Raw genomic sequence first — 114107 nt, 5'->3', positions numbered from 1 at the left:
CCGGTGCCGACTGCCGTGCCACCCTGAGGCACCGGCATCGCGCGCAGCATGGCCTGTTGCAGGCGCGACTGGGCATCGGCCACCTGTGTCATGTAGCCGGAGAATTCCTGGCCCAGGGTCAGCGGCACGGCGTCCTGCAGATGAGTGCGGCCGACCTTGACGATATCGTCGAATGCCTCGACCTTCTTCGCGAAAGTCTGCTGGAGTTTCTCCAGCGAAGGCAGCAGCGTCTGCTGGATCGCGCGTGTGGCCGCGATGTGCATCGCCGTCGGAAAGCTGTCGTTGGAAGACTGGCTGCAGTTGACGTGGTCATTCGGATGCACCGGCTTCTTGCTGCCGACCTCGCCGCCCAGGAGCTGGATGGCCCGGTTGGCGATGACCTCGTTCAGGTTCATGTTGGTCTGCGTGCCGGAGCCCGTCTGCCAGACGGAGAGCGGAAACTCGCCTGGCCATTTGCCGGCGATGGCGGCCTCAATTCCGAAGTGCAACACCGAGAATTGAGGCCAAGATGACCAAGAAAAATTACCAGCAGTTGAGTGAGACCGAACGCCATGCGATAGCCCTGGGGCTGCAGCAAAAGCAAAGCCTCAGCGCCATAGCCAGGGCCCTGGGGCGTGACAAGAGCACTATCAGCCGCGAGTGCAATCGCAATGCAGGCGGCAAGGGCTACGCCTCCAAGTTCGCCCAGCAGCGCAGTGACAATCGCAAACGCCAAGCCCGTCCCAGCCCCAAGCTGCACCGCCAAGGGCCCTTGTTCCCGCTGGTTTGCGACTACCTGCGCCACAAGTGGTCGCCCCAGCAAATCGCCAACGAACTCCAGCGTCTTCACCCACAGGATCGCCGCTTGCAAGCCTCACACGAAAGCATCTACACCTGCATCTACGCCCAGCCCCGGGGAGAGCTCAAGAAGGAGCTGGTGTCCTGCCTGCGCATGGCCCACGCCAAACGTTGGCCCCGCTCCAGGGGAAAGGATCGCCGCAAGGAGACGCAAGACTTGCTGAGCATCCATGTGCGAGCACCCGAGATCGAGGATCGCCAGTTGCCCGGCCACTGGGAGGGTGATCTGATCAAAGGCAAGGCTAACGCCAGTGCGATTGGCACGCTGGTCGAGCGCACCACCCGTCTGGTGGTGCTGGTCAAGCTGCCACACCCCAACCCCGCCACAGCGGCGCATGTACTGCAAGCCTTCAGCGACAAGCTCAAGACAATAGCCCAGCCGATGCGCCAGACCCTGACCTACGACCGGGGCAGCGAGATGGCCGAGCACCGCCAGCTCAGCGAGAACACAGGCATGAAGGTGTACTTCTGCGACCCCTACAGTCCCTGGCAAAGGGGGAGCAACGAGAACACCAATGGGCTCTTGCGCCAGTACTTCCCCAAGGGGACTGATCTGAGTGGCTACAGCCAGGAGCAGTTGGACGCTGTGGCCGATGAGCTCAATGGACGGCCCAGGATGACTCTGGGGTGGCGCAAGCCCATCGAGGTCTATGCCGAGCATTTGGCGCGGCTGGCCCAGCAGCCGGATTTAGTGCATTGAGTTTTTGTTGCACTTGGACTTGAAACCGCCGATCACTTCCTCGGCTGCGCGTTCGATGGCATCGGCCAGATCGGGCTTGAGCACGCCGAGTTCCCGGTTGGCGCGGGCCGCGCACAGTTTCAGTATCGCGAACGCCTCGATCAACGCAGGCGGCATCTTTTCGCTGCCGATTCGGAAATTCTGACGCGATCGCTCGGTCTGGGCACCCCAGAGATGATCCGCCGGGACGGCGACGTCTCCAAGGCTGTCTTTCTCGATACGGGTGGCGGACGACTTCTCGGACATGGACGGACTCCTTCAGGAAAGGGATCGCAGCGAGTGCTGAGTACGATCTGCAAGGATAGCCGCCTGATGTGATATCCGCCGTGTACGGGAGCAAAGTCCCTGCCGCCGGTGCGTGCATAGATGCACGCCGGCGGCGGTTGCCTGGTCAGGTTGGGACGGGGGGCTTCAGGCAGTCATCTTCAGGCACATCTCCATGCAGGCGGCGCAGGCCTTGGCGCATTCCTGGCAATGCCAATGGTCATAGCGCTCGCATTCCTCCTTGCACCACTTGCACACTTCGGCACAGTCTTCGCAGACCAGCGGCGCGAACTCGCTGTTGCGCAGCATGTAGGACGCGGCCAGGTTGGCGATGCCTGCGCAATCCATGTCGAGCGCAATGCAGCGCGTCATCTTCCGCGTGTCGGGCTCCTCCAGGCAAGCGGCCGCGCACTTGAGGCATGCGGCGGCGGCGGCATTGCAGGCTGCGATACAGTCGGCGTAACGGGAGAAATTCTCCTGCACGGTGGGTCGAATCATCGGTGTCCTCCTTGGGGGGTAGGTGGTAGGCAACCGTTATCCACAATAGCAGGCGTATCGTGGTCGTGCCGGACACGCGTACTGGTCTACAATGGCACGCCCGTGCCATGCGCCGGCGGAGTCTGGATGAATCCTTTGAGTGGGGTTTGGCCGACGAAGCGCGCAGAAGGCCGTGGTAGACGAAAACAGGCAGTCAGAAAGGACAGCATCATGGGTGAGGCAAAACGGCGGGGAACGCCCGAGGAACGGGCACAACAGGCGCGTGCGCGCGTCGATGCACTGCGGCCGGCACAACTGGTCTGCGGGGCCTGCAAGACGGCGTTCACCAATTTCGATGCCATCCCGGCGCCGGGATTGCACGGCATCGACGCGGTATTCGGCGGTCAATGCCCGAACTGCGGCAACGACGTGGTCGTGTTCAAGGGCGAGTCCAAGGCCGTGGCCGAGGCCATGCTGGCCTACGAGAGGATGATGGGCGAGAGCGCGAAGCTCGGTTACCAGTCGGCGGACGGCCGCCATGTGCCGTTTGACGCGGATGCGCCCCAGGCGTCGGACGCTTCCGACGAGTCCACGAAGCACTGAGCAGCAGCTCCAGCTCCAGCTCTGGCGCCACCGGCCAGCCGATTCTGACACTGTCAGGCGGCTTTCAGCGCCGAAAGTGGGTCAGGCCCCAGCGTCTGCCAGCAGTTCCGCGGGGCCGATTTCGTAGCGACCCCGGCCCAGTGCCTTGGCGCGATACAGCAGTACATCGGCCTGCCGCATCAGCGTTTCCTCGCTGATCGGCGTGCCCTTGTAGAGAGTCACGCCGATGCTCACGTCGACGTCGGCCAGTATTCCATCGAAATAGAAGTGCCGACCGACCGATTCCAGGATCGCGCCGGCAATTCGCTGCGCCGTGGCTGGCGTGCCGATGTCCTCGAGAATTACCGCGAATTCGTCCCCGCCGATGCGCGCGACATGATCGCTCTCGCGCACACAGCGCCGCAGACGCAGCGCGAATGCCTGCAGCAGCAGATCGCCGGTGGCATGGCCGTGTATGTCGTTGACGGCCTTGAAGCGATCCATGTCCAGATAAAGCAGGGCCATCAGTTGCTGCTCGGCGCGGCTCAGCATCATCGCGTCCCGCAACTGGCTTTCGAAGGCGTTGCGGTTCTGGAGTTGGGTCAGGTGGTCCGTTCGCGAGATGTGCGACAGCCGCAGATTCTCCACCTTGCGCCGCGTGATGTCCTCCACGTGGATGTGTACGCCCACCACCTGCCGGCCATCCTCGCCCCATTCCGGGCGATAGTTCATTTCCATCCAGTGATGATGCGGGAAGTGATACTCGGCCTCGAAGCTGACCTCCTCGCCCCGCAGCGCGCGTTGCAGGAAGGGCTGGGCGCGTGCGTATCGTTCCTCGCCCAGCACTTCGCGCACGGTCTTGCCCTGGATTTCATCCAGCGACATACCGAACACACGCTCGTAGGCGATGTTGTTGAAGACGTAGCGTTCGTCGCTGTCGATGAAGGCCAGCAGTGCCGGGAGCGTGTCGGTGACCGCGCGCAGCCGCCGTTCGCTGCGTGCCAGTTGCAGTCCGCGCTGGCGCATGTCACGCATCAGGCGGATGAAGGCGCCGGTGACATCGCCGATCTCGTCGCGGTGCGGACGCTTTGGCAAGCGCTGAAATGCATCCAGGTCGTTCGCGCTCGCCTGCACCACCTGATGCAGGCGAGAAAGCGGCGTCAGCAACTGGCGTACCGCCAGCCAGATCAGCAGCGCCACCACCGACAGGGCGATGGCCGACATCATCAGGAATCGACGCTGCATCTGGCGCAGTGGCGCATAGGCTTCCTGTGCCGGCATCACGGCCACGAGTTCCCAGCCCGTGCTTGCCATCAGCCGGCGGGCGATCACGGGCCGGGTCGGGGTGAGAAATTCCAGCGGCGCGCTGTGATCGTCCACGCCGCAGGTCTCGCCAACGGCGTGGGCGGGCTTGCGCGCCATGGTGGGGTCCGGATGCTGGACATAGACGGGTTCGCTGCCGGCCGACACCAGGCAGTAGAAGCCCGTGGTGCCCAGCCGGTTATTGGCGATTTCCACCAGGAAGTTCGAGTTGGCAAGGTTGAGCCAGCCCCCCGCGACGCCCAGGAACTCGCCGGACAACGAGAGCACCGGTACCGCCACCAGGACGCCCACATAGCCGCCGACGCGGGAGCGGATCGGCGCGGCAACCACGACATTGCGCGTGCGAATGGCCTCGAGGAAGTAGGCGCGGTCACCCACCTCGACGGGCTTGCCGTCCATGGTCAGGACTGTGCCAGCCGCGTCGACGACCATCACGGCATTGAACGCCTCGGGCATTGGTATCGTGCGGTCGATTGCCTGCTGTAGCGCCGCCCGTACGGCATCGTGTGGCTGCTCATGCGCGGAAGCGAGCGTGTCGCGCAGTTGCGGTGCCAGGTGGGAGAGCAGCTCGATACGGTCATCCATCGCCGTGTCGAGCTGGTCCACCGATAGCTTGACGATGGAGTCCTGCTGATTCTGCAGCGCGTCTTCGAGATCGAGATGGGCGAAGTAGAGCGAGCCGATGACGATGCCTCCGCCGAGAATGCCGGCAAGCACCGTGGTGATCAGCGCAATGCGTACCTTGAGCGACGGCAGTAACCGGGGCATGTGAGTGTCACGGAGTCGATGTGGCATCGAAAGCCTGTGAATTCGCTGGAGCCAGCGCTTTGCGCAGATCTGGTTGCTGGCGAACGTAAGTTATCACGTTCGCCTGATGATGAAAGTCCGGAGAAACCGGGTTTGACAGCCTGCGTTCCATGCGTCTCTTGTCATCGAAAACGAATCGACCGCTACTGTGCGGGCGCAAGCACACAAGGTATAGTGCGCCAGACACGGTGTTCTTCGGGTGTCCATCGCCAGAGAAAGGGCCCACAACGCCTCCACTGCTGTTTCATTCTTTCGTTCATGCAACCGCTCTTGTCACCGCTCGTCTGGCTTCCGCTGCTACTCGCGACGGCTGCGGTCATGCTGGCGGGATGGCTCGCAGGCCGTCTTCGGCGTGAGCGCCAGGAAGCGCGCAAGCAAGCGACGCTTGCGGATGCCTATATCAGCCACATGGCAAAGCACGATGCGCTGACGGGGCTGCCAAACCGGTCGGAACTGCATGAGCGATGCGAAGTACTGCTCGCGGAAGCGCGCCGTCGTGGCAGTGGTGTGGCGCTGCTGTTGCTCGATCTCGACCATTTCAAACACATCAATGAAACGCTCGGCCATCCCGTGGGGGACGACCTGCTGCGGACCATCGCCGACCGCATTCGCGGGGCGGTGCGGCCCCGCGATGTGGTGGCGCGCATGGGCGGCGACGAATTTGCCGTGGCGCTTGGAGACTTGCGCTTCGATGGCGAGGCCGAGCTGGTGGCTGCCAAGATTCTTGCGCGCGTGTCCGAGGACCTGCCGCTGGCGGGCGAACATGTTCGCGTCACGCCCTCGCTCGGCATGGCGATCTTTCCCCAGGATGGCAATTCGCTGACGGACCTGATGAAATCGGCCGACGCGGCGATGTATGCCGCCAAGCATGGCGGGCGCGCCCAACTGCGGCGTTTTGCCAGCGAGATGGCGGAGGCATCGCGGACGCGCTTCACGATCGAGGGGTTGCTCCGTCGCGCGCTGGCCAAGGGGGAGTTCCGGTTGCGCTACCAGCCGATCGTCGACGTTTCCAGGCTGGCGTTGCTCGGGGTCGAGGCCCTGATCGCCTGGGAGACCCCCGAGCGCGGCGTGATGCAGCCGTCTGAGTTCATCCCGATCGCCGAGCAGTGCGGTCTCGTCAGCGAGCTTGGCGAGTGGGTGCTGGGCAAGGCTTGCCAGGATATCCAGTCGGTGCGTCAGGAGCTGGGGTGCGATATCGATGTCGCGGTCAATATTTCGCCGCTGCAATTGCGTCAGGCAAGTTTCCCGGCGGCCGTTGCGCAGGCGTTGCGCGCTTCCGGGCTGCCGGCCGCCAGTCTGACCATCGAGGTGACCGAGGGCATTCTCGTCGACGGCAGCGAGACCACCGTCGAGACGCTCCGGCAGGTGCGCCAGCTGGGCGTGGGGATTTCGATCGACGACTTCGGTACGGGCTACTCGGGGCTTGGGTATCTGACCCGCCTGCCAATCAGCAAGCTCAAGATCGACAAGTCGTTCGTCGATGATCTCGCCGTGCCGGGACACGACCGGGCGGTGGCCGCGGCCATCGTCGCGCTCGGGCGCCAGTTGCATCTGCAGGTGGTGGCCGAGGGCGTGGAGACAAAAGCGCAGTTCGATTTCCTGCGCGCCGAAGGATGCGATGCCGTGCAGGGTTACCTGTTCAGCCAGCCGGTTGGACTGGATACGCTGCGTCAGATCCTGCGTGGCGATAGCAGTCTGGCCAATGCGGACGTGCTTGCGGCCTGACATGGCGGCATGACGTCTGGCACGCCGTGGGCGCCCGCAGAAACGGGTACGCAACGTCACGCACGCATCGGGTGGATACGCGGTGGCTGAGACGTTTGATCCCACCCAAACAAACAAACCGGCAGGCCGCTGGCGCGGCGTGCCGGTTTCGTCATTCAAGCGTGGCTTGGGAATCAGGAATCAGGTGTGGGAAACGGTCGCCGGTGCCATGGCGACGGTCTCGGCGACGGGATTGTGGAGTCGGCGATACAACTCGTCGATCCGTGTGCGGCTGGTGGCCAACTCTTCACGCCCCAGTTCGGTGAGCAGGTAGACCCGCCCGATACCGTCGCGCAGGACGCTTTCGAGATAACCCTCCATCTGCAGCGCACGCAGCAGAGGTCGTACGGAGCCGATGTCTACCTGGAATCCGTAATCCATGAGCATTTCCGCAAGCATCGCAACGGTGGCGGGCACCTCCATGGCGAATTGCATGACGTAGACGCGGGCGAGCAAGCCGAGGAACTGTCGTTTCATGTCGCTGGCAACGCTGTAAGGGGGAGGATGGTTGACGCGGGAACACAACGTGCACCATACGCCAGTTGCTGTATGTGGCCCTGCTGTGACATACGATACAACTTTTCGTCACGACAAAAAAAGAAGCCGCCAGGATTGCCTGGCGGCTTGTCGGGAATGCGTCGGAGGGGTCAATTAACTCTGGCGCAGTACAGATTTTAAAGGAATCGAATACGCGATGTCACGCCCTGTGGTAGTGCCCCCTACATTTGAGGGGTGATTACGAAAGGCAATCGAAAGCAATATGCGGCGGAAGCGCAACAATCGCTGTACTTCTACGCTTTAAGATGCGATTTCGATGATTTTGCGGCGCAGCAAAGGCGTCTTCTGGTCGAGCAGGGGAATGTCCGAATCCAGCGTGCTGCTTGCCGGTTTCAGCGCTTTAATACCTTCCCGTGGCGCTGTTGCTGCGCGTGGCATCGACCAATGTGCCGATTCTGTCGCATATCGACAACGGTCTGATGTTTTTCGGTTTGATCATTGCATTTCATAACCCAATGAGACCCGCTGACCTGTTCCGTCTTCTACTGCTGTCGGCCATCTGGGGCGCCAGCTTCTTATTCATCCGTATCGGTGCCCCGGTGCTCGGGCCGCTGCCGACGGCATTCTTCCGGGTGCTGATCGGTGCCGTGACGCTTGGCGCCTGTCTTCCGATGCTCGGGCTCAAATGGGACATGCAGGGCAAGTGGCGTGCCGTGATCATCCTCGGCATCATCAACTCGGGCATTCCTTTCGTGATGTATGCGATCGCCGCGCTCTGGCTGCCAGCTGGGTACTCGGCGATCTTTAACGCGATGACACCGCTGATGGGAGTGCTGATCGGCTCGCTGTTCTTTGCCGAAAAGCTGACGCGTGCCAAGGCTGCCGGTGTCCTGATGGGGCTGGCGGGTGTCGGCGTGCTGACGCGGACGGGGCCGGTGGTGTTCTCGCACGAGGTGTTGCTCGGCGCGCTGGCTTGCCTGGTGGCAACGTCGTGCTACGGACTGGCGGGCTTCCTGACGCGCCGGTGGATCACCGCTCGTGGCGGTCTGGACAGTCGCCTGGTCGCTGCCGGCAGCCTGGTAGGCGCAACGTTGTTCCTGCTGCCTTTCAGCGCGGTCGCGCTGTGGCGAGAGAACACGCTGCCGGCTGCGGGGCCCGGCGTCTGGGCGGCGATGCTCGCGGTCGGGATGTTCTGTACCGCGATCGCCTACGTGCTGTACTTCCGGCTGATTGCCGACCTGGGTCCGGTCAGATCGCTGACCGTGACCTTCCTGATCCCGCCGTTCGGCATCGTTTGGGGCTGGATGTTCCTTGGGGAATCGCTGTCGTGGGCCCACGCCGCAGGGATGGCGCTGATTGGCGTGGCGGTCTGGCTGGTATTGCGACCAGCCGCGCCGGCAGTGGCGCCGGCGCCGGCCCGGTCGTGATCGTCACGCTGGATCAGCGGCGGTAGTAGTCGTCGTGATGGTGCCACGCGTGGTACTCGCGGCGGTCATACCAGCGGCGGCCGTCCCAATAACGATCCCCGTGCCAGCCGACGACAACTGCCGGCGCCACATAGACCGGCGGGCCCGGGCGGTAGACCACCGGAGGCGGCGGCGCTATGTAGGCGGGTGGTGGGGGCGCCACCACCACGGGCGCGGGAGCCACAACGACGGGTGCGGGAGCGACTACCACCGGCGCAGGCACGCCGAGACTGACGCCGATATCGACGCGAGCCATTGCGGAGGCGGAGGCAGCGAGCGCGGCTGCGCCAGCGAGGAAAATCGAAAAGTAGAGAGGGCGCTTGTTGTTCATGGTCTTCAGCCTTCACCAGAAGGGGTGAGTTGCTACGCCTCCACTCTACCCATGTGGCGTATTACCATTCGCGCGTGTTTGTAACGGAAGCTGGCTATTCTGTAAGCAACATCCGGGGTGTCAGCGCGCCGCGTCGACGTCTGCTTCCACCGCCCCAATGCGTGACCGCTGGCAATCGGGGCAGAGCCCATACAGCACCAGCATGTGCTCGCGCAGCACGAAATCATTGCGCGCCGCCACCTGCTTCTGGCGCTGCTCGATCGCCTCGTCACGAAACTCCTCGACGCGCCCGCATTCCAGACAGATCAGATGGTCGTGATGACCGCCCTCGTTGAGTTCGAAAACAGAATGATCGGATTCAAAGCTGTGGCGTAACAGGATGTCCGCCTGCACGAGCTGGTTGAGCACCCGATAGACCGTCGACAGCCCGGCATCGATGCCCAGTTCAAGCATGGTCCGATAGACGTCTTCCGCGCTCAGGTGGCGGCGTTCGCTTGCGCGAAATACCTCAAGCACGTGCATGCGCGGAGACGTGGCCCTCAGGCCAGCGCGCTTGAGTGGGACTACATCGGCATTCACGTTGGAGGTCATCATGCGGATCTCACCCGCGGGCGGGCGGTGCAATGGAACCAGGCGAGGGCCTGGAATGGAACGGGAAAGAAGAAGTCAGGCGGAAGACGCCCGGTCCGGCGCGTGTTGCATCGTCCCGGGCGGCGCGCCGTGCCTGGACGGCGCGCGGAATAAAAAGGTGGCCTGGCTTGTTGCTGGATGACGCGATCGGGAAAACGGGGTCTGGTTGTTTTCCCGATCTTCCTGCAACTGGCTACTACCAAACGCTCCGTGTTTCGGAGCGGTCCCCACAAAAGTCGGTATAAGGCGTCGCGAGCCCGGTTTCGGCCGGAGACGACGCTCTGAAAACTTGTACCGTCCGGTTCCGGCGACTTGCCGCGCGTCAGACAGTGATCGAATAGTAAATAGGAATCGATCTCATTACAAGAGATTTTTTCGATCGTGGCTTGTGGTCTGATATGTAGGGCAGGTATCGAGCAGCGGGTTCGTCGATACTCGCGCCACTGCGGCATTTCCGCTAGCCATGCCGCTCCTGACTGCCCGAAGAAGTTCGGACCGAACATGCTCCAGTCTTCTGGCTGCTAGCGCACAGATCTTGCCCTTCTAGCGAGCGTAGTAATGGCAATACTTGCCGGGCCTCTGGGCAAGTGCCAGCTCTGCATGCTTGCCATGCCGCCATCGAATCCGCGTTGACGGTGGGGCGGCAAAGTGCAGTGCGCCGTCGTCCCGACATTCGTAGGATGCGCTGTGGGTGACAATCTCAAATCGGCTTTCGCCGCTCTCATATCCGCCAGTGTCATTATCTTTGCCTATGCAAAGGTCTCGAACACCGAGGTAACTTCCGTGCTCGCGCAGTTGTTCCACGTGGTCGTCGAGCCGTTGCGCTGGCTCCTCTAGAGCCGCCGACGTCCCTTGGCGGACGCACAGCACTGCACGGAACGTATCCCTGGGCTGGATCCCGGGCCAAGTGCATCGACGCGACCGCAGTCGGAAGCCAAAGCCAGCCCTGGAACGTTCATTCCCGCCTGACACGCTGGTATTCCCCGGCTGCCGGCGCCAACCCCCGAAACCTATACTTCAACGTTGTTGCAGCGCGACTTCTTGCCAGTCGCCCACGCCTGACGGCGGGGTACGGTTGGGTGTTGGCTCGAATGCCGCGCACCGTTCAGGGTATTGGTAATTCGCTGTTCATTCGAGAGCGCTCTACCGCGCCAACCAGGAGACAAGGATGAAAGACGGGGCATCAGGAGCCGCAGCATTCGTCGCCGCACGGGACTTTCTGCTGCGACATCGCGCGGACTACGATCGCGCATATGGGGAATTTGCCTGGCCACAGCTCGGCGAGTTCAACTGGGCGCTCGATTACTTCGACGTCATGGCGCAGGGAAACGACAATCCCGCACTCTGGATTGTGGACAGCCCCAATGATGCAGGCGCGCCATTGTCTTTCAGGGAGATGTCGGAGCGCTCTTCTCGCATGGCCAACTACTTACGCGGCTTGGGTGTCTCGCGCGGCGACCGGCTCCTCCTGATGCTGCCCAATCGGGTCGAGTTGTGGGATGTCATGCTGGCGGCGATGAAGCTCGGTGCCGTTGTGCTGCCTGCCACGACCCAGTTATCTCCCGACGATGTTCGCGATCGCGTGCAACTCGGCGAGGCGCGGTTCGTCGTGGTCGACGGTGCGGAGCTGGGAAAATTCGAAGATGTTGACGCGAGCGTCACCCGTATCGCGGTGGGCGAGCGCGTCGCAGGGTGGCATCACATTGGTGACGCGTATCAGGCGTCGCCAACCTTCGTCCCGGACGGGGTAACCCGCGCGACGGATCTGCTGCTCCTGTATTTCACGTCGGGCACGACATCGAAACCAAAGCTGGTCGAACACACGCATCAGAGCTATCCCGTTGGCCACTTGTCGACGATGTACTGGATTGGGCTCCAGCCCGGGGACATTCACTGGAACATCAGTTCCCCGGGATGGGCCAAGCACGCATGGAGTTGCTTCTACGCGCCGTGGAATGCCCAGGCGTGCGTCTTCATCTACAACTTCGCCCGCTTCGCTCCGAGGGATGCGCTGGACGTGCTCGTGCAACGCAACGTCACTACGCTCTGCGCCCCGCCAACGGTATGGCGAATGCTCGTGCAGGAGCCGTTGGCTTCGTATGCGGTAAAGCTGCGCGAGATCGTCGGGGCAGGAGAACCGCTCAACCCGGAAATCATCGAGCGGGTGCAGAGCGCGTGGGGCATCACCATTCGCGACGGATTCGGGCAGACCGAGACAACCTGCCAAATCGGCAATCCGCCGGGTCAGCCCGTCGTGCCAGGCTCGATGGGCAGGCCGCTTCCCGGGTACCGTGTCGATCTGGTGGATCTGGATGATCATCCCGCAAACGAGGGCGAGATTGTCCTCTCGCTGGCCAGCCGCCCGCTTGGATTGATGGCGGGCTACTCGAACAACGAGAAGGCGACTGCGGAAGCCATGCGCAATGGCTTCTATCACACGTCCGATATCGCGATGCGCCGGGACGACGGGTACCTTGTCTACGTGGGTCGCGCGGACGATGTCTTCAAGGCATCGGACTACCGGCTGAGTCCATTCGAGCTGGAGAGCGTCCTGATCGAACACGAGGCCATTGGCGAGGCCGCCGTTGTGCCGAGCCCGGACCCGGTAAAGCTGTATGTGCCGAAGGCCTATGTCACGGTTCGCCAGGGCTACGAGGCTGGCCCCGAACTGGCCAGGGCGGTATTCCGCTTTTCGAGAGAGAAGCTCGCTCCGTACAAGCGGATTCGCAGGCTGCAGTTCAGCGAGCTACCCAAGACGATCTCCGGAAAGATCCGGCGCGTTGACCTCCGCCGCCGCGAGATGGAGCGCGAGGATCAGTCGTCGAGGATGCCCGGTGAATACTGGGAGGAAGATTTCCCCGACTTGCGTTGACTGATGTTGACTGATGGCGTGGCAAGACCCGCGGAGGGCGGATCACGTGCTGCAAGTGCTCGAAGGCATTGGGAAGCTGTCGCTCGATAATGGGTGGGATCGGTGACTCGCGTGGCTGACACCCATGTGCCAGACGCGGATTTCAACTCTGCCGCTGCGGTGTTCGGTGAAAAGGAACTTGCCGACCTGACGATAGCAATCAGCCTGATGAACGCCTACAACCGGCTGGCCATCGCCTTCCGACCCGCTCCGGATTCCACGCTGGCGGCAGGCTTCCTGGCCGACCTATCAGTCCGTCACGAAGGCGGTGGGATTGAAGATGGAGTGATGTTTGGTGAGTCCCGGGGCATGCCTTCTCCTTGCGATTGACGAAAATGACATCTCTTTGAAATCGGCCAGAAACTTCCGATCTGATATGTTCAAGACGCGGTTTCGCCAGTTCCCCAATTGGCGCCGCAACTCCCCTTCCCCGCCCAGTGTTCGCTGGGCGGTCTTTTCATGCCGTCAATGCGCGCATCTTTGCGCCAGCTCCTCTCTTTGATGGCATGTCACGATTCCCTACGAGGAAGTTTCCGCATCTTGATTCAGAAACGCCCGGTGTGAGGTACGGGGGCGGCTGTGTAAGGTGATGCGATGCCGTGCGTCGTAATCGCGAAAAGACCAACCGGCATCGCGTCCACACACAGGAATCCAGATGCCGCTCACATTGTCGAAGGCCTGCCCCCGATCGCTCCAGCTCGCCCTGATGATTGTCGCCGGCGTCGCACTGTCTGGCATTGCCTTTCCGGTAGCCGCTGGCGCGAGCGTTGCGACCTACACCGGCAACTACATCGTGCGTTGGCGCGATGGTAGTACCACGATCGATGCCGCGGGAGACACCGCACGCATACGCCGCGTCGAATCGAGTACCGGGCTCGGCATCGCCCTCAAGCGCCCGATGAGCGGAACGATGCAGTTGCTGGCAATCCAGGACGGCCGTGGCGAAGGCCCTGAGGCCGTTGCGAAGCGCTTGCGAAATGACCCGCGCGTGGCCGACGCCGTACCGGACCGGTGGCTGCGCCTACACGACACCGTTCCCAACGATCCGGATTTCAGCTATCAGTTGCCCTATATGGGCGCACCGGCGAACTCCGCTGGTGGCGTCAACCTGCCGCGCGCATGGGATCGCTCGCGTGGCGCGAGCAGCGTCGTAGTGGCAGTCGTTGACACTGGCTACTTGCCGCATCCAGACCTCGCCGGGCGACTGGTTGCGGGATACGACTTCATCACGCCCACTGACGTATCGCAGGACGGCGACGGCCGCGATGCCGACCCGACCGATCCGGGCGACTACGTGCCGAGCGGCACTACCTGCCCGGATGGCAGCGGCGCATCCAATAGCACCTGGCACGGCACGCGCGTGGCAAGCGTCATCGGCGCAATCACCAACAATGGGCAAGGTATAGCTGGGGTCGACTGGAATGCGCGTATTCAACCAGTAAGAGTATCCGGCCGCTGCGGTGCCTTGCTTTCCGACACTATCGATGGCATGCGCTGGGCAGGCGGGCTTAGCGTGCCCAACGTGCCGCCAAATCCCACACCCGCACGCGTGGTCAACATCAGCCTTGGTGGTGGAACGTGCTCAAGCTTCGAGCAACAGGCCATCAACGATTTGAATGCCGCCGGCGTGATCGTGGTGGCGGCGGCGGGCAACTCCTCCGGCGCCGTCGAGTCCCCGGCCGATTGCACTGGCGTGATCGCGGTAACGGCACACGCCAACGACGGGGAGAACGCAAGTTATGCCAATGTCGGGCCGGAGGTGGCAATCAGCGCGCCAGGCGGAGGCTGTGGCAACTCCAGGCTCAGTGTGTCGGGTGGCGTTGCCACATGTGCGTCACCCGCAGGCATGTCGTACATCGCCACACTGAGCAACAGCGGTGCGGCAGGGCCCACAACATATTCGGTCGTCGGCTCTCAAGGCACAAGTTTCGCCGCACCCATCGTGTCAGGGGTGGTGTCGATGATGCTGGCGCAGAATCCGGCGCTGACCCCAGCGCTAGTCACCACGGTGCTGAAGGCAACAGCGCGTCCGCATCCCGCCAACACGTACTGCACAACTGGCGACCATGTTGGCGATTGCGGCGCCGGGTTGCTTGATGCTGACGCGGCGCTGGCGGCTGCGCCCAAAGCTTCGCCGGCGACATCGACTACCCAGCCACCGGCGCCCCCCACAGGCGGTGGCGGCAGCAGCAACGGGGGTGGTGGCACTAGTAGCAGCAATGGCGGAGGTGGCGGTGCCTTCGCGCCGTGGAGTGCCGCCGCGCTACTGATGATTGGATTAGCGGGATTTGCGCGGCGCCGATGTGTGTGGCGCGCCGGTCGGGGCGTCACGCAAGGGCGGTTGCAGTAAGAAGATCGTTGGGTCCGCGCTCATCGGCGAACAGAGGAATGCATTCGGATTCTTCCATGTCATCAATCCGACGTGTCCGATTGATGCGCGCATTGTCAATACGGATACTAGACGTTGCCAGCGGGTTACCCGACCCGCTGGCAGATTCGTTGAATTGACCCCAACGATCTTTTCCCGCTACGCCCATCTCGAAGATGGGCGTCTTTTTTTGCGCTTGCGGCGTGTGTTTTTGCAAAGGATCTACTTCTTGTCGATCCTGTTACTGCACGTGGAGCATTGATTCGTCTGTGCGGGGGCTACAAAGTATCCAAGCTGTTCCGGTGTGAGCGGTTCGGCAACAACTCTTCCCTGTTCGGAGAGAATGTCGATGGCATCCAGAATCATGATGGTTCGCACATTAAGTGCCCTGGCCAGCTGACAAGCAGCGAAGCGTTGGCCCGGACGCCGGTTCAAATACAGGAAAACCATTTCGTACAGACTACGTTGATGGGTTCTCGCGGTCATTCTGTGCTCCTGAGGCAGCTCATATGAGGGAACGCATTCGGTGAATGGGGCCTTGCATTGTAGGAATGCGTACTGACTGTGCATTCAGGAGTATTCACAATGTGCTGACGTACTTGTCCTAATTGCAACCGTGCTGCGCTGAACCCAACACGCTCGGTTCGGGAAGGGCGATCTGGCAAAAATAATTAAATCAGCGTGGTTCGCGTGGACCTCGATCACCATACCTTGAACTTCAGCTGTAGCGACAGAGAGCCGACGTTCTTGTCTCCCAATGGCGGCACGAGAACAAGGTTGAACCCGAACCTGCCATACGCGTAGCTGAGTGTCGGCAGAATCATCGGAATCCAGCCACCGTGGTTGAGTTTGGGGTATCCACGTATCACCCCCAAGGCAGCGCCGAGCTGAGTAGCGCCGAGGGTAATCGGTTGCCAGCTGACGCCGCCATAGGTGGATTGCTTGCGCACGCTGTTCACGTACGTCCCGGCGATAACTCCGGTGTCCTCGTTGAAGCGCCACTCTGCCCCGAATCCAAGATTCAGTGGATTGCGTTCCTCAATCTTAGTGAAATGCAGCGAGATGAATCCGGGATTGATCCATAGTTGCTTCTGAAAACTGCGGGCTTCCTCATCGGCATCCGAGTCTGTGGTCACTGGTTTCGCGCTGACTTCTGATGTCAACTCCGTGTTCTGCTCCATGCTGATCTCTGCTGCCGATACCGATGATGTGGCGCATCCAGTAGCAAGCGTGGCGAATACTGGAAGTATGAAAGCGACACGGGAAATACGGGCGCACGATACCCGCTCGACCTGAGACGACAGGTTAAGCATGATGGCTCTTCCGATAGTGAATTTCGAGAAATCGGGGCATCACGTCAACTCGCCTTGCCTCAATGGCGTGTCGCGTCAGTTGCCCTTCATGTAGTCATGCAGACTGATTGGAAATCTATGGTGGTTCGCGCATGAAATGCCTCCGGCTTGGTAGCGGTCTTCCTGATCCGAACCATGCGGACAAGCATTAATGACTCGGAATATTCCGAATTCTAGATCTGAAATTTCTGAATAGAGATCTAGCTATCACAATTTGTCACAAGCCCGCCAATGGTATTGGGGCGTGACAATCGGGAAAAGGATCATCGCGAGCGTGCGATGGCGAGCAACACGGCTTGCGGCGGATACAACTCCACCGGGAAGTCGGCAAATCAGAGAGGGGAATGACGCGTGAGGTGTCGATTGGTGCAATCGGCTATATGAGGGATGACTCAGCCGTAGATCCGGCATGCGCCTGCTCAGGAGAGCAGGCGCACCAGATAGGTCCGTGAAGGTGAGCAGGGACCGGTCCAATCAGAGGCGAGAGGAAAGCTCGACTCTTACGTCAGGATCGCCGATTTTCCTAGACTCTGACGTACGCAGCTTCAGATTGGCTTCAGTGAAAGTTCTTGGATAGCCCGGCCAGTGTCGGTGCGCTTGCCTCGTCCTTGTCATTGCACGGAAGTATTCCTGTTGACGGCCGCGCGTCGGCGTCTGGCCTGATTCAAAAAAAAGCCGCTCCGGGAGGAAGCGGCCATACGGGGAAGTGTTGATGCTGGGGTCAAAGCAGTATCAACACAAGGGATAATCAGCAGTGAGCATCCCTTGGACAGCATTCTTAATGCAGAGACGGACTTTTGATCGGAGAGATCTCCTACCTTCTACGAGAAATTTCTGGTTGCTTGTGCGCGAGTTCATGCGTGAACTTCAAAGCCAGGACAAGAGCTCCGATAGCGATGGCGTCTTGAAGCTGCTTTCGCCCAGAGGGGGTCATTCTTAGCCCGTTGCTAACACGATTCCATGCCGGCGACGCTGGTCATGCAGCTTTGGCACCAGTCACACTGGACATCTTCCGCTGGGCAACCTGACGGTGTCCTATCCAGGGCTACGCGTCGTAATCCGAGAATGATTTACGCGGTAAAGGACTTTGCGGCAACGGCTCAGCGCCCTTTACCGGCCTATTCGCGATCGACCCGAAGCGTTGTATTCCGTGGATCGAGGCTCGCAGCAGGCGACCTGCCATCTCTACGAAAGCCCTCGTGGCGCACCGAATGCCGCTCATCCCTTGGCTGGGCACGGCCTTGCCTCCTGTGTAGAAGGACGCGTTGACTTGGGACTCGTGAATGACATAGTGCTTCCAGCGGATCCAGTCCAGCCGGTTCGTCGGTTGGGCCAACGTCCAGAACTCGTCGAGCGTTCCTTGCCAGGTCATGCCCGTGTGCCCGTAGAAGGCACGGCCGAGTGTCATGACAGGGACACCGTGGTGCAGAGCTTGTACTCCCATGGTGGAATTAACTGTGACCACCCCACTGCTGCGTCGCAACAGAGACGGTAAATGCGGATCATGGACATACACGATCCTGTCAGCCACTGCGAACCGGTCGCTGATCGTAGCAATGGCTGCGGCATAGTCGCGATGGCCTCTATCCATGGGATGATGCTTAATGACCAGCAACGAGTCCGGGGGAGCGAACTTCGAGAACGAGAAGATGGACCATTCGATAACGTCCTCCATTCGACGCCACGGACTGCGGCTGCGGATCTGGCTATCGTTATAGACCTGCAGAGCCAGCAGATAGAACCGCGGATGCCCAGGCATGAGCAGCCGCGCCACCAAGCGCCTTTCGCGGAGTCGATACCACGGCTTGCGGTAAGCCGCCCGGATCCAGCAAGCCAGTTCTCGCAGTCGGAATGGCTTATGGTGCCGGTAGGCTGGGTAGCGCCCCGCCGCAGCCCATCCCGCCGCGAAGTAGCGCAAGGCATGTCGCGCCATCTTCCAATAGGCACCGGGATACTGCCGCAGCCCTTCTGGCGCTGGAAGCAGCGGTATTGTGTCAAGAGGGATGCGGGCCAGCGGGGAATCGGCATTTACTCCTCCACGTTCCAGAGTGATGAAGTCGGGGCGAAGGTAGCCCTCTTCGAATACCCAGAAGTCGAGCCCGAGTTCCTGAGCGAGCCCGGCAGCAATCCTATGATGACGCCGTGTGCTTCCGAAAACGACGATGGCCTCCACGCGCGCCCGGATCACCAGTTTCCGCAACCAGTCACTCCAGGCTGCCATCGGCTGCGCAAAGTGGAGCACGCGTTCACCGTAGTAGTAGAGGTCATCCCCACCGTTGAGGTTAACCTTCCAGACCTCGGTTCCCTGCTGGGCCAGATCATCTCGCAATTGAGCAAAGAACGGCCCTACAGGCCCCTGCAAAAGCAGGACTCGGGCATAGACGCCAAGCCGACCGACAAGACCGTCAGCCGCGTACGTATGGCCTTTCATTGAAATTAGACGTACCTGGCATGCTGCAGGACGGAGTGGGCCAGATGGCCAGCCTTGCGCCCTTGCCTGACCAGCCAGGACTCGCCTGTCCGCCCGCGCCTTGCGCCCTTGCGTTTCGCAAGCCAGTCGACAACGTCCTCCACCGAGCAGAATCCTTCCACACCCGGCAAGCGGTAGCGCGGATACAAGCACAGCGCGACAAACACCAGCTCGTCCAACGTCAGGCGCCGCTGCCTCCGTGGCAAGGGAAAGTGATCCGTGGTCAGGCCCCAGCCGGCGTAGAACGGCGCGCCATAGCAATGCACGACTTTCCCTCGCAATAGGGCCTCAAAGCCGGACAGTGACGTCATGACGTGTACCTCGTCGGCCAGGACCAAACAGGCGCCCAGACTAGCTTCAGTGATGATCTGATCAGCCAATGTCTCGGAGGCCGGCTTTAGCGAGCCAATGCGGTTTCCAGCCTCGACGTCCGGATGGCTCTTGTAGATCAGCCACGCATCCGGATTTGCACGGCGTGTCACAGCAATAAGGGCATCGTTGCCCTTCACCAAAGTAGAGCCGATCCGAACCGAGGCGTCGTCCTCGACTTGCCCGATCACCAGGATGATTCGTCTTCCTAGAGCTTGTGCGGGCAGGACTGGAGTGGTCGCGTGGTCAAGGTTGTATTTGTCGATACCATTGCGGACGAGCGACTCGCGTATCCGCCGCCCACGCGCGGCATCGTCGTGATTCACCGTGCTCGTCGAGAGCAACTGTTCCAGCTTGCTGGCCGACTTGGGGTCGTAGTGAACGCCATGTGGATCAATAGCAAGCGAAAGCGGGGCATGGAGGTCGGAGCCGAGCCCCGCGGAGCGCACGAACCCGTCCTCCATCTGCAGAACGGTCAGTCCGCGAGCCCGCGCGCGGGCTATCAAGCCAGCATGACGATCGCCCCAGAGGGCGATCGTCGAATCCTGAGGCAATCGGCTCAGTTTGTCCGGACTGAGGTGGCGCAGACTCCTGATCGTGCTCGCTGCGAGGAAGGGCATGACCGTAGCACGCTTCCAAAGCGACATGCCGACGCAGTATGTAGGCGCCCTTCCTTCCTGCTCGATTGCCTTGTTGCAGGCCAGCCATTTGATGACATCGAAGATCGACGCGGACTCCCCCGTGACGGGATGGATGTAGCGCGTATATTGGATGTAGGCTGCGACGAAGAGGTCAACTACGTTTCGTTTGCCCCCGCGCCGCAGTGCAAGGCGGGCCGCTTCCGGATGCACGTCATGAGTGAGGCCCCAGCCCGCGTACCAGGGCAGGCCAAAACAGGTCACCGGCTTACCGACCATCAATGCTTCGAATCCCATATGAGAAGTGGCCACGTAGACGTGATCCATCTGCGTGAGCAGAGAGAGAGGGCAGCATTCCTGTGCCAGAAAGTGGACGCGGCTATCCAACCGGCATTGCTCGTAATGCCCGCGCCGCTTGCCGGAAAGAACATCCGGATGGGTCTTGATCCATATCTCGGCAGCCGGATGATCGGCAAGCGCGACCGCGATCATTCGTGCAAATGTGTCCGCGCTTGCACCACCGCGTAACAGAGACAGATCGCCTTCCGTTTGGTCCACGACCAGCACACGCGGCTTGCCCGGCGTGCTCGAGGGAAGCTGCAGTTCACCCATGTGGTTGTACTTGGAAAGCCTGTGCTGCAGCACCAACTGCATCGCCCGGGCTCCGGCATCCCGCTCGGCCGCCGACGCGTCGCCCTGCGCGATGTACTGTTCCAGGCGGGATGGATGGTGAGCATCGTAGTAAATGCCCAGATCATCTACCACCAGCGAGAGAAGACCCTGTCTGCTCCGTCCCGGATGAATGGAGCGCAGAAAGCCGTCCTCCACAGACAGGAATGGCAAGTGCCGCCGTGCGGCCCACGCGCGGGCCTTGATGCTGGATGGCTTATCGCCCCAGCCGAGCACGGCATCGACATGTTGCCGGGGGCGAAAGGCGACGCCCTCGTGAAAAAACCTGCGAAGCCCGGGCGTGCGCCACAGGCCCGGAGTGACCACCGCGAATACCATGCAAATCCTGTGCGAAACTTGGAATCAAGCGTTCATCGACATACGATCCTCTAGTGCACGCCGGGCGCCTCTTCCGCTCCATGCATTTGGAAGATGCCAATGACCCGGCCATCAATGTCCTGCACCACCAATGCGCCAATCTTCTCCTGGCGCAACAGCGCCTCCGCGTCACCAACGCGCGCATCCGGTGCGATTGCCTTTGGCCTTGTAGTCATCAGGTCTTCCGCGAGGATGGAGCGATAGTCATGCACAGTGTCGAATCCGCGGCGAATATCGCCATCGGTAATGATGCCGAGCAAGCGCTCTCCCTGCATGACCAAGGCCAGTCCCATACGACCCCGATTGACGACATGGACCACATCCTTGAAGGACGTCTGTGCGGTGCATACGGGCAGCGTACCCTTATGCATGACGTCCGCTACTCGCGTAAGCAAGCGCCGTCCGAGGCTGCCGCCCGGGTGAAATCGTGCGAAGTCCTCCGGCTGAAAGCCGCGTTTAGAGGCCAGCACGACAGCCAGCGCGTCTCCCATAACCAGCGCGGCCGTCGTGGAACTGGTTGGCGCCAGGTTGTTGTTGCATGCCTCACGCTCGACGCTGATGTCGAGAATCGTATTTGCCGCCTTCCCCAGCGTCGACGCCGGCTTACCGGTCATGGCGATGACGTAGTTGTTCTGATGCCTGAGGAACGGCAGCAAGCGTACCAACTCCTCCGTCTCGCCGCTGTTGGAGATCATCAGCACGACGTCAGTCGGGCGAATCATGCCGAGGTCGCCGTGAAAGGCCTCGCCAGCGTGTACGGAGAAAGCCGGGGTGCCCGTCGACGCCATGGTGGCCGCAATCTTCCGGCCAATCAGGCCGGACTTCCCCATGCCGACAACGACCAATCTGCCTTTCATGCTGAGGATGCACTTCACGGTGCGCCCAAAATCCTCGCTCACGCGTGCGTTCATCGCCTCCAGCGCGCGGATTTCCGTGGCTACCACTTGCTTTGCAAGAGAAATTGACTCTGGCATGTTCCGTTTGTCCTTTTGTCTGTAGATCTTCAGCTGCCGTCAAACAGCGGGATCAAGAATGGCCCGGACACGCTCCAGGCAAGCGGGAGTATCGACACCAGTTCCGATGGGAGGCACCACCTGCATCCGTATGCGGAAGCCTGCCGCAAGCAGCCTCAATTGCTCCAACCGCTCCGCTTGTTCGGCCATCGGCTGGGGCATGCTCCCGTAGACCTCAAGCACCCTTCTCCGAAAAGCGTAGACACCCGAATGCTTGTAGTAGCGCGCAAAGGCGCCATCGCGCGGGTAGGGGATCAATGAGCGACTGAAGTACAGCGCATCACCTTCGTTCGACATCACCACCTTCACGGCATTTTCGTCGCGGGCTTCCTCCAGCGAGAACTCATGGCAAAGCGTGCCTACGTCGGAGGTCGGATCGGCGATCATCAGGTTCGCCAGCAGTTCGATGTCCGTTGGACGCACCAGCGGCTCGTCACCCTGCAAGTTGATGTAGAGGTCCGCGTGCACCATGCGCATGACTTCGCAAAGGCGGTCAGTTCCCGACTGGTGCCCGGCGGACGTCATCAGACAGCTCCCGCCGAATGCCAGAACCGCCGACTCGATGCGCGAGTCATCCGTGGCAACCACCACGGCATTTACGCCGCGCACCAAACGTGCACGCTCATAGACGTGCTGAATCATCGGTTTGCCGGCAATATCCAGCAACGGCTTGCCAGGCAAGCGCGTCGATCCGTAGCGCGCGGGAATGACGATGACAACGCTCTCGCCATCCTGCCGTGTCATCAGGCGAGCTCCGTTGCCGGCAGCGATTTCACAACATCGTCGAGCATCTTTACCTGGGTGAGGAAGGGCTCAAGTTGGTCCAGTGGCAGTGCACTCGGGCCATCGCATAGCGCTCGATCCGGCTCGGGGTGCGCTTCCAGAAAGAGGCCGGCAATGCCGACGGCAACGCCGGCCCGCGCGAGTTCCACCACCTGAGTCCGACGCCCGCCAGAAGCCGCGTTGCCGGGGTCTCGTTGCTGCAGGCTGTGCGTCACGTCAAAGACAATCGGCAGGTCTCCCGTCGCCCGGCGCATGACGCTAAATCCAAGCATATCGACCACGAGGTTGTCGTAGCCGAAGCATGTACCGCGATCACAGAGCAGAAGGTTCTCGTTGCCAGCCTCGCGGAATTTTTCGACGATGTGCTGAATCTGCGTTGGGCTCATGAACTGCGGCTTCTTGATATTGATCGGCCGGCCCGTGCGAGCTAGCGATACAACGAGATCTGTCTGCCTCGCCAGGAAGGCGGGAAGCTGCAGTACGTCAGCCACTTCCGAGACCGGGGCAGCTTGCCAGGGCTCATGGATATCTGTAAGCACGGGCACATCGAACGCGGCTTTTACGTCCTGGAGAATGCGCAGCCCTTCCTCCAGACCCGGTCCACGATAGGAGTGAATCGATGAGCGGTTCGCCTTATCAAAGCTGGCCTTGAAGACGTACGGAATCCCCAGGCGGGTGGTGATTTCTACGTAGGCGGCGCAGGCTTGCATTGCCAGGTCGCGGGATTCCAGCACATTGATGCCGCCAAAGAGAACAAGAGATGCGTCGTTAGGCACGGAGAGGTTTTTTATCGTAGCCATCAGCAGTTCGTTGCACAGCCACGAGCCGTCAACTGTGGGGGCTGTTGTCGGCTTGTCCAGATGAATGGATTGAATCTACTGGATCGTGATTGGCTGTCTTGGAATATACGGTTGACCGTATTCTAGGAAGTGCAAGTCCTCCAGATTCCCTGAAACTTCCCAATCCCCTGCGCGCCAACTCTGAATCCACCTTGTCCACAGTCGGGCACGGTTCGAGCGCGTAAGGAGTGTCTGTCCCCCCCTGCTGCGATTGGGAGTCTTCCGCATGATCTTCGGATGCTTCTCAATGCGTGCTGCGCGCCGGAACGCTAATGTTCCGATAAATGTCCGGCCGCCTCTCGGCGTTCAACCACAGGGAAACGGTTGGCTTTCACGACCTTGGCGGCGTTGAGTGTGCCCGGCAGCGTTCTTCTCGATCAACAACTTCAGGTACCGCTGTCGTCCTCGGGATTGCCTGCTCCGTGCAGGTGTCGGTCTGGCAGGTGGGCTGTACGAATTTCACCACGCAAGACCATGGCTGTTCTGCTTTTCTTCTCGGATCCTCCAAGACGGACGGTCTTCATTTTCTCGCGAGGTCGGTGATGACGCTGACCATCCCCGCACCGCTGCGTGTCACGCTCACAGTCTGGCGCGCGCTTTTCTTGCGCGAAGCTGTGACGCGTGTATCGCTTGAGCGGGCGGGCTCGCTCTGGATCTTGCTGGAATCCGCCGAGCACATCGCCTTTCTGATGATCCTGCACGGCATCTTGCAGCATCGCCTGATCCCCGGCGCGAACCCACCGCTTTTTATCGGACTCGGCATTCTTCCGTACTACATGTTCCGTCGTATCGCCCTGCGCGGTATCGACGCCGTGACATCGAATCGGGCCCTTTTTCACTACAGGCAGGTAAAGGCATTCGACGTGGTGTTGGTGCGGTCCTTGCTCGAAGCCTTTGTGTATTTCATCGTCAGCGGCGTACTGATCCTGGCATGTTGGCTCTATGGCATGGACGTGGAGCCGACGAACCCGATGCTGGTCATGCTTGGCTTTTTCTTGCTGTGGGCTTTCTCAACCGGAATCTCGCTCATCCTTTCTGCGGCTAGCACGATCGTTCCGGAGATCGGACAGATCGCGAAGATCGTCTCAATGTGGTTGTTCTACATCTCCGGCGTGATGTACCCCATCTTCATCGTGCCCGAGCCATACAGAAGCTGGCTCCTCTACAACCCCATCGTCCATGCGCTTGAGATCATGCGGATTGGATACTTCCCGGCCTATCACGCGTACGAGGGGATCAGCATTTCCTACCTAAGCCTGATATCGGCTGCGTTGGTGACTTTTGGCCTGCTGCTACACGTCCGATTTCGGCGAGCACTGGAGTCGCGATGATCGAGCTACGACAGGTCTGGAAGCGCTACAGCGGCCATCACAGTCGCAACTGGGTGCTCCGGGATATCAACCTCTGTATCCGCCAGGGCGATCGTGTCGGCTTGATTGGTCGCAACGGTGCAGGCAAGTCAACCCTTCTTAACCTGATCGGCGGGATGGATCATCCGAGCCGCGGCCAGGTTCGCCGCGACGGCAAGCTTTCATGGACCCTTGGGCTGAACGGAGGCTTCCAAGGTGCGCTCTCCGGAGAACAGAACGCTCGCTTCGTGTTTCGCATCCACGGCGTGCCGGACCAGGAGATCGCTGAGCGCACGAACTTCGTGCATGTTTTCTCCGAGTTGGGCGATTACTTCTTCGCGCCAATGAAAACATACTCGTCCGGGATGCGCTCGCGGCTTGCCTTCGCTCTATCACTGGCTTTCCGATTCGACACCTACCTCGTCGACGAGCTCATCGCGGTCGGCGATGAGAAATTCAAGAAAAAGTCGAAGAAGGCATTTGAGGATCTCATTGCTTCCGCGGGGCTGATCATGGTCAGCCACGACGAGGGAACGCTCAAAAATTTTTGCGAGAAGGGAATCCTTATGAGCAATGGCGCCGCCTACTGGTTCGACGACATTGCAGATGCCCTCTCCGAGTACAAGAAAAGTATAAACGCATGAAAACGTTGTCCGGCGTTGCCACCGCGGCCCGCCGCTCCCCTCTTCTAGCCGCCTTCGTATTGTTCAGTCTGATCTCTGGGCTGTACTGGGGCGTGATCGCCTCGGACCGCTATGTCTCGGAGGCCCACATTTACCTTCAGAAGACCAACGCCATACAGCAAAGCTCCGCCGATCTGATCTCGATCCTGGCCGGCTCCGGCGGCAACCGCGATCTGCTCCTGCTGCGTGACCACCTGCTTTCCATCGATATGATGAAGCTGTTGGACAAGGACTTGCATCTGCGCGAACACTTCAGCGACCGACGCCGCGATTTGCTCTCGCGGCTATGGTCCAAGGACGCGCCAGACGAGCGATTTCAGCGCTACTACCTTTCCCGCATCGAGGTCACCTACGACGACTATGCACAAGTGCTGTCGATCACCGCACAGGCCTATAGCCCGGAAATGGCGCGTGCGATCGCGCAGATGATGGTGACCGAGGGCGAGAAGTATATGAATGCGCTGGATCACAAGACCGCGCATGACCAGGTCTCTTACATCGAGCAGCAAGTCTCGGCGCTGGGTGTCCGCATGGTCGCGGCGCGCAAGGCCGTTCTGGCCTATCAGGATGCACATGGCCTGGTGTCACCCGGTAACGCGGTGGAAAGTATCTCGGCAATCGCGAGTCGACTGGACGCCGAACTCTCTGACCTGATGACCAAGCGCGCCGCGTTGGCTGGCTACCTGACTCCCGCTGCGCCGGACATTGTGCAACTCGACAGCCAGATTGCCGCGGTGAAATCCCAACTGCAAGCCGAACGCCAGCGCGTGGCCGCCAAGCGTGGTGGTGGGCTTAACGCCGTGGCAGAAGAGCAGGGCCGCCTGGAGGCCGAGGCTGCGTTGGCCGACGATATGTACAAGACGGCATTGGTGGCACTTGAGACAGCGCGCGTGGAGTCGACCCGAAAGATCAAATCTGTTGCAGTCCTGCAGTCGGCCAACCTGCCGGTATATCCCCTCGAGCCGCGGCGCATCTACAACATCCTTCTCTCTCTGCTGGCCGCCGCAATGCTAACAGGGGTCCTGCACCTGCTTGTCGCCATCATTCGCGACCATCGCGATTGACTGACCTGATATGAAACGAATTGCCTGCTGCCTCGTCGCCGCATCTCTGCTCTTCTCATGGGCAGTGCACGCGCAGACGCCCAACGTTCCGCTATCCATGCTACCCAACGCACTGCTCGGACTAACGTCCAGCTCGGATAGCAGTCCCTCGACTGACGTCGCCACTGGCCAAGGCGCGGCAGCACCTGCCTGGCAAAGCGGCCAACCGAGTATCTCTGGCCTGCAATCTCCGATGATTACGGGCGGCACGCCTTTGCCGGGTACCGGGCAGATCCAGCCGCCGTTGCCGAATATCGGTGCGCAGGCATATATCCCTGCGCAGCGGCTGGGCGACTACGACGCCAACCAGAAGAGCGAGGTCTTCGGCACTCAGCTATTCACCGGCGCATTCGCCCGCAGCGCGCCATCCACCTTCAATCCTGACTACGCTGTTGCCATCGGTGACGGCGTGCGCGTCAGGATCTGGGGCGGGTTCGATTTTGACAGCGTGCTTACTGTCGATTCGCAGGGCATGATCTTCCTGCCTCATTGTGGACCAATGCGTGTAGCTGGCATTCACAACCGCGACCTGCAAGCGGCGGTTACCGGTGCGCTGCGCAAGGTCTTCAGTAGTAATGTTTCCATCTACGCGAGTCTTGCCTCGGCGCAGCCCGTTCGCGTGCTGGTCTCCGGCTTCGTCCGCCATCCCGGCATGTACGAAGGAACGGGGAACGACAATGTGCTGCGCTATCTGGACATGGCCGGTGGCGTAGATCCGGACCGGGGTTCCTTCCTGGATATCCAGGTCAAGCGCGGGGCCACAGTACGCTACAACGTCGATCTCTATCGCTTCTTGTTGAATGGCGACCTGCCGAGTACGCCCCTGACAGATGGCGACGTGATCTTCGTTGGTCAGCGGAAGAACACAGTGATGGTCGGCGGCCTGGCAGCGAGCGCCAGGCGTTTTGAATTCAACGGTACCACCACGCTGGCCCAGATCGCAGCCGCTGCGCGGCCGGACGCCACCTCTACCAACGTGCGCGTCACGCGTGGATCGGGAACGGTGCAGCACGTTGAGTACTATCCGCTAAGCAAGACACCAGACGTCACCCTGATGAATGGCGATCTCGTCGAGTTCACAGCCGACAAGCGGCCCGGCACGATTACGGTTCGGGTGGAAGGCGAGCACCTGGGTCCACAGGAGTATGTCGTGCCTTATGGCACCAAGCTGGGCGACCTACTGGGTCGCGTGGAGATGACATCCAACTCGCTGCCGGAGAGCACGCAACTCTTTCGTCAAAGCGTGAAGGATCGGCAGGCAAAGATGCTCGATACCTCGCTCACGCAGTTGCAAAACAGCGTGCTTACAGCACGCTCCGGAACTAACGAGGAATCCCAGCTGCGCCAGCGCGAGGCTGCCCTGGTTCTGCAATGGGTGGACCGCGCGCGCCACATTGATCCCTCCGGTCAAGCAGTCATCGGCCATGGCGAGGAACGCAGCGCCCTGCTGCTGGAGAACGGTGACCGACTGAGGATCCCCACTCGCAACGATCTCGTGTTGATTGGCGGTGAAGTCCTGTTCCCGAACTCGTTCGTGTTCAAACCTGGTGCCAATGTCCAGCGTTACATTCAGCAGGCAGGTGGATACACGCAGAACGCTGACAGCTCACGCGTCATCATCGCCCATCTTGACGGTACGTTTGTCGATGCGCGCCAGGACGATACCGTGATGCCGGGAGACCAGATCATGATCCTGCCCAAGGTGGACTTCAAGACGATGCAGTTTGCCAAGGACGTTTTTTCCATTCTCTACCAGATCGCCATCGCCGCGAAGGTGGCAATAGGTCTCTGACATGCTTCTTGTAAACCACGTAATGTCGAACGATGTCGCGAGCGGAATCTTCTCTGACATCATCTCGTACTACCGTAGCTACGCGCCGCCCGGCATCGAGCACGTGGCATCAGCCAGTGCCGCGCTCGGAGGAATGATCCGGCACTATCACCGGCCAAATCTCGAATCCCGCCTCTCAGGACCGTGTGTGGTCACAGTCCACCACGATCTGCGTGATGACGATCCTTCGCTCACAGTCCAGCACTTTACTGACCGCTACCGAGAGGCTAACCGCGTGATTTGCCTCAATTCGCTACAGCGGGACTACCTGGCGGCTGACGGCATTACCAATACCGTCGTCATTCCCCATGGTTATCACGCAAGGTATATCCGTGCGCGTGGCGATGCCACTGACACACCCTACCTTGAGAATACCGGTAGCGGTAAGAACGGCCGTGTGGTGATAGGCGTGTTCTCGCGCCGCTACCCGAGAAAGGTGAAGGGCGAGGGCTATATCTACGAGCTTGCCCAGCGCCTCGATCCAGCCCGCTTCGAATTCGTATTGATTGGGAAAGGCCGCACCTACGATGCCGCGGTGCTGGAGCGGTTTGGCTTCGACGTGAACGCGTACGAAGCCTTGCCCTACAAAACAGTCGCCTCTGCCTACCGTACCGTGGATGCCCTGCTGATGTCTTCCTGGTTCGAAGGCGGCCCCGCAAATATTCCCGAGGCCGTTGGCGGCGCCGTGCCTGTGCTGTGTAACCCAATTGGCATGGCGAAAGATATGGTCGTCGACAGGGAGAATGGGCTTCATCTTTCCATGGACGCTGGGTCCGATGCCGAGCGGATCTCTGCGTGGCTTCTTGATCCAGCTTCCCGCGCGGACCTGCGTGAAGGTGCCATGCGCAATGCCGGCAATGCCATCACCTGGGCCATCCACGCCTCCCGAGTGGTCGACGTCTATCGGGAAGTACTCAACGAGACTCTGGGAAGTATCCTGACATGGCAAAACGCGTCCTGATCGCAGATCGTCTGCACATCACCGACCGAAACTTCAAGAGCCTGATCGCCTATCTCCGCCGCGCAGGCTACGAGATGCACGCGATCGAGCACCCAGAAGGCCTGCTTACTGCCTTTGGCCACTATGAAGATCGCGAGGAAATTGCGCCCTATCTCGAGCGCATGGCCGACTGGACCGAGGCGCAGCTGCGCGCGCTCAATCTTAATGGCTTCAATGCTTTCTCGATCGCCAGAGCCGAACTGATGAGCAGGCTGGCGCCCTTGCCACACTGGACGGATTCCGAGCACTATGGCGTCGATGCCGACGACCTTCTTGCGCGGCTATATCAGACTGACCGGGCCGCCCTGTTGGAGAGCTTCGCAGCAACCTGGTTCTGGATGGATCGGTGGCTGGAGATCATGCGGAGCCTACCTCCCATGAACATTGCCCTGGTCTTCTCCGGCAGCCTCATCTATGCGCGGACATTCTCGTGCATCATGCAGCGCCGTCAAGGGCAGCTCTACGTTTGCGAGAGCTTTTTCACAGGGCAAGACTACTACCTGGAGGCGCGACACAGCCCGCTGCCCAATGACTCATTGCTCGGCGCCCCGGGGCTGTATGGCTCCATCGAGATACCCACGCAAGGTGGCAAGCGTCGTGGCGACCGGGCAGCGCTAATGGAGCGGCTAGCCAGGCGTTCCAACAAGAATGTCAAGCAGCCTGAGCATGACGGTGGCCCCTTGTTCCAGAACGACGAGAAGCTGGTGGTAATCCTGGGGCAGGTCATCAACGATTTCTCCCTGCTTAACCACGGCGAAACAGGTTTCCACAGCATCGCTTTTTATCGTAGCTGCATTCGGGCGCTGCTCCGCGATACTAGTGCGAATATTGTCTTCAAAGCCCATCCGTGGGAGCAAAAGAAAGCGAATGTCGGCCGCGCACTGACACGCGAGTTGATCGAAGCCGGGTTCCCCGGCCAGGAGGAGCGTCTGCGCATTGTCGAAGACTACTCTCTGGAACACCTGCTGGGCTCTGCGGATTTTGTCATCGGTGTCAATTCGCAGGGGCTGCTGGAAGCGGCCTTGGCCGGCATCAAGCCAATCCAGGTTGGAAAGGCTTTCTTTGGCCGTAAGGGCTTTACCTTCGATGACCTCACGATCTCCCAGATTGTCGAGACGGTCAACAGCCTGCCTGGTAGCTACCTCTCCCTGCCTGAATACGCAGCGCTCGAAGACTTTTTCTTAAAGGCATTGAATACCTGGCTGGTTCCCGAAGTCGAGAAGGAAGGGATTGAGCGCCTGATCCGGATACTTGGCCCGTTGCCGAAAGCTCCAATTACACCGGCCAAGCCGGTCAGTCGGCCCACCTCAGCATCCGCGCCTAAGAAAGCGTCTGAGGCGGAACTGCTTATCCAGGACAACCCAGCCGCTTCGCGGGAATCGGCTACAACCAGAAAGCTCAGGAAGTTTCGCCAGAACCCTTATGCCTTCTTCCGCGACGCAAACTCGCCACTACTGCGTTCGGTGGCCCGGCTGATTGCACATTGAATGAGGGGTAGCCATGCGCGAGTGGCTCCTATCCGCCATTTACAAAGGAAGAATCATGCCGACAGAGAACGAGGCTGAGCGACAGTCCGCCGATATCCGCAAGCGCTGCGCCGAACTCGGCGGCCGCATCGCTCCTACAGCACAAGTCAGCAGTGCGGTGAGCTTCGACGAAGCGATTGATATTGGTGACGGCGCTGTGGCCTACGCGCCGGCATTTATTGGCGGGTTCACCTACGTCAATGTAGGTGCTGTGGTCTTTCCCCACGTCCGCATCGGCAAATTCTGCTCGATCGGGCGTAACGTGCAGATCGGGGCGGCACGTCACCCCGTGGAATTCCTGAGTTCCCACCCATTCCAATTCTCCCCAGCGCTCTTCAATCGCGTGCCGGGCTATCCTGCCTTGCAGACAGAGAAGTGGCGCTTTCACGCGCCAACTACCGTTGGCAACGACGTTTGGCTTGGAACGAACTGCGTAATCGTGGCTGGCGTCAAGATTGGGGATGGGGCGGTTGTGGGCGCTGGCGCTGTGGTGACGAAGGATGTCGCCCCTTACGAAATCGTGGGAGGAGTTCCAGCGCGGCGCATCCGACTTCGCTTCGATGAAGACAAAGTGTCGCGCCTGCTCAAGACACGCTGGTGGGATCTTCCCCTTGATTCATTGAAAGATATTCCGTTCGGCAATATCGATCAGGCCATTGCATCCATTGAAGCCATCCGAAGCAGCAAGGAAAGCGCGTGAAACACTCGCTATCAAGAGTACTCGGTTCCATTCTTGCAGCCACCGTCTTTCCGTGCGGTCTGGCTTTTGCTGACGACTGTACGCTGCCGGCGCTGGACAAGGACGTCACTTTACGCGCGGAGTGCACCTATCACAGCGGAATGTTGATCACCCGGCCTGTCCGCGTAGATTGCAATGGGGCAACTCTGGAAGGTGATAACTCGCGGGCAACTGGCATTCTGATCGACTCCAGGGGGGAAAGCCTGCAAGGCGTTGAGATTCGAAACTGCCGCGTGCATGGATTCACCAAACTCGGCCTTGGCATTGGCTGGTCAGTACCGGATGGAAAAAAGCGACAAATCGTCGGTGGAGACGACCCGCAACGCTACGTTTCTCGCACTCCTTCCGGCACCCACCTTATTGGCATCACGATTGAAGATATTGGCGGAGTGGGGATCTACATTGACGATCATGCCACTGGCACTGTCATCGATAACACTACGGTGCAGCGCGTCAGTGGCGCAGGGATCTACCTCGAACACGATTCCAGCGGCACCTCCATCGTTCGCTCCCGAATCCTGCAAAGCGGATGGGATGGCGCCAGGCCAATGCAGCCTGGCATCGCGATTGATGCTTCAGCTGACAATCGTATCGAAGCCTCGACTATCGCTGGCAACGGCTTGGGCGGTGTATTTCTGTACCGGAACTGCCAGGAACGTGGTCTGATAGATCCTGAGTCAGTGCCTCGTACGCATGGGGCCAATGGCAATCGCATCCAGGGGAACAGAATAGACGGCCGTGTGGGTGTCTGGGTAGGTTCGCGCATGAGCCGGAATTTGCGCAGCATGCAATGCGGCAGGACTCCCTATTACAAGAACGCCGACATGGACGTTGTACTCGACGAGGCCCGAGGCAATTATGTCAGTGGTAATGCGTTCGGTGGTCCTGCAAACTGGGGGATGATCGTGGAGGACGATGACACCATCGTCGAACATAACGCGTTCGTTGGCCCCTTCGCCAATGGCTCCTTGCTTATCGGCACGAAGTACCGCAATCAGGTGCTGAACCTGCCGGTTCGCGGCACAGTGCTCCGGGACAATCGCACTCCCGAGAAGCAAGCACCGCATTGGGAGTTCGGCAGTACTCAATAGGGTGGCGTGGTGCTGGGATCTAGCCTTGGCTCATCTCGAACAATCCGTGCGGGAACGTGGTTCGCTCCCTTGTCCTCGGGCGCAATGGGCGGCTGTTTGCGGCAACGGTCGCAGGTGTCGATGCGAGGGCGAACCTCTACTTGCTTATAGAACGGCATCTTCGAATGACAAAGCCTGAGTGCGGCGTCCCGACGTGGAGGAGTTTCCGGTAAGGAGGGCGCCAGCTCGCACGCCGGGGCCGTGGCAGGCTATCCCAGAGGCCACCGACCTGGAATCACCGAAGCACCCACCGCTGGATGCACGCGCGTAGTTCCGGGAGTTTGAGCGGCTTGAGCAGGAAGTCGTCCATACCGGCGGCACGGCCGCGGTGTCTTTGCTCATCCGAAGCATCCGCGCTCAGCGCGACAATCGGGAGCCGTTGTCCTTGAGCCTCGGATGCCCGAATCGCGCTGGTGAGTTCGTAGCCGTCCATATACGGCATGTGGCAGTCGGTCAGGATCATGCCATATTGCTTGTTGCGAATCGCAGCCAGCGCCTCCTTTCCGTCGGATACGACGTCACATGCCAGACCAAGCTTTTCAATCTGCCTGCGAATTACGATCTGGAATGGTGTGTGATCTTCCGCGACGAGAATCGGTAGAGATGTCAGACCGGCCAGCGAATCGGAGATCGGTGGTGTTGCCGTGACATCTTGACCTTGCGCGGGAAACCGATGCGTATCGCGAAGAACTGCATCGAGACATGCCGCGCGAAACTCGCTCCACCAGATGGGTGGGCCAGACAGATTGCCGTGCTTTTTCCCGTAAGGGATGGTCAGCACGCCCACAGGCACTTTGTCTGAGGCGGCGTCTTCATCAATCACAGCAATATCGGAAGGATTCAGGCAATCAAGGGGGGCAAGCTGCATACCGAGTGCAACAGCGTGCTCACGAAACACTGCTGCGTCATCTGCACGCGACACATCAATCGCGATGTGAGTTTTTGCAAACTCCACCATCCGCGTGCTGCGCTCGACGACGGGCAGCGTCAGTTCCACGCGGAACGTGCTGCCGACACCTGGCGTACTAGTCAAGACGACGGCCCCACCCATGGCTTGAACGAGCCTGGAGCAAATCGACAGCCCCAGACCACTGCCCCCGAATCGGCGCGTTGTGGAGACATCAGCCTGAGAAAATGCCTTGAAGAGAGCGGCTTGCTTCTCCGCGGGGATTCCGATACCAGTGTCGCTGACTTCCAGTTGAATCGTCTGTGTTTCGGGATGGTCCGCTATCAACAATGCTCGAACAACGATGCTGCCCTGAAGCGTGAATTTTGTAGCATTACCCACGAGATTGAGCACGATCTGCCTGAGCCGCACTGCATCGCCAAGCAACGTCGCGGCCAGCCCCGCTTCCACGTAGAAGTCGAGTATCACGCCCTTCTTTTCGATTTGGCGCGCCTGGATGCGCAGAACATCCTCGATGATCAGTCGCAGGTCAATCGGCGCCTGTTCAAGCTTCATCTCCCCTGCTTCGATCCTGGAAAAGTCGAGGATATCGCCGAGAATCTCCAGGAGAAGCTTGGCCGAATGATCGGCCAGATCCAGTTCTTCCCGCTGGTGGGTGGAGAGTTCGCTCTCGCGCAGCAGGTCCAGCGAGGCAATGACCGTGGCCAGTGGCGTGCGAATTTCATGACTCATTGTGGCCAGAAAACGAGACTTGGCTTCCGTGGCAGCTTCGGCCTCACGACTGGCCGTAGCCAGAAGCGTGTTGTAGCGCTGCATTTCGGTTACGTCCATCGCATAGGCATACCAGAGTGTTGCGCCATTGGGGCCAACTCTCGGATTGCCACTGGCGATGTGTACCCACCGGTTATCCGAGGTGAGGCGCACGGTAACATCCATCGGCTGCTGCGTTGCGATGGATTGGTCTACTGCCCCGATGAATAGTGTCTTTTCGGAGGCATCAAGATTCGGAAGGATGCCACCGCCGTCGCGCATCATTCTCTCGGCTGACCAGTTCAGCGTGGTGTTTTGCATCCCCTTCACCCAGGGAAGCCAGATATGGCCGTTTGATTCGCGACAGAGCTGGAAGAACGTCACCGATAGCGCATCAGTGATGTCATCCATGGCTGCGGAAGTCTGATCGACGCGATGCTGCGCTGCCACCTGTTCGCTGATATCCGTCAGCACTATCGCGGTACCCGAGAACACGCCATCTTCCGATCTGCATTGTGTGGCGTTCACCCTGAATGTGCGTACAGATTGCTCCGGAATTCCGAGAGTGATTAGATCGGAGCGTTCATTGCCGTCCATTCTGAGCAGGGTGAGTTCCAGTAGACCACCCAGATCGAGAAAGCGGCTTGTCGTGTGGCTGTGGACCAATGGCTTCCCGATGAGATCTTCGGTACTGACGCCGCACAGCCTTGCGTAAGGTTCGCTGACTTTGAGGATGCGGTGCTCGTGGCTCACCACCAGTACCGCATTGGGCGAGGAGTCCAGCAACGACTGGAAAAGGGTGCGCTCGGCCTTGAGTTCTGCCATCTTGGCGCTTGCCTGTCTGGCGTTGCGCCAGCAACGTGCCACTACGAGCATCATTGCAGCGAGCAGGGCAAACGGAGTCACGAAATAGGCCGCCGAAAGATGGAGCATGGTGCGTCACGAAGTCCCAGGCAGTGTCAATACGACAACCACCGTCCCCGACGATTGGAGGCGGCACTCCATGATGCTAGTTGAAAATCAAGAATTGCAGAAGTGATAGATATGCAACATGCTCGCGAGTTGACGGGCATGCCACGTGCTTCTGTCTTCCGACACGGTCAGAGCGGGCCGCAACTCAGTGATGTGACTGACCAGGCGCAGGCATGCCCCGTAGGAACGCGCCGGACTCCGCTCTCGAATCCGTCAAGCTATGGGCCATCAAGCGCAGTGTCATCGCAATGCTGTCGCGATGCGGAACATGGGGGTGCAATCGCTCGGACTCATACAGGAGTACTGCGGCGAAATTGTTGATCACATTCTGGTCATACTCCGCCTGCACGCGGACATGGGTTTCAAGCATCCAGCTCAGGCCCTGGACAAAACCGATGACGAGCTCCAGATCGTCCGAGTTAGGACCGGTCTTCTGAGTCTGATTCAGGCGATCAATCTCGGATTCAAGGGCGGCAATTCGATGCTCGAGCGCTTCTATTCGCGAAGTCATGGAAATTCCGGTTGAGACACGGTGATGCGGCGAGGTTGAGAAGGAATGCGTCGCGAGCGGGTCATGCGCCAAAGCGATCCAGACTGGAAATCTGATCAGGCGCGATGCCAAGCGCAGTCGCCAGCTTCTCGATCGACGATCTGCGCAACGCTTCGCTGTTCGCGAGTTGGGCGTAGCTCTGCTGGCTTATTCCCAGGCGTTCCGCAACCACCTTCTGTGTGTGGCCAAAATACTCGCGCCACGCGCGAACCGGAGTGATGTCATCCGCGAGCACCCTTCGGGATGCCACGTCGGGCACCAGATTCCGGTCGATTCCCAACTGGACCACATGGCTGGCGTAGGGGATGACGACGAAGACTGGATGATCACAATGGTCATCAATGATCTGGAGGAGATTCCACGTATCCATTGCTATCGACAATGTAGCCCGTGGACGCGGCGAGAACTCCGATTCATCGCAGGCGTCGCGTTCCATGGACCCGCCCATTTTTTACGAAGCACTTATCACCTTGATCAGCTCACGTGGAGTTTCGGCTGGGATAGTTGTCCCAAAGAAGAGCCGATCATTAAGCATCGATTAAGTCTAACGACCATAACGAACGCTGATCTAGGAGAAAGACCGATTCATCATCGGAAATTTCCGATTTCAGCGCGACAAGCACCGAAGGCGTGGATGAGCGATCGCGTGTGCGTGAAGACATCGCGCGATGGATGAAGAAGCCTGTTCATGCTGGGTCAATTGTGATCTCTGAGAATTTTGTTTCTGGATAGAAACCGTACTCAGTTCGCAACACTATTGGCTTTCCGTGGTCTCGCCAGCATAACGAGAATTTCAGAAAAATTCCGGGAAGATTCTTATAAGGCCACAGGAAATCTCGTAGTCCATTCTCTACATGATCATATGTGGCTGTTTTAAAAGAGAAAAATGGAAGTCAATGGAACGGATCATTAAGTGTAGAGCTGGGCTGATGGCTATTTCTTGTCAATCTCGATCCAAAGATAATTCGCATCGTTGCATGTTCACCTTGTGACGTTAATCCACGGAAGAGGAATTCAGTATGAAAATCAAGATGCTCACCGCTGCGGTCGTTGCCTTGGCGTCGACAGGTGCCTTTGCACAATCGAGCGTGACAATGTACGGCGTGGCGGACGTCGGTATCGAATATCTGACCCATGCTGGTGGCGACAACAGCACGGTTCGCATGTCGTCAGGCAATCTCTCAGGATCGCGTTGGGGCCTGCGTGGCACCGAAGATCTGGGTGGCGGCCTGAAAGGCATCTTCACGCTGGAAAGTGGCATCAACATCGACACCGGCAGCGGTGCCGACTCGAGCCGCATGTTCAATCGTCAGGCCTTCGTCGGCTTGCAGAAGGATGGCATCGGCACCCTGACGCTGGGTCGCCAACAGACGCTGCTGTATGACTTCGGTTTGAACTATGATCCGATGGCCATTGCGACGCGTTACTCGATCATCGGACAGGACGGTGCGTTTGCAAGCCGTGCCGACAATGCGATCAAGTATGTCGGTACGTTTGGAGGCGTCACGGCTTCCGCACTGTATAGCTTCCGCTACAACGGCCAAGAAGTCCCTGGCCAGACCAGCCGCGGCGCTGAGTACTCGGCCGGCCTGAACTACGCTACTGGCCCGCTGTCGGTTGGCGCTGTGTATGACCAGGTGCGCCTGGGTTTGACGGCAGGTGTTGCCGACACGGGTGCGAAGATCCAGCGTGCAACGATTGCTGGCACCTATATGTTTGGTCCGGCCAAGGTGTTCGGTGGCTGGCGTTGGGCAAACCAGACGATGGCCGACAACCACGTACGTTCGAACCTGTGGTGGACGGGCCTGGGCTATCAGGTGACACCGGCTCTGTCGTTGACCGGCGCGGTTTACTATCAGGCCTTCCACCAGACTTCGGCTGATCCTTGGACGCTGGTGGCTTCGGCTGACTACGCGTTGTCCAAGCGTACTGATCTCTATCTGAACATGGCCTATGCCATTAACAAGAAGGATAGCGACCGGGGCATCGTGTCGGTAGTTGGCGTGAGCAATGCTGATCAGCCAATCAATGGACAGAACCAGTTCGGCGCCGTTGTCGGCATCCGTCACAAGTTCTGATGACCTGATTGTGTCCTGAAGATCGTGGAGTGCCTGGACGGGTACTCCGCATCTACCAGATCGAAAAGGCCACGGCATATGCCGTGGCCTTTTTGCATGGATACCCGTGAATAGGCTCCATAGCAATAAATTGTGATATTGCGGCGCGCATTCGGACATGTCTGCATTAGGATTCGGAAAAATCCTAATTCGGAAACTTCCCTATGCCAACCGCAGCCCCTGAATCCGAGTTCGGACCGCCGCGAGCGTGGGTCGCGCGGAAGCGGTGGTCGTTGGCAATGGCGATGGCGCTCCCTTTGGGTGCCGTCATGCTCGGCGCCGCCCCACCTGCCCATGCGCAGAAACGGAACCCGTCCGAGGTGCCATCGGCGCCAGTTGTGCAGTTGATCGTCAAGGAGTCCGGCGCGATCAGATCAGCCGCGGCCATTAACGGTAGCGGCGATGAGATGCGACGCGTCCAGCAGTGGTCGGCAGCGGCGCTGCAACCGTTGACATCCAAACGGGTCATGAGCGGAGGGGCACGCATACTTCGGTTGAGCACGCCGCTGACGGCAAGTGACGCCGCCGCAGTGGCGCAGCGGCTCAGGGCCACGGGTGCGTTCGATTATGTCGACGTCGACTACCGCATTCACGTGGCTGGCGTGGCAGCCAACGACACATACCTGTTGCAGTAATGGAACCTGTCGCCAACCACCTCGTCGCGCGACGGGGCGGATGTCTTCGCTGCGTGGCAGCGCATGCCGACCGGTGTCAGTGTGACGGTGGCTGTCGTCGACACCGGTATTACTGCTCACGAGGATCTGGACGCCTCTCGTCTTGCCGCAGGCTACGATTTCCTGACTGCTGAGACATTGACGACGATAGCCGATGCAAAAACCGGAAAATTCCTGCCGACAGGCTTCGTGAAGAACGATGGCATCGCTGACCGGGATACCGACCCCTCCGATCCGGGAGACTGGGTCAGCGCGGACGATGCGACAAACTACCCCGATCTTTGTGGTGCTGCCGTTCCAAGCAATTGGCATGGCACCTATGTGAGCGGCATCATCGCCGCCACGCGTGGTATTGGCTTGGGCATCGCAGGTATTGCCCCGTTTGCCAGAATCTCGAATGCGCGGGCGCTGGGCCGATGCGGTGGCGTGACTTCGGATCTCATTGACGCAATGCGCTGGGCAGCGGGTATCGCGGTCCCCGGCGTGCCACTGAATGCCGAGCCAGCGAAGGTCATCAACCTGAGCCTGGGTGGTTACAGCCCATGCGGTCCGGCGTTGCGGCAGGCAGTCAACGATGTTCGCGCGCGCGGCGTGGTGATCGTGGCGGCAACGGGAAACGATGCGGCCATGGGCGCAGGTGCTCCCGCGAATTGCTCTGGGGTCATTGGGGTGACCGCGCACACGCCCGAGGGCGATAGCGCGGACTATGCCAACGTCGGTACCGGAACAACGCTGAGCGCGCCGGGCGGGGGGAGGGGCGTGCTGATGACGGGCAGTCAGTTGAGTGTATTGTCGACCGTGAATCTGGGCATGACGACACCAACCGGATCGGGATATGGGCTCAAAACTGGCACCAGCATCGCGGCACCTCATGTGACCGGCGTTGCCGCAATGCTGCTGTCGGAGAATGCTTCGTTGACGCCGGACGACATCGCATCATTGCTCACGCAATCGGCACGCCCGTTTCCTGCTGCATCCTGGTGCCAGAGCCGTCCAGGTACGTGCGGAGCAGGCATGGGCGGTTTCAAGTCCAAGTGCAACAAAAACTCAATGCACTAAATCCGGCTGCTGGGCCAGCCGCGCCAAATGCTCGGCATAGACCTCGATGGGCTTGCGCCACCCCAGAGTCATCCTGGGCCGTCCATTGAGCTCATCGGCCACAGCGTCCAACTGCTCCTGGCTGTAGCCACTCAGATCAGTCCCCTTGGGGAAGTACTGGCGCAAGAGCCCATTGGTGTTCTCGTTGCTCCCCCTTTGCCAGGGACTGTAGGGGTCGCAGAAGTACACCTTCATGCCTGTGTTCTCGCTGAGCTGGCGGTGCTCGGCCATCTCGCTGCCCCGGTCGTAGGTCAGGGTCTGGCGCATCGGCTGGGCTATTGTCTTGAGCTTGTCGCTGAAGGCTTGCAGTACATGCGCCGCTGTGGCGGGGTTGGGGTGTGGCAGCTTGACCAGCACCACCAGACGGGTGGTGCGCTCGACCAGCGTGCCAATCGCACTGGCGTTAGCCTTGCCTTTGATCAGATCACCCTCCCAGTGGCCGGGCAACTGGCGATCCTCGATCTCGGGTGCTCGCACATGGATGCTCAGCAAGTCTTGCGTCTCCTTGCGGCGATCCTTTCCCCTGGAGCGGGGCCAACGTTTGGCGTGGGCCATGCGCAGGCAGGACACCAGCTCCTTCTTGAGCTCTCCCCGGGGCTGGGCGTAGATGCAGGTGTAGATGCTTTCGTGTGAGGCTTGCAAGCGGCGATCCTGTGGGTGAAGACGCTGGAGTTCGTTGGCGATTTGCTGGGGCGACCACTTGTGGCGCAGGTAGTCGCAAACCAGCGGGAACAAGGGCCCTTGGCGGTGCAGCTTGGGGCTGGGACGGGCTTGGCGTTTGCGATTGTCACTGCGCTGCTGGGCGAACTTGGAGGCGTAGCCCTTGCCGCCTGCATTGCGATTGCACTCGCGGCTGATAGTGCTCTTGTCACGCCCCAGGGCCCTGGCTATGGCGCTGAGGCTTTGCTTTTGCTGCAGCCCCAGGGCTATCGCATGGCGTTCGGTCTCACTCAACTGCTGGTAATTTTTCTTGGTCATCTTGGCCTCAATTCTCGGTGTTGCACTTCGGAATTGAGGCCGCCCTGCTCGATGTGGACTCCGCGCTGGCGCTGTTGTCTGGGCAGCCCGTCGTGCATGTCGCGGCAAGTGCTGACACTGTGCAACCCGGAGCAACACTTACCCTTTTCGCGAAGGGAGCACCAGGCTTCAAAGTGAGTGGGGCCACTATCCAGTGGTCGCAAACGGCGGGCCCGGCAGTGTCAATCACGCCAGTGACTTCGGATAGCAGCGGCGCGACAGCAGTATTGCCAACTGCCGGTACGTACAGCTTTGTCGCGACGATCCGCAGTGACGCGGGTAGTGTGGCGACCGATACGGTGACTGTTGCCGCGACCGACCCTGCATCAGTGTTGTCGGGCAGTGGTGGAACCAGCAGCGTCTCGCCAGGTGGGAGCGATTCTGGTGGCTCTCCGCCGACGGCGGGTGGGGGCACGGGTGGCACGGCTTCCCAGGCCGGAGGTTCAGGCGGCGGCGGTGCGATCTCCCCGATCTTGGCATTGCTGCTGTTGTTCGCTGGCGGCCTGGGCTATGGACTAAGGAAGAGCCTAAGCGCATAGCGTGGCTCTAGAACCGGTCCGGAGCCTGTCAGGCACGGAACACGCCGGGGGTGCGTTAGGCAGCGGTCGCCTGGAATGCGGCTAGATCCGCCTGAAATGCTTTCATGGCCTCGCTCTGGAGCAAGGCTTGGTCTTGCGGAAAGGGGGTATCGAAATCGAAGGCTGCTGTGCTGTAGGTGACCTGCATGGAAGCCAACGCTTCGGCTAGTGCCCGGGCTTTCGGCGACCGGTGCATCCGTAACTGCCAGATCGCGGTGTCCAATGGACTGTCCAATACATTGGGCGTTGGCGGGCAGATCGCGGCGATGAGCTTACGGGCAAGCCTGAACGCCACTACATAGGCACAAACCGCTGCCTGTCGCCAGCTCGCTTCGGTTGTGGAGTTGGCGAGCATTGACACGGAAGCGGTCAGATCGGCCAGCACTGTTGGTGATCCGGCAAGCGCAGCGTCGGGATGGGCAATTGGGCCCACATCGATCAGCAGCGACGGCGGCACGACCCGCTCGAAGCTGGCGCCTAGTGCGCGGTGTACGACGCGTGTCAATTGTGCGCACCGGAAGATGTCCGCCGCGAGGTGGAAGCAAAGTGCGGCGCGTTCCTTGTCGAAGAAGATCACTCTTGCATAGGCGGTATGGGCATTTGATTGGTCCAGAACCTCGATCGCCACCTTCGCGCGCCCAAGCCATTCGTCGTTATAGTGCAGCGCGGCGGAAAGCTCTTCGAGATCGTAGTTCACGTTGCTCGGGCGGATCATCCGCGCTGTGCCCTGGGTGTCTGTGCCTGTACCTAGGCTGGGCGTCGTTGGGTTGCCTGGAGTGGAATGAAGCTGCTTGATTCCAGTGGCCATGCGTCTTTCCCCCTTCGTTGCCCGTTGATTCAAATGCAAATGCCAGACCACGCACCTGTCGCCGGACAGGTGAGTGCAGGGCAAGTATCGACGCTCGCCATGATCGACTGGGAAGGGAAATTTCGGAAAATAAGAGCGGAATATTCCTAAATGAAACTGCTCGGCGCACGCGGCGGGTGCGCCATTGTCGCGAGTAAGCTGCCGTTTATCAGGCGTGATGTATGTGCTTTATGGGACATATAGCATGGGGTTGCGCCACTGGTTGTGGAGGGCACCTATCTTGCGAAGGGACGAAATCTCGCTGCAGAGAATTCGGGCAGGATTTCAAGAACGATCGGATCGTTCGGCGAGCCATACCGTCTCGACAGAGAATTGGTGTTTATTGAATCATGGCGTCATATCACTGCACGTCGTCATGGTTTTCATCGCTTCCTGTTTCATCGCCGCAATCAGCCTCGTCGTTTTTGTTGCCTGCATCTTTCTATTGGTGTCATACGACTAAGTCCGGTGGTTCGGACTGTTCCACGGGGTGGCTGCTTACGCCCTCTTGTCTGTTCTCTCCAATAGACGCCCCCCTTGCGCTGGCCATCACTCCGCCTTTCGAGGCGCACGAAGATGAGATGCTGCGTTGCAGCAACGCACATGAATCGAAAACTCGGAGTTATCCTAGTGCAAATGCGGAATCTTCTCGATGCGGTCCTAGCGTATGGCAATGACAATAATCCATGGGGAAGCTACGAATTTTCCCGTGGTTCGATCAGTCATTGAACCGCCTTACAGGTATGGAGAAGTCAAAGATGATTACCGTCCTCATTGTCGACGATCACCCAGCAGTCCGACTCGTTATCAAAACGCAGCTATCGCAAGTGCTCGGCGTTTCATCCGTGCTGGAAGCCGACAACGGCCAGGCGGCGATCGACGTTGTGCGGCAGTGCAAGCCCGATCTGGTTATCCTAGATCTCGATATTCCAAAGATCAATGGGCTTGAGGTGATCCCCCGCCTGAAGGCCATCCAGCCCAATATCCGGGTGCTCGTGATTTCGGGGCAGGATCCGATGACCTTTGCTCCTCGCGCCATGCAGGTGGGCGCAAAGGGCTTCGTCAGCAAGATGCAGGACATGACGGACATCATGCGCTGTGTGGAATCTGTCCTGGCAGGCTATACGCTCTTTCCCGCCGAGGTGGTTGAATCCGGTGCCGTGCCCGGCAAGGCCCGCGAAGATAGCGAACTGCTGCAGCAACTGACTGACAAGGAGATTCAGATCATGCAGATGCTGAGCAAGGGAATGTCGAACAAGGCCATTGGAGACTCGCTCTTCATCAGTAACAAGACCGTGAGTAGCCACAAAACGCGCATCATGGAAAAGTTACACGTCACGACGTTGCTGGAACTGATCGATTTTGCGCGGCGCTGCAATATTGCACCTTGAGATGAGGTGTCGCTATGTCACGGGTGATCATCTCAGGTGAGGAATGGAGTGGCGCGGAGCGCGATGAACTCGCTGCAAGTCTGACGTCACTGGGGCTATTCACAGAAGAGGCAAGCGCTGCGGCATCCACCGATGCCGCGGACGTCGTCGTCGTTCGGTGGCCACTATCAGTGGCATCGCAGGCTTGCCTTTCCGTTCATTCACCTCCCTGTTTGCGACTGCTGATGGGTGATGCCGGCAGTCTGCCTTCGGAGTTGCCCCTATCTATCGATGCGATGCTTCCCCTCCACGCAGGCACGGTGGTGATCGCGGAAACGTTCGCTGGTCTTGGCTTTGTGCCATTCTCGGCGGCCGATGGAGAACGCCTGTGGCCAGCACTCGATGCCCTGACCGGGGGCGACGCCGATATTCGTATGGAGCTGGTGCAAAGCCTTGTCCTCACCAATACCGAGGACCTCGTGGCACTTTCGGCCGCTTGCCACGCTCTCGATTGGGATCAGGCGCGGGCAATGGCGCACCGGATCAAGGGAACCGCCCGGATGCTGGATTGCCAAGCGACGGTGGCGGTCTGCCAGGCGATTGAAACCGCCTCGATCCGGCAAGACGGTGATACGGTCACTGCCTTGGTGCCATTGCTGACACAGGCGATTCAACGCCTTCTTGCGGCGTTAGGCGCTGTACCGGACTGAGCCGTACCACGCGGCCAAGCTGACGGGGCAGCGACTCAGTTGGCGCCCGCCGCCGGAATGCCGCCAGCCAGCTCTAGCGGGTCGGCACGCACCTGTTCCAAGACAGGTTGCCAGTCGCGATACGTTACCTGCCGATAGAGTCTGGTGGTTGGATACCACGGGCTGTCCGATCGACCGAGCAGCCATTGCCAGGAAGCGTTCACGTCGAGCATCACCCAGGTCGGTTTGCCGAGGGCGCCCGCAAGGTGTGCGACGGACGTGCACACTGTTATCACGAGATCAAGACTGGAAATCAGTGCGGCGGTGTCGTCGTAGCTTCGCAGTTCCGCAGTGTGATCACGGATATCGAAATCGGGGACGCTTGCCAGTTCCGCCCCCCATCGATCTGCATGCTGTGGAACTCGATGCCGGGAAGGTCGCTGAGCGCCCCGGCCAGCTCAGCGACAGGCACCGCGCGAAGCGGATTGCGCTGGTGGCCACGGCTGCCGCTCCAGACCACGCCGACGTTGAGCTTGCCAGACGCCGACAGGCGTTGCGCCCACGCGCTTGCGGCGGCAGCATCCGCACGCAGATATGGCACATCGGCGGGCAACGTATCCAGTTCGGTGCCAAGTCTTAGAGGCGCGCTACAAAGCGGCAGGTGATAGCCGAAGCGGGGCAGACTGGGAGTGTCATGCGGGATGACCTCCGGGGTCACGTCCGCAAGACCGCGCGAGAACAAGGTATGAAGCTTCGAGAAGCAGCAGTAGTACAACTGTCCACCTTGCTGTCTGACGAACTCCGCAATCCCGGGAACGAAGCGGACAAACTGCATCGCGTCACCGAAGCCCTGTTCGCCCCACAGAAACAGCGTCTTGCCAGCGAGGGATTCGCCACGCCGGATCGGTGCCTTCAGATCCGGGAATGTTCCCGCCAGTTCTGGCGAAGCCCAGCGGTGTTCGAAATTGATCAGGCCATTGCGATAGTCGCCGTGCAGCATTTGTAGCATGGCGAGATTCCAGATGATGCCGCCCGAAACTGGCGCCTGCATCGCTGCCTTCTCCATCAGGGCCAGCGCATCTGCCCATTGGCCAAGGTCCTTGAGCGCATTGGATTGCGCTTGCAAGGCGAGCGGCATCGTTGGGGCCAGGGCGCAGGCGCGCCGGGCCGCCAACGCGGCGTCATCCGGGCGACGCAGTTTCAGCAAGGCATCCGACAGGTTGATCCACGCCAGGGGATTGGAAGGCTTCAGCTCGATGGCCCGACGGATCGGTGTCATGGCTTCTTCGGTCCGGCCTGATTGCAGATATGCGGCGCCGATGTTGTTGCAGAGATTGTCGAGGTCAGGGTCTAGCGCATGTGCTTTGGGATAGGCATCCAGTGCCTGCTCGTGGAAGCCGCTGTGATGCAGGGTGAGCCCGAGTTGAAACCAGGACGTCGCGGCTTTGGGTGCGCGTTCGCAAAGATGCCTGGCAATGTCCGCGCCGTGCGTCAGGTCGCCCGTAGCCGTAAGTGCTTCGCACCAATCGGACAATTCAGCTTCATCAAGTGCTTCCGGGCCGGTTTGCTGAAACCAGTCCACGGCCGATTTCGCATCCCCGGCGCACAGGGCCAGATGAGCCAAGCCTGCCAGCGCCCGCGGGTGATTCGGGACTGTGGCAAGTACCTGTTCAAGAGCGGTTCTTGCGCTTGCCGTGTCGCCGAGTTCCACGTCCAGCGCGGCCTGCGCAACGATCGCATCTACGGATTCCGGCGTTCTCTTCCGCCAGTCTCGTATCAAATGCGCGGCGCTGCAGCAGCGCCCCTTCGCGAAGCCATGTGTGAATCTTCCCTAGGGGGTCGTGCCCGGGACGGGGGACTTCCTGTGCCGGGGATGCCATTGAACAAGAAGTGACTCGTTCGATGTTGGCCAGCAAGCCGGGTCGGATTTTCAATGACCGGGGCGCGCGAATGATCACTGGAATCACGCCGTGAGTGCCGATTTTCCGCAAGGCGCAAGCGCAAGTGCGAGCCCAGGCAACCCAGGGTGCGCGCGGCGGTTGACGTTCGCCGCCAGCGTTGTCTCCAGCGTGGCCATGTCGACAGGCTTGATCATCACGGCATCCATCCCACATTCGATTGCGTGCGCGCGGATCTCTGGTTGTGCGCTGGCCGTATAGCCCAGGATAGGCAGCGTGCGATACGGCAGATCGCTCGAGCGGATCGTTCGCGTCAGCGTGGGGCCATCCATGTTTGGCATGGAGTAGTCGCAGATGATCAGATCGAAGGTAGCGTCCGTCAGCTTTTCAAGCGCCTCGCATCCGTCACTTGCGGTGAACGCGCGGTGGCCGAGTTTTTCAAGCTGCCGCTGCAGCAGGATGCGGTTTGGCGCATGATCATCGACGATGAGGACGCGCAGTGCCTTGCCGGGCTTGGAGGCGGGCTGATTTTGCTGTTCCGATTGCAGGACCGGCGCGATTTCGGCGGCAATCGGCAACTCGATTGTCGCGGTGACCGTCGTGCCTTTGCCTACCTCGCTGGTAATGCCAATCGTGCCGTGCATCTTGGTCACCAGCCGTTGGCAAATGGACAGACCCAATCCCGTACCTCCGGCGGAACGCTTGGTGTCGCCGATCTGCGTGAATGGCTGGAACAGTTTCTTCAATCCATCTTCGGGAATCCCGGTGCCGGTATCGCTGACCGAGAACGTCAGGCTTTGACAATCTGGCGTGAGATTGGTGGCGCCGAGTCGGATCACCACCGAGCCACGGTCGGTGAAGCGCACCGCGTTCGACACGAGGTTATTGAGAACTTGCTTGAAACGAAGCGGGTCAACCATGTGGCAAGGGGCCACGGCATCATCGACGATGGCTTCAAGCTGGACGCCCTTGCGCGACGCTGCCAGCCCGAAGAGACTCGTGACGTCGCCGATGAGCTGGCGCAGTGGCGCTGGCTGAGGCGTCAACACGAACTTGCCGGCTTCCATCTTCGACGCGTCAAGGATGTCATCGATCAGCCCGATCAGCGATTTTGCGGACTCCTGCGCGGTTTCCACCTGAAGGCGGTCATCGTCAGGCAGGCGCTTGTCCTGAAGCGTGAGTTCCAGCATGCCCAGGATGGCGTTCATCGGTGTGCGGATTTCGTGGCTGATGGACGCCAGGAATGCACTCTTTGCACGATTGGCGGCCTCGGCGCGGTCCTTGGCGGAAGCCAGTTCAGTGACCATTTGCTGGCGTTCGGTCATGTCGATCCATCCGCCGATGATGCCCACCACGCCGCCCGTGGCATTGCGCAGCGGTTCCACCCAGTTCAGCACGATGCGTTCCTTGCCCTCAATCATGAGGGTTCGGTCGAGCGTGGCCGCCTCGCCAGTAGCCAGGACCTTGCGATAGGTCTGCATGCTCAATGGGACGTCGCCAAGCTTCAGCGGCATCTGGTCAATCGTGCGCCCACGCATCTGCTTGCGGCCACAGCCGAGGGCACGCTCGAATGCCGCATTGCAGGTCATGAGTCTGAGGTCGATATCGCGCAGATAGATAGGTTGCGGAATGGCGTCGAGGATGGAAGTCTGAAAGGCAAGCTGCTCATGGAGGACGGCCTCCATGCGGCGGCGGCGCTGGATCTGCTGTCGCAGTGACTGCGACCACAGCAGCGATATCGCCAGCAGCACCAGGCCGGCGCTCAGGCTGAACCACGCCCAGGAGGGCAAGGTCTCCGTACTACCTGCAATGCTGCTGGGCTCGGACCAGCGCAGACGCAAGGCGTTGATGTCCTCCCGCGACAGGCTGAGCAACGCCTTGTTCAGAATGGCCAGCAGCATCGGCTCGTCTGCGGGAACGCCAATGCCAACATTGAGTGGCGTGCCACTGATGGGCGCGACAATCCGAAGCGCTTCGGGATAGGACTCGCGTATCAAGTAATTGGCGGTCATCATGTTGCCCAGCGTCGCATCGGCGATGCCCGTGGCAACCATGCGGTAGGCGTCACGATAGGACGCGGCCTTGACAACCTGGAGCGGCACGGTTGCGCGAAGCCGGTCAATGATAGGGTTGGGCAACACGACGGCAACGCGCTTGCCGGCAAGATCCAGGATGTTGTTGATCCCGTGTTGCCGAACGTGCGCCACGATGGCCCAGTACCCCTGGAAGTAGGGCTCTGTGATGGTCAGACCGTCGGTACGCTCGGAGGGACCATCAACTGGCACGATTGGCTGAATCGTGGGTGTGGTTGCGTGGTCGGGGTCGCTATTGCCATCGGCGCTGACGGGCTCGAATCGCAGCCCCGTGCGCTCTTCGATCTTGCCGAGTACCTGCACGCTGAGTCCCACCGATTCGCCATGCTCGTCGGAAAACACGAACGGAACCCGGTCATTGGTAGCACGGTATCGAGCCACGGGATGCGCGGCGATCCAGGCGCTTTCTTCCGTCGTGAGGTTCAGCGCCTTGTCGAAGTGCGGCATCAATGCCGTCGGCACCCAGTGGGTGGAGATCGCCAGACGCGTGGGCTTTGGGATCGCGCGGATCGCCGCGTCGAACCGCGCGCGCAGCGCTGGGTCCCGGACGAGGAACGACAGGTCACCGACGGAGAGTCGTGAGACATTCACCGCGACCAGGTTCGGAATGCCATACTGCGCGGTGATATAGCTGGCAGCCGTGGCGTTTGACAACAGTACGACGTCCGCGCCAAGCGACAGCTGCGTCAGTGCGTCCAGCAGGGTGGCATAGGCTTGCAGTTTGCGCCCAGGGTAGGCTGCCAGGATGGCTTGAGGATCCAGCTGGCCATTCACATATCCAAGCGTCTGATTCCCAACCAGCTTGTGCGCAGTGGTGCGGGTTGCGATCTCGATGATCTGGTTCGGCGTGAATCCAATGGCGCCTTGTGCCGGCTCCGTCTGGCCCGGGTCGGTTGCGACCACGTCAATGGCATCGCGGGAAAGGTCGTGGAGCGCGGCATCTCGGGTGGCGTACGCGCGGACTTCGACCTTTGCGTGCAGCGTGCTGGCGATCATCGCGAGATAGTCGGCGGAGATGCCCTCGTAGTTGCCATCGATGCCAACGAGATCGAACGGTGGTAATCCGTTTGCCATCACGCCGATGCGCAGCAGCATCGGGTCATTTGGTTCCTGGAGTGTCGATGACCCTGGAGCGGGTGAAGACGTGCCGTTGACCCGGATGCTTGTCTTTAATGTCACCGCATGAGAGGGCACGGTCGGATCACGCCGGAATTCTGCCTGCGCGGGATGGGCGGTGCCAAGCGCCAGGAAGACGAGTGCGAGCATCGTGCCGATTGTCCGCCAGATGTTTTGCCAAAGGGAGTGCGCCGTCTTTACAAAGACGGCCTGGCGTACAGCTGGTGAAGGGGAAATCGGGTTTGACATGGCGCTTCTCGATAACAACGCCGGGCATGCTTGAGGCTTCTGGGATTGGCGACTGGGTACGCCTGGCGTCGGTCGGCATGTGGCCCCAATGTATTGGGATGCTGACGACCGAAGTCTAGGAACCCCATTGCTACGCCGGTGACAGACATGTCCGCAAATCAATGTGGAAAGTTCCGAATGCAAAAAAATGACGCACAGCGTCTCCCGCAACGCTGCCGCGTCGTGGCTGTCGGAGACCAGCTTGAGCGAGAGTAGATGTGGCCTTCAGGCTCTGGGAGCAGGCTTGTGGCGCGCCGTGACGAGAGTCAGGCGCGCTGGCAGCGAAGTTCGAATCATCGATTCACGGAGACCAGCGTCGGATTGCGTCGCAATGCGCGCCGGAGCGATGCCTCCATGCCTCGATGCATCTGGAAGATTTGTGTGAGGACTTTGGAGATCCGGTTACTGCGCTTTGGCAACGGCTAGCTTGCTACACGTGAAGGTCAGCTTGCGAGGGTCGTTGGTTGGCGATCCAGACCTGTATCCGTCAACCGAGCCAACCGGCACTACCCGTGGCACCGTGGGCGTAGCGGCCGGCGCGGGCTTCCACTGGTAATTGATCGCGACGATGGTGTACCGCGGCGGCGTCAGGCACGCCGCCGCGTGTCCCGAACCTAACAGAATCCGAATCCAAGAAATGAAAGCCAAATCTACCTGGATCGCTGTCGCGACCGTACTGGTCGCCGCTGCAGCACTGCAGGGGTGCTCGACCACGTCGAGTCGCCTCTCGGATGACGGTCAGTCTGACCAAATCGTATTTCCGGACCCGGCTTCGTCGTGGCCGAAGGACGGTACGTTCCCGAATATCGACAACCTGCGCATGCTGGCACCCGGCATGACGAAGTCTCAGCGCTATCCGCTGCTGGACCGGCCGCATTTCAATGAAGGCTTCCTTGGCGTGCGCGAATGGGACTACCTGTTCAACTTCCGCACGGGCCGCGCCGCGCCGAACGATGTCGTCCAGTGCCAGATGAAGGTCGTTTTCGACAAGAACGAGAAGACACGTGCGTACTACTGGAAGCCGGAATCCTGTGCTGGTTTCCTGAACAAGCCGGCTCCTGAAGTGCAACGAGTGGTTCTGCCGCCGGTTGTCGCCAACGTGCCAACGGTGCTGCGCAACGCAACGCTGTTAGGCGATACGCTCTTCCGGTTCAACGGCTCGGGCCCAGGTGATCTGACCAACGACGGCCGCAGGCGGAGGGTCGCGGCAAGTCTGAATCGGGTACGCAGTGCGGTACCCTGTCGCGCGCGAAGTTGATCGAATGCCTGGCGCCGGACCGTCGCGTGGAGATTCGCATACTGGGTATGAAGTAAGAGGTGCGACTGCCGTCAGTCCTCTTCTGGAGGAGGGGGACGGGCGGTCATGCATCCAACAAGTCCGACAAGAGTCAGACAAACAAAAAGGCCGTTACCCATATCGGGTAACGGCCTTTTGCATGTTCGCTTGGGCGCTCGCGAGCATGCCCTGGTGCGGGATGGTGCCATGCCCGCAGGGCGGGCATGGTTCTCTAGACTCTGGACTCAGGAGCGGCGATATCGAGCCGGTAGCCCATCGAATGCACGCCCCGCAGTGTCACGCCGTGCTCCGGGCGGAGCCGAAGCACGCGTCGAAGCCGGGCTACCATGGCAGCCAGCGCGCGCGATAGCGGTGGCAGGGTGCTGCCCCAGACGACGATCTCGATGTGATCACGTGGCAAGGTCACGGCGGGGGAAGAGAACATCAGCTTGGCCAGCGCAAACTCCTTGGGCGTCAGACGGATGGTCTCTGCGCGGAACCTCACGCAGCAGGCATCGAGGTCAAGCGTGTAGTCGCCTGCACTGAGCTGCCTGCCGCCCGATCCTCCGCGCCGGCGGGCGCGCCGATGGTGGCCGATGATCCGTGGCAACAGGCTGTTCGGGTCGCTGGCGAACATGACATAGTCGTCCGCACCGGCGTCGAAAGCGTCGATCAGATTCACCTGGGACGCGTGGTGAGCGATGATCAGGATCGGCATCTGGAACGTGGTGGCACGCCGGAGTGCCTGGACGACATCGGTGGCCGCGTCGTCGGGCAGGTTGTCCGACACCAGTACCACATCGAATACAGAACGCCGGAGCTCCCGAAACAACCTTTCGGAACTGGTAAAGCGGGACGATACAACACCGCCGGCTTCCAGCACTTTGCTGATGCCGGTCGCGGACGATGGCTCCGCGTCAAGCAGTGCGATCTTGATCGAGTTCACTTTCAACTTCCGAAAGCCAGGCGCCCCGGCTATGGGGGCGCATTCATGCTGAATCGATTGAGAGTAGCAAAGCCATTCAGCAGGGCGATTCGGAAATTTCCGATGAAAGGAGTGATCCATCGGAATGGGTTGAGTACTTGGGAGCAAGTGATGCGCACGCGGATCGCGGGCGTTCGGCAGGCGTCGGACCAGGCTCTCAGCGCTGCAGCGCGAGCGCGAGGAACTCAGCTGCCGGCAGGGCTGGCGCCCCGAGTTGAGCTTGCCCGAAGGCGCAGCCCAGTTCACGCATTGCGTTGAACTGGGCGATGGTCTCGACTAGCGCGCAGCGGGTTGTTGGATGCCAAAGGAAGGTCCGACCGGACCGATGGTCGGAATCCACCGCTGTGACGGCTGCCGTGGTTCAACGGCCCGCACGCGCGCCGCGGCGGGTCTCATCGCGATACTCAAGGTATGCCAGGCAACCGTCGGCGAACGCGCCGGTATATCGGCGGCAGGAAAGGGGCAAGCGGATGTCGTTGAGCTGAGCCCACTGATAGCCCTCCAGCATTTCGGCGCAGTGGTCACCGCAATGCTGACCGACGATGCGCGGCAATGCATCCGAGTAGCCTGGCGCGACCTTCGCGGAAGCGGCCTGTCCGGCTGCAGGGTCAGACAGGATCGAGGAGAGGGTGGCGCTGGCGATGATCACGGCAACCACGGCCACCGCTGCCAGAATCAGGAATCGATTGCGCCCCGGCCTGGCCGCCAGCGGGGCGGGCGCGGAAGGAGACAGGATCTGCATGGCGGAGATCAGCCTCTCAGTCCGCTTCGTTGACGAACAGCAGACGACCGAGCAGGCCGGCCAGGATCGCGCCGCAGATTGGTGCGACCCAGAAAACCCACAACTGCTGAATCGCTACCCCGCCAACGATGATCGCCGGACCCGTCGAGCGTGCGGGATTGACCGACGTGTTTGAGATTGGGATCGAGATCAGGTGAATCAGCGTCAGCGCCAGGCCAATTGCCACCGGTGCTGCTGCGCGCGTGCGCCTGTAGCTGGTGGCGCCGATGATGATGATCAGGAAGAACGCGGTCATCAGTGTCTCGGTCGTTACCACCGCTCGCAGCCCATAACCGCCCGGCGACGCCGCGCCGTAGCCATTGGTTGCCAGGCCATTGGCCATCAGGTCGAAGCCGGGATTGGCGCTTGCCAGGTATAGCAGCGTGCCGGCGGCGCAGATCGCGCCGAGCAACTGGGCCAGGATGTACAGCGGTGCTTCGGCGACCGGGAAGCGTCCGGCCACGGCAAGGCCAACGGTGACGGCCGGGTTGAGGTGGCAGCCGGAGACCGGGCCGATGGCATAGGCCATGGTGACGACCGTCAGACCGAACGCGAGGGATACGCCGAGCAGACCGATACCAACGTTAGGGAAGGCGGCTGCGAAAACCGCGGCGCCGCATCCGCCGAAGACCAGCCAGAAAGTGCCCAGCCATTCGGCCGTGAATCGTTTGCCAATATTCATGTTGTAACGTATGCCGTCGAGTATCGAAAAGGGGGCGTGCGCGGTGCGACCACCGCTCGCCGGTCGCCATTTTCGATATGCCGATATACGACGAGGCTAAGACACTTCCTGCGTCGCCACAGGCGAATTCCCTTTTCGACGCGAACGTTCCGAACGTCCCATTAGAAGCGCATGCCTGTGGCACAACCTCCGGCGGCGTGGCCATTCCCGCCTCCTGCCGCGCAACCAAAGATCCCGCAGCCTCCAAGCAAGGTAACAGCGGTCAGCACAGTTGCCGCACGGAAGGCACGGTTCCTTACGAAGTCAGGAAACGACGGAAAAGGGGGGGGCGGATCATGATTGCCATGGCCGATAGGTGAAATGTACGCCGGTCCCACCGTGGCTCCTGGTGACAATGGCCGGGTCGCGGACGGCAAGGTATGCGTAGAAGACTAGCGCAAGCTTGGCCTGCGAGTAACGGTCACGCGCGGGCAAGAGAGGCTTGATCGTTGCCCAGTCCTTGAACAGCGAACTTGGCAAGATGCCGCCCAGACCACAGAAGCCTGTGCCACGAGACCTAAGCTCCCATAGTTCGCGGTGGAATCCTGTCAGGTGGATCTTGCTGTTCATAGGCGCTTCGGGTGACAGTGTTTGATGTTGGCGACACGGCACCAATGTTCTAGAACCGGCTCGGCAAGTCGTTACGGCAAGCGTAATGGCCGACTGGAATGCGCGGATTCGGAAGCTTCCTGATTGTCTTCAGAACCCTCCGCATTTGCGCGCCACAACATGCAATACCCTTGGCGGGTCAATCCGGTACCTAACCGGAGAGGATGATTCTCATCACCGTCTCATGAATACCCTCGCCATACCCAGGCCGCTTGCAGTTGGCATTCTGGTGCCGGACGGCATCGATGCGACGATCGATCTGCTTCCGGCTGCCAGAGATTTCCACTACTCGATCTTTGCGTCGTTGGTTGACCTTGCAGAGGTTGGCCAGAGCATTCTGTTCGACCTCGTGGTCCTGATGCTGCCGACTGTCAGTGAGCCGGGTCTGGCGTTTGTCGATCAGGTGAGAAAGCTCGGTTTCGATACGCCGCTGGTTGTTATGGTCACGACGCCAGATGCCAATGGCATTGCACATGCATTCCATGACAGGATCGATGGATTTATTTTTGATCCGCGATCTCCGGAGATCGTCGCCGCCGGGCTGATCGCGGCGCATCAGTGCTATTCACTGTCCCGTGAAGGTAGGGGCGCAACTTTTCGGTTAGGCGACTATGTGCTGGATATGCGGCAGCATTGCGTGTTGCTGCGTGGAGTGGCCGTCAAGCTGTCTGGTCGGCAGTTTCGGCTCGCGCTCATGTTGTTCCGGAGCGCAGGCAAGACGCTGACCCGTGCCAGCATCGAGCAGGAAATCTGGGGTGCAAGGCTGCCGGCCTCGTCCAGGGCATTGTCGACACTGATCTCCACCCTGCGCATGCAGTTGGGCATGCGTTCACGCGGCCCGATTTCGATCCATGCCGTGTCGGGCTTCGGCTATCGACTCGAAGTAGGTGCGCCGGCCGGCAAGATATCTCCGTCAGTAGTCGAGGATGATGACGTTTCCCACGCTCGGCAGGCGGCGTGAATCGGAGGCGCTGGGTCATGACGGAGAGGTTCTCCGCGCCACAAGCTGCTTCCGTATTGAATTTCAGAGGCTTCCTAATCTCAGGCAACGGCGCTGACGGCAGAATTTCCGGTCGTTGATTGACTCTCCGTAGCTCGCTCCATGCTGGTCACCCGCCTGACACTTTGCGTACTGGCATTGATTGCCACCGTCGCACAAGCCGCCGACAAGGTAGCCTTCGCCGGCTTCGCCTATGCCGGCGAAGCCCGACAGATCGATTCGCGCTTTCCGCTGACGCGCAAGGTGGAAGCCGAGCTGGCCGCCAATGGCCGGAGTCCTTCGAAGCTCATCACGCAGTCGCTGGCGGCAAATCCGCCGGCGAACTTCGCCATTACTACCGACGGCATGGCCAGTCTCAAGGACAGCGATCAGGCACTGGCCACCGCGCTTGTGGTGACCAGCGAATCGGTGTCCAGCGAACGTTTCGGATCGATCTACAAGGTCATGACGAATCTGCGTGGCCAGGTGCTGGTGTTCGACTTCAAGGCGATGACGGTGGTGCGTGCGTATCCGCTGAACGTCAGCTATCTGGATGTGCTTGACCACATGCCGGGCGATGCCGAGAAGCGCGACCGGGTCAAACGGCTGCTGGCTGGCGGTGAGCGCCCCGGTTTGCTCGATCGCTATGTGCGGGCGTTGTCATTGGCGCAGTTGCCGTCTTCCGGCACGCGTTACCTGCAGATCGAACGCGTAGAACTGAGTCCCGGCGCCAGGGCGCAATTGCCGGAGGCGTTGCGCGGCGATGGTGTGGCCGAGGGCTGGGTGGCCGATATGTTCGGCGAAGCGCTGCTCGACAAGGCGCAAGTGCCGATGCTGCCATTCACCAAGGGCTATGCCATCGGCAATGCGATGTCGATGCGCTTCAGCGATGGCGAGGTCTTCAATCTCCAGCTGCCGAAGCCCGACTACACGATCGACCTGTCCGTGAAGGACTTCAAGCGGGTCGAGTACGGTAGTTCGGCGGCCGGCACGAGCTACATCTACGCATCCTACAGCCACGTCTCGATGGCCGAGCCCATGTCGGGCCGCCGCTATCTGGATGCTGACTTCAAGAACGGCGAGGTCAAGGCGGTACCGGTGACGCAGTCTCGCACCGACGACTTCCCGGCATTCGCGGAATCCCTGCGAGGGCTGTTTACCAAGCTGGCCGATGTGGTCGGCGGCAAGGACAGTGACTGGTTGGCTGCCGCCGCGAGCGGCGACAACGTGAAGAGCCAGATCGAAAGCACACGAGGAGTGATCAAATCATGCAGGTAATTCGTAACCTATGGTGGCTGCTGGTACTGGCCAGCAGTCTTGCATCCGCGCAGGTGGTGACATCCAAGGGGATGGCAACCGTCAAGTACGACGGCTCGCTGTTCTCGAGCAAGGCATCCGCCGAAGACAAGCAGCGCGCATTCCAGACCGCCGAGGTCAATGCCATCGAGCGCTACTACGCCGAGAGCGGCGAATCCCAGGCCGAGAACTTCGACAGCATCCGCGACAAGGTGGCGGCCAACCTGGACAAGTTCGTGCTGGGCGCCACGCTGATCAGTGACGAGGACAAGAAGGACGCGCAGCAGTACTCGGTGGTGGTGCGCGTCGATATCAACGTGGCCAAGCTGCGCAACGCCGTCAAGGGCGGCGCGCCGGTCGCCATGGCCGCTGATGGCCAGAAGTCCCCGCTGACGTTCGTGTTCGTCGCACGCCAGCAGGACAGTGTGAAGTCCTACGACCCACGCGTGTATAAGCGCGCCGACATAAAGGAAAGTGCCACGGAGAAATCGAGCCGTAGCGGCTATGCCGCGAACACGTCGGTGTCGGTGGAGACGGGTGGCAGCCGCACCCGCAAGGCCGACGAGATCAAGTGGAAGCTGGTGCCGTCCGGCAACCTGAACACGATCTTCACTGGCGTGTTCGCGCAGTCTGGCTTCCAGGTGGTGGAGGCGGGGTATGTGGAACCGACGTCGGGTGGTCATCTGCGGATCTCGGCGCTCGAGAGCGATTTCCAGACCGGCAACGACCTGCAGCCGGCCACGATGCGCGAAGCGGTGCTCGGACTGCAGACTGCCCAGGTGCCGTACCTCGCGCTGGGCACCCTCGATATCGGCATGCAGGACACCGATCCGGTAACGGGCCTGACCCGGATCTACGTGACGGTGACGGCGAAGCTGATCGACGTGACGACGCGCTTCCCGCGCACGGTGTCATCGGTGGGCCCGGTGCAGTTCTCGGGCACGGGCCCGGACGCCAGCGTCGCCCAGTCGAACGCCCTGAAGCGGGCGGCGGATTCGGCGGCACGTGAGCTGGCCGCGCAACTGAATAACGCCAAGGTGCGCTGACACCGTTGGCCGGCCAGGCGATAGCGGCTTGCAGCCGCCTGGCTGCTTTCTTTCACATTCTCCAATTGACATCATGATCAAAAAACACCTCGCCATCATCGCGCTCTCGTCGCTTGCCGCTGCGCACGCGCACGCCCTTCCTTCGCTTGGCGCCATTGCCAATGCCGTGACGCCGTCCAGCAGCGCATCGGGCGGTAGTGTCGATACGGGGGCCATGCAGGACCAGCTTTCCGCCGCGTATGGCGCGGCCGGCAAGGAAGTGCTGCTGGCGCAAGTCAATCTGGCGCAGGCTGTCGGCCTCAAGGAAGTTGCCGCACAGGCGCAGGCCACGGCCGATGCGCTGACCTCGGGTGCCACCAAGGACAGCCTGCAGGAAGCGGACAAGGTGCAGAGCGAGGCATCGAAGGCCATCGAGGCCGCGCTCAAGGACGGTAACACTCGCATGGATGCCGCCGGCAAGGCCGCCTATACCGATGGCATGAAGCATCTGGGGCTCGGCATGCTGCGCTACGTCGGCCTGCGATCCAACGTCATGGCGTTCAAGGATGCCGCCCAGGCACAACTGACGAGCGCGTCGATCATGGACAAGATGTCGCTGGGCAGCAAGCTCTCGACCGGCACGTATATCGCCACCGAACTGCCTGGGCATGTGTCGCGTCTGAGCAGCACGCTGCAGGCCGCTACGGCCTATGCCAAGTCGCATGACATTCCCGTACCGAAGGATGCGACGGCCGCGCTGTCGTCGAAGTTCTAAGCGTCTCTGACGGTGACAATCATGATTTCGCAAGCAAGGGCCACTTTGGCCGCAACCTGCGCCGTGGCCCTGCTTGTTGCCTGCGGACAGCAGTCTCCGGGCGACAAGCCCGTTGCCGCATCCCCTCAGAACGGGGCCGCGTCCAATCCGACGGCGCAAGCCGGCAAGCCCGATGTCGGCGTCGTGGAGCGGGTCCACGTCTCCGCTTCGGGTGTGGGCGCGTCAGCGGCGGAGGCCGTGGATCAGGCGCTGCGGCAGGCCATCATGCAGGTCACCGGGACGACGATCGACCTGTCTAGCACCCAGTTCAAGACCGCGCTTGGCGCGGCGGTGGGTCGCGAAGCCATTACGCTATCCTCGGCGGGCTTTGCGGAGTTGGTCAGCCAGACTACCCGCGGCGCGGTGACCAATTTCAAGGTGGTCAGTCTGGATGCGCCGGGGCTGATGGAGCGGGTTTACAAGGCGTCGATCGAAGCCGACGTGGCCAAGTTCAAGGCGCCGGCGGACACGGGCAAGCTACGGATTGCCATCGCGCCGCTGCGGATCGGACACGTGGGCGGCAACAACGCCGAGCGGATCGCCGCCGAGCTGCGTCAGCGCATCACCGATGCCCTGACCCAAAGCGGGCGCTTCACGGTGCTCGAGCGCGGCGATGCGCCCGAGCTGTATGGCGAGATCGAGCGGATTGCCAGCGGCGAGGTTTCGAACGACCAATTCTCGAAGATCGGGCAAGGCCTGGGTGCCGATTTGATCTGGTTCGGCAGCGTCAACGCCTTCGAAACGGGACGGCCCACCGACGCGGATCAAACTGGTCGTGCCGGTCGCTGGTCCGTGTCGCAGAAGTTCGTGAATGTCACCACGCGTGAAGTGCTGTTCAGCAATACCGTGGATGGCGGCGCCGCCGAGCAGTCAGGCGATCGCGTCGATGCGATGGAATCGGCTGTGGTCCGGAAGGTGGTGGCAGACATTCTGGTTCGGCTCTACCCGGTGAGCATTGCTTCGCGCGACGGCTACAACGTGGTCCTGAGCCAGGGTGGGCAATCGGTGCGTCAGGGCGCGACCTATCAGGTGGTGCGTCTCGGCAAGGAGCTGACCGATCCGCAGACCGGTCGTTCGCTGGGCTTCACCGAGCAGGAGTGTTGCACGGTGGTGGTGGACCGGGTGACGGCTTCGATGTCGTACGGTCACCTGGAGTCGGTCAAGATCAACCTTGACGAAGTGAAATCTGGCGAGCTTCAGTTGCGGGCCGAAGCGGTATCGCGCAATGAGCCAGCCGGGGCCAGTTCCGCTGCCGCCAAGGGGGGGCGGAAGGTGGTGAAGAAGAGTGCGCAGCTTGGGCCACCGACTTCGGACGCGAACTGGTAATCAGACTGTGTGGTGGGACGAAACAGGTCCTGCCTGATGGGCGCCGCGAGATCCTTTGGGGGTTTCGCGGCGTTTTGCATGGCGCGCCAGCGATAGCGCGGCCGTGGCTGCCCCGAAATGTCGTCAGGCGGTCCTGGACGCAAGCAGCATTGCCTGGATCTGGCTGATGAGTTGAAGGCGCTCTTTCCGGTACTGCGCAATGGCTGCCGGCGTTGCTTTCAGGAGACCGGACTTGATGAAGCGAAGCACATCCTCAAGGTCGCTGAGCCGATACGACAGGCAGGCAAAGCGCGCGCTCCTGGCCCTGAGTTGCAGGATTTCGTCTTGAAGTTCGGAATGCATGGTTGGAACTCCGGGAGGTGTCATGCAGTGACCGATGCGTGGATCGTCGACCGTTACTCCTCATTGTGATTGCCCAAGGCAATCGCTTTGCTCGGATGTTGCCCATTCGGCGGGACGACGGCTCCGAATTTTCCCATCAGCGTCGCAAACGCCACACCGTGCGGTGATATCGCGACCGGAGTTTCCTGTTGGATTTTGGGAATTTTCGGATAGTTGCGCGTAGCCGCGGTGGCCTATAACGAAGGCAGGGAACGGGTGGCGCATCGCTGCCGGTTCAGGCAAATAGGACTACCTTCGGAGCTTGATCATGTCAGTCAAACCAGCAGAATTCGCGGACGATAGCGTGACGCGCCGCGCGTCAGAACCCCTTCGGACATCACACACACTTGTTGCCCTGGGCATGGTGGCCGTGCTTTGCTCGGCCCTGTTGGCGCCATCCGCAGCGTATGCCGCAGCCGATCCACCGTGCATGGTGTGCGACGCAAGCGCAACCGTCATTACCTGAGTCGCACGTCGATGAGATTTGCGAACTGGAAGGAGGGGCAGGTGACGGTTGAAGTGCCTGTCTTTCCAGGCTGCCAGAGTGGTGGGGTTCTCGATCTGCCCCACAGAGGATCAGTCCGCCATTGCATCAACCTGCCCTTGGTGGCAATGGCCGCTCACGGCCGGTAACAGATTCTCCCGCATGCTTGCCTCTCTCTCGAGGACGTAGCGAAGGAGTGCGAAGGTTACCCTCCAGCCTGTCGCCATGCCAGTCCATGCCGCATGTCCGCGCGGCATGGACGCCCTGATTAAACATCAGCCGCCCTGTGCCGATTTCGGGAAGCTTCCGAACCTGCGCATTGAATCCTCGAATCGATTGCCTCTCGTGTCCGCAGGGGCCGCAATGTACCGTCGCCTGCGCCTGTGACCGCCATGTGTGACTGCCATGTGCGGATGCCAGCCGCACGGTCAGATCGGCATGTTTGGCGCGGATGACGCTTCCGGTGGACTTGCCCGCAAAATGGTCTATCAAGAAACTGTCCACGGATGGGCCGGGCCGACCCGGTATGCCGATGCGCGGACGCCTATGCTCTTTTTTCTTGGGCCGTCGAGTACGCGAGTACCCCTGTTCGACCCCAACTCCAGGATCAGGAGTGCGCTATGGAATCCGGATCTTTCGCCACAATGTGCCGTGCATGCGCCATCGTCCTGCCGATGATCGCCGTCTGCGGCTATGCCCGCGCGCAAACGACGACGGGAACCGCTCCGCCGCCCGTCACTCGCGCGAGCATTCTTCGCGAGTTGCAGGCGCTGAAGTCGGTAGGCTTCGATATCAACGACGAGAACTACCCCAACTCGCTGCAGCAATCGCTGCGCAAGCTTGAGGCGATGGAGGCAACGCACCAGACCGAAGCGGGCGCGGCGGTGCAGGGCAGTGAGAAGCCTGCGATGCCCAGCGTGCCCCAGTAGGTGCCTCAACAGGTGCCTCAACAGGTGCCTCAACAGGTGTTTCAGTAGGTGCCTCTTTGGCATCGCCGGGCTGCAGCTCACGCCCAGGTATTCCGCGAGTGGAGTGACCTCCGCCTCGCGGTGGCAGGTGTTACGCGTTGTCAGCCACGCCTTCGAGCAACGCGCGTACCGTGGCTAACGGTGCCACGAGGGCTGGCTGCAAGCCGTACTCGCTGCTGAGGACACCTGCGGCATCCTGATAATCGATATGCGTGGCGCCACCGTCGTCTTCCCAGACCGCCGCTCGCAACGGCAACTCTATCGCGGCATGGGGGTTGGCCTGCATCGCCGGCGTGCCGCCCTTCGGGTTGCCGAAGAGAAACAGCCGCGTCGGCCTGAGCGATGTGCCGGCCTGTTCGGCGGCAGCGCTCTGATCGATATCCGCGAACAGCGTGAGCCCGCGCGACGCAAGCGCGTCCTTGAGGCGCGCCACCGTCGTTGCGAAGTCGTGGCGGCTCGGCAGTGATTGGGTGCGTGCCGGGTGCGGTGTGTCCTGGGCTTGTGCTGTCATGATCTCGATCTGAAGGCAGGAGCGATGCCACGGATTGCGGCATCGCTCCTTAGAACGCGACCTGCTGGCCGGGATCGGGCACGATTACCGCCGTGGTGGCTCCGGCCCCGAGCGCGGCCTTGAACTCGTCAGGCGTGCCGCGCAGCATCGGCGACGTGCCGTAGTGCATCGGAATGGCATACCTCGGCTTGATGAAATCGCGCACGGCTATCGCCGCGTCCTGCGGGCCCATCGTGTAATGCCCGCCGATCGGGATCATGGCCAGATCTGGCTTGTAGCGTTCGGCGATCAGCTTCATATCGCTGAACAGTCCGGTATCGCCCATGTGCCAGATCTTGAAGCCATTCTCCATCTCGATGATGTAGCCGACCGGCTCGCCGCCGTAGTGGCTTTCGTTCTTGTTCGTGGCCGGATTCTTCCAGACCAGCTCGGACGAATGCTCGGCGTGGACGGCGGTGATCTTCGGACCGTTAGGTCCGAATGGCATGACAGTGCCGCTCTTGCCAAACGGTTGCACCAGATCCGAGGTCACCAGACCAAGGCTGACCAGTTGCGGGCCCATGCCGCCGCCATTCCAGATCGGCACGTGCTGCGTCGTGGCGATTGCCGGCGCATCCCCGAGATGGTCGCCGTGGGCGTGGGTGAGCAGGATCATGTCGACCTTGCCCAGCGCGGAGAGTTGCTTGAACGCGGGCGGCGTCTTCGGATTGCCGGTCAGCCAGGGGTCGATGACGATGACCTTGCCGCCGGGCGTGGTGATGCGCGTGGCGGCCTGGCCGAGCCAGAGCACTTCGGTCTTGCCAGGGGCATGGCTGCCGGTGGTGGCCGGCTGCGGCGCCGGGGCGGGGGCGTTCGAAATACCTGAGGCGCAGGCGGCGAGCGCAGTCGCGGCTGCGGCGGCAATGATAAGGCGGCGTCTGATCATGGTCGTCCCTGATTGGGCCCTGTTGGGCAATGAGTAGGGGAAATGAACTGCGACGATTCGAACTGCCTGCACCGTCTCGGGGGTATCGGGGCTGAGGCGCTGCGTGCCGGCAGTATTTGCAGTGCGGCCCCGGCTGTCAACTGGCGCCTGATGGCGGGGCAAGGTGTTGCTGTAGTTGCAGCAATTGCAACGGCGGATTTCATCCGCCCCAGAAATGCCCCGCCATTAACATCTGCTCACGATCCCGTAACCCAATGTAATGGTTCCTCGTCCATGATGGAGTCGTACAAGCGAGGCCAATCATTGGCCGTCAAGGAGTCTGAAATGCGCAAGTCGATTCGTTATACCGGTATTGCCGTCCTGAGCGCCGCCATGCTGGTCGCGGGCTCGGCTTCGGCGCATGATCGTTACTATCGTGGCGGCTACCACGGTGGCGGTGGAAGTTCGGCAGGCGCGGCGCTGGCCGTGGCGGCCGTCGCGGGATTGGCGATTGGCGCGCTGGTGGCCAGCAGCCAGCCAGTGATGGCTGCGCCGGCCCCGGTTTACGCGCCGCCGCAGCCCGTGGCCTACGCAGCGCCGCAAGTACCCCCGGGCTACTGCTATCGCAGCTATGACGGCGCGTATGTGCCGTGCCGTGGCGCAGCCCCGGTCAACTACGCACCGCAGCCGTACTACGGTTACTGATCCTGCATCGGGCTGGAGCCCTTGCGTGGGCTCCAGCCCCTCACTCCGCTAAACCTCACATCATTCGCGGGCAGGGCGACGCACGACGCGCAGCTTGCTGCTGGCGCCGCCGCCGCAGAAGAACTGCTCCTTCCCATCAGACTCGAGCCCCGACACCATCACGCCGGGAGGCATGTCGATCTGTTCCAGCACTTCACCGGTTGCCGCGTCGATACGACGCAGCGCGCCCTGATCGCCCTCACCGGCGCCGTGCCAGAGCGTGCCGTCCACCCAGCTGACCCCCGTGACGAAACGGTCAGAGGTGATGGTGCGCAGGATGGCGCCGGTCTCCGGATCAATCTGATGGATCTTGCGTTCGCGATACTCGCCGACCCACAGCGTGCCTTCGGCCCAGGCGAGCCCTGAGTCGCCACCGCCGCCGGGCGCTGGAATCGTGGCCAGCACGCGGCCCGTCACCGGGTCGATTTTCCGGATGCGGTCATCGCCGATCTGGAAGATATGCCGGCCATCGAATGCCGTGCCGGCGTGTGCCGCGACGTCGATCGTCTGCAGGGTCTTGCCGGTGGCTGGGTCGAGCGCGACCAGATTGTTGCCAACCGCCATCCAGACCTGCTTGCCGTCATAGGTCACGCCATTCACTTGCTCGACGCCAGGGAAGGGGCCGAATTCGCGGAGGATTGTTGCGTTGGTTCGTTTCATGATGGTTATCCGTTGAGCGGGATTTCATGCTAATCGCCTGGCAGCGGCACGTGGAGTAACAAGGTTGTCGTGAATCCAGGCATCGGCGCGGTGATCCAGCGCTGGGCGCGCCCGCGCCCGATCGACTGCACCTTGCCGGCGGCTGCCAGTGTTTCGAGCGCCCGCTGAATCGAGCGCTGGCTGGCGCCAAGTGCGAGCGCCAGCGAGGAACTTGACCAAGCCTCGCCGTCCGCAAGGCAGGCCAGCAGCATGGCATGCGCATCCTCGACTGGCTGCGCCAGCACCGCGACTTCGGTCGCTTGGCGTGGCGCCAATGCGAAGCCGCGCTTCGTTGCATGGATGCCGGCCATCGAACTTAGTACCGTACGCAATCGGCCGATTTCCACGCGCAGTCGCGCGCGCAGCGTTTCGTCGGCATGACGGGTGCGGAAGGCGTGCGCGATCAGCGTGTCGCGCGCGACATCGTCGGGCCATGCCTCCGCCAGCGTGCGAGCCAGCGCGAACAGCACTGGACGCGACGCCAGCGAGACCACCGCGCCAGCCTTGCTCACGGCCAGGCGGCACGCGTCGGCCACGAGCGTGGGAGACGCCAGCAGCGACGCCACCTCATCGAGCCCAATGGATCGGATGTCACCACGGGCGATCAGGCGGGCCGCCGGCGCATCGAGTTGCGCGGTGGCACTCTGGACCTCGGCGAGCAGCGCGGGGATGCCGGCATCCCGCGCGAAGATCTCGGCGCGGATCAAAGCCAAGCGGGCGTCCTGTGTGCGCAGCCGCCGCATGGCAACACCGGCGGCAACCAGCTCGTGGGCGACGCGCAATGCCGGTGGCAAGGCCGTGGGATCGATGGCGTCCAGCGCGTGCTCGGCCGCGTCGAGCTGTCCGGTCAGCAACTGACGGCGAAGCTCCAGATAGCGTGCGCATGCGGCGTTGGCGTGGTCGCCATGCGCTTCCAGCGTGACGCGCGCCGCGTCGAGCCATTTGGTCCGCCAGCCCAGGTCACGCGAGGCCAGTGCGACTTCTGCCTCGGCAACGATACATCGCGCCCGGGAGACTGCCTCCTTCGCGCCGAAGGCGCGTGCGGCGCTGCGTAGCAGTGCCTTGGCGCGGGCGAATTCGCCAAGCTGCGCCATGGCGATGCCGCGCAGCGCGAGTGCAGGGGGATCGTCGCGCAGGGCTACGCGATTGAGCGCGCCAAGTGGGTCGCCGGCTGCAAGCGCCAACGCCGCAGCCGTGATCAGCGAGTCCATCCGAATCCCGACATATTTGTCACTCCCGCACTGGCGATGGAGGCGCCTAATCTAGCACAGGGATACCTACTGCATTGGAGGGAGCGACGATGACCACACATTCCACCGGGACGCGCGAACAATGGCTGGCCGCACGGCTCGCTCTGCTCAAGGCGGAGAAAGAACTGACGCGCCGCAGCGACGAACTGGCGCGCCAGCGTCAGGCACTGCCATGGGTGCGCGTGGACAAGGCATACCGGTTCGATACCGAGCAGGGCAGCGCATCGCTGGCGGACCTGTTCTGGGGGCGATCGCAACTGCTGGTCTACCACTTCATGTTCGGCCCCGACTACAAGGCCGGGTGCCCATCCTGCTCGTCGATTGCCGATAGCTTCAACGGCATTGCGATCCACCTGGCCAATCACGACGTGATGCTCTGGGCGGCTTCGCGCGCGCCGCTCGACAAGCTGCTGGCATACCGGCGCCGGATGGGCTGGACGTTTCCCTGGGCGTCGTCGTCCAGCAGCGATTTCAACTTCGACTTCAATGTCTCGATGACCGAGGCGCAGCAGCGTGCCGGCGATGCCGAATACAACTACGAGCGCGGGCGGCGCAAGCTGGACACGGCCCAGCCGCCCGAACCGCTCAAGACGTTCGCAGCGACCTGCGGCACGGACGCCGCCACGTTCTCGCGAGACTTGCCAGGCCTGAGCGCGTTCGTGATCGAGGACAACGTCATCTATCACACCTACTCTACGTACGCGCGAGGGCTGGATGGCTTGTGGGGGATGTACCAGTGGCTCGACCGCGCGCCGAGAGGGCGCAACGAGGCGGGTCCATGGTGGAAGCGGCACGACGAATACGCGGATCCGGCACCGGCGTGATCGTCTGATGGCCGGATGTCATGTCACGGCGTGATATGTCGTGCCAATCGCACCTGGGCCTTGTTACGAATGGTTGCAATGAACCGGGCCCTTCTCGTTTGCGGGCCCGGCCGTGCGACTGGCGACGTGCGAATGACGACTATCCGGATCGACTAGAAGTTGAAGTCAATGCCCGATTGATTGGCCGAAGAGACATTCACCGGGGTGTTCTGCGTGACGCCCGCCGCGGAGGTTGCCTGAATCGAGTACTTGCCTGCCACGGCGGTGATGCTCTGCAGTGTGATCGGCAGAGGGGTGCCATACGTGCCCACCAGCGGGGCCGCCGCAGGGAGTGCCAGCGAGTAGGCGCCGGTGTCCAGGTTCGCGTTGGTGGAGGTGATCTCGTAGGATGCCGAGCCGATCGTCTGCAAGGCGCGCAGTGACGCCTGCGCGGCCGGGGTGGTCGTGCCGGCAGCCGTGCTGGTGGCCGAAGTCGGTAGCGTGAACGGTGCGCCGGCGGTGGAGATCGTCGTGGTCTGCGTGGCCGTCACCGGCACCGAGCGGATAATGCCCGTGGCATGGCCCGTGGGGACCTGGTTATCCACGATCACCACATCGTAGGTGCCATTGGTCGAACTCTGCACCAGCGGCGACAGCACGAATTGCCCATTGCCGTCGGCCACCGTGCCGCGCACGACTTGCCCGTTCTGTTCGGCGAAGACCTGCGCGCCGGCCTGCGCCGTCGCGACGTTACCCGTGATCGATCCGCTGACGACCATCGGAATCGCGGTGACAACCGGCTTGAGACTGAACGTGCCGTTGCCGCGCTGGACGATCGATTTGCACGCGTTGAAGTCGAGCACCAGGTCCACCAGCGTGTTCGGCTGCACGGTGAACGGCTGGATGATCTTGAACCCGCTTTGCGTGGCGCTTGGCGTGTCCAGCGGCTGCTCGGTGGTGGTGCCGGTGACTACCACGGAGTTGGCGGGCGTGTTGCCCTGGTTGGCTGCCAGCACCAGTCGAATCTGCTGGTACTGACCCGCGGGAAGCGGGGCGCGGCCAAGGTCGGCCAGCACGCCATTGGTCAGCGTGAGCAGGTCGATCTTCTGGGGGGAGGCCATCGTGATGTCGGTCCAGCCGGCATCGTTGTCACCGGCGGAACTGCTGGTGTTCACCCGGACCTTGTTGACCGTGACGAAGACATGGTCGAAGCCACAGGAGGGGGCATCGGTCATCGAGACCTGCAAGGTACCGTTGCCGGTGGTGCCGCTATTGCTGCCGCTGCCGCCATCTCCGCCACCGCCGCAAGCGGTTAGCATCGAGACGAACGGTACGGCAATCAGTGCTGCGCGGGCGACTGTTTTCATGGTGGCTCTCCCTCGTGTCTTGTTGCCCGAATCTTAGGCTCGGTGGTGGATTGACCGAGTCCGGGGATTGCAACCATTCGTAACAGCCGCCGCGCCCCGACAAGGCTACTTCTTGTCGATCTCGTCGTACCAGTAGACACGCTTGCGCTTGCCAAGCCCGGCAGGCTTCACTTTCTGTACGCCGAGGCCGGACTTCGAGTCACCGCCACCGGTGGCGGTCTGGTTGCCACCGCCCAGCAGCACTGGCGTGACGACGGAGTTGCCGCCAGTACTGACTGTGATCAGGCCAAACACCGAGGAAGGCGGGAAGCCGCCGCCATCCAGCACGATGTAGCGGTTCGTGTTCTGGCCGATGCTGGTCAGGAAGTTGTAGGAATAGCTACGGGCGGTGCCAAGGTTCGGATAGCAAGCGCCGGCGACCGGCACGGAAGGCGTGTTGGTGCCCACGTTCGTATAGCCAGCGACGGTCAGCGGTGCGTTCACCGCCTTCTCGCCCGGGTTGACCAGCGTGATGAAGAAGCCCGACTTGCTGCCATCGTAGGTCGTGGCCGTGGCATCGAACAGGTTGCTTTCCGTGATCGGGCTCCACGACGTCGACATGCCAGTGGTGTTGGTGTCCTTCAGCATGTAGAGGCGGTTGACCACGTTGTATGCGGTGCCGGGTGCGGTGGACGCCGAGTAAAGCGGATGCTCGCGGTCGCCGGAGCCAAGCGAGATCGCATCGTATCCATTCGTCGAGACGACATCAGGCGGGTAGAAGAACTTGCGAGCATCGTTCGTACCTGCGCCGCCCCCCAGGGCCGCAAGCTTCGTGACCGTCCAGGCGGTGGGCGCATTGCTGGCTGCGGTTTCGAAATCGGCGCGCCAGACATTGCCGCCTACATCGCCCACGTACACGCGCTCCACATAGCCATCGCCGTTGCGATCGAGCGGCGTGACATCGGAAGGAATCGCGCGGGTCATGCCGGATACGGCCAGGCATGGCGTTGTGACGCCAGCACAGGACGGCTGCGCGGACCAGACGATGTTGCCCTTGTAGGCGTCGACCATGATCAGGCCGCGCCCCATCGTATTGACGCCCGGGGACGGGTCGCTATCCTCGGCAGGGTCGTAGCCCGCGCCCATGACGATGACGGGGTTCGCATTGCCGTGCACGCGCATCACCTTGGGCTGCGACCAGGTCTGGCCCATCTCGGCGAGGTCAGTGTTGCTGAGCCGCCAGACAAACTGCGGGTTGGTCGGATCGGTCACGTCTAGTGCGTAGACCAGGCTGCCGCCACGTCGTGCGGTCAGGAAGATCATGACGTGCGGGTTGTTCGGATCGCGGAGATCCTGCATGACCGTCGTGCTGCCATCGAAGAAGTAGTCGCGCGGCAGCGGCGTCGGCGTGATGCCAGCCGGCGTGGTCGAGAGCTTGATTTCCGGCGTGTTCTGGTAGAGACGATTGAGCTTGCCGAAGAACTCGGGCGCGATGAAGCCCCAGATTTCGCCGCCGGCGCGTGTGGCGCCGATGCCCTGTGAGCGGTTGCCGTTGACGGCGTGGAAGACGCCGTCGTTCGTGCCGTAGTAGACCACGACACCAATGGAGCCGCCATAGTTGACCACAGCGGGGCGCGAGTGGAGCACGTCGGCGTGGATCGACGAGCGGACGGTTACCGGTGCCCCCGGGCCGAGTTCCGCTTCCGCGCCTGCCATGGTCGTTGCCGTCGTGGTAGTGCCGGAACCGCTGCCGCCGTTGTTCTTGCCATTCCCATTTCCGCTGCTGCCGCCGGAGCTAGTACTGGTGCTGGCAGGGGTCATGTCCTGGCCGCGCACCCAGGCAATCAGGTTAGGCACCTCGGTGGACGGGAGGGCCTGGATCACGTTCTTGTTGGTGGTATCCGTCGTGGCGTTGACATTGAGCGCTGCCAGCCCAGCCGTGGTAGTGAACCACTTGTTGTTGGCATCGAAGCTCGTCAGGGCGCTAACGCCACCCGACGTGGAACACGTGCCCACGCCATTGCAGGTAAGCAGCCTGCGGGAAGTCTGATCGCCCAGCCATTGCGCGCGCATCATTTCCGCCACGCCGCCCTTTTCCACGATTTCGCCGTCTGGCGAATCGAACTGCCAGCCAGTTCCAGACGGACTGTTCTGCCAGTAGCCACCAGACGGCCAGGTCGACATGTTGGCACCGTATCCGGCACTGGAATAGGACTGGGGTGGCTCCGCCGTCCAGAAGCTCACGGAGTTGGGCGAGATGAAACCGGTCTGGGCGTTGCTGATGGCGCTGGCACCCTTGGCATCCTGCAGGACCAGGTTGCCGTTGGTGTCATAGCCCACCTGATACTGCTTCAGGTTCCCCAACCAGCGCGGTGCGGCGGTGGCGTCGGGGCGGAACATCCCGACGTAGACCTGGTTCAGGAACTGGCCCTGCGCATTGACCGAAGCCGGAAGACTGACCGAGGCGAAGACGCTGTTCACCGCCTGCACTTCGTTGAAGATGGCCATCAGGGCGTCGGCCAGCCCGTTCGGGTCCCCGAGCTTGACTTCCGAATACTTGCCCCCACCGTTGCTGGCCATGCTCTTGGCCAGTTGCAGGTAGTCGGGGTTGCTGCCGTCGGTCACCCCGATCGAATAGGTGACGATGTTCTGATGGTCGGTCGAACTGGCCGACAGATTGGTCTGGTAGTTGAACCGGGCCCACTCGTCAGCCCAGTTGGCCTGGTACTTGGCGGTGGCCGATGGCAGCACGATCTGCTGCAGTTGCGCGGTGCTCGCCTTGGCCTGGTTCGTCAGCCTGTCGATGGCATTCTGTCCGGTGTCACCGGGTTTGCCGTTGTTGACCGAGTTGGCGATGTAGATGACGAAGTTGCGCTGGCATGGGTTGTCAATCGGCGACGTATAGGTGATGCCGGACAGGCCCTGCTTGCCGGCATAGTAGGCCCAGGCTTCCTGCATCGACCCCGCGACCTGCGAGTTGCCGGCGCTGTCGCCAGTCCGGTCGATCGTCTTGATGTACGTGAGGAGGTTGTTGACGCCGGTGGTGTCCATCAGCGGCAGCTTGTACGGGGCCGCGGACGGGAACTTCATGATGCCGCCGAAGTTCTTGCTGTCGCCGAACATCATGATGCCGAGGTTGATATTGCCGAGCAGCGTTGGGCTTTTCAGAATCGAGTTGACGGCGTTGTACAGCGCGCACTGCTCGGCACCCGCGTCGGTGTTCGCGTTATTGCTCGACACCACGCCTGAGGTGGAACACGTGAAATTCGCCGAGGCGTTCCAGGCTGACGCGTTGTCGAGCACGATCAGGACGTTGGGCTTGCCAGCCTCCGGCTGGAGACCCGTGTACAGGTCGATGTCCTCGGCCGAGGCCGGCAGCGCGACGGCCATCGCGAGGCAGCCGGCGAGCGCGAGATGAAGGGCGGATTTGCGCATGAGCGGTTCCTGGAGCGGCGAATTGAAAGGCAGCTGCGTTGTTGATCAGGGACAGGCGGTACCGTAGGGCACTCGCACCGCGATGCCCTGATGAAGCGTTGCATTGGCGTTCGTCGCGGCTGCGTCGCTCACGGTGGCGCTGACATCCCATTGCGTGGTGTTGCAGAGCGAGTTGCCTCCGCTACCGCCGGTGGCATCAATGATGCCGGTGTTGTTGTTACCGTTGCCGACGAAGCACGCCACGTCGTCGGGATTGTTGACGTCGAGCTGCGTGTTCGTGATCGTGGTGCTCGATTGGCAAACCGGCGTCGCCACTTGCGCGGTGTAGTCGGCCTTGCCGTCGCCATTCACATCCACGGGGACGGTGGTGGCGACCGGCGCGGACGTGAAGTCCTGGCTGATGACCTGCTCGATGCCTTGCTGCGCCGCGCTGACCGCTTCGACGTTGTGCTGCTGGTTGGCCGTCACCTTGGTATTGACGATGCCGGTGCTCACCAGGGAGATGACCAGCAGCAGGAAGATCACGACGAAGATCATCGTGATCAGGAGCGTTGCGCCGGATTGTCGGCGTCGTGTCCGGTGCATCTTCATTCCCTGTTCCCCGCGACGTTGATCAGGCGGGCCGTCTGTGCGTAGATGTGGCGCTTGTAGCCGTCGTTGAACGGACCAGCCGCTTGCGCGCGGCCGAGGTCATAGGTGCGCGTGTCCGTCCAGCCGTTCGTCTTGCGCGAGGTACGGGCCAGCACGCCGATCCGGATGGCGGTCACGTTCTTCCAGTTGGTCAGCGGCACGCTCCAGTCGTAAGTCGTCACTGTCGTGCATTGCGCGGCATTGTTGCTACCGGGGTCCGCCACATAGCAGTCGGGCGAGCCGTTGCTATCCAGATCGACCCCGTAGATCAGATGCATGTCCTGGATGCCGACGGCCACCGACTGGATCTGGAATGCGCCGTTGCTTAGCTCGGCCATTTTCAGCGTCGGCACGCCGTCGCCGCTGCCGCCGCACTGGTCGCATCCGGCAAGGTAATAGATGCGGACCGTCGCCTGGCGCAGAGCAGACGGCACGGTGTTGTCACAGGTCTTGGTGCGCAAGGTGAACTGCGCGGCGCTGGCGCCGAAGACCATCTGCGACGTGTCGCTCGCGCAAAAGGACGCCTGCAGATACGGTGTGCCGGTTACCGCGGCGCTGACCGGCGTGGTCGACACGCGCCGAACCACCAGGATCTCGGAACTTGCCAGCAGATTCGACAGGCACGGCGCGATGGTGCCAGGCGCGAAGCCCTGCACGCCAAGCGGCATCGTGACAGGCGACCCCGAGAAGCCGAGCGCGCTGGGATCGGTGGCGCAGACGTCGGGGCTCGAGACCAGCGCCTTGGTGGAGAGGTTGGTCGGGCCGAAGAAGCCTGCAAGCTCGAGCTCGCGGGTCATCGTGTCGAGCACGTACCGGCCGTTTTCCATCTGGTCGGCGCTGTTGGCGAACTCGTTGCGCGTCGTGCTGGTATTGAGGTAGAGCGCCGAAAGCGCGGTCAGGATGATCAGGGTGAGCGTGATGGCCACCATCAGCTCGACCAGCGAGAAACCGCGTTGCCGGCTCCTCAGGTGCAGCACGGCTGCATGATGCGCCCGCGTCATGACAGGACTCCGATGCGGACCGTGACGCTGATGGCGCGGCGGTTCGCGTCGTTGCCGAACGAGCCCGCACCGCATGGCAACGAGGAGGTCACGGTTTGCGCCAGCCCCTGCCATGCCACCGTGACGCGGTAGATCTGGTTGGTGGCATCGATCGATTCGATACAGCCAAGCGCGCCGATCATGGCACCGACCGCCGTGCCGCTGCTGCTGCTCTCGGCGCTACCCTGCAGCGCGGTGCTCCATGCGGCGAGATCGGCCGTCGCCGTGCCCAACTGGGCATTGCTCACGCCCGTGCACACCGGTGGCGCGACTGTGGCGTTACCCATCACGGTCATGGTGCTGCCGCTGGCATAGCAGGGGGCAGCCTGACGGTTGGCGTTGATGCGCGCCACCATGTCTTTCAGCAGCGTGAGTGCCTGCGCGCGCTGGTAGGACTCCATCTCGCTCTGTCCCGAGCGCGCGATCAGCCCGGCTGTGCCGAGCAGCGCGATCAGCAGGATCACGACGGAGACCAGCACCTCGATCATGGTGGCGCCACGCTGCGATGCCAGCCCGATTCCCGGGCGCTGGGGGCGCGACTGCTGTGTGCGGTTCATGCGGTTCATCATGTGCAGGTTCCGTTCACGGTGGTTACGCGCCCCGTGCCGCCCACCTGGACGCAGACGGTCGTGGCGCTGGTCGCATTGGTGGATGGCGCTACCTGAAATGTCTGGGTGCCAGCAGTGGGGCGGCCATCGTTGCCGATGGCCAGCGAGCTTCCGCCGCTTGCGGTAATGGTGATGCCGTCGTACGGGCCATAGCCGCGAATCCGGGCGGTGCCCGCCGCCACGGCCCAGCCACCGGTCCATGAGCCGCCGGTGCCGGATGCCGTCATCGTTGTGGTGGCACTGCGATTGACCGCTTCGCTGCGCGTCAGGGTCAAGGCGGAGGCCAGATCGGCGGCGGCGTTACGGGTGCGTTGCGACGAAATCAACTGGCTCATGGCCGGCGCGGCCATGGAGACGACGATCACCAGCACGATCACGGTGATCATCAGCTCGATCAACGTGAAGCCGGCCGCGCGCTGCGTCGCAGGCAAGGTTGGCGAGAAGTTCGGCATGGCCTATTTCCAGCAGGAGGTGGATGCCACGCCGGCGGCCGTCTTGTCGCCGGTATTGTTCAGTGTCAGCACGCCGCAGTCCGTGTCCCGGGCAAGCTGGGTATTAATGGGGGTCGCGGTGAAAACGTAGGCCGGAGGCGCGGCCGTCACGGTGAGCGTGACCTGGTAGTTGGGCGCGATCGAATCCGGCAAGGCAGCGAAACCAAGCGCGGAAAGGGTTGTGGCGTAGGCGCGATTGTCGACCAGGTAGCGTTCCTGCAGGCTCGCGGCTTCGAGGACGAATGCCTCGGCCGCGGCGCGGTTGCCCTTGACGACGTGACGTTGGTAGCTGGGAAACGCGATGGCGGCGATGATGCCGATAATGGCGACCGTGATCATGACTTCGATCAGCGTGAAGCCACGCGACGACCCGCGCGGGCGCGCGCCGTCCCCAGTGAACCCGATATCCCGAAACAGTCCGCGCGTACGCGCGTGACCATGTCGCACCGTGGGGCAGGGTTGTCCCATGTGTGCTCCTTTTTCTTTATATGTTCGGCTGACCCGGTGCCGATGAAATTCTGTCGGCGAGTGTATGACTCGTCATGGGAAGGGTCAACCCGTTTCTAGGACTCTTCCTATGTCTGTGGTGGAAATGCCATCGACAGCGAGGACCGTTGTTGCCCGAAGAACCAAGCTAGTCTTAAGTCAGCGTTAAGATCGGCACCGCGAGTCCATCGAGCCATATCTCCGCTAACCTGATTGAGGTAAAAACGCACCGCCTGCCACCGATGTGGATGCAAGCCGCATCGGCTACAATCCACCGTCATGACACGTGCGACCGCGAGCATCCCGCTCCGGGGCGCGCTGCTGCTGATCATCGTATTGGCGCAGTTGCTGACCCCGCTTCTGCACGGCCATATCGGTACTCCCAACCAGACTGGCCTGCACGTGCATACGTCGCCGTCCAGATCATTCGATTCTCATTCGCGTTTCGAGGGTTTGAGCGGGCATGGCGACCATCATCACCACGCCTTTGGCTCTCATCGCGAGCCCTTCGAGGTCGATGTCGAAACCGCCATCGGGCCGTTTTCCTTTTCCCTGTTGCTCCAGGCTGCTGCGGTGCTTGGCGCGTCTGTCCTGACGTTTGTCCTGCTGGCAGCGCTCGCGGTCTATATCACGCCGCGCCGTGCCTGGCGGCCAGCATCACCGCGCGGTCGATGGTCCAGTCGTGTTGGATGGCCACCACCAGCCCAAGCTCCCCCCACCTTCTCCTGATGTCACCGGCCGGCAGTCCGCCGGCATGTTCGCGCGCGCCCTGATTCGAGAGCGGGCCCGCGCGGGTTTCGCATTCTGGAGTCATGTATGGTTTTTTCCCGGTTCCCCAGGATCGGCGCGGCTATCGCGTCGGCCGTATTTCTTGTCGGGCAATCGCTTGCCCAGTCCACCAACCCGCCGGCAATGCAGCCGGTGCCACTGTCCGCCGACCAGGCGCGGGCGCTGGGCGTGCGGTTCAGTCCTGTCCAGGCGTCGGCGAACCTGGAGGTTGGCACGCACGCGCGGGTCGTTTTCCGGCCCGACGCCCAGTACGTCGTGGCAGCGCCCTATGCGGGGATCGTGCCCCGCGTGATCGTGGCGGTCGGCCAGACGGTGCGGCGTGGGGAGGCTCTGGCGACGTTCGCCAGTCCGCAGCTTTTCGAAGCCAGCCGCGCGCTGACGGAGGCCAACTCGCAGGTCAACCTCGCCCAGAAATCGCTGGCCCGTGACAAGCTGCTGTTCGACGACGGCATCATCGCGAACAGCCGTCTGCAGGCTACCGAGGCCCGCGCGACCGAGGCGACGGCGATGGTCAAGGCACGGCGCGCCGAGCTGGCATCGGCGGGCATCGCCTTCACGGGCGCGGGCGGCGAGGCGCAGCTGGTAGCCAATCGTTCCGGCGTGGTGTCCGAGGTCAATGCTGTTCCCGGCGCGCGCGTGGACGCCGCCGCGCCGCTGTTCCGGATCGTCGATCCCAATGCGGTGGAACTGGACCTGCTGGTTGGCCGCGACATTCCCGTGCCGTCACTGGGCGATACCGTGGACATCAAGCCGCGCGGCGCCACCGGCAAGGTGATCGGTATCGCGCCGACGGGCGATGGCACCGCCGGCGTGCGCGTGCGGGCGTCGCTGGAGCGGCGCGGCAACCTTCGCGCGGGCGAGAACATCAACGTCACGCTGGTGCTGCGCGGCGCCACGGACGGGTCCGGCGCGCCCGGCCGGGTGCGGATTCCGGCCGTTGCGCTGGTGTACTGGCAGGGGGTGCCCGGCGTATTCCTGGCCACTGACAAGGGCTTCACGTTCCACCGCGTCGAGATTGACAGCACCGACGACGCCACTGCCGTCGTCCGGACCAGGCTGCCTGCCGGCGCTCGCGTGGCGGTCACCGGCATTGGGGCGCTCAAGGGCATCCTGACGGGAGACCAGTGATGGTAGGCCGTCTGATCGATTTTTCCCTGCGGCAGCGCCCGCTGGTGCTGATCGCCGCCTGCGTGCTGGCGGCGGCCGGGGCGTGGGCCTATCTGAACCTGCCCATCGACGCGTTTCCCGATATCTCGCCCACGCAGGTCAAGGTGGTGCTGAAGGTGCCGGGCATGACGCCCGAGGAGGTAGAGCAGCGCGTCTCCACGCCGATCGAGCAGGAGTTGTTGGGCATTCCGCACAAGACGATCGTCCGCTCGGTGTCGAAGTACGGCATCAGCGATGTCACGGTCGACTTCGAGGAAGGGGTGGACGTCTACTGGGCGCGCCAGCAGGTGTCGGAGCGCATGGCAGGTATCGCGCGCGATTTGCCGTCATCGGCGGTTGGGGGGCTCGCGCCCGTCACCACGCCGCTGGGCGAGATGTTCATGTTCACCGTCGATGGCGATGGCTACAGCCTGGCGGACCGGCGGCGCGTGCTCGACTGGGTGATCCGCCCCGCGCTACGTACTGTGCCGGGCGTGGCCGATGTCAACTCGCTCGGCGGCGAGGTCCGCAGCTACGAAGTGATTCCCGATCCCGCACGGCTGCGCGCCCGGGGTGTGACGCTGCAACAGCTGCGCGACGCGCTCGACACCAATAATCGCAACGACGGCGCCGGCCGGCTGGAACAGGGCGACGAGCACTGGGTCGTGCGGGTGGAAGGCGGTGTACGTGGTGTCGACGATCTGCGCACGATCGTGGTCGAGTCCGGGCAGGGCATGGTGGATGCTGCGGCGGTGACCGTCGGAGATGTCGCAACGGTCAAGCTCGGTGAAGCCACGCGTAACGGCGCGGTGACGCAGGACGGGCGCGGCGAAGTGGTCGAGGGCCTCGTGCTCGGCCTGCGCGGTACCGATGCCCGCAAGCTGGTGGATGCCGTGCAGGCGCGTCTCGATGCGCTGGCGCCCGACTTGCCCAAGGGCATGACGACCCACGTGTTCTACAACCGTGGCGAACTGGTATCGCGTGCGGCCAACACGGTGGTGCGCGCGTTGATCGAAGCCAGCTTGCTGGTGGTGGTGCTGCTGTACCTGTTTCTCGGTGGCGTGCGCGCCGCGCTGGTGGTGGCGGCCACGCTGCCACTGTCGATGCTGGCGACCTTCCTGCTGATGCGCTACGTCGGGCTCACCGCCAACCTGATGAGCCTGGGTGGCCTGGCCATCGCGCTGGGCATGCTGGTGGACGCTGCCGTGGTGGTGGTGGAGAACATCGAGACCGCACTGGCCCGCGAGGAAAAGCATGGGGCGCGTAGTGATCTGCGCGGCGCCGCCATCCGGCACGCCGTGACTTCGGTGGCAACGCCGATGCTGGCCGGAGTGTCGATCATCGCCATCGTGTTTCTGCCATTGCTGTCGCTGCAGGGGCTGGAAGGCAAGCTGTTCTCGCCGGTGGCGCTGACCATCGTGCTGGCGCTGGCGTCGTCGATTGTGATTGCCTTCACGGTGGTGCCGGCGCTGGCGTCGCTGGTGCTGAAGGCCCACGCGGACGAGATGCCGTGGATGATGCGCAAGGTGGCTGCGGGGTTTGCGCGGCTGCAGCAGTGGAGTTTTGCGCATCGCCGCGCCGTATTCGGGGTGGCTGGCGCGGCGTTGTTGCTGGCGGTCGGGCTGTATGTGTCCGTTGGCAAGACGTTTATGCCGAGCATGGATGAGGGCGACCTGATCGTGCAGTTGCAGAAGGCGCCATCCGTATCGCTGGCGGCATCGCTCGAGCTGGATCAACGTGTCCAGCGGGCGCTGCTCAAGGAAGTGCCTGAGATCCGCTCGGTGGTGGCGCGTTCCGGATCGGACGACCTGGGGCTGGACCCGATGGGGCTGAACGAGACCGACACCTTCCTGGTGCTCAAGCCGAAGGACGAGTGGCGTGGCACCAAGGACGATATCGCGGAATCGATCCGCAAGGTGATGGAGCGCTTCCCGGGCGTGGTCTACGGTTTCACGCAGCCAATCGAGATGCGCGTCTCCGAGATGCTGACCGGCACGCGTGGCGATGTGGCCATCAAGATCTTTGAGCTTGCCCCCGCAAAACGAATCCCTTGCTGAGGTTAAACTGAAGCAAGGAGAGATGTGATGACAAGCAAGACAAAGCGGGCGCAGTACACGCTGGAATTCAAGCTGGAAGCGGTACGGCTGGTGAAGAGCGGGCAGAGCATGGCAGTGGTTAGCGCGACCCTGGGCATCAGAGCGCAGACGCTGCATAACTGGGTCAAGGCGGAGCGGGAAGGCAAGCTGACTGGTGCGGGTATGAAGCCGGTCAGCCCGGAGCAGATGGAGCTGGCCCGGCTTCGGGCGGAGGTGGCGCGCTTGAAGATGGAGCGCGATATTTTAAAAAAAGCCGCAGCATACTTTGCGAAGGAGTCGGTGTGAGGTATGCGTTCATCGAGCGAAACCGACGTTACTGGCCGGTCTCGGTCCTGTGTGAGCTGTTAGGGGTCAGCCCCAGCGGCTATCACCAGCGCAAGCAACGCACAGTAAGCACCGACAGGCCAGATAGAGGCCGACTCAGTGACGATGCCTTGTTGGCCCACATCAAGGCGATTCACGCCGGGGTCAAGGGGGAGTACGGCTGGCCGCGCATGTGGAAGGAACTGCTGGCGCGTGGGGTGCGGGTGGGCAAGGAGCGTGTTCGCAAGCTGATGGCGCTGCACGGCATCCGTGCCCGCCACAAGCGCAAGTACATCGCGACAACCAACTCGAACCACGATTTGCCGGTGGCCCCCAATCTGCTGCAACGCGACTTTAGCCCAGCAGCACCCAATCAAGTCTGGACGAGCGACATAACCTATGTGGCGACCGCCGAAGGCTGGCTCTACCTGGTGGTCATCATCGACCTGTTCAGCCGGCAGGTGGTTGGCTGGTCGATGCAACCACACATGAAGGCCGAATTGGTCACGGACGCGCTGCGCATGGCCTGGTTCCGGCGCCGCCCGGAAGCCGGTGTGATTGTGCACACCGACCGGGGAAGCCAGTATTGCAGCCATCTGTTTCAAGACGCCCTGAAGGCGTATGGCATGCGCTCGTCAATGAGCCGCAGGGGCGATTGCTGGGACAACGCGCCGACTGAGAGTCTGTGGGGGTCGTTGAAGGTCGCTCGCCTGCACGGTCGCCAGTTCGCTACCCGCCGCGCCGCAATGGACGAGGTAATTGACTGGCTTGGCTTTTATAATGCCAGCCGACTCCACTCGACGCTGGGCTACGTCAGCCCCATGACGTTCGAGAAAAACTGGTCCGCAGCTCAGCAACACCGGGCTGCCTAATTCCCTCGGTTATGGGATTCGTGGAACAGGGGCAAGGTCACTTCGGCAACGACCTTGCATCCATCGACAACGCCGCCACCGCCATCGCCGCAACGGTACGCAAGATCAACGGTGTGGCCGAGGTGATCGCGCCGAGCAACAGCGGCGTGCAATACATGAACGTAGTGATCGACCGGGCCGCGGCCGGGCAGGCCGGATTCAGCGGCGACGCATTGCAGGCGCAACTGCGCGCGTTGGTGGAAGGCGACCGCATCGGCGTGGTGCCCGAAGGCATCGTCCGCACGCCGCTGATCCTGCGCGGCGGGCCGGGGCTGCGGCAGGTGCCGGATGCCTTCACGGGTCTGCTGGTGACGGCGCCCGATGGAAAGGTATGGCCGCTGACATCGCTCGCGCGTATCGAGCGCATCGACGGACCGGTCCGCATCAACCATGAGGACGGGGCGCGCTTTGCCGTGGTCCAGGTCAACGTGAGCGGCCGCGATCTGGCCGGCTTCGTGCAGGAAGCGCAAACCGCGGTGAATCAGCTTGCGTCGCTCAAGGGTCTGCGCATCGTATGGGGTGGCCAGTTCGAGAACCAGCAACGCGCGGCGGCCCGTCTCGCGCTGGTGGTGCCGCTGGCGCTGGGCGCGATCTTCCTGCTGCTGATGCTGACGTTCCGGTCGGTGCGTCAGGCGGTGCTGATCATCGCCAATATTCCGTTCGCGCTGGTCGGTGGCATTGCCGCATTGCGGATCTCGGGCGAGTACCTGTCCGTACCGGCGTCGGTGGGCTTCATCGCGCTGCTCGGCATCGCGGTGCTCAACGGCGTGGTGCTGGTGTCGCACTTCAATGCGCTGCTGGACGAAGGGCACGATATGGCCACCACCGTGCGCGTTGGTGTGCGCGATCGCTTGCGGCCCGTGTTGATGACCGCGTGCATTGCGGCGCTCGGCATGATTCCGCTGCTGCTGGCCTCCGGCCCAGGCTCTGAAATCCAGCGGCCGCTGGCGATTGTCGTGTCCGGCGGACTGGTGACGTCCACCGCGCTGACGCTGCTCCTGCTGCCGCTGTTGTTCGAACGCTTCGGCGTGCCTGGCCTTCGCCCGTCTGCCAAGGGAGAGATGCAATGAAGCCAGCAATGCGAAACATCGTGTTGGCGATGATAGGAGCCGCGTTGCTCTCGAATGGTGCCGTCTTCGCGCAGGACGCGCAGTCGTACCTGCCTGCCGAGGTGGCAGTGCGCGAGGCCGTTGCGCGGGCGCCTGACGTGCTTACGGCTGAAGCGCGGCGGGATGCCACGACGGCACGCGCCGCAGGCACGCGAGCGGGCACGGCGGAAACGGTTGTCCGGGTGATCGGCCAGGGCCGGCAGGTGCGCGAGCCCTCCGAGCGCTATCCCGAAGGCCAGATTGCAATCGAGCGTCCGCTGCGTCTCTGGGGCAAGGCGGAGGCCGACGGCGTGCTGGCCGATCTCGCGACCGAGGCCGGCAACCTCTCGGTCAAGGACGCCAAGCACGAAACATCGCGTCAGATCCTGAGTCTCTGGATCGCAGCGATTCGCGCGGGGCAGGCCCGCATGGCCGCCGAGGACAATGCGCGCGCGGCGGCGGACCTCGCAGCCATGACGACGCGGCGCGTGCAGGTGGGTGATGCCGCGCGTCTCGACGCGGAGCTGGCAGCGGCGGAACTGGCGCGCACGCGCGCGACGGTGGCCACTGCCCAAGCCACTGAGTCGGCATCGCTCGCCGAGTTGCGCGCGCGTTTCCCGATGCTGGGTCAACCGGTGCAGGCGCCCGTTCGCATCGCGCTGCCGCCGCCTCCGCAGGAGCCGGTCGAGCAGTTGCGCGGCATCTACGTGCAGGACAGCCATGAATACCTGCTGGCGATGGCGGAAGAAGCCCATGCGTTGCAGCAGGCCAAACGATCGGATCTGGACCGCAAGCCGGACCCGACCGTCGGCATGTTCGTCACGGTGGAACGCGGCGGCGCCGAGCGGATTCTCGGGGTCAGCGTGTCGATGCCGCTTGGCTCGGCGTATCGCCGCTCTAACGCAGTGGCGGCAGCGGCAGATGCCGAGGCGGCCGCGCGGAAGCGGCTGGGCATCGAACAACGTTTGGGTGCGGAGTTCGATGTCTTGTACCGGAACCTGTCCGGCAAGCGCGCGGCGGCAGCGGCGCAGACCGAGGCCGCGACGCTGCAACGGACGGCGTCGGATCGCGCAACGCGCGCGTATCGGGCCGGAGAATCTGGCTTGCAGGAGCTGATCGTCGTGCGTCGAAACCTGGCCGACGCCATGCTGGCGGAGCGCCTGGCCAATGTCGACGTGCTCGAGTCGGATAGCCGTCTGAAGCTCGATCTCCATCGCATGTGGGACTTTGACGACTGAGCGGTAACGCCCCGGCAGACGCTGCAAGTCTGCCGGGTACCCGTTAACAATCTATATTTTTATAGACTATAATTCTCGCAAATGTTGCCCGGCCCGTGCCGGGGCCCATATCGGCGCATACCGGCACCGGCCCATGAACCAGACCCATTCCTCCATCGACCTCGTCAGCCTGCAAAGTGCAGCCGCGGACGCCTGCGCGCTGCTCAAGGTGCTGGCCAACCCCGACCGCCTGCTGCTGATGTGCCAGCTCTCACAGGGCGAACTGTCGGTGGGCGAACTGGAGGCGCGGCTCGGCATTCACCAGCCCACGTTGTCCCAGCAGCTTGCCGTGCTGCGTGAAAACGGTCTGGTAGTCACGCGCCGCGAGGGCAAGAACATCATCTATGCCGTGGCCAGCGAACAGGCACTTGCTGTCATGGCCGTGCTGTACGAACAGTTCTGCGCGAATTCCTGAGGAGCGAACATGCTGCTGATCGATCTTGGCAATTTCACCCCGGGCCTGTCCCTGGCCGGGGGCATCGTCATTGGCGTGGCCGCAGCCGTGCTGGTGCTGTTCAATGGGCGGATCGCTGGCATCAGCGGCATCCTGGGCGGGCTGCTGAGCCTGCCGCGCCGCGACATGACGTGGCGGGTGGCCTTCCTGATAGGGCTGATCGGCGCACCGATACTTGCCGCGCTGTTCGGGATGCCGGCCAAGGCCGATATCCAGGCAAGCTGGGGCGAGGTGCTCGTCGCGGGCTTTCTGGTCGGGATCGGCACGCGCTACGCGGGCGGATGCACCAGCGGCCACGGCGTCTGCGGTATCTCGCGTGGGTCCATCCGTTCGCTGGTGGCCACGCTGACCTTCATGGCGGCAGGCTTTCTGACCGTTTTCGTCACCCATCACCTGATCGGAGCCTGATATGAGCGCCATCACCGCACTGCTCGCGGGCCTGCTGTTCGGCATCGGCCTGATGGTTTCCGGCATGGCCAATCCGGCCAAGGTGCTGGGCTTTCTCGATCTGGCGGGGCGTTGGGACCCCTCGCTCGCCTTCGTGATGGTCGGCGCCATTGCGATTGGCTCGGCGGCGTTCCTGCTGGCCAAGCGCCGTCAGCGTTCGCTGCTCGGGTTGCCCATGCAACTGCCGACGAATACTGTCATCACGCCAAGGCTCGTCATCGGCAGCGCACTGTTCGGTATCGGCTGGGGGACGGCGGGCTTCTGCCCGGGCCCCGCGCTGGTGGCGCTGGGCGCGGGCTATCCAAAGGCCATCGGCTTCGTGCTGGCCATGGCGGCCGGGATGCTGGTCTTCGAAGTGCTGGAACGCAGCAAGGCGCGCGTCGCGCGCGCCTGATCAGGCTTGCGCGTTCCGCGGCGGGAATCGCAGCACGAAACGGGTCTTTCCGTTCGCCGACTGGACCGAGATGCCGCCGCCGTGCGCGGTCATGATCGCGCGCGTGATGGAGAGCCCGAGCCCGACGCTGTCCGACTCGGGCCGTCGCCTCGACTTGTCGCCACGGAAGAACCGATCGAACAGCGAAGACAACAACTCGGCCGGAATCTCGGGCCCATCGTTTTCCACCGCCACCACCACGCTGTCGCCTTCCGCGTGCGCCTCGACAACCACCGCGCCGGCCTGCGGAGTGTGGCGCAGCGCGTTGGAGAGCAGATTGCTCAGCGCGCGCCGCAGCATCAGGCGGTCGCCCTCGACGATGCCGTCGCCCTGCAGCCGCAGTGCCACCTGTTTGTCCTCGGCCAGCGCCTCATAGAACTCGAACAGCGCCCCCGCTTCCTGCGCGATGGAAATGGTTTCCTTGTGCGGCAGGTCGAGCCCGTGTTCCATCTTGGCCAGATACAGCATGTCCGAAACCATTCGCGACAGGCGTTGCAGCTCTTCCGCGTTGGAGGCCAGGATTTCCCGATACTTCTCCGCGTCCCGGGGTTGTGACAAGGCCACCTGCGTCTGCGTCATCAGATTGGTCAGCGGCGTGCGCAGTTCGTGCGCGAGATCGGACGAGAATTCGGACAGGCGGCGGAAATCATCCTGCAGGCGTTCCAGCATCGCATTGAGGTTGGCGGCGAGATTGGCCACTTCCTCGGGAACAGCTTCCACCGGCATCCGCTCATGGAGCTTGTCTCCCGTGACGACCTTCGCACGCGTGGCCATGGCGCGCAACGGCGCCAGACCCCGGCGCGCGGCCCACCAGCCGAAAACACCGCTGGCCAGCACAGCCAGCGCCACATACGAGACGAGCGATCGGCGGAACGCGTGGACGAAATGCTCGTGGATCTCGGTGTCCATCCCCAGCAGCACGTCGGTGAGTTCTCCCGCCGCGTTTACCGTGGCACGCATGCCGCGATAGGTCTTGCCGTCCTGCGTCCATTGGAAGACGTCGTCATCGCCGACATGCTTGCGCGATGCCTCAATCGACGTCTTCAGCGCTGCGGCAAAGTCGAAATCCGGCGTGGCGTAGTGCACCTGACCGTTGGCGCCGCGCGTATAGACCAGGAGTCCGCTGTGATGCTGGTAGGCGTCCGCCAGGCGCGTGGGCAACGTGCTGCCGGTGTTGTCGGCGATGGTTTTCTCAACGAGGCGCATGTTGTCGCGCAGCAGCGCGTAGTCCTCCACCGCGAAGTGCCGGTCCATCGCCGTGAAGATCAGCACGCCAAGCCCGAGCAGCACGCAGGCCGAGGTTAGCGAGAACAGCGCGGTCAGCCGCGTGGTCAGCGAATAGCCGCGCATCAGGCCAGATCCTCCGGCGCTTCCAGCACATATCCCATGCCACGCACGGTCTGGATCAGCTTATCGTCGAAGTCATCGTCGATCTTCGCGCGCAGGCGGCGGATCGCCACGTCGATCACATTGCTGTCGCTGTCGAAGTTCATGTCCCAGACCTGCGAGGCGATCAGCGAACGCGGCAATACCTCGCCACGGCGGCGGGCCAGCAGTTCCAGCAGCGCGAATTCCTTGCCGGTCAGCACGATCCTGCGCCCGGCGCGCGTGGCTCTGCGTCGGGCCAGGTCCAGCACGAGATCGGCGATCTGGATACGATCGACCGGTGCCTGCGCGGCACCCCGGCGCAACAGCGTGCGCACGCGGGCCAGCAGTTCGGAGAACGCGAACGGCTTGACGAGGTAGTCGTCCGCGCCGAGTTCCAGCCCCTTCACGCGGTCGGCGACGCTGTCACGGGCCGTCAGGAACAGCACCGGCACGGGATTGCCGGCGGCACGGATGTTCTGCAGGATGCGCCAGCCATCGATATCGGGCAGCATCACATCGAGGATCAGCAGGTCGTAGGACTCGTTCAGCGCCATATGCTGGCCGTCCAGCCCGCTATGCACGAGGTCCACGATGAAGCCGGCCTCGGTCAGGCCCTGCCTCAGGTATTCGCCAGTCTTGGTTTCGTCCTCGACCACCAGGAGCTTCATACGTGTCCTCGTCAAACCAATGCACCCGGGCCCCGCGCCCGGAAAACGCCGCAAGTGTACGCCGCGGTCCGAACATGACGCGGACATTACCGGAATGTAATTTTTGGGTCATTAGGTGGTTACCGCGCCCTGACTACTCTGTGCTCGCTGCGCCATTTTGCTGGCGCGATTTCACGATGAGAAGGAATTGACAGCATGCGAGCCAACGTTCCGGCCGATCTGATTTTGCCTGTGCGAGCGGGGTTGTCCCGGCGTCGCTTCGTCCAGGGTCTTGCCGCCGGGGGTGTGCTCGGCGCGCTCGGGGGATTGTCGTCCGGAAGCTGGGCCAGTTCCGGGGGCGGACAGGCTGCAACGGGCAATGGCACTGCACCGGTCTTGCGTGGCACGGAGTTCGATCTCGTGATTGGCGAGTCGGCGGTCAACTTCACGGGCAAGCCCGGCATGGCCACCACCATCAACGGCATGCTTCCCGGTCCCACGCTGCGCTGGCGCAAGGGCGACACGGTGACGATCCGCGTCACCAATCGCCTGAACGAGCCTACCTCGATTCACTGGCACGGCATCATCCTGCCGTATCAGATGGACGGCGTGCCCGGTATCAGCTTCCCGGGCATTCCGCCCGGCGAGACGTTCACCTACCGCTTCAAGGTGGATCAGACCGGTAGCTACTGGTACCACTCGCACTCGGGCTTTCAGGAGATGACTGGTGTCTACGGCAGCCTGATCATCGACGGCGACGAAGACCCAGTGCGTGCCGACCGCGACTACGCGGTGCTGCTGTCCGACTGGACGGACGAGGATCCGATGCGGGTCATGTCCAAGCTCAAGATCCAGAGCGACTACTACAACTACAACCAACCCACCGTGGTGGACTTCTTCCGCGACGTTTCCAACGATGGGCTTGGCGCCGCGCTGGAGAAGCGAAAGATGTGGAACCAGATGCGGATGAGCCCGACCGATCTGGCGGACCTGTCGGGCGCCACGCTGACGTACCTGATGAATGGCGTCACCCCTGCCGGCAACTGGACCGGGCTGTTCCGTCCCGGCGAGCGCGTGCGCCTGCGCTTCGTCAACGGCGCAGGCAACACGTTCTACGACGTGCGCATTCCGGGCCTGAAGCTCAAGGTGATACAGGTCGACGGCCAGAACATCGAGCCCGTGACGGTCGACGAGTTCCGCATCGGCCCGGGGGAAACCTGCGACGTGCTGGTGGAGCCGACCGACGACGCGCACACGATCTTCGCCCAGTCGATGGACCGCACTGGCTTCGCGCGCGGCACGCTGGCCGTGCGCGAGGGCCTGCAGCCACCGGTACCGGCCCTCGACAAGGCGGAGTGGCTGACCATGGGTGACATGATGGGCAGCATGAACCATGGCGCCATGAATCACGGTGCGATGCCCATGGATCACAGCCAGCACGATATGTCCGGTATGTCCGGCATGGCTGGGATGAGTGCCATGTCGCATGGCGACTCGCTCAAGGTACCCAGCACGCGGGCCCGTCATGCGCGTACTGAGTACGGTCCGAGCACCGACATGCGCGTGGACATGGCGCGCACCAACCTCGACGACCCCGGCATCGGGCTGCGCAACAACGGGCGCCGGGTGCTGACACTGGCGGACATGCATACGGTCGGTGGACCGATGGACCACCGTGGCCCGGGCCGTGAGGTGGAATTGCATCTGACCGGCAATATGGAGCGCTACACGTGGTCGTTCGACGGCGTGGAGTACGGCAAGTCGACCCCGGTGTTCTTCAAGCATGGCGAGCGCCTGCGGGTGATTCTCCACAACGACACGATGATGACCCACCCGATGCACATGCATGGCATGTGGAGCGAACTGGAGGCGCCCGACGGCACGTTCCAGGCCCGTCGTCATACGATTCCGGTGCAGCCCGCGCAACGCATCAGCTTCCTCGTGACCGCCGATGCGCTCGGGCGCTGGGCATGGCACTGCCACTTGATGATGCATATGGACATGGGCATGTTCCGTGAAGTGGTGGTGGCATGATGAACGCACGCAACCCACTCACACTGACGCTGCTCGCGGCGGTGCTTCTTTCCGTCAGCATGGGCACCGCATGGGCGCAGCATTCGCACGCAGACCATGCGTCGCACGCTGCCCCAACTGCCAACGCGACCAACGCGACCAACGCGACCAACGCGACCAACGCGGCCAACGCGGCCAACGCGACCACTTCGGATTCGATGTCATCGATGCAGGGCATGGATGGCGGCGAGATCCAGGCCATGGACAGCGGCGATAGCAGCGACATCCAGACCATGGACGGCGGCAACGCCGGAAGCGCGCCGCCCGCCATGGATCATGGCGACATGAAGATGCAGGGCGGTAGTGCGCCGCCGGATGCACGCGATCCGAATGCGTATTCGGGCGGTTACTTGCTCGGCGTCGGCAAGTACGCGCTGGGCGAGCATCGCCAGCTTCACATGGCCGACGAACACCTGTTTGCCTCGGTGCTGGTGGACCGTCTGGAGTGGACGCATGGCAACGGTAGCAATGCGACCTCGTACGAAGCCCAGGCATGGATTGGTAGCGCCTATAACAAGCTTGTGATCAAGGCCGAAGGCGAAGCCGAGAAAGGCCGGGTGCACGACGCCCGCACCGAGCTGTTGTGGGGCCATGCGATTTCCACGTTTTGGGATACACAGGTCGGCTTTCGCAACGATGCCGGCTATGGCCGGCCCGCGCGGAACTGGCTGGCCTTCGGCGTGCAGGGGCTGGCGCCATATTGGTTCGAGGTCGATGCCACGGCTTACGTGGGCAACGAGGGGCGCACCGCGCTGCGCCTGTCCGCCGAGTATGAGTTGCTGATTACGCAGCGGCTGATTCTCCAGCCGCGCATCGAAGCGAACCTGTACGGCAAGAATGACCCGGCGACCGGCACCGGCAGCGGGCTGTCGAACGGCGCGGTGGGATTGCGTCTGCGCTACGAGTTCAGTCGCCAGTTCGCGCCGTACATCGGCGTGGAGCGCTACCAGACGTTCGGCAACACCGCCGATATGGTTCGCACATCCGGCGGCCGTAGCGGCGAGACGCGTTTCGTTGCCGGTGTGCGCGCCTGGTTCTGATCGCGTCCGGCTTCAATCGTTTTACCCAGGGAGATCTCATGACTTATATCCACACCGCGGCCAAGGCGCTGGTTGCCGCCACCGCACTTCTGGCCAGTGCCGCCGCCCTCGCGCACCCCAAGCTTGTCAGCGCCTCGCCTGCCGACAAGTCCGAAGGGCCCGCGCCCACGCGGATCGAACTGCTGTTCTCCGAGAACCTCGTCAAGCAGGTCTCCGGCGCGAATCTGGTCATGACCGGGATGCCCGGCATGGCCGATCATCCGCCAATGAAGATCGCGGCCAGTGTGTCCGGGGGCGACGATCCCAAGGCGATGATCATCACGCCGAAGAGCCCGTTGGTACCGGGCACCTATCGCCTGGACTGGCGGGCGGTGTCATCGGACACCCATCCGGTCAACGGCAGCATCACCTTCACGACGAAGTAACGCGGGCAGGGCTATCCAATGGAGGTCGACTGGCTCAACGTGTGGGTGCGGTTCGCGCTCTATCTGGATCTGATGCTGCTGTTTGGCTTGCCGCTGTTTGCCCTGTATGCGTTGCGAAAAGACGAGCGGGAAGCCGCCAGCGCCCGGTGCTATAGCGGCTACGCCACGATGGCCGCGCTCATCGGCCTGGTGCTTTCCGTCGTGGACATGGCCGTGGTGGCCAAGGCCATGTCCGGAGTGGAAGGGTACGCGGATCTTGGGGGCGATACGGTGGCGATGATCGCGACCGAGACAGCCTTCGGCATCGCCTGCTTCATGCGCATGAGCGCGCTTCTCGGTGGACTGCTCGCGAGCTTCGCGCTCGCGCATCGGCCGACGCTGCGCTATCAGGTCCTCGTCGCCTGTGGCGCCATCGCGCTGGCAACGCTCGCATGGGGTGGCCACGGCGCGATGAACGAGGGGCTGTCCGGCGTCGCGCATCTGCTGGTCGATATTGCGCATCTGCTCGCGGGCGGCGCATGGATTGGCGCGCTGGCTGGATTCCTGATGCTGGCCCGGATGGGCGTTCTCGCAGTGCTGGATCGCGCCGCGCGCGGGTTTGCGAGTATCGGTACCGTGATCGTCGGGACGCTGGTGACGACCGGGGCAGTCAACTACTGGTTCATCGCCGGCATGCCGACGCTGGAGCGACTGACGTCGCCCTACGGCCGGATTCTGCTGGTCAAGCTGGCGCTATTCGCCGCGATGCTGGTGATGGCCGCGCTGAACCGGTATCGCTTGAGCCCGGCGCTGGTGACGGCATCGGACAGTGGCGCGGCCGTGCGGGCGCTGCGCAGGAGCTTCGTTATCGAAGCCCTGCTAGGCGTGGCGGTGCTGGCGATTGTTGCCGTGCTGGGTGTGCAATCGCCTGAGCCCTGATGGACCGCTGCCGCCTCTGGTCGCAACGCTTTACTCGACCAGCTTCGCCCGCAGCCGTTTGAATTCGTCCTCGGAGATGGAGCCGGACGCTTTCAGGCGGTCGAGCTTTTCCAGTTCGTCGGCGACACTGAAGCCGACCACCTGGCGAAGTTCGTTGCGTGCCTCCCGCGCACGTTCCTGATTGCGCTCTGCCATGCCGCGACCCTGGGTGAGGATGTAGGCGAAGACGCCGATGTAGGGCAGCACGATCAGGAAGATCACCCACAGCACCTTGGCGAAGCCCGACACGTCATGACGCCGGAACAGATCGCCGGAAATGGTGATGAGCAACCAGAACCACAGGATGAAAAGGAAGATGGAAAAAACGTCGATGATGAAGTTTCCAAATGAAAAACCTTCCTGAATAACCATTGATGCTCTCCATTGAAAAGAAAATGGTCCCGATAAGGGAAAAGGCGATCGGCTAATCCGATTCGTGCGGCAAGACGATGCGCGCCGGCCGCAATACAGGTGGCCAGTGGCGCGACAACCTCGTTAGGTATAGCAGGTGTGACGACAAGTAATCACTTTCACCGTTATGAAAGTTTCTTGTCGGGATGATTCCTGATTTTGCAGAGTGCGACGGGTGCCATCCGTTTCAGGCCGACGTCTGCGAATGTTCGGGCATTGCGGTCATGCCCCTCGCCCGGGAACACCTTTGATATAGGCGTCCAGCCCATTGACCAGCGCGGCGAAGGTGACGGCACAGCGTGTGTTGTCACGCAGGTCTTCATGCATGGCTACCCAGGTATCCAGCGTGACCGAGAACTGCTCGGGCAACACCCTCACCAGTTGGGGATCCCGTGCCGCCAGTGCGGCCTGGCACACGCCAATGCCAAATCCCGCGCGGATGGCGCCGAGTTGGGCCAGGTCGCTGTCGCTGCGAAAGGCCAGGCTATCGCGCCAGAAGGGTTTGAATTTGCTCTGCAACCGGCGGATGAAGTCGTTTTCCTGATCGAAGCCGATGAGCGCATGGCGCGAGAGCTCGCTCGTCGAGCCCGGCACGCCGTGCGCCTGCAGATAGCGACTGTGCGCGTGCAAGCCGATTTCAATACCGCCGACATGTCGGGCGATCAAGGCTCCCTGGACCGGTCGGAACATGCGGATGGCGATGTCCGCTTCGCGGCGCAACAGGTCGTCAGGCTGATTCGACAGGACGAGTTCGACCACCAGCTCCGGATGCGCGTCGCGCAGGGCCGCCAGGATCGGAGGCAGTACCTCGGCGCCGATGACTTCGCTCGCGGTCAGCCGTACGGTGCCCCGGACGCCCGCGCCGTGGCTGCTGGCCACCCGGCGCAGCGCGGCGGCGGTGGCGGCGATGCTCGCCGCGTATGGCTTCAGTTCATGGGCGGCCTCGGTGGGGGCGAAGCCGTCGAACGAGCGCGTGAACAGCTTCAGCCCAAGGGCCGACTCGAGGCTGTCGATGTGCCGCCCGACAGTGGGCTGCGTGATGCCGAGGGCCCGGCCGGCGGCGGAGAGCGAGCCGACCTCCAGCACCTGCAAGAATGTCCGGTACCACTCCCAGCTCGGTTCGTTTCGCGTCATGGTATGCATTTTCAAATAGCAGCCAGTCGATTCTAGGCAATTTTCTTTCGATTGCGGGTGCGCCACACTGCGGTTTCGCGAATTGCTCGCTGCCTTCCCAATCCGTTACCGAAAGGAAATCCGATATGTCCAAAGTTGCCTTGTTTGGCGCGGCAGGCGCCATTGGCCGGAGCATCGCGGCCGCCCTGCGCAGCAGGGGTGAGCCCTATCGGGTGGTAGGCCGGCACGAGGCCAGCCTGCGCCAGGCCTTCGGCGATGACCCGCTGGCGGAGATCCTGACCTGGAATCCGGACTCGCCGGAGGCGATTCAGGCGGCCGCCACGGGTGTGGAGACCTTGATCTATCTGGTCGGCGTGAACTACTGGCAGTTCGAGTTGCACCCCGCGCTGATGCGCCGGACGCTCGACGCCGCCGTGGCGGCCGGTGTGAAGCAGATCATCCTGATCGGCACGGTGTACCCATATGGCAGGGCAAGGACGACACCCGTGAGCGAGGACCATCCGCGCGAACCCCACACCTTCAAGGGGCGTATGCGCAAGTCGCAGGAGGACCTGCTGATGCAGGCGCATGCCGATGGACGCATCCGTGCCACCGTGCTGCGTTTGCCGGACTTCTATGGTCCCGGCGTCGAGAACAGCCTGCTGCATCGCGCGGTGCTGGCGGCTGCGAACGGCGGCACGGCCGACCTGATCGGGCCGATCGACACGCCGCATGAGTTCATCTTCGTGCCGGACGTGGGCCCGGTGGTGGCCCGGCTGGTTGATACTCCGGCTGCCTTCGGCAAGATCTGGCACCTCGCCGGGGCCGGCGTCACCACGCAGCGCGAGCTGGTGGAAGAGATGGAGCGCCAGACCGGCCGCGCGATGAAACTGCGCGTGGTGGGCAAGACAATGCTGCGTCTGCTGGGGCTGTTCAATCCGCTAATGCGCGAACTGGTCGAGATGCACTATCTGCAGACTGACCCCGTGATCATGGACGACTCGGCGCTGCGCGCGCTGATTGGTCCGATTCGAAAGACGTCTTATCAAGACGGCATTCGCCAGACGCTGACTGCGGCCATGTGCGCCAATGCACGCTTGGCACCCGCTTCGGCCGGCTGAAAAATGCCCGACTTGGAGGTGCTGTCAACGCAACGCTTCCGGCGACAGTTATTGGGGACGAGCGAGAGCGATGCGCGCGGCGCCAGTGTCGCGCTGCAACGTACCTGATCGCCCACTCGGCTCAAGCGTTTTTCTTCTCGTCGTTTCACCCCGATACGGGAGCAGCCAATGAAGAATTTGCTGAAGTCGATGGCCGTTGCGGCCGCGCTGGGTTTGTCGCTCGGCGCCCAGGCCCAGGCACCCGCCGGCGCGCCAGCCGGCAGCACGGCCCTCTGCAAGGACGGAAGCTACTACTCCGGCGCCAGCAAGAAGGGCGCCTGCGCAGGGCACAAGGGCGTCAAGGACTGGTATGGCGGCGCCGCAGCAGCATCCGCACCAGCCGCGATGGCGCCGGCCGCGATGGCGCCTGCCGCGGCACCCGCGCCCAAGGCCGCCGCCCCGGCGGCAACAGCCGCACCTGCGGCCCCCGCCACTGCCACCGAGAAAAAGACCACCGCCGCCGCACCGGGCGGAGGCCCTGGCCAAGTCTGGGCCAACTCGTCGACCAAGGTCTATCACTGCCCGTCCGATCGCTACTACGGCAAGACCAAGAGTGGCGCGTACATGTCAGAGGCCGACGCCAAGGCCAAGGGCTACAAGCCCGATCACGGCAAGGCCTGTTCCTGAGCGGGGACTGGCACGGGACTCAGCGCTCCGTGCCCAGACGGTCCAGAAGCATCCGGGGCATCCGGGACATCCGGGATGCTTCTGGAGATGTCATGCCTCGATTATTTGGTCGATCCAGACAGCAAGCCGATCCGAAAGATCTTGCTCTTGCGCCGCTACAATGCCGGCTGCCCACTCTCCATGAACGATCATGCTCAAGCGCACCGCGTTGGCCATTCTTGGCTCAGCGCTCATCATGTCCACTGCCGTAGCCGCTGATATCCAGGGCGCGGGTTCGACGGCGGCCGCGCCGGTCTATCGCGTCTGGTCGACCGGCTATGCCGCGGCCACCGGCACCCGGCTCAATTACGCGGCGGTTGGATCGGGCGAAGGTATTCGTCGTATCCGGGAAGGGCAGGTCGATTTCGGCGCGTCGGATGTGCCGCTGTCTCCCCAGGAAGCAAGCAAGTCCGGGTTGGTCTGCGTGCCGGCCGTCGTTACTGCTGCTGTTCCGGTGATCAACCTTCCTTCCGTCCCGAAGGGCCAGTTGAAGCTGACCGGCGATTTGCTGGCGAAGATTTTCCTGGGCAAGGTCGATAGCTGGGATGCGCCGGAGATCCGTGCCGTGAATCCGGGTCTCGCCCTGCCGAACCTGAAGATCCACCCCGTGGTGCGTGCCGACGGTTCGGGCACCACCTATCACTTCAGCGCCTATCTGAGCGAGGTGAGTGCCGAGTGGAAGTCGACATATGGCACCAAGTCCGCGTTCTCATGGCCGGCCGGCTACACCGGTGCCAAAGGCAGCGGCGAGGTCGTGAAGGCGGTCCAGAGCAACCGTGGCGCCATCGGCTATGTCGACTACAACTATGTGCTGGATGAAGGTCTGAATCCGGTGCAACTGCGCAACGCAGACGGCAACTTCGTCAGCGCCACGGTGGGCGGATTCCGCGATGCGGTGGTGCACAGCAACTGGAACCGGAAGGGCGACTTCACGGCCAGCCTGGTCAATCAGGCCGGTGCCGACGCATGGCCGATCACCATGGGGACGTTCGTCGTGGTGCCGGCCGTCAGCCGCGCCGGTGAGCGCACGCTCGAGGCCATGAAGTTCGTCACCTGGGGCTATCTCCACGGCGACCAGCTCGCCCGCGAAGCGAAGTTCGTGCCGCTGCCCGGACAGGTGCAGGCGAACGCGTATCGGGAACTGGCGCGCGTGACGGATGCCAGCGGCAAGGCCATCGGCCTGCAAAGCATGGCATCGCCCGCAGGCAAGGCTCAGTAATGTCTCGCAGTGGGATGCCCGGGCCGCATGGCCGGGCGTCCCGGCTGCTTCAATCCACGATGAACAACGTGGCACCCGTCGAGGTACGGGACTGATGGGCCTCGGCGTCGTCGCCGACCTGATAGCTCATGCCCGGTCGCAGCATGAATTGACGGCCGTCTTCGAGCGTCGTTTCCAGTTCGCCCTGCAGGCAGAACAGGACATGCCCCTTCTTGCACCAGTGGTCCGCCAGGTATCCCGGCGAGTATTCGACCATGCGCACACGCACCCGGCGGTCGCCTTCGCCGAAGTACTGCGTGCGCCAGTAAGCCGCTCCGGTATCTCCCTTGTGCTCGGTGCGTTCAATCTGCGACCAGTCGGTCGTGCCGAAGGGAAAGGCGTCCATCTTCATGCTAAGTTTCCAGGGGCGATTGAAGGCCGGGATTCTACACCTGGCAGCTTTCAGGCTTTCCCCGTATCGACTATGACCCGCACGTTCTGCACCATCCACTTCGCGCGCATCCGTTGCGCGTTCCGCTGTCTGGCCGTCACTGGTCTTCTGGCTTTCGGCAACGCGCATGCCACTGACATCGACTGCGATCCGTCCGTCGTGCCTGCCCGGCCGGTGCCGGCGCATCGCATGATCTGCGAGTCCGCGCTGTTCTCGATGGGCTACCAGCGCATCTTTGCTGACCAGCAGCGGCAGCTCAAGACTGGATCCATCACCGAGTCGGAAGTTGCAGCGTTCCGCAAGAAGCGGGACGCCTGTGATTCGGCGGCGTGCCTGGATGCGGTTTTCCGGGAGTGGAAGGCATTCGCAGCCCAGGCTGCCACCCTTCACAAGCCATAACGAAAGTCCCCCCAAGATCGAACATCGGCCGGATGGCCGATTCCTTTACCGTACCTTGGTAGGGGACATGGCTTGGGCTCCGGGGTAGTTTGACCCTAATCAAGGTTTCGCAGCCCTCCCGTCGCTACGCTGCCGGCATTTTCATGCAAGGCAGAAGAGTTTCCGGGGAGAGAAATGCCACAACACACGCTGGATCTTGAGATCGATCACCTGATATCGAGATCCATCCTGGAGTGCGGCCCGCGCACCAGTGTCAGCGAAGTTGTCGCGATGATGGCGCAGCGCAGTTGCAGTTCGATCGTCGTGGTGGACCAGGGGCAGGTCGTTGGCATCTGGACCGAGCGGGACGCGCTGGCGCTCGGCGAGATGGGTGATGCGCTGTCGCGCCCCATCGCCGAGTTGATGAGTTATCCCGTACTGGCGCTGGACTGCCGCACCAGGCTCGGCGATGCCGCGCTGTACTTCAAGAGCAAAGGCATTCGCCATTGCCTGGTGGTGGATGACAGTGGGCGTCCGCTCGGCATGTTGTCTCAGACCGACCTCGTCATGAACCAGGGCGCCGAGTATTTCCTGCGCCTTCGCCCGATTCACTCGGTCAAGGTTCCGCCTCCGGTCATCGTCGACCCGGAAGAGAAACTGGCTGCGGTCATGCGTGTCATGCGCTCGGGCGGATTGAGCGCTGTGGTTGTCCGCTTTCCCGGCGACGAGTACGGCATCCTGACGGAGCGCGACGTCGTGCGGCTGGCCGCCGCCAACGCGCTCGGCGGCATCGTGTCGGATCATGCCAGTCGTCACCTGCATTCGCTGGCGCATTCCAACAGCTTGTATTCGGCCCGGAAGTTTCTTTCGGACAACCGTTTGCGCCACGTTGGCGTGCTCGACGCTCAGGGCGAGCTGACGGGTCTGCTGAGCCTGTCGGACATCCTTTGTGGTATCGAACACGAGTATGTGCATGAACTGCGGACGGCGCTGCACGAGCGCGACGAGGCACTGCGTCGATCCAACTACCATCTGCGGCTGGCCGATCGCGTGTTCGAATCGACGCTCGACGGCGTGATGGTGACCGATCTGAATGGCGTGATCGAGCAGGTGAACCCGGCCTTCACGCAACTGACCGGCTACACGCTCGACGAGGCCATCGGCCGGACGCCGCGGATGCTGAGTTCGGGACGCCAGGGTCCATCCTTCTACCAGGAAATGTGGAGCCAGTTGCGCGCGCAAGGTCACTGGAAGGGCGAGATCTGGAATCGCCGAAAGAACGGCGAGCTGTACCTCGAGCATCTGTCCGTCTCCAGCATCTGCAATCAGGCCGGCGAATGCACGCATTACGCGGCGATCTTCTCGGACATCACGCATCGCCGTATCGCGGAAGAGCGCCTGAACCATCTGGCCATGCACGATCCGCTGACGGACCTGCCGAACCGCACGCTGTTCAGCGAACGGCTCAAGCAGGCCATCATTCGCGCCCGGCGTGCGTCCAGACGGGTGGGCGTGTTGTTCCTCGATCTCGATCGCTTCAAGATGATCAACGATACGATGGGGCACGGCACCGGAGACGACGCGCTCCGGGTCATTGCCATGCGACTCAAGCATGCCGTGCGCGAGAGCGACACGGTGGCCCGGCTCGGCGGGGACGAGTTCACGATCGTTGTCGAGGAGATTGAGGACATTCGTCATGTCGCGCATATCGCGCAGGTGCTGCTGGACGTGGTTGGTCAGCCAATCGATGCTGCCGGGCGCAGCGTGTTCGTGACGCCGAGCATCGGCATCAGCATTTATCCGGACGACGGCACGGATCAGCAGCAACTGTTGATGCAGGCCGACCGCGCGATGTATGAAGCCAAGCAGGAAGGCAAGAACACGTTCCGCTTCTTCGCCACGCAGATGACATCGTCCGCGATGGAAAGCATGGCGCTCGAATGCGAACTGCGTCGCGCGCTGACGCGCCGCGAGTTCCGCCTCCACTATCAACCGATCTATGACCTGGGCTCGGGAAGGATCGTCAGCGTCGAAGCACTGCTGCGCTGGCAGCACCCGACGCGCGGGCTGCTGTCGCCCGGTGCGTTCATCGACGTGGCCGAGGAATCGGCGCTGGTCGTGCCGATTGGCGCCTGGGTGTTGCGCGAGGCGTGCCGGCAGGGCGCGGCCTGGCTCCGGTCGGGCTTCGAATTTGGCCGCATGTCGGTCAACCTGTCCGCCCGACAGATCCGCCACGAGCATTTCCTGCATGACGTCTCCGATGTGCTGAGCGACGCCGGCATGCAGCCGGAGCATCTGCAGCTTGAGCTGGTGGAGAGCATGGCCATGACCGGAAACGGCGTGACCGAGCTGGTGCTTGGCGAACTCGCGCGCCGCGGTGTCGGTCTGGCCATCGACGACTTCGGAACGGGCTATTCCTCGTTTACCTATCTGCAGACGCTGCCGGTCGATACCGTCAAGGTGGATCGCTCCTTCCTGACCGCTGTTATCGAGCGGGAGCGCGACGGCGCGATTCTTCGCGCGATCGTTGCCATGGCCCGGGCGCTTGGCCTGACCGTGGTGGCCGAGGGCGTGGAGAACATCGCCCAACTGCAGTTTCTGCGCGAGATCGGTTGCGACCGCGCGCAGGGTTTTCTGCTTGCCAGGCCCGGACCGGCTGAGGCCCTGACCGCCCTGGGCAATGCCGCGCATCCGTTGATCGCCTCGGGTGCCTGACTTGTAGCGCCGCCACGTCGCTCGTCGATCTGCCGGGGACGCACGGACGCACGCACTGACGGTACCCACTAAGGTGGGGGGGCGGTCGGGCAGCACCGGTCCCGTTCGTTGTTTCATGGCATGATTGAGCGATCAAGGTCTCCGACTTATCTGCCATGACAGCGGCCCTACTCGTCATCGATGTCCAGCAAGGCCTGTGCGAAGGCGACGAGGTCCCGCTCGCTCACCACGAGATCATCGACCGCATCAACGATGTTGCCGGCAAGGCACGCACCGCGCGCGTGCCCGTTATATTCATCCAGCATGAATCGGCGGACGACTACCTGCCGTATGGCTCAGCGCGCTGGCATCTCGCGGATGGGCTGACCGCGCTGGATAGCGACCTGCGCGTCCGCAAGACCACGCCGGATTCTTTCTTCGGGACGACACTCGAGGCGACGCTGAAGGAGCACGGGGTGACGCACCTGGTCATCTGCGGCATGCATACGGAGTACTGCGTCGATACCACCACGCGGCGTGCGCTGGCGCTGGGCTATCCGGTGAGGCTGATCGCAGATGGTCACACAACTGTTTCGAATGCGGCCTTGTCTGCAGGGCAGATCATTCACCATCACAACCTCACGCTGACGGGTATCAGCAGTTTCGGCCCGCGCGTACGTGCGGTGCCAGCGGCGGACATCACGTTCTGATTCGTCAGAGCCATTGTCAGCCGCTCTCACAGAATCCCTCGCGCCCCCGTGTCGTTCTGCAACCAACTATCCCTGATCAACCCCGCGGTCTCGCTGATCTTCGCTGGCTGCTTCCTCGTGGTCTGGCGGCAGCTCCGCAGCCAGCATCTGCTGGCGTTCGGCGTGTCCTTTGCGCTCTATGCCGTGGCGGTGGCCATACAGGTCCTGTCTCCGCCGAGCGATGCTGTCTGGACGACGCTCGTCGCCGCGCCGTTCTACATCGGCAGCACGATGCTGATTGCGTGCGGATTGCTGTGGCGCGCCCATGTCAAATCCACCACCGCACTGGCCGCCTGTTCGGGGGTGGCCATTGTCGAGTTCTCGCTGCTCGCCTACTTCCATTTCGCCGTGCCTGACCTGACGGCGCGGATATACGTACACAACATTGGCGCCGCGCTGATCTTCGGCATTGCCCTGGCTCAGCTTGGTGGCTTGCGGCGGGGCAGCGTGGCGGATCGGGCGATCTACTGGGTGTTCGTCGCCTTTACCGTGAACCTCGGCCTGCGGCTGCTGCTGAGCACGAGCGCACCCCCGAACACCGACGAATGTGGCAGGGCGTTTTCAAGCTATTGGACGTATTTCCAGGTAGGCCAGACGCTCTTTAACGTCTTCTTCAGCCTGGTGCTGCTGGGCTCCGAGATTCACGCGCTGATCGAACGGATCCAGCACGAGCGGGATACGGATGCGCTGACGCGGCTTCACAACCGGAGAAGCTTCGAGGAAATCGCGCGCGAGACGATTTCGCGGGCCAATGGCGGGGTGCCCGGACTGATCCTGGTGGACCTTGATTTCTTCAAGCTCATCAACGACAACCACGGTCACGCCAGTGGCGACGCGATACTCGTCGAGTTCGCGCGGATCGTCAGGCGCGTGGTGGGCGCGCGGGGGATTGCCGGCCGGCTTGGGGGCGAGGAGTTCGCGGTGCTATTGCCGCGGACGACCGGGGAAGAGGCGATCCATATCGCCGAAGAGATCCGGGCGACGCTCGAGCGCGCGCGATTCGAGACGCTGCCGGATAGCCCGCGTGTGACGGCCAGCTTTGGTGTGGCGGTGTGGCAACCGCCGGAGTCGCTCGATGCGCTGATGTCGCGTGCCGACGGGCTGCTCTATACCGCAAAGCGCAGCGGTCGCAATCGCGTGCACCACGCGCACGAACAGACGTCGATGCAGGAAGTGGGCAGCGAACGGCTGCCCTGATACCAGTGCGCGGCGGCTGCGCGCTCAGCCGAACTTGCGCAGCGCGTCCAGCGCGAGTCCCGAACCGATACCGCCGAACAGATCACCTTCCACGCGGCGCGCGCCCGGCAGCAATTGCGCGAGTTGCTCGCGCAGCAGCGGTACGCTGCTGGAACCCCCGGTGAACAGGATCGTGTCGACGGCCTCGGCCTTGACGCCAGCCGTCTTGAGCATGCCGTGCACCGTCGTGGCGGTCTTGTCGACCAGTTTGGCGATGGACTCGTCGAAGGTCTCGCGGGTGATGGCGAGTGTGGTGTCGGGCGCGATACGGTCCAAGTCGACCACGGTCTGCGCTTCCGCGGACAGCGCGATCTTGGCGGCTTCCACCTGGATTGCCAGCCAGTGGCCCGCGCGCTCGCGGATCAGCCGGATCAGGCGATCAAGCTTCACGGTGTCGGCGGTATCGCGATAGTTGTCCATCACGATCGACCAGGCCTTGCGTGTGTAAACCAGGTTGATGGTGTGCCAGCTCGCCAGGTCGAAGTACTGGCCCGAAGGCATGGCCTTGCCGTTGCGAAGCTGACTGCCCAGGCCCAGCATCGGCATCACACTGGCGAGGCTCAGAGCGCGGTCGAAATCGGTCCCGCCGATATGCACGCCGCCATTGGCGAGGATGTCGTCGCGGCGGTCGATGTGGCGGGCGCGCTCCGGGGACAGGCGAACGAGCGAGAAGTCGGACGTGCCGCCGCCGATGTCGGCCACCAGCACGAGTTCTTCACCGCCGATGCCGGCTTCGTAGTCGAAGGCTGCGGCAATTGGCTCGTACTGGAACGCGATATCGCGGAAGCCCGCGTCGCGGGCGATCTCGGCCAGCGTGTCCTCGGCAAGCTGGTCGGCGGCGGCATCCTCGTCGATGAAATGCACCGGTCGGCCCAGTACGGCCGACGTAAACTCGCGGCCGGCGGCGCGTTCGGCGCGGCCCTTGAGTTCGCCGATGAAGTGCGCCAGCAGCTTGCGGAAAGGCATGGCCTGGCCCATTACTTCGGTGCTGTCATCCATCATCGACGTGCCCAGCAGGCTCTTGAGCGAACGCATCATGCGCCCCTCGTAGCCGGCCAGATAGTCGGCCAGTGCCGCGCGGCCATAGCTGACCAGCGGGTCTTCCGCATGGAAGAAGATCACGGAGGGCAGGGTCGCCTTGTCGTCCTCGAGCGGCAGGAGCGTCGATGCGCCCGGGCGAACCCAGCCCACGGTCGAGTTGGACGTGCCGAAGTCGACACCACATGCGTTTGCGATCATGAAATTCCGGATGAGGGCAGAGGTGCAAGGAGAGGCGGAGCCAGGGGCGTCCGCCGCGCGGGGCGCTATTGTATTGGTTTTCCTTGCGGCGGGTATGAATGCGGGCGCGATGCGATTGCGCGGCCTATCCCATGTGGCGTATGCCGTGATGAACGGGAAGGGAGCGGAAGAAAGCGACTGGATTTTGTGAAATCAAGTCATTTTATGAATTCACGGGATGGGGCTACTCTGTCACCCGGGTTGACACCAGACACCCCGAAAGCCCGACGGAGACATCGCCCCTCCGTGCCACGACTGCATCGCCCCTGATTGACAGAGCCCGATCGGCAGCCCGGCAAGAATCCGGCGAAGCCAGCCTTGCCGCGGACTGCCATCCGGGGCAGGGTCAAGATCCTTATCATGACCTCGAAGAACAACACCATCTCCCTGCTTACCGCAGCACTTCTGCTCGCCCCCGCACTGGCATGGAGCGCCCCCGCCCCGGTTCCTGCCGACAGCGCCGCCGCTCCCGCCGCCGTCCTTTCCCATGACAGTGCGCTGTTTGGCTCCCAGGCCGCCCTTGATACGGTGACCCGCACCATCGATGTGGCGCCCGGCATGAAGCGTCTGACCGTCGCGTCGGGCGAGTCGGTGGCGATTCGCGCGGGTGGACGTACCGTCGGCTGGACGTTCCTGCAATCCATCAACGGCAGCGCCATGAACCTCGCGGTGCTGATGCCCGGCGTGCCGCAGGCGCGGGATGTCTACGTGTTCATCGAACCCAGCGAGATCTATCGCGCGGGTTGAACCGCGCCCAGATCAACGACCCATGCGCCGGTCATAGCTCTGCGAGATGCGGTGCACCAGGTCTGGGTCGCGGGAGTCGTTGGCGTTGAATTGCACTCTCACGCTCCCGTCCGGCTGTTGGCGCACCCAGGCCGAGACCGGAACGCCGCCGCGGTCGCCGGAAATCTCGCCGCTGACCTGGTTCTGCACCGCGATCGCCACACCCTGATCGCGCATGGCATCGGCAGCGGCGAAGAACGAGCGGTCGTAGCTGGCGGGCACCGTGCCGGGAGGGTAGCCGTAGTAGGTGCAGCTGGCCAGCGCCAGGCCAAGGCAGAGCGTCCAGATCGAAAGCAGGCGTGTCATGGCGATTCCCTCCCAGTTTCCATGGCCGGTGTGAACCTATTCTAGGTGGCCCCGGCGGGAAAATGTGCTGATTTCGACTGGCTTGTTACGCCCCAGGGGCGTTACTGCGCTGGTGCCTTCGGCGCCGCACTGAACGTCTTGTTCGCGATCTTCCAGACGCCGTCGATCTGCAGCAGGTTCATGTAGTCGGTGAACGTTACCTCGGGGTACTGCAGCACAACCTTGGCGGTGGCGGCATTGCCGACCACGTCAAAGCTGGCGATGAAGCGCCGGCGTTGCGCTTCGTCCGCGGCGGGCTCACCCTGGAAGCGGGCCGAGAATTCTTCCACGGTCAGCGAATGCAGGGTGCCGTCACGGAACGAGATGATGCGGGCATCGGCATGAAAAGCCTTGCGGACGTACTCGGCGCGGCCGGTGCGGTGCGCTTCCAGATAGTGCTGGATCGGTTCGAGGGCGGCCAGGTATTCGGCCGGGATGGCTTGGTTCGTCATGCTGTGTCCTCCAGTGCGTATTGCTTATTCGGAAACGCCTCGCTGTCGGTCCGCGGGCGGTTTGTATTGTATCCGTAAATTGCATACAAAATGGAGTTGGGCAGCCCAAAAGAGAAAGCGGCCGGATGCCCTGAAGGCATCCGGCCGCATCCGTTACAGCGAACCTGATGGGGTGGCTTACTCGTTGACCGCCAGTTCCGATTCCAGCACCTGGATGGCCGTCTTCTTCGGCCCGCGATTGCGCCAGGCCGACCACGTCACGCCAGCCAGCAGCATCGCCGAGATCACCACGAACGTGCAGCTGATCGGGCGCTCCACGAACACGGCCAGGTCGCCACGCGACAGCAGCAGGGCGCGGCGGAAGTTCTCTTCCACCATCGGTCCGAGCACGAAGCCGAGCAGAATCGGCGCGACCGAGAACTCCAGGTACATCAGCAAGGCGCCGATCAGGCCGAAGGCCAGCACTTCCCAGATCTGGAACAGACTGCTCTGCGTGCTGAATACGCCCACTGCGATAAAGAACATCGCCGACGGGAACAGGTAGCGGTAAGGCACCTGCAGCAGCTTGACCCACACGCCGATCATCGGCACGTTCAGGATCATCAGAATCACGTTGCCGATCCAGAAGCTGGCGATCAGGCCCCAGAAGATGTCCGGGTGGTCGCTGATGAGCTGCGGACCCGGGGCGATGCCCTGGATCATCAGCGCGCCAAGAATCAGCGCCATCACGGCGTCGCCCGGAATACCCAGGCTCATCGTCGGGATGAAGTCCACCTGCGTCTTCGAGTGCGAGGAGGCTTCCGGCGCCGCCACGCCGGCGATCATGCCGGTACCGAACTTCTCGGGCGTCTTGGAGATCTTGCGTTCGAGCGCGTAGGCCACGAACGTCGTGATCGTCGGGCCCGTGCCCGGCATCGCGCCAAACAACGTACCTACGCCAGTGCCGCGCACCATCGGCCAGAAGGCCTCCTTCAGCTCGGCCAGGCTCGGACGCATGTCGCGAATGCGAAGCTTGGCGTTGGAAGTCACCGCAGTCATGCGGTTCACGTTCAGGATGAAGTCAGCTACCCCGAACAGGCCCATTGCGATGGCCACGAGTTCCAGGCCATCGCTCAGTTCCGGAATGCCCAGCGCGAAGCGGAACGTGCCAGTGTTCACGTCGGTGCCGACCACGCCGCAGAGCAGGCCGAACAGCGTCATGGCCACGCCCTTCAGCGGCGATCCGCGCGACATCGTCGAACCGGCAAGCAGACCCAGCAGCATGATCGAGAAGATCTCGGCGGGACCGAACTTGAAGGCGATGGTCGTCAGCAGCGGCGATGCGAAGATCATCACGAGAATGCCCACCGACGCAGCGAAGAACGAGCAGATCATCGTGATACCAAGCGCCGTGCCACCTTTGCCTGCCTTGGTCATCGGGTACCCGTCGATACAGGTCACCGCGTGCGGCGGGTGCGAAGGCAGGTTCAGCAGAATGGCGCCGATCGCCCCACCATACTGCGAACCGTAGAAGATACCGGCCAGCATCAGGATGGCGGGCACCGGGTGCATGACGTAGGTGAGCGGCAGCAGGATCGAGATAGCTGAAAGCGCGCCCATGCCTGGCAGCACGCCGATCAGGTTACCGACCAGCACGCCGAAGAACGACCACATCAGGTTGCTGCCCTGGAACGCTACCCCAAAGCCGAACCAGAGATCATGTAATGCATTCGAAACCATGGTACTCACGCCCCCCACGTAAACATCGGAAGCTGCAGCTGCAGCGCCCACGAGAACACCACCGCCGCAATAACGCACATGGCAATGGAGAGCAGGAACGCCTGCTTGATGCTGTTGCTGCGATCACCGAGCGCGGAAATGAAGACGATGGCGAACGTGGCTGGAATCATGCCGCCATACTTGCCGAACAGCAGGAATGCCAGCGTGCCCAGCACGATGCAAACCGTGCCGCGCAGGTCCGGCGCAGCGTGGCTGTGTCCGTGACCGGAGGGTTTGTCTTCCTTGGGCTCGTCGTTGCGGGCGGAGACGGCGATGAGGACGCCGACGAATGCCAGCAGCGCGCCCACTGCTACCGGGAAGAAACCGGGGCCCATGTGGCTGAGCGAGCCGGTGTGATACTGCAGACCGGCCATTACGGCAGCGAGTCCGACCAGTGCCATCAGCGTGCCGCCGTAGTAGTCCTTCTTGAATCCCTTGGCGTGGCTCATCGGATGGCCCCGCTCTGGTTGCGCCACACGGGCTGTCCTTCGGCTCTGTCCGCTTCAACTGCGCGGACGCCGCTGCATCGACTGGTCATGCTCTCCTCCTACCTTTCAGAATGCCAACGGCCGCGAACCCTGGTGGCAGGAACCGGCGGCTCGTTGGATTTGGGGGAATCTATAAGGAGCGTCTTCCAATCGCCTTTCGTTAGCCTTGCGCGAACCTTTCGGGAAACATCATCTTGTGATGTATAAGATTCTTCTGCGCCGAACTCAGTGAAATCCCTAGGGGGCTTTCCGTATTGTCGGGAAAAGGGGAATCAGGCAGTGCAGGGTTAAGTTGTATTTGCGACCAGTCAATTTGAATTGCCAGAAATATGGCAAAAAAAACGCCCGCGAAATCGGGGGATCGCGGGCGAGATGCTTGCATCGTGGGGTCAATTCACGATGGCTTCATTTAGCCATGTGCCAGTACCCGTTGTCTCCCCTTCGGCAGGTGGCTTGCGGGCACAGGCGGATTCGGTGTAGATCACTCCGCCGGTTGGGCTTCCGGGAACTTGTGGGGGCCAGGGTGTACGCGTTGGCCGGGTGCTTCTGGAGATAGCCTTCGGCGTTGTAGACACTGACTGACCAGAAGCCGTCGACCGGCACGTCCTTCACCGTAAAGCGACAAGGCCCGGAGCCCGAAACGTTATTTCGGGCAAGGCAATTATTAATGCGATGGATTAATTGAGATTTGGAGCCCGTGTTCCGCGATCCCGGAATTGCGCGATACGGAAAGGTCTACCTGTGTCGATGCGCACCTGGCCGGAACGCATCGATCTTTCACACTACCTTCAGTGGTGTTTCTTGTTCTTCTGAGATTGGGTGGACGTCGTTGTTGCTTGCGTCGGCGGGACGAGGAACGATGCCTGTGACAGTGGTGCCCCCGGTCCGGTCACGGCTTGGCCGGGCTGCGATGGTGAGGTGGCGGTCTGGCCGTTCTCGTAGCCGGTGGAGACGGCTTCGAGATAGCCGGGTGGGAACTTCTGCTCCGGTGTGGCGGTGGGTTGGGCGTAAGCGGCAGCGCCTGCAATCAGCGCGATGGCGCCGACAGCCAGCGGTTGCCCCAAAGTGATGGGCAGGTAGGCTCTGGGATGCATCAGCAGCTCCTTCTTCACTACGTATTGCGACGACCTGCCGCAGCGATTGCTGCAGCAATGCTGGGATGGGACGGCGCCTTCCACGGATACCGGCCTGCGCGACGCGGACGTGACTGCTGCTTCGACTGAACACGCTTCGAGCCATCCACAAAAAGGATGGCCGGCAGTCAGCGCCAGCATCGACTGTGTGTCAGGGATGGGGGTGAGCGGAACGTACAGGTTCCGCGCAAGGGAGGGAGCTCGCCTTCCTCACAATCTGCCACGGAGGCCGCGAAGTCAAACCGATTTACACATCAGGCGGGAGCCTGCCCGTGGCGGTGTAGGCGAAGGCACGGCCGCGCGTTCGATGCTGCAGTGGCAGAGTCTGATCCGACAAGATGGGAGCGCCGCTCATGGCGATTGCGCGGGCTAGACTACAGGGCATCAAGCAACTGGGCCAACGCAAATCCTGGAGGCCATCAATGCCTGAGTCCGTGGAAGACGCCGATGACGCCGTTGGCCGCCCCAAGCCGCAGATGGTGCCGGCCGGCTATCGCCAGGGCATCATCACGGCCATTACGGTGCTGCTGGGTTTTTCGCTGGCCTTCTGGCGTTTCTGGGGCTTCGAGAGCCCCGGGAAGTGGAGCGTCCGCGCGTTGTTCGCCGCGCTTTGCCTAGTCTCCGCCGTGGCGCTCCAGATTCTGTCGCTGTTCCGCGCGTTGCGCATCGAGGACGACGAGGTGTCCGAGTATCGCAGGACCGTACGCTGGTTTATCGCGTCTGCCATTGCACTGCTGCTTGGGCTCACCGCCGCCATGTTCGACGCAGCGCTTGCCGAGGCAGTGGATTGAGGTTGGATCTGGCAGGCACCTATAGCTTCAGCGTCGAAAGCAGGATGCTGGTCTCTGTATTGGCGATGCCCGGGATCAGGCGGATGGCACTGAGGATGCGGTCGAATGCCTCCAGCGTATCCGCGCGCAGTTCGGCCATCAGGTCCCAGCGGCCGTTGGTGGTGTGCAGCGCCACGACGTTCGGGTGACCGCGCAATTCACGCCGCACGTCCTCGCTGTGGTTGCCCTCGATCTCGATGCTCATGATGGCACGGATGCGGAACGCCTCGGCCTCGGGCCGCAACCGGATCGTGTAGCCGACGATCGTCCCCTCGCTCTCCAGTTTTGCCAGGCGGTTCTGCACCGTGGCGCGCGCCACGCGTAGCTTCCTGGCAAGCGTTACCACGGGCGTGCGGGCGTCATCCCGCAGCAGGGCAATGAGTTGTCGGTCGGTATCGTCCATGGATCTGGCGGATTGCCTTATTGATTGGGCAAAGTGTAATGCGAGAACCAATTTCTGCCCATCGTCCGCATGCAATTTGGCTCAGCCATGGCGGGTGAGCGTTCCGGGAGAGATGAGGTCGCCCAGCGGCGGGAAAATTTTGACAGGATTTTTACTGCGGGCAGCCATCCTTTGATCCGCTATCTATAAGCACATGCTTACCCTTGAGTCAGGGATACGGATGGACCGAGGAGATCATGATCAAGATACTAGTGCCGGTGAATGGCTCGGAATGCGCGCTCGACGCGGTGCGCTATGCGGCGTTCCTGTATCGAGAGAGTGGCGTGGCCGAGGTGGTGCTGCTGAACGTGCAGCCGCCGCTGGAGCATTCGCGGGCCAGCGCCTTTCACTCGCTTGCGGCATTGCGCGAGCAGGAATCCCAGGATGGTGAGTGCGCGCTGGAGCAGGCGAGCAATATCCTCGACGATTCCGGCGTGCGCTATACCGCGATGATTGGCGTCGGCAGCCCGGCGCAAGCGGTGGCTAGCGCGGCGACGGCTTTGAACTGCGATGGCATCGTGATCGGCGTGAACCTGTGGTCGAGAATCAAGGCATGCTTCGGCGCCGGACTTACCTCGGGCATCATGCGCAAGACTTCCGTGCCCGTGACGGTGGTGAAGTCGGCTGGAGCAAGCGGCGCGCTCACCAGCCAACCCTTACCGCCCGTTCTGCCGGCTTCGCATCGTCACGCCAGGCCGATGCTGGTCGTGTATCCGTGACGCATGGCCTGCATGTCATCGGTTGAGCGGTAACGGTAGCGGGTGTCATGGATCGGACGAGACGGTTGCCAGTGCGGCGCCCTTCGCGCGCGCCATGAAGACCGCCTCCGACTTGTTCTTGGCTGCGAGTCGCCGATAGAGCTGCAACGTATGGCTTTTCACGGTCGGGACGGAGATACGTAGTTGCCTGCTGATGGACTTCACCGAGAGTCCCCGCGACAGCAGTACGAGCACCTCGTACTGGCGCAGGGTCAGCCTGAGCAGCCGCGCTTCGCAAATGTATGCCGGCACCCGCGTGCTGCCGTGGACGCCTACCGGCGTTGGCACGGCAATCGGGGTAGCCGGCGCAATCGGCAGCGCTGGCGCCAGCGCGTGAATTCCGGCATGCGCGCAGGCGATCAAGGCGCGTAGCGCACATTCGATCTCAACGGCGCTCGCGTGTTCGGGCAGCCACGACAATAGCGGCGCGAACGGGTTGGGCGGCATCCATTGGACTTCGCCGCCATGCGCCAGGAACAGCACGCAGCGCACGGCCGATGCGGTTTCCAGCAACTGGTGCATGTCGATATTGGCGCCGCGCGGCAAGGCGCCAAGTACCAGTAACTCGGTACCGTGCAGAGAACACGGGGTCTCTGGCCGTGGCGTGATGACGCTGCTGTCGTCCACGTCTGCAATACGATTGAGAATCCGCTGGATGCCAAGCCCGACCAGCGGGCGAAATTCGACCACCGTTGCCCTCATGATTGCTCCCCTTTGTTTCTGTAGTTATTTGACTGCGAGCAATCAGACCGCAAGAAGCATTCCATACGCGCAGGCACGTAAAAGCCGCGCCGGCGCGCCAAAAGAAACCCCGGGCGTGTTACGTGTCACGTAACACGCCCGGGGCTGGCTTGTGGAACTGGCGGGTTTGGCAGGCAGGGCGCCTGCCGGGCGTCAAGGCGTGATGGCTACCTTGAGCACGCCGTCGCGCTGGTGCCCGAAGAGGTCGTAGGCGGCCTCGATATCGGCGAGCTTGAAGCGGTGCGTGACCAGTGGCCCGAGGTCGATCCGCTGCGTTTCGATCACGTTCATGAGTCGGCGCATCCGTTCCTTGCCGCCCGGGCACAGCGACGTAATGATGCGGTGATCGCCCAGACCGGCCGCGAAGGCGTCCAGGGGAATCTTCAGGTCGCTGGAATAGACGCCAAGGCTCGACAGCGTGCCGCCGGGCTTGAGCACGCGCAGGGCCGATTCGAAGGTGGCCTGCGTGCCGAGTGCTTCGATCGACGCGTCGACGCCACGGCCGCCCGTAATGCGCAGGATCTCCTGCACCACGTCGGTATTGCGGAAGTTCAGCGTAACGTCGGCACCCATCTGGCGAGAGATGTTCAGGCGGTCATCGATCCCATCTACGGCGATGATCAGCGAAGCGCCACGCAGGCGGGCGCCAGCCGTCGCGCACAGTCCGATCGGACCCTGCGCGAACACGGCAACGATATCGCCGATCTTGATATTGGCGTGCTCCGCGCCGGAGAAGCCCGTCGACATGATGTCGGGACACATCAATACCTGTTCGTCGGTCAGCCCGTCGGGGATGGGCGCGAGGTTCGCCTGCGCGTCCGGCACGAGCACGTACTCGGCCTGGGTGCCGTCAATCGTATTGCCGAAGCGCCAGCCGCCCATGGGCTTGTAGCCGTGCGAGTGGCCTTGTCCGTCCTGCGAGGCGCAACCGTCCTGGCACGCGTAGGAGTAGAAGCTGGGGCAGATCGCGCCCGCGATGACGCGCTGACCCTCGTGATAACCGGTCACGCCACTGCCGAGTTTCTCGATGATGCCCACCGGTTCGTGACCGATCGTCAGGCCCCGCTCTACCGGATACTCGCCTTTGAGAATGTGGATATCGGTGCCGCAGATTGTGGTGGTGGTGATGCGGATCAGTGCGTCGGTGGGGCCGACGGCCGGGATCGGCTTTTCCTGCAGCACGATCTTGCCGGGCCCCTGAAAAACCGCAGCTTGCATGCCTGCCATGTCGAGACTCCTTCTGGTTGGCCTGAAAGGCCGCCCGCAGCCTCGCGGGCGGTGATCCAGTCAGTCTAGGCCAGGCTGGCGCGGCCGAGAGTTGACACTCGTCAAAGTCATGGGATGTGCGGTCAGCGGCCTTCGCCGAATCCTTCCTTGACCTCTTAGCACTTGCCACCGATACTTCCCAAACTATTCACTGTTTAGTTACGGGGGCGTGCATGGAAGACAGCTTGTCCGAAGTGGAAGGTGCAGCGGGTGACGTGAGCGACGTGAGTGAGGTGGATAACTTCGCGCCGGTCACGCAGGAAGTCGATGCAAGCGATCTCTGCGTGCGTGGCGTGTTGCCAGCGGGGTTGCAGGGCACGTTGTATCGCATCGGCCCGAACCCGCGCTTTCCGCAGCCCGAGGCGCACTGGTTCGGTGGCGACGGCATGGTGCATGTGTTCGCCATCGACGATGGGCGCGTGTCCTACCGCAACCGCTGGGTGCGCACGCCCAAGTGGCGTGACGAGGATCGTGCCGGGCGTCCACTATTCCGCGCCTTCGCCGGCAAGTTGCCCGATGCGCCGGAGTGGTCGGGCAGCGATGGCGGCGTGGCCAATACCAACATCATCTGGCACGGCGGCGCGCTGCTGGCGCTCGAGGAAGCGCACCTGCCCACTGCTGTGACGCCGCGCGCGATCGACACCCTTGGATATATGGAATACGGCCCGCTGAAGGGGCCGTTCACCGCGCATCCGAAGACCGACCCGCGCACTGGCGAACTACTGTTCTTCGGCTACAACGCCGACGGCAAGCTCACGCCGGGCGTGCAGGTTGGTGCGATCGATGCACAGGGCCGCCTGACGCATTACGCGCGTCTGCAGGCGCCGTACCCGAGCATGATCCACGACTTCATGGCCACGCCGGGTCATCTGTTGATCCCCGTGCTGCCGCTGACCGGTAGCCTTGCGCGCGTGGAGCGCGGCGGCCCTGGCTATGCATGGGAGCCAGAGAAGCCCGCCATGATCGGCGTCCTGCCGCGTGGTGGCGGCGCTGACGACGTGCGGTGGTTCGAGGGCCCTGCCTGCTATGTGTTCCACGTGATGAACGCGTGGGAGGAAGGCGAGGGGGGACAACGCATTCTGGCGGACGTCATGGTCTACGACGAACCTCCCCTGTTCCCCCACGCCGACGGATCGCCAGGAGATCCCGCCCGGCAGCAGGCGTACCTGACGCGCTGGACGTTCGATCTTGCGTCGGACATACGCCGGTTCACCGCCGAACGGCTCGACGATACGGCGGGCGAGTTTCCGCGCATCGACGACCGCGTTTCGGGTTTCCGCTATCGGCACGGATGGTTCGCCGCGTCGCATCCCGAGTACGGCGAAGGCGCGCTCAACGGCATCATGCACCTGGACATGCAGGACGGCACGCGCGACGCCTACTGGCTGCCGCGGGGCGATATCACGTCCGAGCCGGTGTTCGCGCCGGGTGGTGGCGCTCATGGCGGCGAGGGCGATGGCTGGCTGTTGGCGGTGGTGTGGCGGGCTGCGGCACAATGTAGCGAATTGCTGGTGTTCGATGCGCGGCACGTCGCGCGCGGTCCGCTGGCAACCGTCGAGCTGCCGCAGCGCGTGCCGTTCGGCTTCCATGGCAACTGGGTAGCGGGATAGCGGGATAGCGAGAGGGATGAACGAAGGCGGCACGAAACAGAACGGCGGGCGCAAGGGTGGTACGCGCAAGGTGGCGGGTGGCACGACCAAGCCCGCCGGACAATGGCATCACGGCGACCTGCGCGCCTCGCTGATTGCGTGGGGACTCCACTTGCTCGATACGCAAGGCATCGCGGCGATGAGCATGCGCGAAGCCGCCAAGCTGGCCGGCGTGTCGCCGGGCGCGCCGGCACACCATTTCCAGGACCGCAACGGCCTGCTTGCGGCCATCGCCGCGCAGGCGTTCCGGGAACTGGGCGCCTTCCAGGGCAACCGCGCGCGCCTGATTCCGCGCGATACCCCGGCCAACAAGCTGCGCGCGCTGCTGGTCGGTTACGCCGAATTCGCGCACATGTACCCGGCGCGCTTTCACTTGATGTTCGGCCCGGCGATAGAACGCCGTGACGAATACCCCGAACTGCAGGAAGCCTCGTCCGGTTCGTTCGATCGGGTGCGAGAAACCGTCGTTGCGTGTCTGGGCGGACGTGAACCCGGCGCGCTGACACATGAACAACTGGCGTTTTGTGTCTGGACGGCCGCGCATGGTCTGGCCACCCTGACGGCCACGCACGACCGCTTCCGGGCCATTTCGGCGGCCCCCGGGGCCGTCGAGCAGATGGCGGACACCGTCGCCACCTTCTGTCTGGCTGCGCTTCAGCACACAGACGACGTCTGAAGACGTCCCCCCTCCCTATCAAGCCATAGAGCGTGAGCAAACGCTCACATACGGCGTCTTGCCGCTCTTTGTGTATCGGCTTTGTATCAACTTTGTACGAAAAACGCTAAAGAGCCACTTTCGAGCGCCGTAAACCTTGGATGTAAAGACATTCATTTGCCTGTCTGGGTGAATTACATCGAAGTTACGCACGGCGAAGGACCTGAAGAAAATGGCTGCACTCGATTTCCTCGGCATTGGCTCCAACATGCAACTGGGCACGCTCCTCGATCAGCTGGCGACGGCGGAACGCCTGCCGCTGAAGGCGCTGGAGACCCAGAATACGGCCTACCAGGCCAAGCTATCCGGATATGGCACGATCAAGAGCATGTTGTCGGCCTTTCAGGCTTCCGCCAACTCGCTTGCCAAGCTCGACACGTTCGGCGCCGTCAAGGCGCAAGTCAGTAACAGCGATGTGATGACCGTCGCCACTGGCGTCAATGCGATTGCCGGCAACTACAACGTAAACGTCAAGAGCCTGGCGCAGGCCCAATCCCTGGCGGGCGCTGGCCAGCTCAAGCAGGATGCGATCATCGGCACTGGCACGCTGACCTTCGAGTTCGGCGTGACGGGCGGATACGACGCCGACCCGGCATCGCCGACGTACGGCACATACGTGAACCCGACGTTCACGCCAACCGCCGACTCCGCCAAGACCGTGACGATCGACAGCAGCAACCAGACGCTGCAAGGAATTCGTGATGCGATCAACAAGGCCAATATGGGCGTCAAGGCCAGCATCATCAACGACGGCAGCGGCACGCCTTATCGTCTGGTGCTCAATTCGGAGAAGACCGGCGAGGCGATGAGCATGCGCATCACTGGTTCCTCACCGGAACTGCAGGCGCTTGCCGGATACGATCCGGTGGCCGGCCCGCAACCCGGCGGCATGAAGGAAGTGGTGCGTGCCACGAATGCGCAACTGACTATCAACGATATCGCCATCACCAGCGCCAGCAATGTGGTGACCGATGCCGCGCAGGGCGTCACGATGACGCTCAAGAAGACGGGCACCACGTCGATGACGCTGACGCAGGATCTCGACAGCATCAAGGCCGCGGTGCAGGGGCTGGCCACGGCCTACAACAACCTCCAGTCGGCCACCAAGCAGCTGACAGCCTTCGACGTGAAGAGCGGTACCAAGGCGGCTCTGACCGGTGACGGCGTGCTGCGCGGTATCCAGTCGACGCTGCGCTCGGTACTCAACACCCCCGAAGCCGGGATGCGCGATGGCGCCGCGACAACGCTGGCCCAGCTTGGCGTGACGTTGCAGAAGGACGGCACGATGTCGGTGGACACCAAGAAGCTGGATGCCGCGTTGGCCGGAAACCTGGCTGACGTGACCGCGCTGTTCGGCGGCGACGGCACGAAGGGTGGGATCGCGCGCCGCTTGTCTGAAGCGGTGGATACCATGACGGGTACCAACGGCCCGCTGACCTCCGCGACCAAGGGTATCGAGCAGAGCGTGAAGGATCTCGGCAAGCGCTATGACTCGATGTCGGAGCACATCGATGCCAATATCAAGCGCGTC

105 protein-coding genes and 4 pseudogenes (2 of these 109 cut by a window edge) are annotated in these 114107 nt (G+C 62.3%); 56 read left to right on the top strand and 53 right to left on the bottom strand.

All coding sequences use genetic code 11. The annotated features are described in order from the left end of the window. A protein-coding gene (locus RMET_RS29350) for a class II fumarate hydratase (protein WP_231138541.1) crosses the window boundary here: on the bottom strand, positions 1-488 show its 5' portion. It extends 688 nt beyond the left edge of the window; only the first 488 of its 1176 coding nucleotides appear in the window; it begins with the start codon at positions 486-488; its stop codon lies off the left edge, out of view. 20 nt (positions 489-508) lie between these two features. Here RMET_RS29350 and RMET_RS29345 point away from each other — a divergent pair, with 20 nt between their 5' ends. Beyond that, positions 509-1537 carry an IS30-like element IS1088 family transposase gene (locus tag RMET_RS29345; RefSeq protein ID WP_011516271.1) on the top strand — a complete coding sequence of 343 codons (1029 nt, stop codon included), beginning with the start codon at positions 509-511 and terminating at the stop codon, positions 1535-1537. Positions 1538-1561: 24 nt separating this feature from the next. Here RMET_RS29345 and RMET_RS29340 read toward each other — a convergent pair. Both RMET_RS29340 and RMET_RS29335 read right to left on the bottom strand, forming a co-directional pair. Continuing rightward, positions 1562-1822: pseudogene (locus tag RMET_RS29340) on the bottom strand (lyase family protein); the annotation flags it as partial. A gap of 165 nt (positions 1823-1987) precedes the next feature. Further along, the gene (locus tag RMET_RS29335; protein ID WP_011520154.1) at positions 1988-2338 is read right to left on the bottom strand and encodes a four-helix bundle copper-binding protein; all 351 of its coding nucleotides are present in this window, start codon (positions 2336-2338) and stop codon (positions 1988-1990) included. Between the two features lie 210 nt (positions 2339-2548). Between RMET_RS29335 and RMET_RS29330 the strand changes: the two genes are divergently transcribed. Then, positions 2549-2920, top strand: a complete 372-nt coding sequence (locus RMET_RS29330; protein WP_017510601.1) for a hypothetical protein — start codon at positions 2549-2551, stop codon at positions 2918-2920. Between the two features lie 81 nt (positions 2921-3001). Here the strand turns inward: RMET_RS29330 and RMET_RS29325 are convergent, their stop codons facing one another. Further along, entirely contained in the window at positions 3002-4990 is a 1989-nt protein-coding gene (locus tag RMET_RS29325) for a sensor domain-containing diguanylate cyclase (protein WP_011520152.1), read from the bottom strand. Between the two features lie 18 nt (positions 4991-5008). Here RMET_RS29325 and RMET_RS29320 point away from each other — a divergent pair, with 18 nt between their 5' ends. Then, positions 5009-6754, top strand: coding sequence for a putative bifunctional diguanylate cyclase/phosphodiesterase (locus RMET_RS29320; protein WP_011520151.1), 1746 nt, complete (start codon positions 5009-5011; stop codon positions 6752-6754). A 180-nt stretch (positions 6755-6934) separates the two neighbouring features. Here the strand turns inward: RMET_RS29320 and RMET_RS29315 are convergent, their stop codons facing one another. Then, on the bottom strand, positions 6935-7270 hold the full coding sequence (locus tag RMET_RS29315) for a PadR family transcriptional regulator (protein WP_008643977.1): 336 nt from the start codon (positions 7268-7270) through the stop codon (positions 6935-6937). Between the two features lie 536 nt (positions 7271-7806). On the opposite strand from RMET_RS29315, the gene RMET_RS29310 reads away from it, so the two are divergent. After that, complete coding sequence (locus tag RMET_RS29310; protein WP_011520148.1) at positions 7807-8718, top strand: DMT family transporter; 912 nt, start codon at positions 7807-7809, stop codon at positions 8716-8718. Positions 8719-8731: 13 nt separating this feature from the next. Here the strand turns inward: RMET_RS29310 and RMET_RS29305 are convergent, their stop codons facing one another. Both RMET_RS29305 and fur read right to left on the bottom strand, forming a co-directional pair. Then, entirely contained in the window at positions 8732-9088 is a 357-nt protein-coding gene (locus tag RMET_RS29305; RefSeq protein WP_008643981.1) for a hypothetical protein, read from the bottom strand. Between the two features lie 120 nt (positions 9089-9208). Continuing rightward, the gene (gene fur, locus RMET_RS29300; RefSeq protein ID WP_011520147.1) at positions 9209-9682 is read right to left on the bottom strand and encodes a ferric iron uptake transcriptional regulator; all 474 of its coding nucleotides are present in this window, start codon (positions 9680-9682) and stop codon (positions 9209-9211) included. A gap of 1204 nt (positions 9683-10886) precedes the next feature. Here fur and RMET_RS29295 point away from each other — a divergent pair. The 3 genes and pseudogenes from RMET_RS29295 to mprA (RMET_RS29285) all read left to right on the top strand — a co-directional run bounded on the left by RMET_RS29295 (position 10887) and on the right by mprA (RMET_RS29285) (position 14979). Beyond that, a complete protein-coding gene (locus RMET_RS29295; RefSeq protein ID WP_011520144.1) occupies positions 10887-12590 on the top strand; it encodes an AMP-binding protein in 1704 nt (567 codons plus the stop codon). 90 nt (positions 12591-12680) lie between these two features. Further along, positions 12681-12860, top strand: a pseudogene (locus RMET_RS34580) (carboxymuconolactone decarboxylase family protein); the annotation flags it as partial. A 424-nt stretch (positions 12861-13284) separates the two neighbouring features. Then, positions 13285-14979 carry an MprA protease, GlyGly-CTERM protein-sorting domain-containing form gene (gene mprA, locus RMET_RS29285; RefSeq protein ID WP_011520142.1) on the top strand — a complete coding sequence of 565 codons (1695 nt, stop codon included), beginning with the start codon at positions 13285-13287 and terminating at the stop codon, positions 14977-14979. Here mprA (RMET_RS29285) and RMET_RS33150 read toward each other — a convergent pair. The 8 genes from RMET_RS33150 to kdsA form a co-directional block, all read right to left on the bottom strand. Then, entirely contained in the window at positions 14957-15214 is a 258-nt protein-coding gene (locus tag RMET_RS33150) for a hypothetical protein (protein ID WP_011520141.1), read from the bottom strand. The two genes, mprA (RMET_RS29285) and RMET_RS33150, sit on opposite strands and share 23 nt — an antisense overlap. A 5-nt stretch (positions 15215-15219) precedes the next feature. Continuing rightward, positions 15220-15483 carry a hypothetical protein gene (locus RMET_RS29280; protein WP_029309886.1) on the bottom strand — a complete coding sequence of 88 codons (264 nt, stop codon included), beginning with the start codon at positions 15481-15483 and terminating at the stop codon, positions 15220-15222. A gap of 215 nt (positions 15484-15698) precedes the next feature. Further along, entirely contained in the window at positions 15699-16178 is a 480-nt protein-coding gene (locus tag RMET_RS29275; RefSeq protein ID WP_049799829.1) for a hypothetical protein, read from the bottom strand. A 1216-nt stretch (positions 16179-17394) separates the two neighbouring features. Beyond that, the gene (locus tag RMET_RS29270; RefSeq protein WP_011520138.1) at positions 17395-18780 is read right to left on the bottom strand and encodes a capsule biosynthesis protein; all 1386 of its coding nucleotides are present in this window, start codon (positions 18778-18780) and stop codon (positions 17395-17397) included. A 5-nt stretch (positions 18781-18785) separates the two neighbouring features. After that, positions 18786-20834 (bottom strand): capsular polysaccharide biosynthesis protein, encoded by a 2049-nt coding sequence (locus RMET_RS29265; protein WP_011520137.1) that lies wholly within the window; start codon positions 20832-20834, stop codon positions 18786-18788. A gap of 50 nt (positions 20835-20884) precedes the next feature. Beyond that, complete coding sequence (locus tag RMET_RS29260) at positions 20885-21847, bottom strand: KpsF/GutQ family sugar-phosphate isomerase (RefSeq protein WP_011520136.1); 963 nt, start codon at positions 21845-21847, stop codon at positions 20885-20887. A 39-nt stretch (positions 21848-21886) separates the two neighbouring features. Next, positions 21887-22630: a 3-deoxy-manno-octulosonate cytidylyltransferase gene (gene kdsB / locus RMET_RS29255; protein WP_011520135.1), complete on the bottom strand. Its 744-nt coding sequence runs from the start codon at positions 22628-22630 to the stop codon at positions 21887-21889. Then, on the bottom strand, positions 22630-23469 hold the full coding sequence (gene kdsA / locus RMET_RS29250) for a 3-deoxy-8-phosphooctulonate synthase (RefSeq protein ID WP_011520134.1): 840 nt from the start codon (positions 23467-23469) through the stop codon (positions 22630-22632). Before kdsA ends, kdsB begins: the two co-directional genes overlap by 1 nt. Positions 23470-23792: 323 nt before the next feature. Between kdsA and RMET_RS29245 the strand changes: the two genes are divergently transcribed. The 8 genes from RMET_RS29245 (at position 23793) to RMET_RS29210 (ending at position 32830) form a co-directional block, all read left to right on the top strand. After that, positions 23793-24839 carry an ABC transporter permease gene (locus tag RMET_RS29245; RefSeq protein WP_152560212.1) on the top strand — a complete coding sequence of 349 codons (1047 nt, stop codon included), beginning with the start codon at positions 23793-23795 and terminating at the stop codon, positions 24837-24839. Further along, positions 24836-25501, top strand: a complete 666-nt coding sequence (locus RMET_RS29240) for an ABC transporter ATP-binding protein (protein ID WP_011520131.1) — start codon at positions 24836-24838, stop codon at positions 25499-25501. The genes RMET_RS29245 and RMET_RS29240 overlap by 4 nt, the downstream gene beginning before the upstream one ends. Next, positions 25498-26604 (top strand): chain-length determining protein, encoded by a 1107-nt coding sequence (locus RMET_RS29235; protein WP_011520130.1) that lies wholly within the window; start codon positions 25498-25500, stop codon positions 26602-26604. The genes RMET_RS29240 and RMET_RS29235 overlap by 4 nt, the downstream gene beginning before the upstream one ends. 232 nt (positions 26605-26836) lie before the next feature. Then, entirely contained in the window at positions 26837-28435 is a 1599-nt protein-coding gene (locus tag RMET_RS29230) for a polysaccharide biosynthesis/export family protein (RefSeq protein WP_231138542.1), read from the top strand. A 22-nt stretch (positions 28436-28457) separates the two neighbouring features. Beyond that, the gene (locus RMET_RS29225) at positions 28458-29435 is read left to right on the top strand and encodes a glycosyltransferase family 4 protein (protein ID WP_049799828.1); all 978 of its coding nucleotides are present in this window, start codon (positions 28458-28460) and stop codon (positions 29433-29435) included. Continuing rightward, the gene (locus RMET_RS29220; RefSeq protein ID WP_011520127.1) at positions 29417-30961 is read left to right on the top strand and encodes a capsular polysaccharide export protein, LipB/KpsS family; all 1545 of its coding nucleotides are present in this window, start codon (positions 29417-29419) and stop codon (positions 30959-30961) included. The genes RMET_RS29225 and RMET_RS29220 overlap by 19 nt, the downstream gene beginning before the upstream one ends. 13 nt (positions 30962-30974) lie before the next feature. After that, entirely contained in the window at positions 30975-31700 is a 726-nt protein-coding gene (locus RMET_RS34415) for a CatB-related O-acetyltransferase (RefSeq protein ID WP_011520126.1), read from the top strand. Beyond that, a complete protein-coding gene (locus RMET_RS29210) occupies positions 31697-32830 on the top strand; it encodes a right-handed parallel beta-helix repeat-containing protein (protein ID WP_029309891.1) in 1134 nt (377 codons plus the stop codon). The genes RMET_RS34415 and RMET_RS29210 overlap by 4 nt, the downstream gene beginning before the upstream one ends. Positions 32831-33104: 274 nt before the next feature. Here RMET_RS29210 and RMET_RS29205 read toward each other — a convergent pair whose 3' ends face one another. The 3 genes from RMET_RS29205 to RMET_RS29195 form a co-directional block, all read right to left on the bottom strand. After that, the gene (locus RMET_RS29205) at positions 33105-35459 is read right to left on the bottom strand and encodes a hybrid sensor histidine kinase/response regulator (protein ID WP_011520124.1); all 2355 of its coding nucleotides are present in this window, start codon (positions 35457-35459) and stop codon (positions 33105-33107) included. Between the two features lie 184 nt (positions 35460-35643). Continuing rightward, positions 35644-36009: a hypothetical protein gene (locus tag RMET_RS29200; protein ID WP_011520123.1), complete on the bottom strand. Its 366-nt coding sequence runs from the start codon at positions 36007-36009 to the stop codon at positions 35644-35646. 61 nt (positions 36010-36070) lie between these two features. Beyond that, entirely contained in the window at positions 36071-36484 is a 414-nt protein-coding gene (locus RMET_RS29195; protein ID WP_322790413.1) for a helix-turn-helix domain-containing protein, read from the bottom strand. Between the two features lie 583 nt (positions 36485-37067). Between RMET_RS29195 and RMET_RS29190 the strand changes: the two genes are divergently transcribed. From RMET_RS29190 to RMET_RS29185, 3 genes are all read left to right on the top strand, one after another. Beyond that, positions 37068-38126, top strand: a complete 1059-nt coding sequence (locus RMET_RS29190; protein WP_011520121.1) for a porin — start codon at positions 37068-37070, stop codon at positions 38124-38126. Between the two features lie 284 nt (positions 38127-38410). Continuing rightward, positions 38411-38800 carry a hypothetical protein gene (locus RMET_RS31890; protein WP_152560214.1) on the top strand — a complete coding sequence of 130 codons (390 nt, stop codon included), beginning with the start codon at positions 38411-38413 and terminating at the stop codon, positions 38798-38800. 63 nt (positions 38801-38863) lie between these two features. Then, a complete protein-coding gene (locus RMET_RS29185; protein ID WP_049799826.1) occupies positions 38864-39898 on the top strand; it encodes a S8 family peptidase in 1035 nt (344 codons plus the stop codon). Here RMET_RS29185 and RMET_RS29180 read toward each other — a convergent pair. Beyond that, on the bottom strand, positions 39887-40915 hold the full coding sequence (locus RMET_RS29180; protein ID WP_011516271.1) for an IS30-like element IS1088 family transposase: 1029 nt from the start codon (positions 40913-40915) through the stop codon (positions 39887-39889). The two genes, RMET_RS29185 and RMET_RS29180, sit on opposite strands and share 12 nt — an antisense overlap. Positions 40916-40932: 17 nt before the next feature. Here RMET_RS29180 and mprA (RMET_RS34575) point away from each other — a divergent pair, with 17 nt between their 5' ends. Continuing rightward, complete coding sequence (gene mprA / locus RMET_RS34575; protein WP_080710399.1) at positions 40933-41493, top strand: MprA protease, GlyGly-CTERM protein-sorting domain-containing form; 561 nt, start codon at positions 40933-40935, stop codon at positions 41491-41493. Positions 41494-41548: 55 nt separating this feature from the next. On the opposite strand, the gene RMET_RS29175 is transcribed toward mprA (RMET_RS34575), so the two are convergent. Then, a complete protein-coding gene (locus RMET_RS29175) occupies positions 41549-42340 on the bottom strand; it encodes a hypothetical protein (RefSeq protein ID WP_011520119.1) in 792 nt (263 codons plus the stop codon). Between the two features lie 797 nt (positions 42341-43137). Between RMET_RS29175 and RMET_RS29170 the strand changes: the two genes are divergently transcribed. Both RMET_RS29170 and RMET_RS29165 read left to right on the top strand, forming a co-directional pair. Next, positions 43138-43770, top strand: coding sequence for a response regulator transcription factor (locus RMET_RS29170; RefSeq protein ID WP_011520117.1), 633 nt, complete (start codon positions 43138-43140; stop codon positions 43768-43770). Positions 43771-43784: 14 nt separating this feature from the next. Continuing rightward, positions 43785-44459: an Hpt domain-containing protein gene (locus RMET_RS29165; RefSeq protein ID WP_011520116.1), complete on the top strand. Its 675-nt coding sequence runs from the start codon at positions 43785-43787 to the stop codon at positions 44457-44459. A 35-nt stretch (positions 44460-44494) separates the two neighbouring features. Here RMET_RS29165 and RMET_RS34300 read toward each other — a convergent pair whose 3' ends face one another. The 3 genes from RMET_RS34300 to RMET_RS29155 all read right to left on the bottom strand — a co-directional run bounded on the left by RMET_RS34300 (position 44495) and on the right by RMET_RS29155 (position 49695). After that, the gene (locus RMET_RS34300; protein WP_011520115.1) at positions 44495-44725 is read right to left on the bottom strand and encodes a hypothetical protein; all 231 of its coding nucleotides are present in this window, start codon (positions 44723-44725) and stop codon (positions 44495-44497) included. A 26-nt stretch (positions 44726-44751) separates the two neighbouring features. Then, positions 44752-46218: a tetratricopeptide repeat protein gene (locus RMET_RS34295; protein WP_011520114.1), complete on the bottom strand. Its 1467-nt coding sequence runs from the start codon at positions 46216-46218 to the stop codon at positions 44752-44754. A 183-nt stretch (positions 46219-46401) separates the two neighbouring features. Next, positions 46402-49695 carry an ATP-binding protein gene (locus RMET_RS29155; RefSeq protein ID WP_160171730.1) on the bottom strand — a complete coding sequence of 1098 codons (3294 nt, stop codon included), beginning with the start codon at positions 49693-49695 and terminating at the stop codon, positions 46402-46404. A 775-nt stretch (positions 49696-50470) separates the two neighbouring features. Here RMET_RS29155 and RMET_RS31880 point away from each other — a divergent pair. Further along, on the top strand, positions 50471-51091 hold the full coding sequence (locus RMET_RS31880; protein ID WP_049799824.1) for an outer membrane protein assembly factor BamE: 621 nt from the start codon (positions 50471-50473) through the stop codon (positions 51089-51091). A gap of 250 nt (positions 51092-51341) precedes the next feature. On the opposite strand, the gene RMET_RS29145 is transcribed toward RMET_RS31880, so the two are convergent. From RMET_RS29145 to RMET_RS29130, 4 genes are all read right to left on the bottom strand, one after another. Then, on the bottom strand, positions 51342-52055 hold the full coding sequence (locus RMET_RS29145; protein WP_049799823.1) for a response regulator transcription factor: 714 nt from the start codon (positions 52053-52055) through the stop codon (positions 51342-51344). A gap of 400 nt (positions 52056-52455) precedes the next feature. Further along, entirely contained in the window at positions 52456-52836 is a 381-nt protein-coding gene (locus RMET_RS29140) for a hypothetical protein (protein WP_011520108.1), read from the bottom strand. Between the two features lie 16 nt (positions 52837-52852). Next, positions 52853-53557, bottom strand: coding sequence for an aquaporin Z (gene aqpZ / locus RMET_RS29135; RefSeq protein ID WP_011520107.1), 705 nt, complete (start codon positions 53555-53557; stop codon positions 52853-52855). A gap of 333 nt (positions 53558-53890) precedes the next feature. After that, positions 53891-54166 (bottom strand): hypothetical protein, encoded by a 276-nt coding sequence (locus RMET_RS29130; RefSeq protein WP_049799822.1) that lies wholly within the window; start codon positions 54164-54166, stop codon positions 53891-53893. Between the two features lie 223 nt (positions 54167-54389). Between RMET_RS29130 and RMET_RS31875 the strand changes: the two genes are divergently transcribed. The 5 genes from RMET_RS31875 (at position 54390) to RMET_RS29105 (ending at position 59645) form a co-directional block, all read left to right on the top strand. Then, the gene (locus RMET_RS31875; RefSeq protein WP_049799821.1) at positions 54390-55166 is read left to right on the top strand and encodes a response regulator transcription factor; all 777 of its coding nucleotides are present in this window, start codon (positions 54390-54392) and stop codon (positions 55164-55166) included. Positions 55167-55307: 141 nt separating this feature from the next. Continuing rightward, positions 55308-56462 carry a hypothetical protein gene (locus tag RMET_RS29120; protein ID WP_011520104.1) on the top strand — a complete coding sequence of 385 codons (1155 nt, stop codon included), beginning with the start codon at positions 55308-55310 and terminating at the stop codon, positions 56460-56462. Beyond that, on the top strand, positions 56453-57526 hold the full coding sequence (locus RMET_RS29115; RefSeq protein WP_011520103.1) for a hypothetical protein: 1074 nt from the start codon (positions 56453-56455) through the stop codon (positions 57524-57526). Before RMET_RS29120 ends, RMET_RS29115 begins: the two co-directional genes overlap by 10 nt. A gap of 73 nt (positions 57527-57599) precedes the next feature. Beyond that, positions 57600-58280, top strand: a complete 681-nt coding sequence (locus RMET_RS29110) for a hypothetical protein (protein WP_011520102.1) — start codon at positions 57600-57602, stop codon at positions 58278-58280. A gap of 21 nt (positions 58281-58301) precedes the next feature. Further along, positions 58302-59645, top strand: coding sequence for a CsgG/HfaB family protein (locus tag RMET_RS29105; protein WP_011520101.1), 1344 nt, complete (start codon positions 58302-58304; stop codon positions 59643-59645). Positions 59646-59768: 123 nt separating this feature from the next. On the opposite strand, the gene RMET_RS29100 is transcribed toward RMET_RS29105, so the two are convergent. Next, positions 59769-59987 (bottom strand): hypothetical protein, encoded by a 219-nt coding sequence (locus RMET_RS29100; protein WP_029308742.1) that lies wholly within the window; start codon positions 59985-59987, stop codon positions 59769-59771. A gap of 1143 nt (positions 59988-61130) precedes the next feature. Between RMET_RS29100 and RMET_RS29095 the strand changes: the two genes are divergently transcribed. After that, complete coding sequence (locus tag RMET_RS29095) at positions 61131-61439, top strand: DUF4148 domain-containing protein (protein WP_011520097.1); 309 nt, start codon at positions 61131-61133, stop codon at positions 61437-61439. 130 nt (positions 61440-61569) lie between these two features. On the opposite strand, the gene RMET_RS29090 is transcribed toward RMET_RS29095, so the two are convergent. Continuing rightward, positions 61570-61989, bottom strand: coding sequence for a DUF302 domain-containing protein (locus tag RMET_RS29090; RefSeq protein ID WP_029310241.1), 420 nt, complete (start codon positions 61987-61989; stop codon positions 61570-61572). 49 nt (positions 61990-62038) lie between these two features. Continuing rightward, positions 62039-62914 carry a metal-dependent hydrolase gene (locus RMET_RS29085; RefSeq protein ID WP_011520096.1) on the bottom strand — a complete coding sequence of 292 codons (876 nt, stop codon included), beginning with the start codon at positions 62912-62914 and terminating at the stop codon, positions 62039-62041. Between the two features lie 324 nt (positions 62915-63238). Between RMET_RS29085 and RMET_RS29080 the strand changes: the two genes are divergently transcribed. Continuing rightward, positions 63239-63598: a hypothetical protein gene (locus RMET_RS29080; RefSeq protein ID WP_029310240.1), complete on the top strand. Its 360-nt coding sequence runs from the start codon at positions 63239-63241 to the stop codon at positions 63596-63598. Between the two features lie 60 nt (positions 63599-63658). Here RMET_RS29080 and RMET_RS29075 read toward each other — a convergent pair whose 3' ends face one another. Continuing rightward, on the bottom strand, positions 63659-64297 hold the full coding sequence (locus RMET_RS29075; RefSeq protein WP_011520094.1) for a Vgb family protein: 639 nt from the start codon (positions 64295-64297) through the stop codon (positions 63659-63661). A 29-nt stretch (positions 64298-64326) separates the two neighbouring features. After that, entirely contained in the window at positions 64327-65547 is a 1221-nt protein-coding gene (locus RMET_RS29070; RefSeq protein WP_011520093.1) for a hypothetical protein, read from the bottom strand. 89 nt (positions 65548-65636) lie between these two features. On the opposite strand from RMET_RS29070, the gene RMET_RS29065 reads away from it, so the two are divergent. Continuing rightward, positions 65637-66410, top strand: coding sequence for a DUF899 domain-containing protein (locus RMET_RS29065; RefSeq protein ID WP_011520092.1), 774 nt, complete (start codon positions 65637-65639; stop codon positions 66408-66410). Between the two features lie 152 nt (positions 66411-66562). On the opposite strand, the gene RMET_RS29060 is transcribed toward RMET_RS29065, so the two are convergent. The 7 genes from RMET_RS29060 to RMET_RS29030 all read right to left on the bottom strand — a co-directional run bounded on the left by RMET_RS29060 (position 66563) and on the right by RMET_RS29030 (position 74407). Next, on the bottom strand, positions 66563-67756 hold the full coding sequence (locus tag RMET_RS29060; protein WP_011520091.1) for a DUF4382 domain-containing protein: 1194 nt from the start codon (positions 67754-67756) through the stop codon (positions 66563-66565). Positions 67757-67861: 105 nt separating this feature from the next. Continuing rightward, entirely contained in the window at positions 67862-71170 is a 3309-nt protein-coding gene (locus RMET_RS29055; protein WP_011520090.1) for a pilus assembly protein, read from the bottom strand. A gap of 45 nt (positions 71171-71215) precedes the next feature. Further along, the gene (locus tag RMET_RS29050) at positions 71216-71755 is read right to left on the bottom strand and encodes a pilus assembly PilX family protein (RefSeq protein ID WP_029308752.1); all 540 of its coding nucleotides are present in this window, start codon (positions 71753-71755) and stop codon (positions 71216-71218) included. 2 nt (positions 71756-71757) lie between these two features. Continuing rightward, entirely contained in the window at positions 71758-72801 is a 1044-nt protein-coding gene (locus RMET_RS29045; RefSeq protein ID WP_011520088.1) for a PilW family protein, read from the bottom strand. Then, on the bottom strand, positions 72798-73406 hold the full coding sequence (gene pilV, locus RMET_RS29040; RefSeq protein WP_011520087.1) for a type IV pilus modification protein PilV: 609 nt from the start codon (positions 73404-73406) through the stop codon (positions 72798-72800). The genes RMET_RS29045 and pilV overlap by 4 nt, the downstream gene beginning before the upstream one ends. After that, entirely contained in the window at positions 73406-73900 is a 495-nt protein-coding gene (locus RMET_RS29035) for a GspH/FimT family pseudopilin (protein WP_011520086.1), read from the bottom strand. Before RMET_RS29035 ends, pilV begins: the two co-directional genes overlap by 1 nt. 3 nt (positions 73901-73903) lie before the next feature. Next, a complete protein-coding gene (locus tag RMET_RS29030; protein ID WP_011520085.1) occupies positions 73904-74407 on the bottom strand; it encodes a type IV pilin protein in 504 nt (167 codons plus the stop codon). 297 nt (positions 74408-74704) lie between these two features. On the opposite strand from RMET_RS29030, the gene RMET_RS33110 reads away from it, so the two are divergent. The 9 genes and pseudogenes from RMET_RS33110 (at position 74705) to RMET_RS28980 (ending at position 83330) form a co-directional block, all read left to right on the top strand. Next, positions 74705-75154 (top strand): hypothetical protein, encoded by a 450-nt coding sequence (locus RMET_RS33110; protein WP_011520084.1) that lies wholly within the window; start codon positions 74705-74707, stop codon positions 75152-75154. 87 nt (positions 75155-75241) lie between these two features. Then, positions 75242-76342 carry an efflux RND transporter periplasmic adaptor subunit gene (locus tag RMET_RS29020; protein WP_011520083.1) on the top strand — a complete coding sequence of 367 codons (1101 nt, stop codon included), beginning with the start codon at positions 75242-75244 and terminating at the stop codon, positions 76340-76342. Further along, positions 76342-78384, top strand: a pseudogene (locus tag RMET_RS29015) (efflux RND transporter permease subunit); the annotation flags it as partial. The gene RMET_RS29020 and the pseudogene RMET_RS29015, both read left to right, overlap by 1 nt. A 60-nt stretch (positions 78385-78444) precedes the next feature. After that, positions 78445-79631 (top strand): IS3-like element ISRme13 family transposase gene (locus RMET_RS29005; protein WP_085960481.1). Its coding sequence is split into 2 segments (ribosomal slippage): positions 78445-78700 and positions 78700-79631, totalling 1188 coding nucleotides; the frame shifts between segments, so codons are not numbered across the junction. A 41-nt stretch (positions 79632-79672) separates the two neighbouring features. Beyond that, positions 79673-80740, top strand: a pseudogene (locus RMET_RS29000) (efflux RND transporter permease subunit); the annotation flags it as partial. Beyond that, positions 80737-81996, top strand: coding sequence for a TolC family protein (locus RMET_RS28995; RefSeq protein ID WP_011520082.1), 1260 nt, complete (start codon positions 80737-80739; stop codon positions 81994-81996). The pseudogene RMET_RS29000 and the gene RMET_RS28995, both read left to right, overlap by 4 nt. Before the next feature lie 133 nt (positions 81997-82129). After that, positions 82130-82450: an ArsR/SmtB family transcription factor gene (locus RMET_RS28990; protein ID WP_011520081.1), complete on the top strand. Its 321-nt coding sequence runs from the start codon at positions 82130-82132 to the stop codon at positions 82448-82450. A gap of 12 nt (positions 82451-82462) precedes the next feature. Further along, a complete protein-coding gene (locus tag RMET_RS28985; protein WP_029308759.1) occupies positions 82463-82897 on the top strand; it encodes a YeeE/YedE family protein in 435 nt (144 codons plus the stop codon). A 1-nt stretch (position 82898) separates the two neighbouring features. After that, positions 82899-83330 (top strand): YeeE/YedE family protein, encoded by a 432-nt coding sequence (locus RMET_RS28980; RefSeq protein ID WP_011520079.1) that lies wholly within the window; start codon positions 82899-82901, stop codon positions 83328-83330. Here RMET_RS28980 and RMET_RS28975 read toward each other — a convergent pair whose 3' ends face one another. After that, entirely contained in the window at positions 83331-84719 is a 1389-nt protein-coding gene (locus RMET_RS28975; protein ID WP_011520078.1) for a heavy metal sensor histidine kinase, read from the bottom strand. After that, a complete protein-coding gene (locus RMET_RS28970) occupies positions 84719-85405 on the bottom strand; it encodes a heavy metal response regulator transcription factor (RefSeq protein WP_011520077.1) in 687 nt (228 codons plus the stop codon). The genes RMET_RS28975 and RMET_RS28970 overlap by 1 nt, the downstream gene beginning before the upstream one ends. A gap of 195 nt (positions 85406-85600) precedes the next feature. Between RMET_RS28970 and RMET_RS28965 the strand changes: the two genes are divergently transcribed. From RMET_RS28965 to copD, 4 genes are read left to right on the top strand one after another with little or no spacing between them, the layout of a single operon-like run. Next, positions 85601-87418 (top strand): copper resistance system multicopper oxidase, encoded by a 1818-nt coding sequence (locus tag RMET_RS28965; protein WP_011520076.1) that lies wholly within the window; start codon positions 85601-85603, stop codon positions 87416-87418. After that, positions 87415-88497, top strand: a complete 1083-nt coding sequence (locus RMET_RS28960) for a copper resistance protein B (RefSeq protein WP_011520075.1) — start codon at positions 87415-87417, stop codon at positions 88495-88497. The genes RMET_RS28965 and RMET_RS28960 overlap by 4 nt, the downstream gene beginning before the upstream one ends. A 38-nt stretch (positions 88498-88535) precedes the next feature. Further along, positions 88536-88922, top strand: coding sequence for a copper homeostasis periplasmic binding protein CopC (copC, locus tag RMET_RS28955; RefSeq protein ID WP_011520074.1), 387 nt, complete (start codon positions 88536-88538; stop codon positions 88920-88922). An 18-nt stretch (positions 88923-88940) separates the two neighbouring features. Further along, positions 88941-89840 carry a copper homeostasis membrane protein CopD gene (copD, locus tag RMET_RS28950; RefSeq protein WP_011520073.1) on the top strand — a complete coding sequence of 300 codons (900 nt, stop codon included), beginning with the start codon at positions 88941-88943 and terminating at the stop codon, positions 89838-89840. 30 nt (positions 89841-89870) lie between these two features. On the opposite strand, the gene RMET_RS28945 is transcribed toward copD, so the two are convergent. Then, a complete protein-coding gene (locus RMET_RS28945) occupies positions 89871-90251 on the bottom strand; it encodes an SHOCT domain-containing protein (RefSeq protein ID WP_008647667.1) in 381 nt (126 codons plus the stop codon). A gap of 261 nt (positions 90252-90512) precedes the next feature. Then, on the bottom strand, positions 90513-91424 hold the full coding sequence (locus RMET_RS28940) for a LysR family transcriptional regulator (protein ID WP_035820854.1): 912 nt from the start codon (positions 91422-91424) through the stop codon (positions 90513-90515). Positions 91425-91549: 125 nt separating this feature from the next. On the opposite strand from RMET_RS28940, the gene RMET_RS28935 reads away from it, so the two are divergent. From RMET_RS28935 to pstS, 3 genes are all read left to right on the top strand, one after another. Continuing rightward, positions 91550-92524, top strand: a complete 975-nt coding sequence (locus RMET_RS28935) for an NAD-dependent epimerase/dehydratase family protein (protein ID WP_011520070.1) — start codon at positions 91550-91552, stop codon at positions 92522-92524. 168 nt (positions 92525-92692) lie between these two features. Next, positions 92693-93190 (top strand): DUF3761 domain-containing protein, encoded by a 498-nt coding sequence (locus tag RMET_RS28930; protein ID WP_011520069.1) that lies wholly within the window; start codon positions 92693-92695, stop codon positions 93188-93190. Between the two features lie 235 nt (positions 93191-93425). Beyond that, the gene (gene pstS, locus RMET_RS28925) at positions 93426-94448 is read left to right on the top strand and encodes a phosphate ABC transporter substrate-binding protein PstS (RefSeq protein WP_231138574.1); all 1023 of its coding nucleotides are present in this window, start codon (positions 93426-93428) and stop codon (positions 94446-94448) included. Between the two features lie 49 nt (positions 94449-94497). Here pstS and RMET_RS28920 read toward each other — a convergent pair whose 3' ends face one another. Next, positions 94498-94839 (bottom strand): DHCW motif cupin fold protein, encoded by a 342-nt coding sequence (locus RMET_RS28920; protein WP_011520066.1) that lies wholly within the window; start codon positions 94837-94839, stop codon positions 94498-94500. A 72-nt stretch (positions 94840-94911) separates the two neighbouring features. Here RMET_RS28920 and RMET_RS28915 point away from each other — a divergent pair, with 72 nt between their 5' ends. The 4 genes from RMET_RS28915 to RMET_RS28900 all read left to right on the top strand — a co-directional run bounded on the left by RMET_RS28915 (position 94912) and on the right by RMET_RS28900 (position 99896). Further along, positions 94912-95277 (top strand): hypothetical protein, encoded by a 366-nt coding sequence (locus tag RMET_RS28915; RefSeq protein WP_011520065.1) that lies wholly within the window; start codon positions 94912-94914, stop codon positions 95275-95277. A gap of 174 nt (positions 95278-95451) precedes the next feature. Then, on the top strand, positions 95452-97971 hold the full coding sequence (locus tag RMET_RS28910; RefSeq protein WP_011520064.1) for an EAL domain-containing protein: 2520 nt from the start codon (positions 95452-95454) through the stop codon (positions 97969-97971). A 155-nt stretch (positions 97972-98126) separates the two neighbouring features. After that, positions 98127-98660 carry a cysteine hydrolase family protein gene (locus RMET_RS28905; protein ID WP_011520063.1) on the top strand — a complete coding sequence of 178 codons (534 nt, stop codon included), beginning with the start codon at positions 98127-98129 and terminating at the stop codon, positions 98658-98660. Positions 98661-98708: 48 nt separating this feature from the next. Next, the gene (locus tag RMET_RS28900; protein WP_011520062.1) at positions 98709-99896 is read left to right on the top strand and encodes a GGDEF domain-containing protein; all 1188 of its coding nucleotides are present in this window, start codon (positions 98709-98711) and stop codon (positions 99894-99896) included. Positions 99897-99920: 24 nt separating this feature from the next. On the opposite strand, the gene RMET_RS28895 is transcribed toward RMET_RS28900, so the two are convergent. Then, a complete protein-coding gene (locus RMET_RS28895) occupies positions 99921-101174 on the bottom strand; it encodes an Hsp70 family protein (RefSeq protein WP_011520061.1) in 1254 nt (417 codons plus the stop codon). Between the two features lie 399 nt (positions 101175-101573). On the opposite strand from RMET_RS28895, the gene RMET_RS28885 reads away from it, so the two are divergent. Continuing rightward, entirely contained in the window at positions 101574-101960 is a 387-nt protein-coding gene (locus RMET_RS28885) for a CzcE family metal-binding protein (RefSeq protein WP_024570177.1), read from the top strand. Positions 101961-101972: 12 nt separating this feature from the next. Here the strand turns inward: RMET_RS28885 and RMET_RS28880 are convergent, their stop codons facing one another. The 5 genes from RMET_RS28880 to RMET_RS28860 all read right to left on the bottom strand — a co-directional run bounded on the left by RMET_RS28880 (position 101973) and on the right by RMET_RS28860 (position 106154). Further along, positions 101973-102305, bottom strand: coding sequence for a hypothetical protein (locus RMET_RS28880; protein ID WP_011520058.1), 333 nt, complete (start codon positions 102303-102305; stop codon positions 101973-101975). 101 nt (positions 102306-102406) lie between these two features. Beyond that, positions 102407-102796 (bottom strand): nuclear transport factor 2 family protein, encoded by a 390-nt coding sequence (locus RMET_RS28875; protein WP_008641502.1) that lies wholly within the window; start codon positions 102794-102796, stop codon positions 102407-102409. 177 nt (positions 102797-102973) lie between these two features. Continuing rightward, positions 102974-104515, bottom strand: a complete 1542-nt coding sequence (locus RMET_RS28870) for a tripartite tricarboxylate transporter permease (RefSeq protein WP_011520057.1) — start codon at positions 104513-104515, stop codon at positions 102974-102976. A gap of 5 nt (positions 104516-104520) precedes the next feature. Further along, positions 104521-105003, bottom strand: a complete 483-nt coding sequence (locus tag RMET_RS28865; RefSeq protein ID WP_008641504.1) for a tripartite tricarboxylate transporter TctB family protein — start codon at positions 105001-105003, stop codon at positions 104521-104523. Between the two features lie 827 nt (positions 105004-105830). Further along, a complete protein-coding gene (locus tag RMET_RS28860) occupies positions 105831-106154 on the bottom strand; it encodes a hypothetical protein (protein ID WP_231138543.1) in 324 nt (107 codons plus the stop codon). Between the two features lie 443 nt (positions 106155-106597). Between RMET_RS28860 and RMET_RS28855 the strand changes: the two genes are divergently transcribed. Continuing rightward, entirely contained in the window at positions 106598-106966 is a 369-nt protein-coding gene (locus RMET_RS28855) for a hypothetical protein (RefSeq protein ID WP_029309794.1), read from the top strand. Positions 106967-106985: 19 nt separating this feature from the next. On the opposite strand, the gene RMET_RS28850 is transcribed toward RMET_RS28855, so the two are convergent. Then, positions 106986-107408, bottom strand: coding sequence for an Lrp/AsnC family transcriptional regulator (locus RMET_RS28850; RefSeq protein WP_011520052.1), 423 nt, complete (start codon positions 107406-107408; stop codon positions 106986-106988). 236 nt (positions 107409-107644) lie between these two features. On the opposite strand from RMET_RS28850, the gene RMET_RS28845 reads away from it, so the two are divergent. After that, a complete protein-coding gene (locus tag RMET_RS28845) occupies positions 107645-108166 on the top strand; it encodes a universal stress protein (protein WP_011520051.1) in 522 nt (173 codons plus the stop codon). A gap of 45 nt (positions 108167-108211) precedes the next feature. On the opposite strand, the gene RMET_RS28840 is transcribed toward RMET_RS28845, so the two are convergent. Then, entirely contained in the window at positions 108212-108907 is a 696-nt protein-coding gene (locus RMET_RS28840) for a helix-turn-helix domain-containing protein (RefSeq protein WP_011520050.1), read from the bottom strand. Between the two features lie 192 nt (positions 108908-109099). Continuing rightward, a complete protein-coding gene (locus RMET_RS28835) occupies positions 109100-110173 on the bottom strand; it encodes an NAD(P)-dependent alcohol dehydrogenase (RefSeq protein WP_011520049.1) in 1074 nt (357 codons plus the stop codon). A 212-nt stretch (positions 110174-110385) separates the two neighbouring features. Between RMET_RS28835 and RMET_RS28830 the strand changes: the two genes are divergently transcribed. The 3 genes from RMET_RS28830 to fliD form a co-directional block, all read left to right on the top strand. Further along, positions 110386-111822 (top strand): carotenoid oxygenase family protein, encoded by a 1437-nt coding sequence (locus tag RMET_RS28830; protein WP_011520048.1) that lies wholly within the window; start codon positions 110386-110388, stop codon positions 111820-111822. A gap of 16 nt (positions 111823-111838) precedes the next feature. Continuing rightward, complete coding sequence (locus tag RMET_RS28825) at positions 111839-112537, top strand: TetR/AcrR family transcriptional regulator (RefSeq protein WP_011520047.1); 699 nt, start codon at positions 111839-111841, stop codon at positions 112535-112537. A gap of 211 nt (positions 112538-112748) precedes the next feature. Further along, on the top strand, positions 112749-114107 hold the 5' portion of the coding sequence (fliD, locus tag RMET_RS28820) for a flagellar filament capping protein FliD (protein WP_011520046.1). It continues 105 nt past the right edge of the window; only the first 1359 of its 1464 coding nucleotides appear in the window; its start codon is at positions 112749-112751; the stop codon falls past the right edge of the window.

It is taken from the genome of Cupriavidus metallidurans CH34, assembly GCF_000196015.1.
Taxonomy (GTDB): Bacteria; Pseudomonadota; Gammaproteobacteria; order Burkholderiales; family Burkholderiaceae; genus Cupriavidus; species Cupriavidus metallidurans.
The sequence above is the reverse complement of the archived record's forward strand: the minus strand, read 5'-3'. Positions and strand labels throughout refer to the sequence as shown.

Excerpts from the sequence above, each read along its gene's own strand:
- RMET_RS29080 (WP_029310240.1), top strand. The coding sequence starts at position 63,239 with ATGCGCAAGTCGATTCGTTATACCGGTATTGCCGTCCTGAGCGCCGCC.
- RMET_RS29050 (WP_029308752.1), bottom strand. The coding sequence starts at position 71,755 with ATGCACCGGACACGACGCCGACAATCCGGCGCAACGCTCCTGATCACG.
- RMET_RS29100 (WP_029308742.1), bottom strand. The coding sequence starts at position 59,987 with ATGCATTCCGAACTTCAAGACGAAATCCTGCAACTCAGGGCCAGGAGC.
- RMET_RS29325 (WP_011520152.1), bottom strand. The coding sequence starts at position 4,990 with ATGCCCCGGTTACTGCCGTCGCTCAAGGTACGCATTGCGCTGATCACC.
- RMET_RS29295 (WP_011520144.1), top strand. The coding sequence starts at position 10,887 with ATGAAAGACGGGGCATCAGGAGCCGCAGCATTCGTCGCCGCACGGGAC.
- RMET_RS29270 (WP_011520138.1), bottom strand. The coding sequence starts at position 18,780 with ATGAAAGGCCATACGTACGCGGCTGACGGTCTTGTCGGTCGGCTTGGC.
- RMET_RS29185 (WP_049799826.1), top strand. The coding sequence starts at position 38,864 with ATGCCGACCGGTGTCAGTGTGACGGTGGCTGTCGTCGACACCGGTATT.
- RMET_RS29225 (WP_049799828.1), top strand. The coding sequence starts at position 28,458 with ATGTCGAACGATGTCGCGAGCGGAATCTTCTCTGACATCATCTCGTAC.
- aqpZ (WP_011520107.1), bottom strand. The coding sequence starts at position 53,557 with ATGAATATTGGCAAACGATTCACGGCCGAATGGCTGGGCACTTTCTGG.
- RMET_RS28830 (WP_011520048.1), top strand. The coding sequence starts at position 110,386 with ATGGAAGACAGCTTGTCCGAAGTGGAAGGTGCAGCGGGTGACGTGAGC.
- fur (WP_011520147.1), bottom strand. The coding sequence starts at position 9,682 with ATGATGACCTCCAACGTGAATGCCGATGTAGTCCCACTCAAGCGCGCT.
- RMET_RS28875 (WP_008641502.1), bottom strand. The coding sequence starts at position 102,796 with ATGACGAACCAAGCCATCCCGGCCGAATACCTGGCCGCCCTCGAACCG.
- RMET_RS29315 (WP_008643977.1), bottom strand. The coding sequence starts at position 7,270 with ATGAAACGACAGTTCCTCGGCTTGCTCGCCCGCGTCTACGTCATGCAA.
- RMET_RS29075 (WP_011520094.1), bottom strand. The coding sequence starts at position 64,297 with ATGAAACGAACCAACGCAACAATCCTCCGCGAATTCGGCCCCTTCCCT.
- RMET_RS29305 (WP_008643981.1), bottom strand. The coding sequence starts at position 9,088 with ATGAACAACAAGCGCCCTCTCTACTTTTCGATTTTCCTCGCTGGCGCA.
- RMET_RS29035 (WP_011520086.1), bottom strand. The coding sequence starts at position 73,900 with ATGCCGAACTTCTCGCCAACCTTGCCTGCGACGCAGCGCGCGGCCGGC.
- mprA (WP_011520142.1), top strand. The coding sequence starts at position 13,285 with ATGCCGCTCACATTGTCGAAGGCCTGCCCCCGATCGCTCCAGCTCGCC.
- RMET_RS28970 (WP_011520077.1), bottom strand. The coding sequence starts at position 85,405 with ATGAAGCTCCTGGTGGTCGAGGACGAAACCAAGACTGGCGAATACCTG.
- RMET_RS29130 (WP_049799822.1), bottom strand. The coding sequence starts at position 54,166 with ATGAACAGCAAGATCCACCTGACAGGATTCCACCGCGAACTATGGGAG.
- RMET_RS29200 (WP_011520123.1), bottom strand. The coding sequence starts at position 36,009 with ATGACTTCGCGAATAGAAGCGCTCGAGCATCGAATTGCCGCCCTTGAA.
- RMET_RS28915 (WP_011520065.1), top strand. The coding sequence starts at position 94,912 with ATGACCCGCACGTTCTGCACCATCCACTTCGCGCGCATCCGTTGCGCG.
- RMET_RS29045 (WP_011520088.1), bottom strand. The coding sequence starts at position 72,801 with ATGACGCGGGCGCATCATGCAGCCGTGCTGCACCTGAGGAGCCGGCAA.
- RMET_RS29030 (WP_011520085.1), bottom strand. The coding sequence starts at position 74,407 with ATGGGACAACCCTGCCCCACGGTGCGACATGGTCACGCGCGTACGCGC.
- RMET_RS29230 (WP_231138542.1), top strand. The coding sequence starts at position 26,837 with ATGATTACGGGCGGCACGCCTTTGCCGGGTACCGGGCAGATCCAGCCG.
- RMET_RS28945 (WP_008647667.1), bottom strand. The coding sequence starts at position 90,251 with ATGGTTATTCAGGAAGGTTTTTCATTTGGAAACTTCATCATCGACGTT.
- RMET_RS29190 (WP_011520121.1), top strand. The coding sequence starts at position 37,068 with ATGAAAATCAAGATGCTCACCGCTGCGGTCGTTGCCTTGGCGTCGACA.
- RMET_RS31875 (WP_049799821.1), top strand. The coding sequence starts at position 54,390 with ATGAATACCCTCGCCATACCCAGGCCGCTTGCAGTTGGCATTCTGGTG.
- RMET_RS29260 (WP_011520136.1), bottom strand. The coding sequence starts at position 21,847 with ATGCCAGAGTCAATTTCTCTTGCAAAGCAAGTGGTAGCCACGGAAATC.
- RMET_RS28850 (WP_011520052.1), bottom strand. The coding sequence starts at position 107,408 with ATGGACGATACCGACCGACAACTCATTGCCCTGCTGCGGGATGACGCC.
- RMET_RS31880 (WP_049799824.1), top strand. The coding sequence starts at position 50,471 with ATGAAAGCCAAATCTACCTGGATCGCTGTCGCGACCGTACTGGTCGCC.
- RMET_RS28980 (WP_011520079.1), top strand. The coding sequence starts at position 82,899 with ATGAGCGCCATCACCGCACTGCTCGCGGGCCTGCTGTTCGGCATCGGC.
- kdsB (WP_011520135.1), bottom strand. The coding sequence starts at position 22,630 with ATGACACGGCAGGATGGCGAGAGCGTTGTCATCGTCATTCCCGCGCGC.
- RMET_RS29205 (WP_011520124.1), bottom strand. The coding sequence starts at position 35,459 with ATGCTCCATCTTTCGGCGGCCTATTTCGTGACTCCGTTTGCCCTGCTC.
- RMET_RS29170 (WP_011520117.1), top strand. The coding sequence starts at position 43,138 with ATGATTACCGTCCTCATTGTCGACGATCACCCAGCAGTCCGACTCGTT.
- RMET_RS34415 (WP_011520126.1), top strand. The coding sequence starts at position 30,975 with ATGCGCGAGTGGCTCCTATCCGCCATTTACAAAGGAAGAATCATGCCG.
- RMET_RS31890 (WP_152560214.1), top strand. The coding sequence starts at position 38,411 with ATGGCGCTCCCTTTGGGTGCCGTCATGCTCGGCGCCGCCCCACCTGCC.
- pilV (WP_011520087.1), bottom strand. The coding sequence starts at position 73,406 with ATGAACCGCATGAACCGCACACAGCAGTCGCGCCCCCAGCGCCCGGGA.
- RMET_RS33110 (WP_011520084.1), top strand. The coding sequence starts at position 74,705 with ATGACACGTGCGACCGCGAGCATCCCGCTCCGGGGCGCGCTGCTGCTG.
- RMET_RS29095 (WP_011520097.1), top strand. The coding sequence starts at position 61,131 with ATGGAATCCGGATCTTTCGCCACAATGTGCCGTGCATGCGCCATCGTC.
- RMET_RS28825 (WP_011520047.1), top strand. The coding sequence starts at position 111,839 with ATGAACGAAGGCGGCACGAAACAGAACGGCGGGCGCAAGGGTGGTACG.
- RMET_RS29275 (WP_049799829.1), bottom strand. The coding sequence starts at position 16,178 with ATGGAGCAGAACACGGAGTTGACATCAGAAGTCAGCGCGAAACCAGTG.
- RMET_RS29115 (WP_011520103.1), top strand. The coding sequence starts at position 56,453 with ATGCAGGTAATTCGTAACCTATGGTGGCTGCTGGTACTGGCCAGCAGT.
- RMET_RS29165 (WP_011520116.1), top strand. The coding sequence starts at position 43,785 with ATGTCACGGGTGATCATCTCAGGTGAGGAATGGAGTGGCGCGGAGCGC.
- RMET_RS29320 (WP_011520151.1), top strand. The coding sequence starts at position 5,009 with ATGTGGCATCGAAAGCCTGTGAATTCGCTGGAGCCAGCGCTTTGCGCA.
- RMET_RS28930 (WP_011520069.1), top strand. The coding sequence starts at position 92,693 with ATGAAGAATTTGCTGAAGTCGATGGCCGTTGCGGCCGCGCTGGGTTTG.
- RMET_RS28880 (WP_011520058.1), bottom strand. The coding sequence starts at position 102,305 with ATGACACGCCTGCTTTCGATCTGGACGCTCTGCCTTGGCCTGGCGCTG.
- RMET_RS28895 (WP_011520061.1), bottom strand. The coding sequence starts at position 101,174 with ATGATCGCAAACGCATGTGGTGTCGACTTCGGCACGTCCAACTCGACC.
- RMET_RS29120 (WP_011520104.1), top strand. The coding sequence starts at position 55,308 with ATGCTGGTCACCCGCCTGACACTTTGCGTACTGGCATTGATTGCCACC.
- RMET_RS29180 (WP_011516271.1), bottom strand. The coding sequence starts at position 40,915 with ATGACCAAGAAAAATTACCAGCAGTTGAGTGAGACCGAACGCCATGCG.
- RMET_RS29265 (WP_011520137.1), bottom strand. The coding sequence starts at position 20,834 with ATGGTATTCGCGGTGGTCACTCCGGGCCTGTGGCGCACGCCCGGGCTT.
- RMET_RS29060 (WP_011520091.1), bottom strand. The coding sequence starts at position 67,756 with ATGAAAACAGTCGCCCGCGCAGCACTGATTGCCGTACCGTTCGTCTCG.
- RMET_RS28870 (WP_011520057.1), bottom strand. The coding sequence starts at position 104,515 with ATGGTTTCGAATGCATTACATGATCTCTGGTTCGGCTTTGGGGTAGCG.
- RMET_RS28940 (WP_035820854.1), bottom strand. The coding sequence starts at position 91,424 with ATGACGCGAAACGAACCGAGCTGGGAGTGGTACCGGACATTCTTGCAG.
- RMET_RS28845 (WP_011520051.1), top strand. The coding sequence starts at position 107,645 with ATGATCAAGATACTAGTGCCGGTGAATGGCTCGGAATGCGCGCTCGAC.
- RMET_RS29330 (WP_017510601.1), top strand. The coding sequence starts at position 2,549 with ATGGGTGAGGCAAAACGGCGGGGAACGCCCGAGGAACGGGCACAACAG.
- RMET_RS29345 (WP_011516271.1), top strand. The coding sequence starts at position 509 with ATGACCAAGAAAAATTACCAGCAGTTGAGTGAGACCGAACGCCATGCG.
- RMET_RS29020 (WP_011520083.1), top strand. The coding sequence starts at position 75,242 with ATGGTTTTTTCCCGGTTCCCCAGGATCGGCGCGGCTATCGCGTCGGCC.
- RMET_RS28840 (WP_011520050.1), bottom strand. The coding sequence starts at position 108,907 with ATGAGGGCAACGGTGGTCGAATTTCGCCCGCTGGTCGGGCTTGGCATC.
- RMET_RS29070 (WP_011520093.1), bottom strand. The coding sequence starts at position 65,547 with ATGGACTCGCTGATCACGGCTGCGGCGTTGGCGCTTGCAGCCGGCGAC.
- RMET_RS28920 (WP_011520066.1), bottom strand. The coding sequence starts at position 94,839 with ATGAAGATGGACGCCTTTCCCTTCGGCACGACCGACTGGTCGCAGATT.
- RMET_RS28855 (WP_029309794.1), top strand. The coding sequence starts at position 106,598 with ATGCCTGAGTCCGTGGAAGACGCCGATGACGCCGTTGGCCGCCCCAAG.
- RMET_RS28995 (WP_011520082.1), top strand. The coding sequence starts at position 80,737 with ATGAAGCCAGCAATGCGAAACATCGTGTTGGCGATGATAGGAGCCGCG.
- RMET_RS29105 (WP_011520101.1), top strand. The coding sequence starts at position 58,302 with ATGATTTCGCAAGCAAGGGCCACTTTGGCCGCAACCTGCGCCGTGGCC.
- RMET_RS29310 (WP_011520148.1), top strand. The coding sequence starts at position 7,807 with ATGAGACCCGCTGACCTGTTCCGTCTTCTACTGCTGTCGGCCATCTGG.
- RMET_RS29220 (WP_011520127.1), top strand. The coding sequence starts at position 29,417 with ATGGCAAAACGCGTCCTGATCGCAGATCGTCTGCACATCACCGACCGA.
- RMET_RS29195 (WP_322790413.1), bottom strand. The coding sequence starts at position 36,484 with ATGGAACGCGACGCCTGCGATGAATCGGAGTTCTCGCCGCGTCCACGG.
- RMET_RS28960 (WP_011520075.1), top strand. The coding sequence starts at position 87,415 with ATGATGAACGCACGCAACCCACTCACACTGACGCTGCTCGCGGCGGTG.
- RMET_RS28935 (WP_011520070.1), top strand. The coding sequence starts at position 91,550 with ATGTCCAAAGTTGCCTTGTTTGGCGCGGCAGGCGCCATTGGCCGGAGC.
- copD (WP_011520073.1), top strand. The coding sequence starts at position 88,941 with ATGGAGGTCGACTGGCTCAACGTGTGGGTGCGGTTCGCGCTCTATCTG.
- kdsA (WP_011520134.1), bottom strand. The coding sequence starts at position 23,469 with ATGGCTACGATAAAAAACCTCTCCGTGCCTAACGACGCATCTCTTGTT.
- RMET_RS29085 (WP_011520096.1), bottom strand. The coding sequence starts at position 62,914 with ATGATCAGACGCCGCCTTATCATTGCCGCCGCAGCCGCGACTGCGCTC.
- RMET_RS28910 (WP_011520064.1), top strand. The coding sequence starts at position 95,452 with ATGCCACAACACACGCTGGATCTTGAGATCGATCACCTGATATCGAGA.
- RMET_RS29065 (WP_011520092.1), top strand. The coding sequence starts at position 65,637 with ATGACCACACATTCCACCGGGACGCGCGAACAATGGCTGGCCGCACGG.
- RMET_RS28905 (WP_011520063.1), top strand. The coding sequence starts at position 98,127 with ATGACAGCGGCCCTACTCGTCATCGATGTCCAGCAAGGCCTGTGCGAA.
- RMET_RS28965 (WP_011520076.1), top strand. The coding sequence starts at position 85,601 with ATGCGAGCCAACGTTCCGGCCGATCTGATTTTGCCTGTGCGAGCGGGG.
- RMET_RS29240 (WP_011520131.1), top strand. The coding sequence starts at position 24,836 with ATGATCGAGCTACGACAGGTCTGGAAGCGCTACAGCGGCCATCACAGT.
- RMET_RS29155 (WP_160171730.1), bottom strand. The coding sequence starts at position 49,695 with ATGCTCGCACTCGTCTTCCTGGCGCTTGGCACCGCCCATCCCGCGCAG.
- RMET_RS29175 (WP_011520119.1), bottom strand. The coding sequence starts at position 42,340 with ATGGCCACTGGAATCAAGCAGCTTCATTCCACTCCAGGCAACCCAACG.
- RMET_RS28990 (WP_011520081.1), top strand. The coding sequence starts at position 82,130 with ATGAACCAGACCCATTCCTCCATCGACCTCGTCAGCCTGCAAAGTGCA.
- RMET_RS29280 (WP_029309886.1), bottom strand. The coding sequence starts at position 15,483 with ATGACCGCGAGAACCCATCAACGTAGTCTGTACGAAATGGTTTTCCTG.
- RMET_RS29110 (WP_011520102.1), top strand. The coding sequence starts at position 57,600 with ATGATCAAAAAACACCTCGCCATCATCGCGCTCTCGTCGCTTGCCGCT.
- RMET_RS28885 (WP_024570177.1), top strand. The coding sequence starts at position 101,574 with ATGACCTCGAAGAACAACACCATCTCCCTGCTTACCGCAGCACTTCTG.
- RMET_RS29090 (WP_029310241.1), bottom strand. The coding sequence starts at position 61,989 with ATGACAGCACAAGCCCAGGACACACCGCACCCGGCACGCACCCAATCA.
- RMET_RS28975 (WP_011520078.1), bottom strand. The coding sequence starts at position 84,719 with ATGCGCGGCTATTCGCTGACCACGCGGCTGACCGCGCTGTTCTCGCTA.
- RMET_RS29335 (WP_011520154.1), bottom strand. The coding sequence starts at position 2,338 with ATGATTCGACCCACCGTGCAGGAGAATTTCTCCCGTTACGCCGACTGT.
- pstS (WP_231138574.1), top strand. The coding sequence starts at position 93,426 with ATGTCCACTGCCGTAGCCGCTGATATCCAGGGCGCGGGTTCGACGGCG.
- RMET_RS29245 (WP_152560212.1), top strand. The coding sequence starts at position 23,793 with ATGTCCGGCCGCCTCTCGGCGTTCAACCACAGGGAAACGGTTGGCTTT.
- copC (WP_011520074.1), top strand. The coding sequence starts at position 88,536 with ATGACTTATATCCACACCGCGGCCAAGGCGCTGGTTGCCGCCACCGCA.
- RMET_RS29140 (WP_011520108.1), bottom strand. The coding sequence starts at position 52,836 with ATGCAGATCCTGTCTCCTTCCGCGCCCGCCCCGCTGGCGGCCAGGCCG.
- RMET_RS29235 (WP_011520130.1), top strand. The coding sequence starts at position 25,498 with ATGAAAACGTTGTCCGGCGTTGCCACCGCGGCCCGCCGCTCCCCTCTT.
- RMET_RS28835 (WP_011520049.1), bottom strand. The coding sequence starts at position 110,173 with ATGGCAGGCATGCAAGCTGCGGTTTTTCAGGGGCCCGGCAAGATCGTG.
- RMET_RS29055 (WP_011520090.1), bottom strand. The coding sequence starts at position 71,170 with ATGCGCAAATCCGCCCTTCATCTCGCGCTCGCCGGCTGCCTCGCGATG.
- RMET_RS28865 (WP_008641504.1), bottom strand. The coding sequence starts at position 105,003 with ATGAGCCACGCCAAGGGATTCAAGAAGGACTACTACGGCGGCACGCTG.